The following is a 115,343-nucleotide window of genomic DNA, read 5'->3' as shown; positions in this document are numbered from 1 at the left end:
TATATCAAATCTGCTAAACTGTTCACTGCCAAATACCTTTCAACCGTAAAACCTTCCGCATATTCTGTATTTATTAGCCTTCCAAGGTCGGCCGCACGGTAAAGAATGCTCTCTTTAAAGTTTTTTGTCGCTATCGGCGTAACCGGTTCGGTACTGTTTGGATCATAAAACTGGGACTTATATGCCATAAGCGATTCCACCTTTTTATCCATGAATCCGGTAACATCTACTACAAAATCGGGCGTAATGTTTTTCCACTGTATATAATGGTACACCAGCTTCGGTCTCCATTGCTCCTGCTTGTCCCCTTCAAGTTCGGTTTCAATTTTCCTCAATCCCGAAAGAAAACATGAATCACTTACAAGTTTACTGCCTTTACCATGATCAATATGACGATCATCAATCGCGTTGCATATCACAATTTCGGGGCGGTATTTACGTATCATCTTTATCACTTCAAGCTGATGCTTTTCATCATTAACGAAAAAGCCATCGCGCATACGAAGATTTTCCCTTATTGCAACACCCAAAATTTCTGCGGCATCAGCGGCTTCTTCATCCCTTAGTTCCGCTGAACCTCGCGTTCCAAGTTCGCCTCGGGTTAAATCCACAATCCCTATCTTTTTGCCCAGGGATATTTCTTTGGCAATAGTGGCACCACAGCTTAACTCAACGTCGTCAGGATGTGCGCCAAATACAAGTATATCTAATTTCATTAATTTTGGTTTAAAGTTTAAGGTTTAAAGTTGCCTACTCTAACCTTAAAAAAATCATTTTAACTGCAAAGTTACGAAGAATGTTTATGCGGTTTTGCGTTTTGATTATTTGTGGCTTCTAATAAACAGATAACCGAATCACCAAATCAGCCTAAAGGGCTCTTCGCATTGTCATGCTCTTATTTACAGTCTCCATAAATTCTTTTTCAGGGTCGCTGTCTTTCGTTAAACCGCAACCTACGAATAAATGAGCGGTATCGCCAACAACTTTCATACTACGAAGATTTACGAACAGATCTGTTTTATGTTGTCCCGAATCAATATCTATATTTAATTCGCCCAGGTACCCTGAGTAATACTGCCTGTCATAACCTTCGTTCTCCAAAAGAAACGCTTTAGCCTCCTGTTTTGGTAGTCCGCATACAGCAGGCGTAGGATGCAGTGCTGAAATAATTCCCTGCAGGCTACCTGAGTCTTTTAGCTCGGCTGTAATATCAGTCTTAATGTGGACTATATTCCCTGCCCTGAAAGTATAGGGTTCGGTTTTGCGGATGTCACTGGTATAAGGCTGTACCGATTCCACTATATAGCCGGTAACAAACTGCTGTTCTTCCTTCTCCTTATTTTCCCATACAGCCTGTTCAGCTTCTTTGTAAAGCTGTGTTCCGGCAAGGGCAACTGTATGAAGCGTCTTGTTTTCTACTTTTAACAATTGCTCGGGAGTTGCCCCCATCCATAATCCGCTTTCAGGATGAAAAAAACAATAGCGATATCCCATAGGGTACGCAGCTAACAGTTTTGAATAGACTGTGATTATAGTATCTGTCATACCAACAGTTTCTGTTCTCGAAAGCACGAGCTTTTCAAAACTACCTGATTTGATTGCATCAACACTTTTGCTAACCAAAGCTTCAAAAGCAGCTTTAGCATTAGTATCGATTTCTGGTTGTTGAATTTCGCAAAGAACAAAACCTTCGGTTTTCAATTCAACTGAAAGCATATCAGATTCTGCCTCAGGAACAAAACATATTTTATCACCATCAAATGGTGCAAAAACAAATCCCTTCTGCGAATAATCGGTCAGGAAATGTGCTTTTGTATTATTCTGGAAAATTCCGGTTACGCTATTGCTACCGGGTTTGCAAAAAACAGCAAATGGATACCCTAATTCTAACTGGGACTTTATTTTTTGGAATAGATCGGTCATTAAAAGTGGATTTGTTATTTGTCAATTTGGTTATTCGAAACACAAATAACCAAATAACCGAATGAAACAAATTATCGCCTTCTCGGCATTATCATATTGGTCAGTTTACATAACGAAATCAGTCTTCCTTGTTCATCCGTTACTTTAATTTCCCATAAGTGTAGGCTTCTACCCTGATGTATTATTCTTGCAGTACCGGTAACGATTCCATCACGTTTGGCGCGAAGGTGATTGGCAGATATCTCGATTCCCCTCACCTCTGTCACTTCAGGATTTACAAACAATAGTGATGCGGCACTACCCACACTCTCTGCTAAGGCTACGGTAGCACCACCATGAAGCAATCCCATCGGTTGGTGTACTCTTGAGTTTACAGGCATTTTAGCTTCAAGAAATCCTTCACCTGCATCAGTGAAAGTAATTTCAAGCGTTTCCATTAAGGTATTTTTACAGAAATCATTGCACATTTTAAGTGCTTTTTCTTTATCGAATGACATAGTGTAGATTTAGATGCGTAAAATTACGAAAAGCCCCCTAACCCCCAAAGGGGGAATAATAAACAATTATAAACTAAAATTAAAATTACTGCGTTTACCAAATAGATTGCTTTTTAATATTTCAAATTAATGGCTACTTTTACCAAAAATTGTTAACGCTATGCGCTATTATTTACTTTTACTTTTTATTGGTTTTGGATTGTGTTTCACCTCTTGCCGTGAAGACTTCGAGTTTGAGCGAAGCAGTAACGCAAGTCTGGAATTTTCAAGAGATACAGTATATCTTGATACTGTGTTTACCAATATAGGGTCGAGCACCTATACCCTGAAAGTATATAACCGCAGCGATAAGGATATTAAGATACCTTCAATACACCTTGGTCAGAATAATGATTCTGAATACCGCCTAATGGTAGACGGTGTTCCCGGAAAAGTCTTTAACGATGTCGAACTGCTTGCTAAAGACAGTATGTTCATTTTTGTAGAAACTACTATTGATTACAGTAAATATACCAATAGCGAAACTACTTTCCTTTACACTGATAACATTCAGTTTGAACACACTAACGGCACACAAAAAGTAGAACTTGTAACCTTAGTACAGGATGCGGTATTCATTAAACCGAACAGATCATTGCCCGATAATATAAAAGAAAAACTTAATCTTAGCGGATACTCAACCAACCTTGAAGGACATGAACTGACAACAGCAGATGAACTGCACTGGACAAATGAAAAACCTTATGTGGTATATGGTTATGCGCTTGTACCTAATGGAAAGACCCTAACCGTAGACCCCGGAGCCAGAGTGCATTTTCACGCCGGTTCAGGACTTGTTGTAGACACTTCAGGAACCTTAAACATTAATGGGGGACTTTCTTCAACAGAAGCATTGGAAAATGAAGTAATCTTTGAAGGAGACAGACTGGAACCTGAGTTCTCAGACGTCGCCGGACAATGGAATACACTTTGGATTTTTTCAGGAGAGAACAACTCCATTAACCATCTTACTCTTAAAAACGCTGCTGTAGGCATATTAATGGATGTACTGGATGATGTTCGTCCAAGGCTAACGATAAATAACTCCCAAATTTACAATTGTACGGATTTTGGTATATTAGCCAGACATGCCTATATCAATGGAGACAATCTTGTGGCAAACAATGCCGGACAGGCATCTGTAGCTTTAACACAAGGGGGAGATTATAATTTCAGGCAATGTACCTTTGCTAATTACTTTAGTGCTTTTAACCAGGTTCCGCTTCTTATTAATGATTATACTGAGACTGAAGATGCAGTACTGGTAAGTAATCTTGTTGCTAATTTTGACAATTGCATTCTTTATGGTTCTTCTAATCTTGGGCTATCTTTAGAAAATAAATTCCCTCAGGATGTTACTTTTAAAACAAAATTCAATCACTGTTTGATTAAGGTAATAGATACGTCCAATCAACTTAGAAGCAATCCACTATACCCTTCTGATGCCAATGATCCGGAAAAAGCTTTATATACAGAATGTATTATTGCTAAAAGTTCAATCAACGATAAACCCGATTTCTTAGACCCTCAAAATAACATTCTTTTTATCGGTGAAGATTCGGCAGCCAATGGCACAGCTGATGCAGCAGTTGCAACAGTTGTAGGTACCGATATACTTGGGGTTTCAAGACAATCTCCTTATGACATAGGTGCTTACGAAAGTATTGTTTTCACAGAAGAATAATTTCGTATACTTTTTTTTCATATTTTTATGGTAACAAACAAAATACCAAACAATTATGAAAAAAATCTTACTCTCAATGTCAGTAATGGCATTATGCTTTACATCATGTAAAAAAGAAGTAAAAGTAGAAACCGAAATTACTACTGCTGATACTGCAAAAGTAGTTACAGAAGAAGCTCCGGAAGCAGAAAAACCTATGGATTCGGTTGCAGAAATGGAAGCATGGCAAAAATACATGACTCCGGGTGAAGCTCATAAATTCCTTGCTGCAGATAACGGTTCATGGACTAACGAAATGACCTTTTGGCACGACGAAAACAGTAAACCCGAAAAAGCTACTTCAACATCAGAAACTAAAATGATTTTAGGAGGCAGGTATCAGGAATCTAATTACAAAGGGATGATGATGGGAATGCCTTTTGAAGGCAAAGGTACTGTAGCCTACGATAATTCCACTAAAGAGTTTATCTCAACCTGGATCGACAACATGGGAACGGGTATGATGGTGATGAAAGGCGAAATGAGCCCTGACGGTAAATCATTAGACTTTAAAGGAGAAATGGTAGACCCAACAAAAGAAAAAGCGGTTTGGTGCCGTGAACTGTTTACCGTTGTTGATGCCAACACTCGCAAGATGGAGATGTTCTGCATGAAAAATGGTAAACAACATAAGAACATGGAAATCATAATGAAGAGAAAATAATCTTCATCCATATAGTAAAAAAAAATCCCGCGATTGCGGGATTTTTTTTTTAGCCTTATGTTCAAAACCATACTACTTAAACAGAAATAATCAAAATATTTAGACATTAAATTCAAAAAATGAACAATACAACCTTATTGTTACAAAATCAATATAAAACACATCATAATGTTATTTTTTTATAAAAATAGTTACCAATCAAATATATTATTTAAATACTGAATATCAGATATTTAACTAAAATTTAACAAAATATATCGTACTAAATTAAGCCCTTTTATTATACTTTTAAAGTAAACTAAATCTACTAAATTTATGAAAAAAAGACTTTTGCTTTTCATTATGCTACTAAGCATAGCAACATCAGCCTATAGCGCTGTTAATGCCGTAAATGACACCTTTACCGGAAACTTCTCATCTTTCGGATATTCATTTGCAACCACCGTAACTGCTAATGACATCTATAGTGGTACTGTAACAGTTACGCAGATATCTACTACACATCGGGGAATAAATCTTAGTGGTACTAATGTTACCGTAGCTGCCAACGTACCACCGGGTACCTACACGATTGTTTACCAACTTTGTGATAATGCTACCCCACAAAGTTGTGATACAGCAACAATAACAATAATTATAGAGCCAACTGTGGAGGCAGTGAATGATGAGACTGTAATAGCTTACAGCGTCTCATCTACCATTTTAGGAAATATTCATAGTAATGATATGCTTAATGGTTTACCTGCAACAACTTCAAATACTGACTTCACAGTATTAACCGCATTACCTGCAGGAATGACTTATAACGCTTCGGGAGTCTTTACATCAACAGGTGTTGCTCCGGGGAAATATGTGATCCAATATCAATTATGTGAAGCCGTAACGTTTCCGAATACTGCTATTAATTGTGATACTGCAACATTTACAATATATGTAACAACTCAGAACGGGCCATTAACAGCTACGAGAGCTAATAATACGGTAAAGTCTATAACAGTGCTAAATGATAACAGAATTGTGATTGCCGGTGATTTTACTTCATATGGAGGAACTGCAAAAAATAAAATTGCCGCACTAAATCATGCCGATTTATCACTTAATACTTCTTTTTCATCTACAGGTCCGGATTCTTCAACCGATAACATTCAGAGTATGGTAACCTTACCTTCAGGAGAGATTATAGTTGTAGGTAAATTTGCCGGATTTGGAGGTGTTACCTATGCAAGAGGAATTGCCCGAATAATGCCTAATGGCGCAACAGGATCTATTATAGGAGTTGGTGTCGAAGCAGGTGCTACGATTTATGATATTGCATTACAATCTACCGGCCATATGATAATCGTAGGAGACTTCAACTTTTATGATGGCTTCCCGGCAAAAAACATCGCCAGGCTAAATCCTGATGGATCAATTGACACTAGTTTCTACGCGGGTTCTGTGAGTTTCAATGGCACTCCATATTCAGTAGCCGTACAAACCAGCACCAATAACATAATTGTTGGAGGAAGCTTTACAACTTACCAGGGTAATTCTGCTCCCGGCATTATCAGGCTGCTAGCAGGTGCCGTACAAGACCCTTCATTTACTACCGGTCCGGGTATAGCCCCGGCTGGAAGTTACATAGATGAAGTTCTTGTAAGTGGTAATGATATTTTTATTGGAGGATCATTTGCCAGCTATGCCTCAATGCCTCGCAAAAACCTGGCTAAACTAACTTTTAATGGCGCTCCGGTAAGTTCCTTCGGATTTGCAACTGGTTTTTCAGCCCCAGTGAGAGCCTTGGCAATACAACAGGTTCCTTCATCATTTAGTGGTAACATTGGAAGTTATAATCTTTATGTAGGTGGTGAATTTACTTCATATAATGGTGTACCTGTTAATTACCTTACTTGCCTTAATGCCGTAAACGGACAGACAAATACCCAATTCGACGGCGGATCTGAATTTAATAACTTTGTATATGCAATACAACCTGAAAAAAATGATTTAAAAATCCTTATCGGCGGTAGCTTTACAACCTACAATGGAACTTCTGCACAGCGTATTACAAGGATTTTCCCTGGCTATGGTGCTGGCAATACCGGTCAAAACCAAATGCGCCAGGCTTTGACCGATGAGCCCCTAACTACTAGCTCAATCACCATCTACCCTAACCCATCCGAAGGTTTATTTAATATTGACTTCAAAGGGTATGATGAGCAAAAATTTGATATAACCATCCATAATACTTTAGGTCAGTTGATATATCAGGGAACCGTAACTCCTGAAAACACAAACCAGATTGATCTTACACGTTTTGAAAGCGGTAGTTATTTCATAACACTTCTTAATGCGAAAGAAACAATCAATAAGATTGTTATTAAGAAATAATAATTACTCTTTAAAATTCAAAAATCCCGCAATTGCGGGATTTTTTTTACCCTATTCAGAATACAATTCCACTATCAAATAAGCAAATCCACAAATCACCAAATCAACCGTCATAAAGTTGCCTGTTTTAGAAAATTAGATTAATTTTGCACTCTCAACACGTAACTACAATTGTAATGATTCATTTCTTCGGAAACCAGACGAATACGGTTTTTGCAGTACAATCGCAAAACGAGCTTTCAACAGAAGACATTTCAAAACTAAACTGGCTTTTTGGCAACGCACATAAGATAGAAAAATCCGCCCTGACGGATTTTTTTGTTGGACCACGCGCTACCATGATTACGCCATGGAGTACCAATGCCGTAGAGATTACCCAGAACATGGGAATCGCAGGTATTATCAGAATTGAGGAGTTCATCAAATCAAGCGAAGAAGCTACTGATTTTGACCCGATGCTGTTCCAGAAATACAACGGTCTTAACCAGGATATTTATACTATCAACATACAGCCGGAGCCTATCATCGAGGTTACCGATATCGCTGCCTACAACGAAAAAGAAGGTTTGGCGCTTAGCCCTGAAGAGGTAGAGTACCTTAACAACCTGTCTGCTAAACTAGGTAGAAAACTTACTGACTCTGAAGTATTCGGTTTCTCTCAGGTTAACTCTGAGCACTGCCGTCACAAAATATTCAACGGTACGTTTGTAATTGATGGCGAAGAAAAACCATCTTCACTTTTCAAACTTATCAAAAAGACATCACAGGAAAATCCTAACGATATAGTTTCTGCTTACAAAGACAACGTAGCTTTCATCAAAGGACCGCGTGTTAAGCAGTTCGCACCAAAATCGGCTGATAAGCCTGATTTTTACGAAGTAAAAGAATATGACTCAGTTATCTCTATCAAAGCTGAGACACACAACTTCCCTACTACTGTTGAACCTTTCAATGGTGCAGCAACAGGTTCGGGTGGTGAGATCCGTGACAGGCTGGCCGGTGGACAGGGTTCTCTTCCACTTGCAGGTACTGCGGTGTACATGACATCATACTCAAGACTTGAAGAAAACCGTCCTTGGGAAAAAGGTATGGACGAGCGTAAATGGCTTTACCAAACCCCAATGGACATCCTAATAAAAGCATCAAACGGAGCGTCAGACTTTGGTAACAAATTCGGACAGCCGCTAATTACAGGTTCGGTACTTACTTTCGAACACGAAGAAGATGCACGCAAACTTGGTTTCGACAAAGTGATCATGCTTGCCGGTGGTATCGGTTACGGTAAAGAGAGCCAGTCGAAAAAACAAAAACCAAGCGTAGGCGACAAAGTTGTTATCCTTGGTGGTGAGAACTACCGTATTGGTATGGGTGGTGCAGCAGTATCATCTGCCGATACAGGAGCTTTCAGTTCAGGTATCGAGCTTAATGCAATTCAGCGTTCTAACCCTGAGATGCAAAAACGTGCTGCCAATGCCGTTCGCGGACTGGTAGAGAGCGACAACAACCCTATCGTTTCTATCCACGATCATGGTGCAGGAGGACACTTGAACTGTCTTTCTGAACTTGTAGAAGAAACAGGAGGAAAAATTGATTTAGATAAACTGCCGGTGGGTGACCCTACCCTTTCGGCTAAAGAAATAATTGGTAATGAGTCGCAGGAACGTATGGGACTTGTGATTGGCCAGAAAGACATCGATACCCTTCAGCGTATTGCCGACCGTGAGCGTTCGCCAATGTATGCTGTAGGTGATGTTACAGGTGACCACAGGTTTACATTTGAATCGGCTACTACAGGTGCCAAACCAATGGATTTCGCCCTTGAGGATATGTTTGGCTCTTCGCCAAAAACCATCATGGCAGATAAAACCATTGCAGCAAACTATGCAGATGCAGATTACTCTCAGCAAAACATTCACCAATACCTAAACCAGGTTCTTCAGCTTGAAGCTGTTGCCTGTAAAGACTGGTTAACGAATAAAGTTGACCGTTGCGTGGGCGGACGTGTTGCTAAACAGCAAACTGCCGGACCTATCCAATTACCGTTAAACAATGTAGGTGTTATGGCGCTTGACTTTGAAGGTAAAGAAGGTATCGCAACTACAATAGGCCACTCGCCTGTTGCTGCCCTTGTTGATCCTGCTGCAGGTAGCCGTACCGCTATCGCAGAATCGTTAAGCAACATTATCTGGGCTCCGCTTAAAGATGGTCTGAAAAGCGTATCGCTTTCAGCTAACTGGATGTGGGCTTGTAAAAATGAAGGCGAAGACGCAAGGCTTTACGAAGCTGTTGAGGCTTGTTCTGATTTTGCTATCGAGTTGGGTATTAACATCCCAACAGGTAAAGATTCACTATCAATGAAACAGAAATACCCTAACGGCGATGTTATCGCTCCGGGTACTGTAATCATATCGGCTGCAGGTAACTGTAACGACATTACTAAAGTAGTTGAGCCTGTTCTTAAAAAGAACGGAGGAAACATTTACCACATCAACCTTTCGGGTGATGCGTACAAACTTGGTGGATCTTCTTTCAACCAGGTATTGAACAAAGTTGGTAATGATGTTCCGACAATTAAAGATGCAGCTTCATTCAAAAATACATTCAACGTTATCCAGGATCTTATCAAAGCGGGTAAAATTGCTGCCGGTCACGATATAGGAAGTGGTGGTCTTATCACTACCCTGCTTGAGATGAGCTTCCCTAACGTTAACCTTGGTGCAGAATACGACCTGACAGGTCTTAACGAAGCTGATACGGTTAAAGCATTATTCGCTGAGAACATTGCTATCGTTATTCAGGCGGATGCTTCTGTAGAAGCTGAGCTTACTAAAAACAATGTAGCATTCACTAAAATCGGTCAACCGAAAGAAGGTGCAGTTATCACTATCAAAAATGGTGATGCCAACCTTACTTTTGATGTTACCGAAACACGTGACACATGGTTCAGGACTTCATACCTTCTTGACCAGAAACAATCAGGCAAACAAAAAGCGCAGGAGCGTTACGACAACTATAAGAACCAACCGCTTCAGTACACTTTCCCAACTCATTTTGATGGTAAGAAAGTAGCAATTGACAGCAGCAAGCCAAGGCCAAAAGCAGCTATCATCCGTGAGAAAGGTTCTAACTCTGAGCGTGAGATGGCAAACGCTATGTACCTTGCAGGTTTTGACGTAAAAGACGTTCACATGACCGACCTTATCTCAGGTCGTGAAACGCTTGAAGATATCCAGTTCATCGGTGCTGTTGGTGGTTTCTCTAACTCTGACGTACTTGGTTCGGCTAAAGGATGGGCTGGTGCTTTCCTTTACAACGAAAAAGCTAAGGCTGCACTTGAGAACTTCTTTAAGCGTGAGGATACACTTTCAGTAGGTATCTGTAACGGATGTCAGCTGTTTGTTGAGCTTGAGCTTATCAACCCTGACCACGAAGTGAAACCTAAAATGCTTCACAACGACAGCCACAAACACGAGAGCGGATTTACTTCAGTAACCGTACAGGAGAACAACTCGGTAATGCTTTCTACATTAGCAGGCAGCACACTGGGTGTATGGATCTCTCACGGTGAAGGTAAATTCAACCTGCCATACAGCGAAGACAAATACAACGTAGTAGCTAAATACGGCTACACGGGCTATCCTGCTAACCCTAACGGTTCAAGCTTTGACATCGCCATGATGGCAAGCAACGACGGACGTCACCTGGTTATGATGCCACACATTGAGCGTTCTATGTTCCAGTGGAACTGGGCTTACTACCCGGAAGGTCGTAAAGACGAGGTTACACCTTGGCATGAAGCCTTCGTTAATGCACGTAAGTGGATTGAACAACGATAATTTGTTGATTTGGTTATTTGTTGATTCGATAACCGATAACTTAGATATAAACGCCCCGCAGAGATGTGGGGCGTTTTTTTGTTATATTTGAACAACATTAACCATCCAATCCGACATTAAATGAAGTATTTAATCAAAACTACCAATAGTATTTGGAATAATCCTTTAGGAGTATACGATTTAAAAAGAGACTTATTATTATATGACAAAGTGGGCATGCTTAACTATAATACTTTATTACAAAGTCTACATGAGTATAAACAATATCCATATCCATTAAATGCATTAAACGAATTAGAGTTTTTAATTGACAGAGGCTTTTTTGTTGAACTAAAGGATTTAGCCATTCCTTTAGCCTCCAAAGGTACTATTGAAATACTTGAAGATGATTTAGAAATAGCCGATCACACTATGAAATTGGTAACTCAAATAAATGAAGAGAAAAATATTGAGAAAAGAAATAAATTATGGTATATGCATGATGAGTTAAATACTAGACTGTGGTGCAGCATTGTAAACTCCAACAATGAAGATGTATTTACAGTACCTTCCTTAAAAGATTATTCAAGTTTTGAGATTCAAAGTAGCACTAAACAAAAAGCTTATAATATAATTCATCGATTAATACCTCTCCCTGATAATGAAACACCTTGGGAAAAAATTTTCGAGTTTAAGGAAGACTCACAAAGTGTATTAAAATTATTAGCCTTAAAAAATTGGATAAATGATTTACCGGATAATATAAAGAAAAATGAGCTAGCAGATAAAATTCACTATTTAGTCAGTGAATATACTGAAAGTTTAAAAAGACATAAAATTCATACTCGATTATCAACGTTCAAAACAATTGTCAATAGTGTTCCAACAGCACTTACAGAAATAGTTCGTTTAAAATTTGACAAAGCAGTAGAGGCTTTTTTTAGTATTGCTGAACAACAAGTAAATTTTAACGATTATAAGGAAAGATCTGAATTAAAGGGAAATGAATTGGCATATATCTCTCATGTAAATATACGATTTAAAAAAAACAGCAAGAAGAAAAAATAACCCTGCCAGCATTAGTAAACGCACGTTACCCAGATGGCACGGATTTGCAATCCGTGACCACATAACACATACACTCCGCATCAATACAAGATACTTTTGTAAGATAATTTGTTATATTTGAAAACAAATAAACTTAACCATGAAGCTAGTATCGAGTATAGCGATCCTTCTATTTACTTTTATATCATCTGCCCAGAGCAAAACATTTCTTGATTACAGAAATGAATCATCGCCCACTTATCCCGGCTGCGAAAATTCAGAAAACAAATCTGAGTGTTACACTTTAAAGATAAGCGAAGTAATTGTTGGAAAAATAAACGAATACAATAAAACACATTCTATAGCATCTGACAAAATTCAAATAAATATTACCATAGGCAGCAAGGAAGATGGAAGTTCAGTATTAACCAGTTTAAAGACTGTAGACACCACCATTGAAAATTTGGTTAGGGAAGCAATTAAAGGTCTTCCAAATATTGCACCGATAACTACACCTAATGGAACACCTGCGAGTTCTTCAGCAGGATTTGTGATCACTCTACAAAAGAACAAAGACAATAATTTTGTCTTGGTAATACCTCCAAGCAATACTAACAAATGGAAAAGCGAACCACACCCATTTCCAATGAAGATTGAGAATGCTCATTTTAAGGAATGTCCAATGGAAGACAAATTTGTGACCGTATGTTTTCAGGAGCATTTCATAAAATGGCTTATTGATGAAATGGGAGATAAATTTGATGACTTTAAAGGCATAAAAGCCAAAATAAGAATCGCGGTTGATGAAAAAGGAAAAGTTACGACCAAAAAAATAGATACTGATTCAAACGAGCTTAAAACTGCAATTGAAAATGCATTCAAAAATTTCCCTCAAATGGAGCCAGGTGCCGTAAATGGAAAAATTTCAGGAATGATTTATGATATCATGCCGATTACTTTTTAGATATAGTAAAGGTAGTTTTCTAATCTGTGCTATAAAAAATCCTATAGAGATACGGGGCGTTTTTGTTTTATATTTGTCTCCTGTTAAAATTATTCAATGGTCCGTTTTACCGATATCCTTATTCATCTCCTTTGTATTTTTATACTATTCGCAGGTACCATAATTATAATCGTTCTTGACACTCCTTATCTTTTCTTTATACCATTTATTATAGTTATTGCGCTCAAAATATATTTTGAAAGAAAAAAGAAGATACTACCTTACGTAAAAGATGATTTTGCTGAATTAGGTTATGAGTTGCTTTCGGAAAGACCTTTAAAATTTTCAGAAACTAAAACGACTATGCGGTTATATACCGGTGTAAAAATTAACGACATACCTATTGAAAGATATGGCTATCTAAAAAAGATTACGCGTGTGTTTACAGCCAAAGATAAAGATGGCATTATACATGAACTGCAGGCTACTGTTACTAAAGAATGGAACGGATCAAATTCGATAGAAATCAAAACCGATAAGATTATATCAAATGAAAACTCTTAAACATATAGCATTAATCCTGTTTAATCTTATAATACCCTGTTTACTACCTATACTATTGGTAATCGTTTGCTTTTTTGTTTATGGCTCCGGAGCATCAGGATCTGATAAATTAGAAGAAGAAATATACATCTGGACAGGCGCATATGTTATTGTTGGTTTGTTACATTTATTTCTTGTATATAAATTCTTGAGATTCATTTCTAAAAAGCAGAAAATTCTGTTTACTGCAGTTTTGTCTTTACTGTATTTTTATTTCGCTTTTAATTACATGAAGTAAAACCTATGAAAATAGCCATTACAGGAGCACACGGAGTAGGAAAAACAACTTTGGCTGAAAAACTACTGGAACATCTTCCTGTGTATGATTTAAGGCCTGAACCCTATTATGAGTTGCAAGAATTAGGCTATGAATTCTCCGAAACTCCAAACACTGATGACTTTGCCGAGCAACTCAACTATTCTATAAAGCAGATTACAGCTAGTAGTGATAATGTGATTTTTGACCGATGCCCTGTTGATATTATGGCCTACTTAGAAGCCCTAAACGGGATTCACTACATCAATACTATGTATGATAAGGCTGAAAGTGCTATGGAAGATATTGATCTTATCATATTTGTCCCGATAGAGGAACCGGATATTATCACATATCAAAAATCAGATTACCCTGAACTGAGGGATGCAGTAAATGAAATCCTCAAAGAGTCCGTTTATGATTTTGGTATTGAAGTCATAGAAGTCAAAGGAAGTCTGGATCAAAGGGTCCGTCAAGTACGGGCTAAAATATCGTAGCATATTTTTAATTATCAATTCCAATAAAATTTCACTCTTAAAATTTTAATTCCGTAAAAAATTACAATCTATTTAAAAACTTTCTTATTTTTGAAACTTATAGTCATTTTAACCATAAGTAAATATGAGTTTCAAAATCTTTCAATTATCTCTTAAATCAATACTTTACTATTTAATGTTAGGCGTTTCGCTGAATGCTGTAGGGCAAACCCGCGAAATAAAAATAAACGTGAATGAAACGTCGGGAAACCTGAACACCATGTACAAAGAGTGTATAGGTGCCGGACGTGCTAACGAAGGCCTTCGTGCCGACTGGCAGCAACAGCTGGCTTACGTAAAAAAGGAATGTGATTTCAAATATATCCGTATGCACGGCCTGTTGACAGACGACATGGCGGTGTACAAAGAAGATAAAAACGGTAAGCCGGAATATAACTATATGTATATCGATGCGCTGTTTGATTATTTACTGAGCATTGATGTTAAGCCATTTGTCGAACTGGGTTTCATGCCTTCGCAACTTGCCAGTGGTTCTAAAACAATATTTTGGTGGAGAGGTAATGTTACACCTCCTAAAGATTATGATAAATGGCAAGCCCTGATATACAATCTTACCAAACACTGGACGGAACGTTATGGTAACGAAGAAGTTAAGTCATGGTATTTTGAAGTGTGGAACGAACCTAACCTTGACGGATTTTGGGCAGGCACTCAGGAAGAATATTTTAAGCTTTACAACTATGCTGTAAAAGGGATTAAAGCCGTAAACAAAGATTATAAAGTTGGCGGACCCGCAACTGCCGGAGCTGCCTGGATTCCCGAAATGATTGCTTATTGCAGTACAAACAATGTGCCTATCGATTTTGCAAGTACACATTCTTATGGTGTGAAACAGGGCTTTCTTGATGAATTTGGAAATTCAGGTACTGTTTTAAGCAAAGATGAAATGGCAGTGAGCGGTGACATCATTAATTCGCGAAAGCAGATTGCTACAAGTTCACACCCTAACCTCGAACTACATTATACAGAATGGAGTGCTTCTTACACTCCTTCTGACCCAATTCATGACAGCTATCATGAAGCTGCCTACATACTCGAAAAAATAAAACAGGTAGGCAAAGATGCTAACTCAATGTCTTACTGGGTATTTACAGATATTTTTGAAGAAGCCGGGCCGCGTTTTACTCCTTTCCACGGCGGATTTGGTTTGGTTACGATTCAGGGTATAAATAAGCCAGCGTTCTACTCGTATCAGTTTATGAATAAACTTGGTAAAACTGAACTGAAGAACAACGACAACAGATCCTGGGCTTCTACTGATGGTAAAGGCAATGTTCAGTTACTATTTTGGGATTTTACCAATACCCATCCCGGAGATTCGGTGAATAACCAGAACTATTATATTAAAGATCTACCTGCAAAACCTAAGGGAAAAACAAACGTTTCTGTAAACGGATTGGCTAAAGGCAACTACAAAATGAATGTTTATAAAGTAGGTTATAAAGTTAATGATGCACACACCGACTATATAGCTATGGGCAGGCCTGATGAGCTGACAAAGGCTCAGGTTAAAGAACTAAAAGATAAGAATAATGGTGCTCCAATACTTACTGAAAATATTACTATCAAGAAAGATGGCACTTTTACCAAAGTTTTCGACCTAAGAGAAAACGACGTCTACTTTGTTGAACTTGTAAAGATCTAAAAACAAAACGCCCCGTTGTAATGCGGGGCGTTCTGTTTTGGATATTAGGATAAAAGCCTTCTGTTGTTTGGCAACCAATACATAATAAGAAATATAATGTAAACAAAGGTTACTATAACCGCACTGATCATCATTATTGACGATCCCGATATCATACCATTGTCAGGCATTAATGCATTCATATAACCTGACATTAATACTGCAGTATATATCTGAATAGCAATTAATGCTATTTGTGCCAATGTGTACAGATAAAGCCCCTTCAGTTTCTTTCTTAGCATTAGTATTCCGGCTGTCAGCTTTGCTATAGCTACAGCTAAACCTGAATATCCAATGACTTTCATTCCGTCAATTGGTAAACGTGAATCTTTAATAAGTGAAACAGTACCTGATATTATACTGAACACAGCCACTACTATAGTTATACCACACAATACCTTAAGGAAGGTGTCATTATACTTTGGCTTTGAATCAAATTCTTCAAAACCTACTGTTTGAGGTGTATTACAGGCATAGCAGTAAGTCGCATCATTGGCCAGCATATTACCACAGTGTTTACATTGTTTCATTATAATTGTTTTTAGTTAGTATGGTAAAAATAGAATTTCCCTTTTAATAACGAAAATATTCTTACAGGCAAATATTCTTATACAATTAACCTAAACATATTTAGTGTAAATTCGCCATCGAAATTTACTAACCCAAAAAAAATGAAACTAAAAACACTACCAGGAATTATTATGCTTATAGCCTTATCCCTTACAATGGCTAATTGCAAAACTACTGTTCACACGCACAAGACGACTCAAAAAACAAAAGTACCACCGGGAAAAGCTAAAAAAGCTGCCGGAGCAAAAAGCGCAAAAGCATATACTCCCGGACACAATAAACATTAAGATCAAAAGCCTGCAAATGCAGGCTTTTCTAGTTTTGTTTTTCCCTGATATATTTTGCTACATCTACCATTGTAGCTACCCATATTTCTTTTTCTCTTTTCTTAAGGTATTCTAGTAATTTAGTGTGTTCTTCTTCGCTAACATTCAGCGGATGCTCTCCTCCTACTCCGTGAAACAGGAATACAATAAAGGATCCCTTTCTTTCGGCTTCTTCAATCTCAGTAATCATTTGTGCTACCGTAGTATCTGACTGTCCAAATGCAGTTATATCATTCAGGTTTACATCCTGTAACTTGACATAGTTAGAATTTACACCACGAGCCCCTGCAAAATCATCTTTAACCAAATCATAGAAATAGGTATCACCGATATTCATATCCCCACAGGGAAAAGCAAAAGTGCGTTCTTTTTTTCCGTCTATGGCATACAATAGCGCATTGGTAGCTTTAATCTCATTTACGGCTCTGTTTACTGTATATGTAGACAGGTCAGCCTCAGCCGGCACCCATTCCCTGCCGGTCATTGAACCATCACAAGGATGATTAAAGGTGTGATTGCCCAGTTCGTGTCCCTTTTTAGCTGCTTTTCGCCAATCATCTATCCTGTTTACTACATTTGGAGAACTACCAATCAGGTAAAACGTACCTTTCAGATTGTATTTATCAAGCATAGGAATAACTTTATCAAGATGAATATTAAGTGCATCATCATAAGTTAAAACAACGGCACATTTCTTTCCATTCCAATTTTTTGTTTGTTGGGCATTTACTGCACAAAAAAGAAATAGAGCTATACTAGCGAATAAATGTTTAAAATTTTTAAAAAGCATATAACAGTATTAGATTTTAAAAGTAAATAATTTAAAAAATTAATGCTGATATTATTTGCTCAAAGTCAAATTGTAAATATCAAACAAACCACCAAATATCTATTATTTAGTAAAATTCATACGACAGAAATTTAAAATTTAAGTATCTGTTATTAAGAGAAATCCTTAAATTTGCAACGTTATTACTCTAATGCCGACAACTCCCTTATTGAATAATTTTTCTGCAAATTATTTGATAGTCAGCTTGCCCCATATTCATTTCTGTAATGACAGAAAATAATTTTTTAATACATCAATCAAAATCGTGAAACAACCGCTTTTAATGGTTGTACTATCTTTTTGTATTTTTTCACAGTACACCTTTGCCCAGGAAGTGGCAACAGAACCTGAAAAATACACCGCACACAACAAAGGGAAGTTCTTCTTTTACTGGGGAGGAAACCGCGAAACTTACACAAAATCCGACCTGCATTTTAAAGGCGATGGCTACAACTTTACTGTTCAGGATGCCGTTGCTGATGACAAACCCAAAGGATGGCATATTGATTACATCAATCCCGGGAAAATGACCATCCCACAAACAAACCTTAAAGTAGGCTATTTTATTTCAGACCATTACAATATTTCAATAGGTGTAGACCACATGAAATATGTAATGAGAACCGGACAGACAGCCAATATAAATGGTACTATCAATTTACCCGAAAGTCATCCCGGACACGTGTATAACGGAACTTACAACAATAATCCCACTGAACTTGCCGAAGATTTCCTTGATTTTGAGCATACTGACGGTCTAAACTACATCAATGCAGAATTTGCACGTGTTGACGATATTTCTAAACTATTTCGAATAGGAAATACTGACAAATTTCAGGTAAATATTACCGAAGGCGTAGGTGGTGGTATATTGTATCCAAGAACAAACGCAAAAGTACTGGGAATGCCGCGAAATGATGAATTTCATGTTGCGGGTTATGGTTTCTCTGCCAAAGCCGGATTAAATCTTACTTTCTTCAAACACTTCTTTGTAACAGGTGAACTTAAAGGTGGGTATATTGATATGTATGATGTTCGTACTACTCATGACGGACCGGACAGAGCGCATCATCATTTTGGTTTTCTTCAAAGAATAATTGCTGTTGGTGGTATCTTTAGAGTATAACAAAACATATTATAAACAAAACGCCCCGCATTACCGCGAGGCGTTTTGTTATTATGCCATTTTTAATTATAGTTCTTGATCGCTTCAACCGGCGCCAGAATATTGTAATCTTTCCATATTGCCGGATCATATTTTGAAATGTAATTAATGTCGTATTTTTCAGTTTCGGTCACGGTTCCAAACTGAGCACCGCTTAAAGACTCATTATTAATTATAAATAACTCCTCGGTAGACTGTTGATCAATCTCGGCTAAAATATCAATCTTAAGCATCTTATCTTCCTCATTCTTATCCACTTTGTTTTTAGTAAGCTTCATAGGACGATTCATGTACATATAATTGTTCTTTTGCTCTTTAACAAAGTTTACAGCATACTGACCCTTTTCATTTTTAGCAAAAGTTGTGTTTACCTTTAAACGGTCCTCTACTATTTTTACCCCTAAAATCAATTTTAAATTTAACTTATTGGAAGTCTTTCCATCAACAAGGTTGTATTGCATTTTTACCACAGCAAAATCCTCTGCATTTACATAAATTTTTCCATAGTAACGCGCAGAACTTTTTAGAGGTTTAAAGTCTATGATATAAACCGTTGCATCGTCAATAGGTGCATAACCCTCAATTGTATAGGTATAACGCTTAAATTCAGTTAGAAAATCAAGTTCATCATTTTCATAAAATCTATTAAGCGTATTAGCCAGCGATTTAACCCTGTTTTTAAGAGATGAAGTCTTGACGTCTTCCTTTTTATCTTTTGAAAGATCGCTAACCTTCATTGAATCATCAACTGTAAACCAACCGCTGACAACTTTATAAGTAGCACTTGGATCAATATGTTTTTTTAGAACCTCCATTATTTTTTTGGTCTGCCCTCCTGAAACATCCTTTTCCTTATTCTTCAATTCTACAGCTTTTTCAACTACAAGTTTTGAGGATTTATCCTGTTGGTATAAATAGCCATATGATTCTGAAAAATCCTGAGAACGTTTCCCTTTTGATTTTTCCATTGCTGTTTGAATATCTTTATTCAGGTCTTTTAAAGTTGACTTATTAATCAATGATGATTTAACCAGTTCAAACTCACTATTGATTAGCTTATTATCGTTAGAAGATCTAAGAAAGAAGGTTTGCTTTGTAGGTCCTGATGCATAATTTTTTGGTGCATTTTTTATGACTTCCGTAAGTATCTGGGTTGCAGATATTTTTTTCACTACCACCTCGTCAAGTTCATTTATCTGGATAGGCATAGTATAAGTACCTCCCGTAAAATCAGATACGGCTACGGCAATGGTTTTATACCCTATGGAAGAAAATACTACCTTATCAGCAGTACCTTTTTTAGATAAGTCAATAGTAAAGGCCCCTTCGGCATTACTCACTACGCCATATTCCGGCCCAAGCTGGATCGAAACATACTCAATGGGCTGCTGTTGTTCATCAACAACCTTAGCGGTAACAATTTGTGCTGTTCCATTAAGGGTAAATAGCAACAGGGTTAAAAAGGGATAGATTATTGTTTTCATAAAAATGGTTTGTATTGGTGATTTTATAGTAAAACGATTGGGTTTGCTTTTTGTAACAGCTTATTTAAAAACAATGCACGCATAGCATTATCATACACAAATTTGGATGCTTAAAAATACATCTTATCCCGACATTTTAACACAGTTATGGATAAATTCGCATTAAAAAAGATGATTATGAGAGTATTATAATTTTATTAATTTATTTTTCAATAATTTGTAACTTTAGCTGTAGATATATATTTTTTTCATAATTTGCAGGAACAAACATCAAATAACGTATGACTACTATAACACGCCTGTTCGATTTTCCTTACTATCAACTGGAGAAATACAACCTGCCGGATGCGCTGGTTACCAAGTATGGCAATGAGTGGGTAAAAACCTCAACTCAGGAATATATCGATAAAGCAAATGCCTTTTCTCGTGGATTGCTTCGCCTTGGCGTAAAAAAAAATGATAAAATAGCTGTTATTTCGTCTAATAACAGAACCGAATGGCATGTAGCCGATATTGGCATTCTACAGACGGGTGCGCAAAATGTACCTATCTATCCTACTATCAGTGAAGAAGACATTGAGTATATCCTTAACCATTCAGAATCGATTTACTGTATCGTATCGGATGAGGAGCTTTACAAAAAAATAACTTCGGTAAAAAATAATGTTCCTAATCTAAAAGAGATTTATTCTTTTAATGATGTAAAAGGTTGTAAAAGCTGGAACGAAATACTTGACCTTGGTAAAGATGAATCTAACCAAAACGAAGTAAATACTATTAAAGACGCTATTACAGAAGACGAACTTGCTACGGTTATATATACCTCCGGTACTACAGGCCGACCTAAAGGCGTAATGCTTTCACACAAGAACATCGTTTCTGACGTACTGATGAGCGGGGAAAGAGTTCCGTTTGAAGCGGGGAAAAGCAGGGCTTTAAGTTTTCTCCCTATTTGTCACATCTATGAGCGTATGATATTGTATCTATACCAATACTATGGTGTATCTACTTATTTCGCTGAATCGATAGAAAAGGTAAGCGACAACATTAAAGAAGCCCAGCCTTATGTAATTACTGCTGTACCAAGGCTTCTTGAAAAAGTATACGACAAGATCATTGCGAAAGGAACAGAATTAACAGGCATTAAACGTAAACTATTCTTTTGGGCTGTTGAAGTTGGCCTCCAATATGAGCCCTATGGTGTGAATGGTGCATGGTACGGCTTCAAGTTATGGCTTGCCCGTAAACTGATTTTCTCTAAATGGAAAGCAGGACTTGGAGGCAATCTGTCGCTTATGGTATCAGGAAGTGCTGCTATTCAGCCAAGGCTTGCCAGGGTATTTGCTGCTGCAGAAATCCCGGTTATGGAGGGATACGGACTTACCGAGACTTCTCCAGTTATTGCAGTAAACGATCAACGTAACAACGGATTCAAAATAGGCACTGTGGGTAAACCCCTTAAAGGCGTTGAAGTTAAAATAGCTGAAGATGGCGAGATACTTTGTAAAGGACCTAACGTAATGATGGGTTACCTTAACGCGCCGGATAAAACTGCCGAAGTAATGACCGACGGTTATTTCCACACGGGTGACATTGGTATTATTGATGCAGATGGCTTCCTGAAGATTACAGACAGAAAAAAAGAGATGTTCAAAACATCGGGCGGAAAATACATTGCACCTCAGCTTTTAGAGAATGCCATGAAACAATCGCGCTTTATTGAGCAAATCATGGTTGTAGGTGATGGCGAGAAAATGCCGGGTGCATTCATTCAGCCTGACTTTGAATTTGTAAAGCAATGGGCTTCCCGTAAAGGCCTTTCCCTTGGCAGCAACGAAGATATTGCCAACAACAAAGAAGTCCATGACAGGATACAGGAAGAGGTAAACGAAATCAATAAGAAATTCGGACACTGGGAACAGATCAAGAAATTTGAGATCACCCCGGAAATATGGAGCGTTGATGGTGGCGAACTTACCCCTACCCTAAAATTGAAACGTAAAGCCGTTAAAGAAAAATACCAAAAACTGTACGATAAAATATATGACGGTTCATCTAAATAATATGAAACTCCTCAGTAAAACGGGGAGTTTTTTATTTTAATTTTACCTCATGATTAATGCCATACTGGCCTCAGACCGTTATAAGCACTTCCTCCAAACCATCATAAGAAACAATGAACTTTGGACGCTTATAGATAATGAGGGTAATTTTGCCTTGTTTGAAGTAAATAATGCTATCGTCTTTTCACTATGGCCGGATGATGCATCCATTGAAAGCAATCTTACTCCCGACTGGGCAGATTATATTCCTTTTAAAATTGACTTCAATGCTCTTGAAGAAACTGTATTACCAATAATAAGGCTGAATAATTACATTATCAATATTTATCCTGTTGAAGGCAGGATTGGATATGTAGTATCACTTAATGATTTTATTACCGACCTTAACACCAATTTAAAAGACAATGCTATCTGATAAAGAAACAACACACATCAGCAAATTCCTTAGTCTTGTATTGAGACATAAGCCTGAAACCATTGGCATCACATTAAATGAGAACGGCTGGACTTCTGTAGCTCTCCTTTTAGAAAAAATGAATCATGAAGGAAAAGTCATTGATTTGGATATACTCAAATTCATTGTTGAAACTAATACCAAAAAACGTTTTGCTTTTAATGAAGATTTTTCTCAAATCAGAGCCAGCCAGGGACATTCATTAAATATCGAATTAGGTTATGAACCCAAACAACCGCCGGCATTATTATTTCACGGCACTGCTGTTCAAAATGTAGCAGCAATTCTGGAACATGGACTTATAAAAGGAAAACGCCATCATGTACATTTAAGCACAAGCACAGACACGGCAAAAAATGTTGGTAGCCGCTATGGTAAACCGGTATTACTTGATATACAGGCTGGACAAATGCATAAAGACGGATATAAGTTTTTTATATCTGAAAACAATGTATGGCTTACCGACAATGTACCTGCTCATTATATTACAGTTATTGAAGATTAGTAACGAAATGCATAAACTCATTCCGAACTCTCCGCTGTGGAGAGTTTTTTATTGCCATATTCTTCAAAATAAATTCATATATTTACTAGTATCACATAAAAAAGACTGACGTTTTTAATTAACTATAAAAATTTATAAATTTAATATGCGTGCATAATAAATTTTTTGTACATTTGAAAAACAATAACCTATGAAAGACAAAACAATAGACTACGTACTGAGGGCAACATGGCAGGCAGTTTCAAGAATGTATAACGAAGAAGCCTCAAAATATGGCGCCAGCATGTCGGTCGGGTTTGCGTTGCTTTCCATAGATAAAGAGAACGGAATTCCATCTACAGCCTTAGGACCGCAGATGGGAATGGAGCCTACAAGCCTTACCCGAACTCTTAAATCAATGGAAGATAAAGGCCTAATAGTACGAAAGAAAAATCCGGTAGATGGTCGCGGTGTACTGATACACCTAACCAAACTGGGTAAAGAAAAAAGAGAGCTTTCGCGCGATAGGGTACTTAAATTCAATGAAGTGATCAAGCAGCACGTATCTCAGGAGAAACTGGACAACTTTATGGAAGTAGCGGAAATTATAAATGAGCTGATATCAGAGAAACTGATATTTACTCCTGAAAATGAACCAACTGAATAACAAATAAACGTGGACGTTTGGACTATAGCCGGGCATCCGCCTTAAAAACTATAAAAAGACAAAATAAATGAAACGCACTATTAAAAAGGCGGCCGTAATAGGCTCCGGCGTAATGGGATCGGCAATTGCCTGTCATTTCGCAAATATAGGTGTTGAAGTGCTTTTGCTGGATATTCCGCCAAGAGAACTTACCGAAGCTGAACAAAAAAAGGGGCTTACGCTGGAAAGCAAAGCCGTAAGAAACAGGATAGTTAACGATCACCTTGCTAACTCCCTGAAATCAAAACCCTCTCCTATTTACCACCAAAAGTTTGCCGACAGGATCAAAACAGGTAATACAGAGGATGACATGGCAAAAATTGCCGAAGCCGACTGGATTATTGAAGTTGTTGTAGAACGACTTGACATTAAACAAAAAGTGTTTGAACAGGTAGAAAAATACCGCAAGCCGGGAACACTTATTACATCGAATACTTCGGGTATTCCAATCCAGTTTATGAGCGAGGGCCGCAGTGAAGATTTTCAGAAACACTTCTGCGGAACACACTTCTTTAACCCTCCTCGTTACCTAAAACTTTTCGAAATCATACCGGGTCCGCAAACTTCTCAGGAAGTACTGGATTTCTTAAATAATTATGGCGAGCAATTCCTTGGTAAGACATCGGTTGTAGCCAAAGATACTCCTGCGTTCATTGGTAACCGTATTGGTATCTATGGTATCATGAGCCTTTTCCATCAGGTAAAGGAAATGGGCCTTACCGTTGAAGAAGTTGATAAACTTACTGGTCCGGTTATCGGCCGACCTAAGTCCGCTACCTTCCGTACGGTTGATGTAGTAGGTCTTGATACGCTGGTACACGTTGCCAACGGTATCTATGAGAACTGCCCTAATGATGAAGTTCACGAATTGTTTAAGCTTCCTGCTTTCATCGACACCATGATGAACAACAAATGGCTGGGAAGTAAAACAGGACAGGGCTTCTATAAAAAAGTAGATAAAGATATCCTTACCCTTGATCTTGATACTTTAGAGTACCGCTCAGGCAAAAAAGCGTCTTTTGCGACCCTTGAACTTACTAAAACTATAGAAAAGCCTATAGACCGCTTTAAAGTGCTTATTAAAGCTACTGACAAAGCTGGCGAATTCTACCGTAAGAACTTTGCAGGTACATTCTCTTATGTATCAAACCGTGTTCCGGAAATTACAGACGATCTATACAAAATAGATGATGCCATGAAAGCCGGTTTTGGCTGGGAAAATGGTCCGTTTGAGATTTGGGATGCAGTAGGTGTTGAAAAAGGACTTAAGCTTATTCAGGCTGAAGGGCTTACTGTTGCTCCTTGGGTTAACGAAATGCTGGCAAGCGGAAACACAAGTTTCTATACTATCAAAGACGGAGCTACTTATTACTATGATATAGCTTCTAAATCACAGAAAAAAGTGCCGGGTCAGGATGCGTTCATTATTTTGAATAACATTCGCGAAAGCAAAAAAATATGGAGCAACAGCGAATCTATCATCCAGGATCTGGGCGATGGAATCATCAATCTGGAGTTCCGCTCTAAAATGAATACTATTGGTGGAGGTGTGCTTCAGGGCATTAACAAAGCCATAGACCTTGCCGAAAAAGAATATGACGGACTTGTTATAGGCAACCAGGCGGCCAACTTCTCTGTTGGTGCTAACATCGGAATGATCTTTATGATGGCCGTTGAGCAGGAATATGATGAGCTTAACATGGCTATCAAAATGTTCCAGGACACCATGATGCGTGTACGCTACTCTTCTACTCCGGTAGTTGTAGCCCCTCATGGCATGACCCTTGGTGGTGGCTGCGAAATGAGCATGCATGCCGATAAGGTTGTTGCTGCGGCTGAAACCTACATCGGACTTGTGGAATTCGGTGTTGGGGTTATCCCTGGCGGTGGAGGTTCTAAAGAGATGGCGCTAAGAGCATCTGACCTTTTCCGTAAGAATGATGTGGAACTGAATACCCTTCAGGAGCACTTCCTTACGGTAGCTATGGCTAAAGTATCTACCTCAGCTTATGAAGCGTTTGACCTTGGTATCCTTCAAAAAGGTAAAGATATAGTTGTAGTAAACAAAGACAGGCAGATTGCTGAAGCTAAAAAGCACGCTAAGCTTTTAGCTGAAGCAGGTTATACTGCCCCTATTCGCAGAAAAGATGTAAAAGTACTGGGTAAACAGGCACTGGGTATGTTCTTAGTAGGAACTGACAGTATGGAAGCCGGGCATTACATCTCTGAACACGACAAGAAAATTGCCAACAAACTGGCTTATGTAATGGCAGGTGGTGACCTTTCTGAACCTACACTGGTTACTGAGCAATATCTTCTTGATCTTGAAAGAGAAGCATTCCTTTCTCTATGTGGCGAAAGGAAAACTCTTGAAAGAATTCAGTTTATGTTAACCAAAGGTAAGCCTTTAAGAAACTAAGAGAAATGAAAACAGCATATATAGTTAAGGCCTATCGTACTGCGGTAGGAAAAGCTCCAAAGGGAGTATTTAGGTTCAAGCGACCTGACGAACTGGCCGCTGAAACCATACAGTTCATGATGAATGAGCTGCCTGATTTCGACAAAACCCGTATTGATGACGTAATGGTAGGTAATGCAATGCCCGAAGCTGAACAGGGACTTAACGTAGCCCGTCTTATTTCCCTAATGGGACTTAAGGTAAATGATGTTCCGGGAGTTACTGTAAACCGTTATTGTGCATCAGGACTGGAGACTATTGCTATGGCAACTGCCAAAATACAGTCAGGCATGGCCGATTGTATCATTGCTGGTGGTGCAGAAAGCATGAGTTATATACCAATGGGTGGTTACAAGCCGGTTCCGGATTATAAAGCTGCCAAAGACGGCCACGAAGATTACTACTGGGGAATGGGACTTACAGCTGAAGCTGTTGCAAAACAGTTTAATGTAAGCCGTGAAGACCAGGATCAATTTGGTTTTAATTCGCACCAAAAAGCGATTAAAGCCCAGGCAGAAGGTAAATTCGACAAACAGATCGTGCCTATCACTGTTGAGCAAACATACATTGATGAGAACGGCAAAAAAGCCACAAAATCATATACCGTAACGAAAGACGAAGGTCCAAGAGCTGATACTTCAGTAGAAGCATTATCCAAACTACGACCAGTATTTGCTGCCGACGGTAGCGTTACCGCAGGTACCTCATCGCAAATGAGTGATGGTGCTGCCTTTGTAATGGTGATGTCTGAAGAAATGGTAAAAGAACTTAACCTTGAGCCAATAGCACGCATGGTAAGCTATGCTGCAGCCGGAGTTGAGCCAAGAATCATGGGTATCGGTCCGGTAAAAGCTATTCCGAAAGCCCTTCAAATGGCAGGACTTCAATTAAACGATATAGAGCTTTTCGAACTTAATGAGGCTTTCGCTTCACAGTCATTAGCTGTCATCCGTGAATTAGGCATTAACCCTGACATCGTAAATGTAAACGGTGGTGCTATTGCCCTTGGTCACCCACTGGGATGTACCGGAGCAAAACTTTCGGTTCAGCTATTTGATGAAATGAAACGCAGAGGCAACAAATATGGTGTAGTAACCATGTGTGTGGGTACCGGACAGGGAGCTGCGGGTGTATACGAGATTCTATAGCCCCCTAACCCCCAAAAGGGGAATTAGAGAGCTTTAAATATATATATAACTATTAACAACTAAAACCCTGTTACCCCTACAGGAGTTCCCCCTTTGGGGGTTAGGGGGCTGATTATGGCAGATGTAGCAAATTTAGCACGTGGAGGTCAGTTTTTGGTTACTGAAACCAAAAGCGAAGACATCTTCACACCGGAAGATTTTTCGGAAGAGCAGATAATGATGCGTGACACGGTTAAGGAATTTGTTGACCGTGAGATATGGCCTAATAAAGACCGTTTTGAGAAAAAAGATTATGCGCTAACTGAAGAAAGCATGCGTAAAGCCGGCGAGCTTGGTTTCCTTGGTGTAGCTGTACCTGAAGAGTATGGCGGACTTGGGATGGGCTTCGTATCTACCATGCTGGTATGTGATTACATCTCAGGTGCTACAGGATCGTTCTCTACAGCTTTCGGAGCACATACAGGTATCGGTACTATGCCTATTACCCTTTATGGTACTGAAGAACAAAAACTTAAATACGTTCCAAAATTGGCTTCTGGAGAATGGTTTGGAGCTTACTGTCTTACTGAACCGGGTGCAGGATCTGATGCTAATTCAGGTAAGACTAAAGCCGTGCTTTCTGAAGATGGTACGCACTATAAAATCACAGGACAAAAAATGTGGATATCAAATGCAGGCTTCTGCAGCGTATTCGTAGTATTTGCCAGAATTGAAGACGATAAGAATATTACAGGTTTCATCGTAGAGAATGATCCGTCAAACGGAATCTCTCTTGGTGAAGAAGAACATAAACTTGGTATTCGCGCTTCTTCTACCCGCCAGGTTTTCTTTAACGAGACCAAAGTACCGGTAGAGAACATGCTATCAGAAAGAGGTAATGGATTCAAGATTGCCATGAATGCGCTTAACGTAGGCCGTATTAAACTTGCTGCCGCCTGTCTTGATGCACAAAGAAGAACTATATCTGGTGCAGCAAAATATGCAAACGAGCGTATTCAATTTAACACTCCTATTGCAAGTTTTGGCGCTATCCGCTCAAAACTGGCTGAAATGGCTACCAGTGTATACGCAGGAGAAAGTGCTTCTTACAGGGCAGCTAAAAACATCCAGGATCGTATTGAGGCACGTGTTGCCAATGGCGAATCGCATCAGGATGCTGAACTTAAAGGTGTAGAGGAATTTGCAATTGAATGTTCTATCCTTAAGGTGGCTGTTTCTGAAGACGTGCAAAACTGTACGGATGAAGGTATCCAGATTTTTGGTGGTATGGGCTTCTCTGAAGACACCCCAATGGAAAGCGCATGGAGAGATGCTAGGATTGCACGTATCTATGAAGGTACCAATGAGATCAACCGTATGTTATCAGTAGGTATGCTCGTTAAGAAAGCAATGAAAGGCCATGTTGACCTATTAGGACCTGCTATGAAGGTAGCTGAGGAACTTATGGGAATACCATCATTTGAAACTCCTGATTACTCAGAACTATTTGCTGAAGAAAAAGAAATGATTGCTAAGCTGAAAAAAGCATTCCTTATGGTTGCAGGTTCAGCTGTTCAGAAATATGGACCTGCCCTTGATGAACATCAGCAATTGCTAATGGCAGCCTCAGATATCCTTATCGAGATATACATGGCTGAATCTGTTATCCTCCGTACTGAGAAACTTGCTAAAAAACAAGGAGCAGACAATGTAAAAGAACAAATAGCTATGGCTCAGCTATATCTTTACAAAGCTGTTGACATCGTAAACATTAAAGGCAAAGAAGGTATTGCTTCTTTCTCTGAAGGTGACGAGCAACGCATGATGATGATGGGACTTAAGCGTTATACAAAATACAACAATATGCCTAATGTAGTGGCTTTAAGAGAAACCATTGCGGCAAAAATTGTAAGCGAAGGTGCTTACCCTTATTAACAATTTCAGTTTTTAGTTTGTTTAACCCTGCTCCGGCAGGGTTTTGTTTTAAACCGATTTTATAAAATCACTGCACGATTTCGTATCGCATTATTCAATAAGACAGGCTATTTTTGATTAAATGGGTTATATATTCATTTACTACAAGCCTTTCTTTTTAACAGCAAGTATTAATGGGGGCATGATACTTGTTGAAAAGCCTGCTTAATATGAGCAGGCTTTTTTACAAATAAAAAACCCGCAATACTTTTTTGCATTACGGGTTACATCCTGGCGTATAAATTAGTCTAATGGTGGTCTGCTTCTTATCAGATTGATTGCAATCATTACTATTGCCACTACAAGTAACAGGTGTATGAGAGCACTTGCGGTATGATAAGCAAAGCTTCCCAATGCCCAAACAATGATCAATACAACGGCGATTATATACAATAGATTTTTCATAGCATTATATTTTAAGGCTATTTAATAGCATCAACTTTCTCTTTCGTTAATTTGGCATGTTCCAAATGTGTCCTTAATGCAGGAAGCAAATTAGCGGCCCACATTCTCACACTGGCTTCTTTTGCCTTTTCTGAGGCTTTCTCCATCTTCTCGATCATTTTTTCATGACCTTCTACCATTTTGTCGGCATAAGCTTTATCAAAATCATGACCGTTCTTATCATTTAGCTCTTTATAAGCCTCCTGCCCTTTTTCAGTTAAAGATGCCGGTAATGATACATTCATTTTTGTCGCAGCAGCTTTCAGTTCTTCTAAAGACTTAGTATGTGCATCAACCATCATTTTACCCAATGCTTTTACATCATTGTTGGTACTTTTAGTCAACGCCAGCTTACCAAGCTCAATTTCTTTCATGTCTACTTCAGCAGCAGCTACAAGATAATCAGAATCTTCCTCTTTTGCCTCATTCACGTCATCAAATTTTGCCTCGTTTTCATCTTCGGCAACTTCTTTAGTATCTTCTTGTTTTGATTCATTCTTACACGATTGTACTCCAAGAGATAATAGTAAAACAGCAGCTCCCAGAGCCGTTTTTGCAAATAACGATGTCTTTTTCATAATAGGTTAGTTTTGTATTATTAAATGTTTCTATTACGAAAGTAGTACTTATAAAAAAGCCTTGCTGTTAGCGTTATCACAATAAGTGTTAGCGAAATACTAAAACATAACTAACGGTCAAAGTTAAATAGCTCAAGGTCTTTATTGGGTTTACCAAGAATTAAGTCGGTTATTATTTCAGCAGCAATAAGACTGAAAGTAATACCATTTCCGCCAAATCCCAGAGCAAAATAGCTGTTTGGCAATTTGTCATAGGGGCCAATATAGGGTAATCCATCTTTCGTTGTACCAAAAGTACCGGCCCACGAAAATTCCGGCTTAAATTTCAGATGCGGAAAAAGCTTATTCACATCAGCGGCCAGCTGTTTTGTTTTCTTATTGATGAGTTTATCCCTTTTGGCAGGATTGCTAAAATTTTCATCCCTACCCCCTACCAGTACGCGATTATCCGGTGTAGTACGCAGGTATAGATACGGATTTGCTGTATTCCAAATCAAGACATCATCTTTCCAAAAGTCACGTTCGTTATATTGTTCGCTCACTACAGCATAAGTAGATAACAAATCGACTATTTTCTTGTCGATAAAATCAACAACCTCATATCCTGTTGCATATACAAGTTTCTTAGCTTTTAGTGTATATCCTGATTCTGTTTTAAGGACAACGCCCTGTTTTGAATGTTTAATATCTGTTATCTCGGTGCGGTCATAAATATCATTATCATATTTATGCTGAAGAAGACAATGTGTCAACATATAAGCATTAGTTTGTGCTGCCTGATCAGATAAAATTGCACCATAGCCCTTAAAACCAAATTCTTTTTCCAGTTCATCGGCTTCGAGATAACGTACTTTAAATCCGGCATCCTTTCGGGTTTCATATTCTTTCTTAAGCCATGAAACATCTTTTTTAAATGTAGCGTAATAAAGACTTTTCTTCTTCTCAAAATATTTCACCCCTCTGTTTTTAGTTATCTTACCTAGCTTATCAATAGCCTCTCCGCATAATTTATAAGCCCTTTCAGCTTTTTCCTTTCCTATCATTTCTGTAAGTCTATACAAAGGAACGTCAATTTCATATTGGAGCAATGACGTACTGGCACTGGTACTGCCAAGCCCAATAGTCCGTGCATCCACGGTAACACAATTTATTCCGGCATTAATAAGATGGTAACGGACCAACGCGCCTGATATACCTGCACCAATAATTACAACTTCGGTTTCAATATCATGATCAAGCTTTGGAAAAGTAAATGGAAGTCCATCTTTAATGAGCCAAAAAGGGTAACCTGCTTTTAATGTCATAGTTAAAGTGTTTTATTATAAAGTTATCGCTTTTAGTCAATGTTAATTTAACCGGAAATAAAATATAGGATTTATTTAACTGTTGCCAAGTGAGTTAAAAATTGCATAGTTTTGCAGTATAATTTTTTAAAATGATAAACCCCTCTGCAAGTGGCTGGATTGACAAGTTTTTTGCACAGCTAAAGAACAAGCTTCCTGTTTATGCTAACTCCCACGATTTTTACAGATCGGTAAGGGATTCCGGGTTTATATACGGCCATGTCGTGTCTTTCAGCAATATTGATTCTAAAGAAACTAAAGGCTGGATTACAGAAGAACTTACCAAAGTTGCCCTTCTGAATACTCTTTACGACGTTTACAGACTGGTTGAAAAAAATGATGACCATAAAAGCTTCATCGAAAAAGCTATCCCTTTCTACAAAGAAATGACTCCTGAAGGTTTTGATTTCTTTAAAAAAGTGTTACCTGCTTCTTCTCAAAGCCACCAATTGGAAGAGATATTGGATGAGCGCATCAAGACCAACGATAATATTATCAGCCGTAACTTTTCGCATATCCTTACCAATGCGCTTCTCTTTATGGATGTACTGGCTTTTCGCCAATATCTTATCAACGAAGAGATACCACAAAAGTATCTGAGAAAGCTGGAAGAAACTGTAATGAGCATTGTTGCTCTTGCTCTAAAAACTAAAGACAAGAGATCGGAATATGATGAGCTTTTAATAAAATTATTTGAGTCCTCTGTTCGCTATACCAAGTTCTCAAAAATAAATACCGAAGAGCTTGATAAACTAGAGCTTGATTATTTCGCATCGAAACCGGAAAAGAATTATCTGCTCGATATGGCCGGCATGGCGATATGGAGTGATGGTAAAGCCCAGGAAACCGAAATTGATTTTCTTTTCAAACTTGCAGCCCAAATGGGCATGAGTGAAAATATTGCTACCGAAAGTATCGCCGCATTTGACATATTCATTAAAAATAACCGAAAAGAGATACCTTTCTTCAGGTATTCTAATCCTGTCAAACATTTTTATGATCATGCATCACAATCAGTAATATTGCTGATAAACCGCAATAAAAACCGACTTATCAAAGAGCTTTCAAACAATGGTGAACTGATGCTGTTACTTACGCATTCCACACATCGTAGCCTTGACGAAAGGGAAAAGAAAAAAATTAAGAAGCAGTTATTAGAAATATGTAAAACAGTACCGTCCCTTACAATATTCTTACTGCCGGGAGGAAGTTTACTGTTGCCCTTACTTATTAAATTCATACCCCAGTTACTGCCAACGGTTTTCAATGAAAATCTTGAAAATGATACCGAATAAAAAAAGCCATCGCTAACGCAGATGGCTTTTTGCTATGAACAAAGGGAATTAGAATTTAAGCTGACTCACCTTATCTAACTCTGTATTATCACAGAAGTTAACATCAAGATCTTTTACAACACCGGTATCAAGTCCATAAACCCATCCGTGAAGACAAAGCTCCTGTCCGTTTCTCCAGGCATTCTGAACAATTGAAGTTTTAGCCAAATCTAAAACCTGTTCTTTTACATTGATTTCAACAAAAGTGTTGAACCTTGATGTTTCATCAATAATTGAGTCCAGATATTGACGGTGGTGTCTGTATACATCTTTAATATGCCTGATCCAGTTATCAATAAGCCCGATAGAATCGTTACCCATTGCTGCCTTTACACCGCCACATCCGTAATGACCACATACAATAACATGTTTAACCTTAAGTACGTTTACAGCATAATCAAGCACGCTAAGCATATTCATGTCTGTATGAACTACCATGTTAGCTATATTCCTGTGAACGAATACCTCTCCCGGTTGTGCTCCAATAACCTCATTAGCAGGAACACGGCTGTCTGAACACCCAATCCATAACAATGGTGGGGATTGTCCTTTAGCCAGCTTAGCAAAATATTCCGGGTCGTCTTTTAATTTGGTCTCAGACCATATTTTATTATTATCTAAAATCTTCTTGTAAAAATCTGAATGCGAATGTGACATGATTAATCTTATATTATTTGAGCCTTATCAGGCATTTATTTTATAGTTTCTAATTTTTTAACCTTGTGTTCTACAAACACGTTTTGTTTACCCCAATCGGTATTCTCTAATTCATAAGCCTCTTTAAAACCAACAAGCTTAACCTTTATATTTTTTTCTTTAGATTTAACATCTCTGAATTCTTGTATAAGATCCAGAACATCATGTGCTATATATACAGTGTCAGATGCATCAATCACCACTTTGGAACACTCAGGAATTTCATTAAGAGTCGTTTTTATCGCTGCCTTATTAAGGAATGAAACTTCCTGTGCCAGGTCGATATGAATTATATCACCTTCTGTATAATCATCTTTTCTAAAGTTATATGCCCTTTTAAGATTACCTCTAAGTACAAATATTATACTTATAATCATACCAAGTGCTACACCTTTGAGTAAATCTGTAAATACTACTGCTAAAAGCGTTGCAATAAAAGGTACAAATTGGTATTTACCCTTGTGCCAAAAATGCATTATTGTTGCAGGCTTCGCCAATCTGTACCCCACAACTAAAAGTACAGCAGCCAATGTAGCTAAAGGAATTTTGTTAAGTATTACCGGAATGGAAAGCACACAAATCAATAACAAGATACCATGAATTATGGTGGAAGTTTTTGATTTTGCTCCTGCATTGGCGTTTGCAGAAGAACGCACCACTACAGAGGTCATCGGCAAACCGCCTATTAATGCGCTCATCATATTTCCGATTCCCTGAGCCTTAAGTTCAACATTGGTATCTGTATAACGCTTTTGTACATCCATCCTGTCAGAAGCCTCAATACATAAAAGTGTTTCAATTGATGCAACAACAGTGATTGTAGCAGCTGTTATCCATACCTGAGGATTGCTGATACCGGTAAAATCAGGTGTAACAATTATATTCTTGAGATCTTCAAATGACTGCGGAACAGGAAGCTTTACCAAATGTGCTTCCGCAATAGCCAATTTGCTGCCTGTTCTCATAAATATCTCATTCAGAATAATACCCACTATTACGGCAACCAGCGCTCCGGGAACAAGCTTAAGCTTTTTGAGGAAAGGAAACTTATCCCATGATATTAAGATAATCAGTGAAACAATAGTAATTATTATTGCTCCTAAATGAAAGTAATCCAGTGCCCCTAAAATTGCAGAAAAGGTATTGTTCCCATCAGGCTCTAAAAAGGCTTCATCACCTTCAAAATCAGCATCAAATCCTACTGCATGAGGCAGCTGCTTCAGGATAATGATGACACCAATACCTGCAAGCATACCTTCTATAACATTTGATGGAAAATAATTTGAAATGCTCCCTGCCCGTATAAATCCTAAAATTAACTGGAAAACACCTGCAAGAAAAACACTTAGTAGAAACACTTCGAATGAGCCAAGTGTAGAAATCGCTGTCAATACAATGGCAGTTAGCCCGGCAGCCGGACCCGAAACACTAATATGGGATTTACTAATAACTCCCACAACAATACCTCCGATGATACCCGCAATAATACCTGATAATGGCGGCGCACCCGAAGCCAGAGCAATACCCAAACATAATGGTAATGCTACTAAAAACACCACAAGACCCGATGGAAAATCGGCCTTAAGGCTCCCAAAAAAATCTTTATTTTTTGTCATAACCGATAAATATATAATTCAATTACATGCTCATTGGCATACACAGCCGAGCAGACCCTACAAAAGGGATATAAAAATTGGATTATACTAAATCGGGAGGTGGTGAGTGAACTTCTCGTGATACATTATCAAGTTCCTCATCATTTTTGGTTTTTATAATAACAGCCTTTTTGAAAGCTGTAAAAAAAGTAAGCCGCAACTCCATACAGTAGGGTGCGGCTATAACTTCTTTTATTTCTTTTTGTATTTCTTCTTCATTCAAACTGTAAACCATAGAAATGTCAGCATCATCCTTTAGCATACTCACAATAGTAGGAATTGCCAAAAATGACAAAAAGAGAAAAAGTACTATGTTTACAACAAATTTCATTCTGAGCAAAGATATACTTTTTAACAGCAAAATCCACGCCAGATATAACATAACTTTTAAATTTGTTCCTCACTCCACGCTTTCATCATCCACATGGTTTTTTCCTGTTCTTTAATGAAGTCGCTCATCATAGAATTGGTACCTTCATCATTAATCTTTCCGGACTCCTCAAGAATAACTCTTTCAATTTTTAAAAGGTCAGCTATTGACTCCATAATAAGATTTACAGCCTCACTATCTAACGAAATATTTTTACCTACTGTCAGCTTATTATTCTTGATGTAATCTTCAAAAGTATGCAATGGTACTCCTCCCAGAGTAAGAACACGCTCGGCAATCATATCAATTTTAAGCTGTGCATCATTATAAAGCTCTTCAAACTTAACATGAAGGTCAAAAAATCTCTTTCCGCGGATGTTCCAGTGAATCCCTCTCAGGTTTTGATAGTATACCTGAAAATTAGAAAGCAGTATATTAAGTTCTGCAGCAATTACTTCAGTTTCCTTAACCGGTAGCCCCAGAATATTTGTCTCTTTGGTTTGTTTCTTAGTCGCCATAATTATATTGTTTCTGTTAGTTAGTGTAAGTTTTGTACGATAAAAGTAGAGTAAATTTAGCCATTTAAAAGATAGGAAATATCAATAGTTTTTATAATTTTATCATAAAAATCTATACTATGACAATTACCCAACTCTACTATGTGCTTGCCGTTGCCGAACATAAAAATTTTACGCTTGCAGCAGAAAAATGCTTTGTAACGCAGCCAACACTTAGTATGCAGATACAAAAACTAGAAGAAGAACTTGACATCCAAATATTTGACCGTAGCAAAAAACCGATTCAGCTAACTGATGTAGGTGAAAAAATAGTACAGCAGGCAAAGAATATTGTAAATGAGTCAGGGCGCATTAAAGATATTGTAGACCAGCAGAAAGGTTACATTGGTGGCGACTTTAAAATTGGTATTATACCTACAGTTATGCCAACACTTTTACCAATGTTTATGACTAATTTCATTAACAAATACCCAAAGGTTAACCTTATAATTGAAGAGCATAATACTAACGAGATAATAAAAAGGCTAAAAAACGGTCAGCTTGATGCGGCTATTGCAGCTACTCCCCTTGATGAAGAATCTCTTAAAGAGATAGTATTATACTACGAACCATTTGTAGCCTATGTACCGCAAAACAATCCGGCATACAATAAAAAAGAATTTGATGTGGAAGACCTTGAAGCTAACCTCAATAATTTATTATTGCTACAGGACGGACATTGTTTCCGTAACAATATCCTGAATATCTGTAAAGCGACAACATTAAACCATGATAATCACTTCCAGATTGAAAGCGGTAGTTTTGAAACTATGGTTAAACTTGCCGATGAAGGACTGGGAATGACACTGCTTCCTTATCTTCACACTCTAGATATGGATGAGAAGCACCAGGAAAAACTGCGTCAGTTCAAAGATCCAAGGCCTTCACGTGAAGTAAGCCTTATTTACTCTAAAAAAGAACTTAAACTGCATATCATAGAAGCACTGCGCACCACAATAGCAGGTGTTGTAAAAGGAGCCATTACGTTCCAGAATGTAGAAATAAGCAGTCCTCTGCAAAAAAAGCTAAACTAATACAGACAGACATAAAAAAAAGGAGCCTCTAAGGGCTCCTTTATATTTTATTGCTGTACATGAATCAGACAGGCTTTTAATTCAGGTTTTTCTGTTGTGAATGTATTAAGCCATTCAATCAATTGCTCTATTTCGTAAGGTAAAAGTACTTTTATAGCTTTTTCAACTTCCTTACAAAAAAGTATAGGATCAAAGCTTACGCTTTCCAGGATCTTTTGTGTATAGCTAAACATAGGTCTAGTCATAGTGCTGAAATTCTTTTAATTTTAGTTAGCTGTGGTAAGAACGATTATGTAAAAGTAATAAAATATTTTCATCGAAAACGAAATAGTTTTCAACAATTCAGCTTTTAACTTTTAGATACTTCAATTTATTAACACTTTTTTAACCTTTAAAGGCAATCAGCATTTCTCTTTTACCAGGTGGTCCCTGAACTTTTTTCACGCTAAATCCTGCTGACTGCATAGCCTTTTTAATAACTGTTCTGCATGCATAAGTTACTAGTATGCCTTTGTCTTTTAATGCGGTATACATTTTAGCAAAAATTTCTTCACTCCACAGTTCCGGCTGGGTAGGATACCCAAAAGCATCAAAATAGATCAGGTCAAAAACACTTTTGTCATTTATATCCTCAAAACGCTGCTGCCTTTTTGTTAATGTAAACTTTTCAGAAAGTTTAACAGGCACACCCCAATCTGCCGAATGCAAAGTATTAAATATTTCCTGACTGCCATTAGCGTTAAGCTGGCTTACATAATTAAGCTGAAGAGCTTCCTGCTGTAAAACAGGATAAGCCTCAACTCCTGTATAATCTGCCTCCTGTCCTGTCTTAAGTGTTTCGAGGTAAGTTATAAAGCAGTTTAACCCCGTTCCGAAGCCTATTTCTAAAATAGAAACAGGCTTGCCTTCTGTTAAAGCAAGCCCGTTTTTTATGAATACATGATACGCCTCCTGAATAGCACCATACCTTGAATGATAATTCTCATCCATATCCGGTACATATATGGTAACCGATCCGTCGTTCGTAATTACAATTTCTCTTTTCAATTATTTGATATAAAGTTTTTTGATGCGGGGTATTGGCCCTTCACATTTCTGCTCATGGCAGGCAACACATGATGACACCGCATCATTAAAATGTTTTTTAGCATTTAGCGAATCTTTATAGATAAGCTCCTGCGCCTTCAGGAATTTGCCGGCCTGCTCCTTAAAAAAAGCATCGTTGTCTTTTTCGTCGGTCATTACCGATGCATGTATCTTTAAAAAGTGCTTAGGGAAATTACCAATGGTATCACCATTTACAATACGTTCTTTAAGCCTTTGGTTGTCAACATACATCTGCTCCATCAAAGCTGCCATTTCAGACATCTCATACATTTTGAACTCCTTTTCTTTTTTGGCAGGAGCGCATTTCTCATCATCGGTCTTTACAGCTTCAGCTTTCTTTTGGCACGTCGCAAAAATAATCGATGCGGCAACAACAATCAATAATACTTTTTTCATTATTTACTAATTAGCACACCATCGGCCATAAATTTATATTCAATCTTTGGCTCAGTGATTTTAGCAATAGCCTCATCAGACTCTCCTCCATCTTTAGCATAATGCCTAAGCTGAGCTACCGAAGTTTCGCTCACGAATGCTTTACCACTCACTATAGCTTCCTGATCGGTAGCATTAAGAGGTACGAAAAATGCATAATCCTTAAACTTAACGAATGATTCTTTACCGCCCGGAAGCGCCATCGACATCCAACAGCCTTTTTTCTGGCATACGGCATTAATCTTCGATTTGAATTTTACATTAACCGTATCACCAGGTTTAAGTGACCTATATTTTTTAATCATCTCTTCTTTAGAAATGGCTTTATCCGCAAGTATTTTATCACCAAAAGAAGCATACTCAACTTTAACTGCCGTTTCAGATTTAACCGCTTTTATTTCCTCAGCCGCTTCTGCATTCGCACTTTGAGCCGCTTCTGAATTTTCTTCGGTAGTTGCTGGTGCAGCCTCAACCGGATCGGTAACCGTTGTGATGGTATCATTTGCTGCTGATTCGATAGCTGCTTCCGATTCTTTATTCTTTTGGCAGGCTGCCAATACAAGGACCGCTGCGGCCATGAAAAGTGATTTCTTCATTATTTAACGAAAATTTGGTTTTATGTTACAAAATTATACAGATTCTTTAACCTTGCAAGTGCATACTTATAATTTCGTTATTTTATTACACTTTCTTTCAACGATTTAATTATTCGTATCTCAAAATTATTCAAAACGAAACCTTCAACTTGTTTTTTTAGTAAATTTGCAATTAATGCGACCTAAACATTTAAACCAACACGAAAACGAATTTTAATGAGTAATAACGCTACTGACAGCATTATAATCAACAAAGCAGAGACATCAAAAATTGGTTCTGTAGATTTTGAAAATTTATCTTTTGGCAACACATTTACAGACCATATGCTAGTATGTGATTTTAGGAATGGCCAATGGGAAACTCCTGAAATTAAACCTTACGCACCTTTTCTTATAGATCCTTCTGCTAAAGTTTTTCATTACGGACAGGCAATCTTTGAAGGTATGAAAGCCTACAAGGATGAGCATGATGACGTATGGCTTTTCAGACCTGATCAAAACTTTGACCGTTTCAACAAATCTGCTGTAAGGCTTGCCATGCCGGAAGTACCTGAAGAGGTTTTTATTGGCGGACTTAAAAAAATACTGGAAATAGAGAAAGAATGGGTTAAAAAAGGTAAAGGTAACTCTCTTTATATCCGTCCGTTTATGATTGCGATAGGACCGGGAGTAATTGCTGCACCTTCTACTCAATACCGTTTCATGATTATACTTTCACCTGCTAAATCATACTACTCAGGTGAAGTAAAAGTTATCATCGCCGAACATTACAGCCGTGCCGCCAATGGTGGTATTGGTGCTGCTAAAGCTGCCGGTAACTATTCGGCACAGTTCTACCCCACTAAACTGGCGAACGAAGCAGGCTTCCAGCAAATTATCTGGACAGACGACGCTACACATACCAAACTTGAAGAAGCTGGTACTATGAACGTATTCTTCAGGATAAACGATACATTATATACAGCACCAACAAGCGAAAGGATCCTTGATGGGGTAACCCGTAAGAGCCTTATAGAGCTTGCGGCTCGTGAGAACATTAAGGTAGAAGTACGTTCGGTACTGGTAGCTGAACTTATCGAAGCTGCTGAAAATGGTACTTTAAAAGAAATATTTGGAGCGGGAACAGCCGCGGTAGTAAACCCTATCGTTGGCTTTAGCTATCAGGATAAATATTATGAGCTACCAAAACAGGAAAATTCAATAGCATTAGACCTTAAAGAAAAACTGAATAACATTCAATACAAACTTGCCAAAGATACCTTTGGGTGGACGGTGAAAGTTTAGTTTACGGTTTACAGTTATAAGTTTACAGTAGCCGATAGCAATGAATTGTTATCGGCTATTTTTTTAGTATTAACACACCCCTAACCCCTCTCAAGAGGGGAACACTCGAACCCGCTCACTCTTTTGTAGAGTATGAGTGAAGCTACTCCCCTCTTAAGAGGGGTTAGGGGTGTGTCCTGTTAACTGAACACTGACCACTGCCAACTACTTCAGTATTTCCTCAAAATTCGGTTTAAAATAGTTAGGCCCCTTCATTACCTTACCGTCTTCGCGGTATATAGGCTTTCCGTCAGTACCAAGCTTACTCATGTTACTGCGTTGTATCTCATCAAATACCTCTTCTATTTTGTGTTGAAGGCCATGCTCAATAATAGTTCCGCAAAGTATATATAGCATATCGCCAAGGGCATCGGCAATCTCAACGATATCATCATTCTGAACAGCCTCCAGATACTCCTCGTTCTCTTCTTTCATAAGGTTAAAACGAAGCATATTCACTGCCTCACCAAGTGTACCTCTTGGCGATTCGCTGCTACCAAGCCCAAAAGCATCATGGAATTGCTTTACCGCATCTAATTGTTTTTTCATTTTTTCTAAAATTTGTGATCTAAAAATAGCTAAAAATACTCCCCTGATGTTGTACCTTTGCGAAAAAGATTTCAACATGTTTACAACCGGCCAGTTGGTTTTTGCAGTACTGTTTTTTATCGCATTTGTTATCACCATGGTAGTTATGTACCGTAAAGACCTAATAACACATAAAAAATACTATAAGGGTACCTATAAGATACTTTTAGGCTTTCTTAGTTTTATTGCAATATTATTTATACTAAAGATTTTTCTTAAAAAATAATGTTAATTTTATAACTTCAAAAATCCCCACTAATGGGGATTTTTTTTTACTTTCCGTTTAGCATATTTGCATTTAATAACAATCAATAAATACACACACCATGGAGAATGAAAACTTAACAAAAGACAAAACGTACACATTAAACTCGTTTAGCAGTTATTTTAATGATAATGAACTTTATTTAAAAATCTTATTGCCGCAAAACGATGAATCCAATCCATATATTTTCAGGTCGTTTGATGTTTCACAAATAATAAACGGAAAGCAATGCAACGCAATTTTTGTGTACATGAGAAAAACAAATGACAATGGGGATGATCTTTCACCTAGTGATGATGACATATGTGAATGCAATTGCATCTGCGAATACGGTCAGCTGACACAACTAAACGCACTACCAAATTTTTCTGCTTTTGACCCATCATCAAAAGATGGACTTGTAATTGTTTATCACGACACAAATTCAAATACCGCTTATCAGGAAACATGCGCTGAAAAAGCATTTGAAATGGTACCTTCATTACGTACAGAAATAATGGCAAGTGGTAATCACCAAACTGAACTGAACTTAATGGGAATAGAACCCAGAAGAACTGGAATGAGTACTTTCCCTAGAAAATAAATTATGACAAAACCTTATCCAAAATTATTATTAACCCTGCTTATAAGCTTATTGTTTATAAGCAGGAGTTATTGTCAGTCTAATTCTAAAAAACTTATCGATATAAAACACAAATTGGAGTTATATCAATATAAAAAAGTTTGTCCCGAAATAGAAACAATAAAAGAAGCATCACTTTCAAAAGCGGATAAGGCTCTTTATTATTATTTAAAAGCTGAATGCTTCCTTTCTAACTCAAGAATCAATCAAGCTTATCAGTACTATTTAAAATCAAAAAACATATATATCTCGCTTGACAGTATTGATAAGGCAATGGACATTAATCTTGATATATATAATCTGATAACTGCTCAGGAAAACTATAGTTCAATATACAAAAAATATTTAGATGAATATATTGCACATGCACACAAAACTAATGATACAGTAAGATTAGCGAGAAGTATTAAAGCTTTGGGTGAAATTGCTTATGACAACGGAAAACCTAAAGAAAGCTTAGCCTATTTTAAGAAAGCATTAGATTTATTTCAAAAAGCAAATGAACGGGAAAAAGCTTCTGCTGTATATTTCAATATCGCCACTATATACAATGAGCAATTGCATAAGTACGATTCAGCTCTGTATTACCTAAACAAACAGCTTCCAGAAATTAAAACATATGGTGTTGTAGATGATTTGTGGTATAATTATGTTGATCAGGCTGCATCTTATTATTACTTAAAAAATCACAGAAAAGCCATAGAATACCTCAAATTGGCAGATAACCTGCCTTTAAATACTTCTGAAAGTAAAACAAGTCAATATGTAAATGAATTTCTTTATAAAAATTACGATGCACTAGGCGATTATACTAATGCTTACAAATATCTACATCTTAGTAAAAAATACTCAGATAGCATTAACATTGTAGAGCAAAATATCGCAATAAATGATATACATACTAAATATCAGACTAAAGAAAAAGAACTGGAAAACACTTTGCTTAAGAGTGAAGTAAAAACCAGTAAAATTTTAATCTATTCTATTATCATATTGCTTATTGCCATAATTGCAATTGCTGCCCTGATAATAAAGAATTCCCGAAGAAGAGAAAAAATATCAAAACAGGAAAAGCTTATCGAACAGCAGAAGTTTGAAAAAGCCATGAAAGAATACGAGCTTAACAGTATTGACATGATACTTGAAGGCCAGGACAAAGAACGTCAGCGCATCGCGAATGACCTTCATGACAATCTTGGTAGTATGCTCGCTACATTAAAACTAAACTTTGAAAACCTAAGGCTTCGGAAAAAGGAGCTTCGTGAAGAAGAAAACAAACTTTACGAACGTACCGATGAACTTATTGAAGAAGCCTACCAAAAAGTCCGCCGTATTGCTCATGCTAAAAATGCAGGGGTTTTTGCCAGCGAAGGTCTTATTCCGGCTATACAGAAACTAGCTGAAAAAATATCCATCCCAGGGAAAATCCAGCTTCAGGTAATTCCGTTTGGTTTTGCTGACAGACTGGAAAATTCATTGGAAATTGCTATCTTTAGAACAGTTCAGGAGCTTTCTACTAATATAATAAAGCACTCTCAGGCAACTGAGGCCACCATTCACCTTACCGATCATGGCGACAGCATAAACATCATGATAGAAGACAATGGTGTAGGCTTTGACAGCTCTAAAATAAACCTTGATGATGCCGACGGTATGGGACTGGCAAACATCACGAAAAAGATTAACCAATTAGGTGGTAGTGTAGAAATTGATTCTACTCCGGGCAAAGGAACAACAATAATAATAGATATACCTGTAGACAATGATTAACGTAGTAATAGCAGAAGACCATCAGTCACTTATAGACGGTATCAAGCTTTTTCTTGAATATGAAGAAGACATACAGGTTGTTGGCGAAGCTAACGATGGCGAAAAGCTTATTGAAATAGTAAGGCTAAGAAAACCCGATGTGGTGCTAACAGACATCCGTATGCCTAAAATGGATGGAATTAACGCAACCATTCAGATAAAAAAAGATTTTCCAAACATGAGGGTTATTGCCTTTAGCATGTTTGAACAGGATGAAGCGGTTACTAAAATGCAGGAAGCGGGCGCATCTGGTTATATTATGAAAAACTCATCGCTTAAAACGGTTGTCACTGCCATTAGGACAGTGATGGATGGCGAAGAGTATTTTGACGCCACACTCAAGAATACCAATATCAAAAAGACAGAACAGGACGTACCGTTAAGCAAACGCGAAATGGAAATTGTTAAGCTTATCGGCGAAGGCAAAACCTCACAAGATATTGCGGATATTCTTTTTATAGGCAAAACAACCGTAGACACTCACAGAAAGAACATTCTAAAGAAACTCAGCCTACAGGGAAAAAGCGAACTCCTTCGCTATTCGATGGAGAAAAAATATGATTTTTAGTAAGTAATTTTTTAAAAATACCCTCTTATGGGTATTTTTTCGTTTTAGGTTTATCCTCAAATTTGTAGTGTTACCATATACAACACATAAATTATAGGGGGCTATGGAAAAACCAAATAAAATAATCGCACTTTTTTACCGCATCTTTCGCCGCAAAAAAAGCGCTTTCGCAAAACAGCGTCGCCTGTTAAGAGGAGATTATAATATCTTTTAATTTTATTCTGAAGAATATCAATTAAATTTTTACAATCATCTGCTCTAGTCTTGTAAAAACATATCGAAACTCATAAAAAAATACCTATTTATTGGTATTTTTTTATTTTACACTATACCCTAAATTTGATTTTTGACACACTAATTCAGACACTAAGAGCTAAATAAGGTTCTTTAGCAGCATTAAGGTTCAAAAAAAGCGCACACCTAAAACCAATTTATATTTATTAACAACCAAAACAATTTAAACCATGAAAAGAAAAAACTTTTTCTTAAATCCTGACACCAGAATGGCAGTAGCTTTACTGGCTTTCTTCTGTCTCTTTCTATCATGCAACAGCAATGATGACAACAACAATCAGGTTACTGAAGAGCCTGAACTTGTAGGACAACCGGGAAATCCACGTTTTAACCTAAAGTTTACCAATGAAGAAAACGTAGACCTTGATTTGCACGTAATAACTCCGGACGGAACAGAGATTTCTTACCTGAATCCTTTTGGACAGGGCGGCGAACTGGATGTAGACTGCTTATGCGAAGACTGCCCACAGGGACCTAATGAAAATATTTTCTGGGAAGCAGGTACAGCTCCAACAGGAACTTATAAATACTGGATTGAGTACTACGATACTTGTGGCAATGGAGGCAGTACATCTTCAGATTACACATTAAGAGTTGTAAGGAATGGCGAAGTTCTGGAAACCAAAACTGGAACTTTATCATCAGGCATGACACAACAATGGACACATAATCAGCAATAAAACTCAGATTACAGATTATGACAAAACGGTTTAAAACGTAAGAATTTTTCATAATCCTAAGATAAAATCTTAACTTAGAAACACTCGTACGCGAGTGTTTTCTGTTTATAAGAGATTTGCAAAAAAATGGCACATTGTTTGTTTAAGACAATATTAACACACATTTTTTTATTAAATTACAAATCATTTAATCAATAAAACACATGAAAAAATTTACCTACAAATTCATCTTAGCTGCCGCATTAGGACTGACACTATCAAATTGCGGAAGCCAACAGGTAACACGCGTAGATGAACAAAGCGTAACCGACCTTAGCGGACGTTGGAACGAAACCGATTCAAGACTTACTGCCGAGGCCATTACTGCCGATCTTATGGCACATTCATGGTACAGCACTTATGCTTCGGAAAACGGAGGAAAAAAACCGGTTATCATCGTTGGCCTTATTACAAATAAATCACACGAACATATCGAATCGGAAACTTTCTCTAAAGACATCGAAAAAGCGATCATCAATTCAGGAAGAATGAAACTGGTTCAGGCCGGAGCTAAACGTGAGGAGATTCGTGCTGAAAGAGCTGATCAGCAAAACTTTGCTTCACAATCTACCATGAAAAAATTCGGCCTTGAGAACGGTGCTGATTTCATGCTACAGGGAACTATCAACTCTATTGTTGACTCTAACAAAAAAGAAAAAACAGTTTATTATCAGATTGACCTTGAACTTACCAACATTCAGACTAACGAAAAAGTTTGGATAGGTGACAAAAAGATCAAAAAGTACATCAAGTAATTCCTGAGTAATTTTTATGCTACTTAAGAATACTGTTTCTGCTATTTCTAAAACAGCTGCTGTGCTCCTATTGACCGGCCTGTATTCCTGTGGCACTTACAATACGAAGACTACGTTAGAATCTGACCTTTATAACGGACAATTTAAAAAAGCCGTTAATGAGATTGAAACCAATAAATTCCTGAATAAAGACAGGAACAGGTTGCTGTATCTTATGGAAAAAGGAAAGATGGAACATCTGCTCGGCAATTACAGGGCAAGCAACCTCCTCTTTGAGAAGGCTTACATCATGATTGATGATAAGATACGCTCGAATGCCGGACAAGTTGTTGCTGCCAAGCTCACAAACCCAATGGCAGAGCCTTATAAAGGTGAAGATTTTGAAAAGGTGACCATTCATTATTATATGGCACTCAATTATTTTCATCTTGGACTGCCTAACGAAGCTCTTGTTGAAGCCAAGAGGATCGACATTAAACTGCTTGAACTTAATGAGAAATACAAAGACAATAAGAACAAATATAGCCGTGATGCCTTTTCTCAGATTTTGCAGGGACTCATATATGAAAGTACGGGAGACATAAACAATGCGTTTATAGCCTACAGGAATGCTGCCGAAATATATGATACGGATGGCGGAAATTTCTTTGGTATTGCCATGCCTCAGCAATTGAAGTATGATTTGGCACGCACAGCAAAGCAAATGGGGTTCATTGATGACTATAACCGTTATCTTAAAAAATACAACCTTCAGCCAATTGAACTGCCAAAAACAGGTGCTAACGGCCCATTAGTACAGCCGGATGCTGCGATGCCTTCGGGAGAAGCTATTATCTTTTGGGAGAATGGCCTTGCTCCTGCCAAAGACCAGATAATACTAACCTACTCGGCTGCAAATTATTGGTTTTATGCCTCCTATATGGAAGATGGTAAGCTGGTAGATTTCTTTTTGCCAATCCCCACGGGCTTTAATGTAGGTACTGTAAATGCAGTTGCTATCCCAAAATACAGGAAAAGGGAGAGTTTTTACAGCAGGGCATCAATACTTGTAAACGACAGGGAATTACCGCTAGAAACCGGACAGGACTTTTATCCTATTGCCAAACAATGCCTGAAAGACAGGATGCTACGTGAAGTGGTAGACATAGTAGCCCGTTTTGCTGCCAAGAAAGCAGCAAGTGCAGGTTTGGCCGCTTTAGGTAAAAGTATGCTAGGCGATGATGGTGAAGATATTTTCAGGCTTGGTGGTGATATAGCAGGAGCTGCAACCGAAAAAGCAGACACCAGAAACTGGCAATCACTACCTGGTACTATTGGTTATGCACGTGTACCTTTACAAGAAGGCGAAAATAAATTTACGATAAAAAAATATGGCCCTAGCGGTGTGGTAGATACAGACGTAATTACCATACCGTATAAAAAAGGACTCCAGATTGTAAACTATTTTGACCTTGGAAGGACTCAGGTTAATCCTGATAAGCCTGCCGAGCAGCCTGTTACAACAGAATCAGCTGAAAAGACAGGCGCTACAATAAATACAGAAACACCCATAAAACCATAAAGTATGAAAAAGCTATTGCCTATACTTTTACTGTTTACCTGCATTTCGATTTTTGCTCAGGATAATACCGGATGGGACGAGTGGCAAAAAACCAGTTGCTACTCTAAAATATCCTACAGACTGAAAACTGAAGAGAAACGAGGTGAACAATACCACTGGAAATTACAGTTCAGAAGCGATTATCGCGAAGTAATCTCTTTTAATTACCATGTCACTGACAAATTACAGGAATATAATATCACTACACACAGGAAAACTATGAATTCCGGAAAAATAAGTGAAGAAATAGACATCTACACCCGAGAAAGTGACATCTTTCTTTTAGTAGACAAAGTAAGTCTCTCTCCTTATCCTAACGATTACTTAGAATGCGATCATTAATATAAAAGCCTCCGTTTCAGGAGGCTTTTTTTGTATTTCGTCGTGTTTTTCCGAACTTTAAAAGATAATTGGTTTGTTAAAATAAATTGTCATAATTTTACAACAAACTTAAAGTTTTCTGTACATGAAAATTGTTAAATATGTGTTTCTCCTACTGCTTCTGTCAGTAGTTGCGGTTACCGTTTTTATAGCAACCCAGGATGGAAAATATGACATCAAAAAAGAAGGCGTAATAAAAGTACCTAAAATGGTGCTTTACAACTATATAAACGAATACAAAAACTGGGAAAACCTGGGAATTCTAACCGGCAGTGATACCACTGCTGTATATACCTATTCTGAAAACTCATCAGGTAATGGTGCTACGATGTCATGGAAAAAAGACAGAAGCACCGGAAAAGTACAAACCGTTAAACTGGTAGAAAATGATTCTATCATTCAGAAGGCTGTAATTGATGGCCTGAATTCTGATATCGCCTGGAATTTTAAAGATACCCTTAAAAACACCAAAGTAACCATTCGTATGCGTGGAGACCTTAGTTTTATGGAAAAGGCAAATGCTTTCCTTCGTGGTGGCGGAAATGTAAATAAGGTTATGGAAACCTCTCTGGATAACGGCCTTAAAAACCTAAACTCATTCCTTGTAAATGAACTTGCTAAAAATGAAGTAGAAGTTAAAGGACTAGTTAATAAAACAGGAGCATTCTACATTGGACATGCAGTTACTTCTAAAATAGAAGATATTAATAAAAAATCGGCTGAAACGTTTCCTAAGCTCCTTAACTTCATGAAAAAGAACAAAATAGTGAAGAAAGGTTCTCCGTTCATCCTTTACAGGAATTACAACAAAACAGAGGGTACAGCATCATATGTAATTTGTATCCCTATCAAAGAAGAGATGTTCACATCACCGGGTAGCGAGTATGAAGGCGGAAAATATATTGAATTCAAAGCCCTGAAGACAACCCTTAAAGGGGATTACTCTCATTTACCCAAAGTTTGGGATGCAGCGCATAAATACATTACCGAAAAAACACTTGAAGAAAACACAACAGGTACATACATTGAGCTTTACAGCAAAGGCGTACTAAAATCAAAACGCCCTTCGGAATGGATAACGGATCTTTATGTTCCAATTGGGCCTCCTACTATCCTTCCTGTAACAGATTCGATTCAGGCACCTGCCGTAAAACCGGCAACCGTTGCTCCTCTAACAACAGGAGTACGCTCACCAAGAGCTGCAACGGGAACTTTTGCTAAACCGGCTACAGGTGCGAAACCGGCGGGAACAACAGGAAAGCCAGCCTCGACACCGGGAACAGGAACAACTACCAAACCGGCACCGAAACCTGCTGCTACAAAACCAGCTTCGTCAGCGCAGAAGCCGGCAACCCAAACAACGACTACACCATAAAAAATATCGCTATAAAAAAATGCCCTTCTTTTCGAAGGGCATTTTTTATTTATTACCGTGACCTATAAGGTACTTGACTACTGTTTCAGCGGAATGCAGTCCGAAGACTGCGGGAATCCAGCTGTTGGTTCCAAAGAATGATTTTTTGAAATTAGAGCCGTCCGTCATTTTAAGGCTTGTCTGGTCAGGATATTCAATAGAGTAAACTACTTTTACCCCTTTTGATATTCCTTCCTTCTTAAGGCGTTTACGTACTGTTTTAGCTAAAGGGCAGTATTCTGTCTTGCTGATATCCGCCACACGCACCTTACCGGCTTCATATTTGCCTCCTGCGCCCATATTACTGATAATCTTAACCTTTTGACGTCTCGCAGAGATTAACAGGTTTAATTTAGGCGTAATACTGTCGATACAGTCAAGAACATAATCATACTCGGGCGTAACCAGTTCATAAGCACGCTCCGGAGAAAGGAATTCCTGTACACGTATCAGGTTCAGTTCGGGATTGATATCCATAAGACGGTCACCAACAATTTTTACCTTTGGTTGCCCAACTGTAGAATGCAATGCCGGCAACTGTCGATTGATATTTGTGATATCTACCACGTCACCATCCACAATAGTCATATTACCCACTCCTGCCCTTGCAAGGAACTCAGCCGCAAAGGAACCAACGCCTCCAAGGCCAACCACCATTACGTGTGCATTCTTTAATCTTTCCAGTCCTTCTTTTTTAAAAAGGAGCTCTGCCCTTTCTCTCCAATCAGCCATTCTTAAAAACGGTTTTAAAATTAGTGCTTACTATATCTTTTAAATCTTCGATATCAATATTTCTTGCTGCCGCAGCTTTAGCATATACTTCAGTAATGCTCTCTTCTACCATATCTGTCTCCAGAAAGAACCTGTCAGCAGGGACTTCTGCAAACACAGCCGACAATTCAGGATTACGCAACAGGTACTTGCCAAACGACAAATAAAACCCATTATCCAGCAATTGCTTCGCAACCTGAATGTTCTTAGAGAACCCGTGAACAATCATCGGCACGCCAGGTTTAATACGGTTGTGTACTTCTATCAGTTCCTGAAACGCAGCAACAAGGTGCAAAATTACGGGTTTTTGGTGTTTTTTCGCTAACAGTAAGTGTTTTTCAAACACTTCTATCTGTAAATCGAGTGGTTTTTCGATGCGTTTATCCAATCCGCATTCGCCAATGGCAAGGCAACCGGGTAATGAAAGTCGGTTTTCAATGATACTCAAATGCTCCTCGATCTTCTCCTCATCAATATGCCATGGATGGATACCCGTAGAAAAAAACGGTACATCAATATCTTCGTAAGGATAACGGTTTACGATATCGAAGATGTTGGTATCGTTTGATGATTTGTGGGTATGGAGGTTGTAGAGCATTTTTATTTTTTTAAAACTTTACCTGTCATTTTATCAAGAATAAAATCAATCCATCCTTCCGGAGGATCATGTTCACCCTTTCCGTAAATCTTGTCTTTAGTGAATTTATCAATTATAACTCCGTCAATTGCCAAATCATCCGTTTCCCAAATAATATCGCCGCTTTTCATTATGGAGAATAGATGACAAGCATCAGCTACATAAAAGAGGTTTTCATGGTAATGTAATTTACCAAAATAAAACTCCATTTTTAATTTTAATAGCAACTCATTAGTAATGGTATCAAACAAATAAAAGAATTCTTCGAAACCAACAGCTAATATACCATCTACCAATAAAATTTCTTTAAAAGGCCCTGTGTGGAATTCATATCTTATTTCGAATACTTGTTGCTTTTCATCTTCATTGACAACAAGATATTCCACACCTCCATATTTCAATGAGTCTTTTCCGGAAATTAAAACAGATTGTCCATTATAATCTGTGGGGAGTGATGGCTGAAAGGTATACTGCATTTAGCAAAAATAACATTTTACTTAAAACAAAACACCCTACACTTTTCAGTATAGGGCGTTATATATTTAGATTGCTTCGTCGTACCTCCTCGCAATGACAAGAGGACACGTCAGCAATGACAAAGCATTATGAAATCACTCCTGAACCAATAAGCTCATCGCCTATATGCCACGCGGCAAATTGTCCTTCGGTAATGGCAGATTGCGGCTCTTCAAACGAAATGTACATTCCGTTATCAAACTTGTGCAACGTAGCTTTCTGTAATGGCTGGCGGTAGCGTATACGTACCATCACATCCATTGTCTCGCCATCTTTAAGGGCAAGGTCTTCGCGTACCCAGTGTATCTCATCTTCCTGAATGAACAATGCCTTACGGAAAAGTCCGGGGTGGTTGTGCCCCTGTCCGGTATAAATAGCATTTGCTTCGATATCCGTAGCAATAATGAAAAGTGCTTCTTTAGTACCACCTACGTTAAGGCCTTTACGTTGTCCTATAGTAAAGTAATGCGCACCCTGGTGCTTACCAACCACTTTACCCATTTCGGGTTTGTAATCAATGTTTTTAGCTTCGTAGGCAAGTTGCTCTTTAACCGATGTGAACTCAGGCGTAGCTTCATTATAAGTTGGCACATCTGCATTCACCTCATAAATAAGTCCTTCTTTAGGCTGAAGCTGTTGCTGAAGAAATTCCGGCAGTCTCACTTTACCTATAAAGCAAAGTCCCTGCGAATCTTTTTTCTCAGCAGTAACCAATTCCATTTTGGCAGCGATCTCACGCACCTGCGGCTTTGTAAGCTCACCTATTGGGAACAACGCTTTAGAAAGCTGTTCCTGTGAAAGCTGGCAAAGGAAGTACGACTGGTCTTTGTTTCCATCAACACCGGCAAGAAGCTGGTATGTTTCTTTACCATCTTTTTCAATCGTTCCTTTACGGCAATAGTGACCTGTAGCCACATAATCTGCACCAAGGCTAAGGGCAATCTTCATAAACACGTCAAACTTAATTTCGCGGTTACAAAGCACATCAGGATTTGGCGTCCTGCCCTTTTCATATTCGTTGAACATATAATCAACTATACGTTCTTTATATTGTTCGCTAAGGTCTACCGTCTGGAATGGTATTCCCAGCTTTTCGGCAACCAGTAATGCGTCGTTGCTGTCTTCCAGCCACGGGCATTCGTTAGATATCGTTACGCTGTCATCATGCCAGTTCTTCATGAAGAGGCCTATGACTTCGTAGCCCTGCTCCATAAGCAGGTAGGCTGCAACGCTCGAATCTACACCTCCTGAAAGCCCTACTACTACACGTTTCATTTTAATTCCTTTCTTAAAAAATTTCTGCAAAAGTACGACAAAAATTAGTTTTTGCGCTCTTTGCGTGCCAACTGTACTTTTTTGTTGGTCATATCTTCTTCCCTAGCCTTCTTACCTTTTTCAAAAAACTCCCACTTACCGGTCTTGATATTATTCGCAAACTGTCCTTTGCTTACAACCTCACCATGAGCATTCCTAAAGGTTGCGGGGCCATCCATTTTATCATTTTTATAGGTCGATTCTTCAAGTACAATACCTTTTTCGGTATATTGTTTATAAGCCCCCTGCTTTACTCCATTTGCATAGGCAGCTTCTTCAGCCACGGCACCGTTAGCAAAATATACTTTTCGCACTCCGTTTATCTTTCCGTTTAAATAAGGCTCAGTTGAAAGTAATTTCTCCGTTTTGGCATCATAGAACTTCCATTCGCCTTCGCGTAATTTATTCACTTCTTTACCCTCGCTCACCTTTTTACCCTTTTCATCAAAAAAAGTAGTTATACACGAACCATCCGCTGCAAACACTCTTGTTGCTGCAAGTGTTGAAGTCTTATTATCCTCAAAGAATTTGAAAGTTCCTGTTTCTTTACCATGATCAAAAGTACCTTCATAACGGGCACGTTTTGATTTTTCGTAAGTTCCTTTCCAAAGGCCGTGACGTTTACCGGCAGCATCCGTCTGGTTTAGACTCTGTGCAAATGAAACTGCACTAATAAGCAATAAGGCTACTAAAGCTGAAACCCTGTTTATCATATAATGATTGTTGTTTTTTTATTAATCGAAATTAAACTCTTTTTATTATATCTAAAAGTGAGCCAAAGAAAAAAAGCATCTGCCGCGGCAGATGCTTTTGTATTATTTTTTATTTCTCTGCTGAAGCTTTTGTTGCTCTTGCGCCTGCTCCATCATTTCCTGCATTTTTTTCTGGAAACGACCTTGTTTCTTAGGCTTGGTCTTGTTTTCCTGAATCTGAGCGTGAATCTTATCATCTTTCACAATGTAGTTCTTGATTACAAGCATGATACCGATTGTGATAAGGTTAGAGATAAAGTAGTACAAACTCAATCCTGATGCATAGTTATTAAAGAATATAAGCATCATTACCGGAGAGATGTAAATCATTATTTTCATCAGTTTGCTCATATCCGGCATACCTTCCTGAGGAGGTGCAGCCATAGACTGGTCGCCTGTTGTCATCTTCATGTAGAAGAAGATCGCTACCGATGCTAATATAGGGAACAAGCTCACGTGGTCACCATAGAATGGAATGTAAAATGGCAGGTGATAAACTGAATCGTATGATGAAAGGTCGGTTGCCCAAAGGAAACTTTGCTGTCTAAGATCAAAGAACGACGGGAAGAACTGGAATAGCGCATAGAATACCGGAATCTGCATCAGTGCCGGCAAACATCCTGCCATTGGGTTTACACCCGCACTATTGTACAGCTTCATAGTTTCCTGCTGTTTCTTCATCGGATCTTTTTTATACTTCTCGTTAAGTTCGGCTAATTCAGGACGAAGTACTTTCATCTTAGCCTGAGAAAGGTACGACTTATAAGTAACCGGAGACATAGCGATTCTTACCAGTATTGTAAAGACGATGATTGCCATACCATAAGGAAGGAAACCACTCAACAATGTAAATACAGGTATGAATATATAACGGTTGATCCACCCGAAGATACCCCAACCTAAAGGAATGATCTCGTCAAGGTTTTTATTATATTCGTCAAGGGTTTTATAATCCGCAGGACCATAATACATATTCATGTTATAGCTTAGCTCCCCACCTTTAAACTCAAGAGGCATTTTAGCCGTGAATTTTTTAGTGAACAGCGTATCAACTTTCTCATCCTTAACAAGGTTTTCAGAAGTCATCTGAGCCTTTTTGAAAGGAGTATCCGTTAAAAGAACAGAAGTGAAGAAGTGCTGTTTAAAAGCGATATAAGACACATCTTCAGCTGTCGCATCATCAAGTTTAGAACCTTCACTTAAAGAGTTATCCTTACCTCCTTCATATTCATAAACCACTTTAGTGTAACGGTTCTCATAGCTAACACTTTTCTCGTTACGGTACGTTTTCATCATCCACTCTAAATCCATCGGCTTAGAAGTGTCAACAATCTGAGCAAGTCCCTGAGAACGGATTGAGAAATCCATCATGTAATCGTTAGGCTTAAGCACATAACGATACTCTAAAAACTGATTAGCACCAGCCTTAAGACGCATTGTAAGCACATCGGCATCACCTTCTTTAGAAAGTGAAGGCTCAAAATACATATCTTTAGTATTCAGTATGCGGTTATCCTGAGTTTTAAATTGCAGGTTCAGGTTAGCATTATTGTTTTTAATAAGCTCTACCTGTTGTCCTGAACTTTTAGTCAGTCTTGTAAAATCGTTTACGATTGCTTCCTGAATATAACCACCTTTATTAGCTATTTTAAGCGTAAGCAGTTTACTTTTAAGCTCCGTAACTGTATTTTTAGCTGACGGAAGCGAAGCACTGTAAGCGAATGCACCTAATGAACCGTTAAGCTTAGCAATCTTAACAGAGTCAGTTGCTGTTGAATCATTAATAATGGAAGCTGTTTTAGCTTCTTCAGCTGCTTTTTTTGCCTGAGCTTTTTGTACCTGCTCTTTTTTAGCTTTTTCCTGAAATTCTTTTTCTTTTTCAGCAGTATTGTTATAGATCATCCATAACATCAGCGCTGCTATCAAACCAAAACCGACTATCGTTTTTAAGTCTAATCTTTTTTCTTCCATTATAAAATAATATTTCGCTTTTACCGGTTTACCGGATCTTTATATTGAATACCTTATGGTATTACTTAGTTGCTTTTTTTCTTAACCGCTGCCTTAACAAAGTTTACAAAAAGAGGGTGCGGATTTGCTACGGTACTCTTATACTCAGGGTGGTATTGCACCCCGATAAAGAATGGGTGGTTATCCAGCTCGATAATCTCAACAAGTCCGGTATCAGGGTTAACACCCGATGTTTTAAGACCTGCCTTTTGAAGATCGCTCTTATATGCACTGTTAAACTCATAACGGTGACGGTGACGCTCCTGAATTTCAGCAACTCCATCATATATTTTGCTTGCAAGTGTTCCTTCTTCAAGGGAACATTTCCATGCTCCAAGACGCATTGTACCTCCTTTATCGGTAATGGTCTTTTGCTCTTCCATGATATTGATAACCGGGTGTGGCGTGTTCTCATTCATTTCTGTTGAGTTAGCATCTTTCCATCCCAACACATTCCTTGAATACTCAATAACAGCCATTTGCATACCCAGACAAATTCCGAAGAAAGGAATATTGTTTTCCCTTGCATAACGCACGGTCTCTACTTTACCTTCAATACCTCGTCCTCCAAAGCCCGGAGCAACAAGAATACCATCAAGTCCGCTTAGTTTCTCTGAAGCATTATCCCTGTCAATGTATTCAGAGTGGATGCTGATTACGTTAACTTTAGTTTCATTTGCAGAACCCGCATGTACAAACGCCTCAATGATTGATTTGTATGAATCCTGAAGCTCTACGTATTTTCCAACAAGACCAATATTTACAGTATGTTTAGGGTTTTTAAGTCTGAAAAGGAACTGGTTCCAGTTCTTAAGATCCGGAGTATTTTTCTCAGGTAAGTCAAGTTTTTTAAGCGTTACCCTGTCAAGACCTTCCTCTAACATAAGGTTTGGAACCTCATAAATGGTAGAAGCATCGATTGACTGAATAACAGCCTCTCTCTTCACATTACAGAACAATGCCAGTTTCTGGCGAAGATCTGAAGAAAGTTCATGTTCTGTACGGCAAACAAGGATATCAGCTTTAATACCGCTTTCCATCAATGTCTTAACAGAGTGCTGTGTTGGTTTTGTTTTAAGTTCACCGGCAGCAGCAAGGTAAGGCACAAGCGTAAGGTGGATAACAATACCGTTGTTTTCACCAAGCTCCCATACCAACTGCCTTACTGATTCGATGTAAGGAAGCGACTCAATGTCACCCACAGTACCACCAATCTCGGTAATAACAATATCATAGTCACCTGTATTGCCCAGGTGCTGCATACGTTCTTTAATTTCGTTTGTGATGTGAGGTACAACCTGAACGGTTTTACCCAGGAACTCTCCTCTTCTCTCTTTTTCGATAACCGAAAGGTAAACCCTTCCTGTAGTAACGTTATTCGACTGAGAAGTAGGTACATTTAAGAATCTTTCATAGTGCCCAAGGTCAAGATCTGTTTCCGCGCCATCATCTGTAACATAACATTCTCCGTGCTCATACGGGTTAAGTGTACCCGGGTCTACATTAATGTAGGGATCAAATTTCTGGATTGTAGTCCTGTAACCTCTTGCCTGCAGTAGTTTTGCCAGTGATGCTGCTATAATTCCTTTTCCTAAAGAAGAAGACACACCGCCTGTAACAAAAATATACTTTGTCTGATTCATTTGTAAAATATGTGTTGTGTTGCTGTTGTAAAAAACGTGGCAAAAGTACAAAAATTAATTGATGTTTAATCTATCAATTATTTAATGTACCAATGTTATCATTACTACAACATCAACAGGTTTATTTTTTTAACCAAAAATAGTGCTATGAATATAAAACCTGCCAAACTGTCCTATATAATGTAACAATGTATTAATTCTTTAATGCAGTAATTAATCATATGCCTTGAAATTGGTAAATTGTTTCATTAAGCAATTTGCACATTACTTTGGATACTGACGCTGTATATTCCTGATTAGATTCTCAAGCCCGTTAAGCTTGAGTTCGTAAACTAATTGCAGCATTTGCCCCAGTTGCCCCGCCGGAAAACCTTTGTTATGATACCACACAACATAATGCTCCGGCAAATCAATCAGGTATCTGCCTTCATATTTACCAAAAGGCATTTTAGTATGTGCGAGTTTTATCAGGAATTCTTTCTGTTGATCCAAAAGCGAAGATTTAAAATAAAAATGCCCTACGACAGGCAGGGCAAAAGTAGTGTAATTAATCATAACAATACTTTAGTATTACAGCATAAAATTATTATTACTGCTTTACATATGTATCCCTGTATTGGGTATCATCTATATCTCCTGCACTATGCGTAAGCACCATTTTAGCAGCTGTAAGTTCCTCTATATTGCTCTCAAACTCGTCCTGAAAGCCATCATAGGTATACACTACTTTTGTGCCATTGGCCCTTAGCTCCCATGAACCATTGATTACATTAGCACTGCCACAGGTAACAGTTCCCGGATACAATGCCCAATCTCCATCTGACACATATTCCTCGGTATCATCAAGATCACAATCTTCTGTAACGTCTTCCCAGGCTTCAGAACCCTGTCTGGTCTCTTCTTTTGTTTTCTGCCACACGCCTACAATTTTAGAATTGTCTGATGAGTTATCATCTTCATCGCTGTCATCACTACAAGAAACAAAAAGAATGGTAGTCAGTAAAAAGCACATCATGCAGGTAAATTTTAAAAATCGGGTAATTGTTTTCATCTTAATAATTTGGTTTATGAATTTGTTACATCAAAATTACTAACGGCACCAAAAAACAAAACCTCCCTAAAGGGAGGTTTTTACCTATATCATATTGAGTTTTTCAACTATATCCTGCTACTCTCTTGCAAAACGATCCTTCTTTTCTTTTAATGTCTGTAAATACACAAACGCTTTGTACAACATTTCTGCCTGCGAATCCACAACTTTTATACTTACTCCCTCTTCCTTTTTTACCCAAAAAGTAATTGTATCATTATAGAGCGTAATACCGCATTTACATTTACCCAAATCATTATAAAACTCTTCTTTGTTAAGATTGAAAATATTAAATTGATAGGGATCCTTAACATCCTTACCTTTTTTCTTATTGTAGTTAAGCGTAATCTCTCCCGTTTCGGATATCAAAACAGAATCAACTTTTAGATCCGTATCTTCATTAAACCTTAATGAGTATTTCTTTACCTTACCCACAATATATTCCGAAGTTTCTTTAAAATCTTTATCCTGTGCTGAAATATGCAGCGTTGCCAATAAAGCCAAAATTGATATTATAGTTTTCATCTCTATTAAATTATAAGTTAAGTCCTGATTTGTACCCCACCTGAAACTGAAAAAAGTTATTAGAATCTCCAAATACACTTGTGTAATTAAATCTCAAAAACAGAGCATCCATTTTTTTTCCTCCGTAAAAAAACACTTCAGCACTTGTATTAAAATAATTAAAAGGATCTATTTTTTCCGTTAAGTGCTTACTATTATACAAATGCCTTAACCTGTTTACATAACCTCCAATATTAACTCCAAAATTTTTACTCCTGTTCACCTTTAGCTCAACCCCAGATCCATAAGACACCGCGGTCACATTTTCTTTTATCCCCGGAATTACTTCTGCAAGATAAAAGTGAGTAGTAAAAGGAATATTAAACTCTAGCACAGAATGTTTGGGATTCCAGTTTAAAACACTCAAAGAAAATCCTGCCTCCAGATACGATTTCTGAATCAGCTCTATCTTATTTTTCATATCATATAATGGCAAAGCACTTGAATCTATTGCTACAACTCTATCTTCGGCATCCAGCCTGCTATACCTAACCTGAGGGCAAATAGATTTAAAAAGATAAAAATTAGTATCTGAAAAATTTGAAGGATTTATTGGAATACCAACCTTAGCTTCAAAATTTACAATGCCATTTGTAGTCGATTCGATCAACCCTAAAAAATCAGAATAAATCCTATAGTCAACAAGATTTGTTATACCATCATCAAAACTAATTTCCTGAGAGTAAACAAGTGTATCCTTAAAAGCTTTAAGGCCAGAAATATCTTCCTCTTTAACCTTTTGTCGGCCATCTCCAGTGTCAACAATCATATTTCGTTTAGTTAACATGATTTGTTTTTTTTCAGGAAGACTAACAGTAATATTATCGGGAGTAAAATTATTTCCAATCACAAAATTATAATCCAAAGCATCACCTAATCTTATATAACGGCTACTCTTATTAGGATTCAAGCAAAACAATCTGTCATTAAAACGCGACTTAAAATTGATCAGAGATATCGATACTGAATTAGTAAACTTATCTCCAGTTTCAGTTTCAACAATAATATCTTTGATAAAGCCATTATCAATCTCAAAATTTATACTCTTTATTTTGGTTTGAACTGATGTAACTGTATCATTCTCTCTAATCCATACACTCCCTTTACGCATTTCAAAAGTTCCAATCTTTTTTTTATTCTCTACAGAATTTTCTTTAACTATAGTAAATATCTTTTCTTTATCTGTTTTCTCTTCTTCCTGAGCATACGTCATCATGCTAAGGAAAAGGCATAATAATAAATACTTTTTTTTCATAACCGGTAATTTTTAGTTGGATAATCTTCAAAATTACTGCGGGCAAGAAAAAAGAAAACCTCCCTAAAGGGAGGTTTTTACCTATATAACCATAAGTGTTTTTACCAGTTAAACACCACTTCCTGAATAATATCAGGATGCAGGCTATGATGTACCGGGCAATGTAGCGCTACCCTCTCCAAAAGCTTTTGAGCTTTTTCATCAGCATTTGATTTCATATAAAAAACCACTTTTATCCCTGCAATCCTTCTGGGCTCTGCTGCCATGGTTTTGGTAACCTCGGCTGTTGAACCTTCAAGATTAATTTCCATATCACGTGCTTTTATACCCATAATACTAAACATACAGCTCGCAAGAGCATTTGCTACTGTATCTGTTGGCGAAAAAGCCTCTCCTTTTCCATGGTTATCTTTTGGTGCATCAGAAAGAATCTCTGCTCCTGATTGTATATGAATTGAAGAGGTTCTTAAATCTCCAAGGTATGTTACTTTAGATGTCATAATTATTCGGCTATTTTAGTACTTAAATCCTGGTCATAATACAATATATAAACCCCTGTATTATGATTACCTCCTTTTGCTGCTGTATAAGCAAATTTATTTTCTACCTGCTCTGATGCCTTCTCAGCCGAAACCTCCTTAAAACTTTCCGGTTGGAAAATGCGAAGAATCGTATCAAATGTCAAGTCAAAACCTCTTGTTGCATATTGATTAGGCACTACATTATTTTTCTCTCTGAAAACTTTGGCAAACAAAAGGCTTCTGGCAGAATCACTGTCATTGGTTACTGACGGATACAACATTTTAAGCGAAACAAGCCTTGAAAGCGGCAATTCATCATTATCAAAAGTATCGTAACGCTCTAACACGACAAGCTGAATCTGATAATCAGAAAGCGACTCTACAAGAGCCTTGGTTGTACCTAATATCATTCCTATCCTTTCAGTTTCAAGTATCACATAGTTCAACCTGTCTTTTACAAGCATACCTTTAAGAGCATCAACCATAAGTGTTCCATCTGTATTAAGTGAAGCAAATTTGGCTACAGGCAAATTCGTAGCTATAAATTGTCTTGAACTATTTTTCTTAGCATCAACCACTGCTATGATATTACCATTTTTTGTTTTCAGATAATCCAACATTGCCCCTCGCACCGTTTCCGAAGTTGGCACCGACTGATATAAATTACTAAACGATTTAGCTTCTTCTTTTGAAAGCGGCGAAATAACAGGAACTCCTTTATTAGCCAATAAAGATGCTAAGGTTTCAACGTTATTTGGAAAGAAAGGGCCAATAATTGCATCCATACCTGCAAGACCACCCGCAAGTGCAGAAACATCTGAAGAAGATTTGCTTTCTTTAGAATCTAATATCTTAACTTTTAAAGGCAATCCAAGGGTTTTAGCCGAATCTATAGCCATCATTGCTCCTGCATAAAAATCAAGCGTCATATTAAGAAACTTATCAGAACGCAGAAGTTTAGCGCGAATAGTATCCGATTCAATTCTTGCAATATGGAAAGGCAACACTAACGCTAATTCTTTAGTTGCAGACTTTTTAAGGGTCGCAGCAAGACCTGTAACCGGTTTATTAGATGCATCTGCCACAAATTCGGTATTTACACCTTTAGGCAATTTCAGTACCATGCCATCTTTCAGGCCATCTTTTACCTCAGGATTTAAGGCAACAATCTGTTCTTCGGTCAGGCCGGTTCTTTTGGTTAAACTATATAACGTTTCTTTAGGCTGTACCTGGTAATCGACATATTCTTTTACGGGTTGAGCAGGTTGAACCATACCCTCTTTCTTGATAATAGCATTTTTATCTAGTTTAAGTTTATAACCCAGGGGAAGTGTATCTTTCACTTCCGGATTCAATTCATCCAATAACTGAATTGTCATACCATATTCTTTAGCAATAGAATATTTGGTCTCACCTTTTTCAACCACATGATACATGTATGAAGACTGGTTAGGTTTTGTCTCAGCTTTCTTTTCAGCTTTTACCTGAGCAGCAACACCGCTACCTTTTATTGGAATAATGATTTTCTGTCCTACCTGTAAGCCATTTTCAAGCGTCACAGTATTAGCTTTTTTAATATCATCTACAGAAACATCATATTTTTTTGACAAACTGAAAAGCGTTTCTTTTGGCTGTACTTCATGAATCGTGTTAGCAACTTTTGTAGTTTTTTCTTTTACCGGTTCGGTTTGCGGGGCCTTAGAAGCGGAAGGAATCAACAAGGTGGTATTCTCTTTAAGCCCGTTCTTAGCATCCGGATTAAGGCGGTATATATCGTAAGGTGTAATTTTATATGCTTTTGCAATGCTTGCTATAGTTTCCCCTTTTGCAACTTTATGCTTTTTATAATCCTGTGCATAAGACGGTGTTGACAGCAATGCCAATGAAAAAATAAAAATTACGAAATACTTCATGGTGTGGGTTATTTTAGAACAATTTAACAAATGCAAATTTATAGTTTACAAACAGCATTAGATAGTTTTATCTTATAAATTTCAGTTAAAAATACAAAAGCCATACCAAAAGGCAATTACAAAAAAAGAGGACTATTCGTCCTCTTCTTCCTCTTCTTCTTTTTTCTTTATTGGAGGTACAGCAGGCACCTGTATAGGGTTACCTCCGTTCTTTTTAATAAGCTCTGCTTTAAATTTATCCAAATCCTGTTTGTGGGATTCGTGCAGGGGAATCTTCAATATTTGCCCGGGTACCAAACCATTCTTATCGCTTTGAACTTCATTATACTTATAAATCTCATCGGGATCGACCATATATTTTTTAGATATCATGATCATCCTTTCACCCATAGTGGTTTTATGATCTATAAAATAAGTATCATAATCTATAAGTTCCGGCTGAGTTTCTTCACCGGCAGATTGATTATCTCTATCGTCCTGAGCAGCAACATTCTGAAAAACCATGAATGCAGCAAGTAATAGCAGTATTTTTTTCATAACAGTAATCGTGGTTATTTGGATGCCTAAAAGTAATGATTTTAGAGGAATGGCAAAATTAACAATGGAAATTATAGATAATAGGATGAAATTGAGGAATGACTGACCCTCACCCCCAGCCCCTCCCCAAAGGAGAGGGGAGCAAGACACACATTAAAAATTCACTAAAGTATCGTGAAGCTAACCCTCTCCTTTGGAGAGGGCAGGGTGAGGAAAACAAAAAAAGCCGTACAAAATGCACGGCTTTCTTATATCTAAATCTTTAAAAGATTATTCCCACTCAATTGTGGCCGGTGGTTTAGAGCTGATGTCATAAACAACACGGTTAACACCTTTTACTTTATTGATGATCTCATTAGAAACTTTCATCAGGAACTCATACGGAAGGTGAACCCAGTCAGCAGTCATACCGTCGGTAGATTCTACAGCACGAAGCGCAACTACTTTTTCGTAAGTACGCTCATCACCCATAACACCTACACTGTTTACCGGAAGAAGGATTGCTCCTGCCTGCCATACTTTATCATATAGTCCGTGCTCTTTAAGCCCGTTGATGAATACCGCGTCAACTTCCTGAAGGATACGTACTTTCTCAGGAGTGATATCTCCAAGAATCCTGATAGAAAGACCAGGACCCGGGAATGGGTGACGACCAAGAAGCTCAGGATCGATACCTAAAGTAGCACCTACTCTTCTCACTTCGTCTTTGAAAAGCATTCTTAGAGGCTCAACCACCTGAAGTTTCATAAAGTCAGGTAATCCACCAACATTGTGGTGTGATTTGATTGTAGCCGACGGACCTTTTACAGAAACAGACTCGATTACGTCAGGATAGATCGTACCCTGAGCAAGCCATTTCACATCTGTAAGAAGGTGTGCCTCATCATCAAATACCTCGATGAATACACGTCCGATAGTTTTACGTTTTGTTTCAGGATCTTCGATACCTGCAAGCTGGGAAAGGAAACGGTCAGATGCATCAACACCTTTTACGTTAAGTCCCATATCTTTATATTGGTGAAGAACGCTTTCAAACTCGTTCTTTCTTAGTAATCCGTTGTTAACGAAGATACAGTACAGGTTAGCACCAATAGCTTTATTTAAAAGTACTGCCGCAACCGTTGAATCTACACCTCCTGAAAGGCCAAGAACTACTTTATCATCACCAATCTTAGCTTTAAGTTCTGCTACGATATCCTCTACAAAAGAGTTAGGTGTAAAACTCTGAGGCACTTCAGCAATTTTCACAAGGAAGTTTTCAAGCATCTTCTTACCATCTGTAGAGTGGTATACTTCAGGATGGTACTGGATAGCGTAAGTAGTTTCGCCTTCAATTTTGTAAGCTGCGTTTTCCACATCTTTAGTACTTGCAAGTACTACACCACCTGCAGGTAGTTTTTTGATAGTATCACTGTGGCTCATCCATACCTGGCTGTTTTCAGAAACACCTTCAAGGAAAGGCTCTCCTTCTTTTACAAAAGAAAGATTAGCACGGCCATACTCACGGATGTTAGATGGCGCTACTTCACCTCCGTTAAAATGCGCAAGGTACTGAGCACCATAACAAACAGCCAATAGAGGCAGTTTGCCGCGAATTTGAGAAAGGTCAGGATGCGGAGCATCTTCAGCCCTTACAGAGAATGGACTACCTGATAAAATTACCGCTTTGTAAGATGATAAATCAACCGGTGGGTTGTTGTAAGGGAAAATTTCGCAGAAGATATTTAACTCGCGAACCCTTCTCGCAATAAGCTGAGTGTATTGCGATCCGAAATCTAGAATAAGTACATTGTGTTGCATGCGCAAAAGTAATACTTATATATGAAATGAAAAAATGAGATTTACGGATTTTTAGATTGTTTGATTTTTAGCAGATTAACCACAAAGTTCACAAGGTTTTACGCTAAGAGCACAAAGCTTTTTTGAGTTTGGACATAAAAAATCATAAAAAATAAACCCTACTGACACACAGTTGTCATTCCACCAAAATAATTTTGCTTCATTAATCACAAAATGATACAGAATTATGAACTTACGATCGTTACGGATAATTACCGAAGACATTAACCAACTGGTAAGCTTTTACGAAAAAGTTACCGGCCTGAGTGCTACATGGCATACCCCTGATTTCGCTGAAATAGGCACTCCCTCATGCAACCTGGCTATTGGCAGTACAAAAACACTGGCCCTGTTTGGAGAAAACATAGCCCAGCCATCTGCCAACAAAAGCGTGATAATAGAATTTATGGTTAACGATGTAGACAACAGCTACGAACTGGTTAAGAACACAACAAACGACATCCTTCAGCAGCCGGTAACCATGCCGTGGGGTAATCGTTCCATATTGTTCCGTGATCCTGATGGAAACCTGATCAACTTTTTTGCACCGGTTACCACAGAAGCAATGGAGCGTTTGCGTTAAAAAATTATGACAAAAGAGTTTTTTAATTACCTTTAGGTTTCCTAATTCAACATAAATGAAACCTCTTTTTTCATTCTTTTTCCTGCTATTTACTGCAGGTGCTTTCTGCCAGACAGAAGAATTTTCTAAACCTGATTTTAAACTTATTGAGAAAAATGTAAGCGACAAGAAATCGCCTCTCTATTACAATACCCTTTTTGAACGTTACAAAAAAGCGGACAGCACCATGACCATCGAGGAAAAAAGGCATCTGTATTATGGTTATTCATTTCAGAAGGATTATTCTCCTTACAGCATATCCGACTCTCAGGAAGACCTTAACAGAGTACTCCAAAAACAGGAAGCCGACAAAAAGACTTTTGAAAAACTTATTAAGGTATCAGACAAAGTACTGAAAGATTTCCCTTTTAGCATCCGTATAAAAGAATACCGCATATATGCTTTTAAACAACTGGGTAAATATAAAGAAGCACGTGCTGAAGAAACTCAGGCAAGCATAATCATTGATGCTATATTGAGTACCGGGGATGGAGTAACACAGGAAAACAGCTTTTATGTTATCAATACTACCAATGAATATGAAATCCTTGATATACTTGGTTTCCGTTTTGGTGGAGAACAGCAGCTTATAGAACATAAATATGATTATCTGACCCTTGCGGAGAACTCCTACCAATACAAAGGCTTTTACTTTGACGTTACAAGGCTATTCGAGAGCTTTAATCTTGATTAATGTAATAATGTAGCAATTCCTCAATGTAGCAATTACACTCAATTTCAATAATCCGACATCAAACTTAAAACGCTTAACAACAAACAAATAAACAATTATGCCACAAATTAATCCCTACATTACCTTTAAGGGTACCTGCGAAGATGCATTTAATTTTTACAAATCGGTTTTCGGAGGTGAATTCCAGTATATAGGCCGTTTTGGCGAAATGCCTGATGGCGATAAAATGCCGGAAGAAGCAAAAAACCTTATCATGCACGTATCGTTACCTATTAGCAAAGAAACCATCCTGATGGGCAGTGACTCATCAGAAGCTTTTGGACAGGTTACAACCGTAGGCAACAACATCTCCGTTTCTATTAATACTGAAAGTAAAGAAGAAGCCACACGTATTTTTAATGGACTTTCAGCAGGCGGAAAAGTCACTATGCCTCTTGAGCTTACATTCTGGGGTGCTTTCTTTGGTATGTTTACAGACAAATTTGGCATTAACTGGATGGTTAACCACGATACTAAGCCACAGGAATAATTTAGTTATCAGCTTCAGTATACAACATAAAAAAAACTCCGTAACGCATTATGCTTTACGGAGTTTTTTTATTAACCCGTTTATGGTTTAACTATTAGGAGAAAAAATGTAAATTCGCATCATGATGAATCCCAAAGATATTGATGGAGTGAAGCAACTGTTGGCTTCACCAAAAAAGATTGTAATAATCCCTCATAGAAACCCTGATGGCGACGCTATGGGTTCTACATTAGGATTATACCATTTCCTGAAACAAAAAGGCCACGACCCGTTAGTAATGATACCTAATGAAGCACCTGATTTTCTGGCATGGCTACCTTCATTTGATACAGTAAAAGTTTTTGAAAAAGAATCCGAAGCTGCCACAAAAATGCTTGAGGCTGCTGAATTAGTATTTACACTCGACTTTAACGTACTAAGCCGTACCGGAGACCAGATGGAAGCTGTACTTCAAAATCTGAAAGTGCCTTTCATTATGATAGACCACCATCAGAAACCGGGAGATTATGCCCTACATACTTTCTCTGACACTTCTTTTGGCTCTACCTGCGAAATGATTTATCATTTTATTGTGGCAATGGGAGAGAAATCACTTATCGACAAAACCATTGCTACCTGCCTTTACACAGGTATTGTAACTGACTCAGGTTCTTTTAGATATCCACTAACAACAGGTACTACACACAGGGTTGTAGCTGATTTTATTGACCTCGGAATTGACAATACTGCAATACACAGCCTGTTGTTTGATAATCATTCACACAACAGGATATTAATTTTGGCAAGGGCTTTGCAGAACATGAAAGTATTGCCTGCATATAAAACCTCATATACTTCTTTAAGCCAGGAAGAGCTTAACAGCTTTGGACACGCTAAAGGAGATACAGAGGGTATCGTTAATTATGGCCTAAGTATGAAAGACATTGCCTTTACTGCATTCTTTACCGAAAATAAGGATGAAGGCATTATAAAAATATCTTTCCGTTCTAAAGGAAATTTCGACGTAAATCAGTATGCACGTGAGCATTTTAGCGGTGGCGGGCACATAAATGCAGCCGGTGGAAAATCTACCGAAAGTTTAGAAGCTACCATACAAAAATTTATTGCTACTTTAGCACACACGAAAATTGATTGATACAATGAAAAAGCTATTTATATTACCGGTTTTCCTTTTGGGAATCATGATCACTTCCTGCTCGCAGCAGCAGGCAAGAAGACCTGTTTCCCACTCGTCAGGCACTTTTATGAAAGAGTCTGTAGAAAGGAATAAAAAGCTTATTGCCAATGAAGAATCGGAGATAGACTCGATAATAAAGAGTAATCCTGCTATTAAATATATCGCGTCAGATAAAGGCTACTGGTACCATTATGAAATGGAAAACACTACCGACAGTATCAGGCCAAAACGCGGCGATGTTGCCTATTTTGACTATGAGATAAAAGACATGAAAGGAAACATTATATACAGTCAGGCTGAACTGAAGCCACAGGTATATTATGTAGACAAGCAAAATATAATGATGGGTCTGCGTGATGGCATCAAGCTTATGAATGAAGGTGAGAAAATAACTTTCCTTTTCCCTTCTCACATGGGCTACGGCTATCATGGCGATAACAACAAAATTGGCACTAACCAACCGCTAATGTGTACCGTTACTCTTAACGACATTAGACCGGAGAGCCAGGTAAAAGAGAATTAATCTAATATAAATGAAACCAATGACAAGTTTTTTTGTAAGCCTTGTGGCTTTGTTCTTTTCATGTAACACCGCCCCGGAGCAAAAACCGGTAAAACTGGGCGATGGCCTTTATGCCGAAATCGAAACAAACAAAGGTAAGATTGTTTTACAACTGGAATTCCAGAAAACACCTCTTACTGTTGCTAACTTTGTGGCTCTTGCTGAAGGAAAGCAGGATTTTGTAAGTGCCGAATACAAAGGCAAAAAATATTATGACGGGCTTAAATGGCACCGTGTTATTAAAGATTTCATGATTCAGGGTGGCGACCCTAAGGGAGATGGTTCAGGTGGTCCGGGCTACAAATTTGCCGATGAGATCACAGACCTTAAACACGATAAACCGGGTATCCTTTCTATGGCTAATGCCGGAAAAGCTACTAACGGTTCTCAGTTCTTCATCACTCACGTTCCTACTCCTCACCTTGACGGTATACACACTGTTTTTGGACACGTAGTAGAAGGACAGGATGTTGTAAATGCTATTGAGCAAAACGATGAAATTAAAACAGTAAAAATAGTACGCATAGGTAAAGATGCTAAAAACTTTGATGCTCCTAAAGTATTTAAAGAGTACTTCGAGAAAATAGCAGCTCAGCAAAAGAAAGAAGCTGAAGCTCTTGCTAAAACTAAAGCTGATAAAGTAGCTTACTTTGCAGACATTAAAAAAGGCGCTCCTAAAACTAATTCAGGACTTCAGTACATGATCGTTAAAAAAGGTTCTGGTAAAAAACCGGTAGCAGGTACTCAGGTATACCTTGCTTACTCTGGTTTCCTTGATAACGGAACTGCTACTATGTTCGACTCAAGCGATGCAACTGTAGCTAAAGCTTTTGGTAACTATATTCCTCAAAAGGATGCAGCTGGTGCTTATACACCAATACCTTTTACAGCAGGTACTAAAACAGGTATGATACCAGGATTTATCGAAGGTATTGAGCAAATGTCTCTTGGTGATAAAGCTATTATCTTTATCCCTGGCCACCTTGGCTACGGAGAAAGAGGTGCTCCACGTGCTGGTATTGGGCCAAATGCTAACCTGATATTCGAACTTGAAATGACAGAAACTCCTCCTGCAGGAAAATAATTCTGCTTCAGCATAAAACACAAAAGGGATTCCAAATTGGAATCCCTTTTGTATATAATCAAACTGATTCTTATATTAATTCCCTACGGGAAATGCTACTACAATATATTATCACTACCAATATTAAATCGTTACGCGATAACATTCATCCAGGAAAAATTTCCCATAGGAAATCAATAAATTACAAATCCGAATTCATTAAAATTTCCAGTCGAACTCATCATCTTTATTGATGGTTGCGCCAAGTTCTATTTTAATTACTGAATCAAACTCTGTCTGGAAGATAACCCAGTTATTTTCGTTAAAGTGATTATCAATAGTATCAAATGATTCTTTTTCAAAATCTTTAAGTCCGTTGGCTTTAGCCGAAGCCTCAATAACACTCCATGACTCCCCTATGACTTTAGCTCCAAATATCTCAGCAGAAGGATGCGAAACTATTGCATATCCAAACCTGTAATCTTCGTCAGCATAAAACGTAAGCCTTAGCTTTTTGTCGTTATACAGATAGATCATATTGCCATCATCGTCTTTAAACTGTCGTGAAGGATTTCCGTAAAGTTCTTTTACGTCACTCTCATGCATACCAAAAAGCAATTTATCTACACCCGATTTTAAGTTTATTTTCATGTTTCTGAATGATAATTTTTGTTTGGGCAAAGGTAGAAAATTTAAAATTTATTAAATAGCACTTATTTAATGCTGTACTTAACGTAATAGGAAAATTTGATTTTTATCTTTTGAAAATCCACTTCTTCAACCGGGGCAGCTGTCTCATACCTGTTTACAGCTAATTAACGAAAAAAGGAATCTTTCGTTTAAATAGAGCTAAATATAAGATTGGTGCTTTTATGTTACACATTCCTTTGAGGCTTATTTCAACGATTTAAATAATAAAATTTTGTTAATATAAAAACATTACTTTCTTCGTAAAGCCCTTGTTTTACTATGTATTCAAGATTTTAATAATTTGATTAAGTTTTATTTAACCATTTCATTAAAAAACCATTAAGACAATTACATCGTAGCTTTATTATATCTATAACACCAATTATATATCTTATGAAAAAAACATTTACTAATTTAAAATTGATGACGGGATTGTGCTTGCTGTTTATTTTTTCGGCAAATGCGCAAATCACAGTAACTAACGCTAACAATGCCGGAGTGGGTTCGTTCAGGCAGGCAGTACTGGACGTCTCAGCGGGCGGAGCAATCCTTTTTGACGCATCACTTGATGGAACTACAATTACACTTCTAAGCGAAGTGACAATTGACAAAGACATTGTTATTAATGGCAATGGTAATGAAAACACAATAATTAGCGGAAATGGAATGACAAGAGTATTCCTTATTACCGCAGGTAACGTTGTTATAAACAACATTAAAGCTACTAATGGCTCAGCTTTGGATAATGGCGGAGCCATTTCTGTTTCCGGTGGTACTACATTAATGAACAATTGTATCGTTTCTGATAGTAATGCCATGGGAGCTTTAGCTACTAACGGTGGCGGTGGTATTTATGTGAGCAATGGTTCGCTTACCCTTAATGTTTCAACGGTTACTAATAATACCGCTTCAGGAGTATCAGGCAGTGGTGGAGGTATTTTAGTAGGTACCGATGGCTCGCTAACAGTAAACGGATCTGTGATTTCTGACAACATGGCCAACAGAGCCGGTGGAGGTATCGAAGTAAACTCAGCTACTGCAGTAAGTATATCTCTAAACGATACTACATTAAGCGGTAATACAGCCGGATCTAATCCGGGCAATGGTGGTGGACTTCACATTACCGGAGCCAGCAATGCTACAATTTCAGGCGGAGTGGTAACCGACAACACAGCAACATCTGAAGGTGGTGGCCTTTGGAACGGATCGGGTACTATGACTATTACAGGTACTGTTATTAGCGAAAACACTGCAAGCGGAGCAGCTTCCGATCAGGGAGGTGGTGGAATTTACAACCTAAGCGGTATGCTAAACATCAATGCTGAAACACAAATTACCGGCAATGTTGCTGATGGCGCTGCAGGTAGCGGTGGTGGAATTCTGAATGATGTAGGCGGAAAAGTTACAATTAATGATGCCGAAATAACCTTAAACGTTTCTAACAGAGCTGGTGGAGGTATTGAAGACAATTCAGGATCGGCAGGTTTTGTAAACATGACAAATGTTACCCTAAACAACAATACTACTAATATGTCTCCCGGCAACGGTGGAGGACTTCATGTAACGGGTGCAGGTATGGTTACTATTACCGGTGGTACAGTAAGTGATAATGAAGCCGGCGCCGAAGGTGGTGGACTATGGAACGGAACCGGAACAATGACAATTGAAGGTACTGTAATAGCTAACAATACTGCAAGTGGTGCGGGTGCCGATCAGGGAGGCGGAGGAATCTACAACCTAAGCGGTATGCTGAATATTAGCGGAGATACAATGATATCCGGCAATATGGCTACTGGTGCTGCAGGTAGTGGCGGAGGAATCCTTAATGATGTAAATGGTAAAGTTACCATTGAAGATACTGAGATAACTGCGAATATTGCCATGCGTGCAGGTGGTGGTATTGAAGATAATGGTCTTGCTGCCGGTTTTGTAACAATGAACAATGTTACTATAACTTTAAATAATGCAGGAGTGTCTCCAGGTAATGGTGGAGGTGTTCACATGACAGGAATGGGTAATGTAACAATTACCAATAGTATTGTTAGCGGTAATACAGCCGTTGAAGGTGGTGGATTATGGAACGGAACCGGAACAATGACAGTATCTGGTGTAAACATAATGGGTAATACAGCAACCGGAGTAACTGTTACTGAAGGTGGGGGTGGTATCTTTAACAACGGAGGTACGCTTAATGTAAGTGCTTCAACCCTTTCTGCTAATGCAGCAACAGGCCTGTTAGGCCAGGGAGGCGGAATTCATGTTAATGGTGGTACTGCAGTTGTAACGACTACTACACTATCAGGGAATACATCTGTCACAAATGGTGGTGGTATATATAATAACGGTATGCTAACGCTAAATGCCGATACATTTTCTCTAAATGCTGCTTTGGTAAATGGAGGAGGAATTGCAAACGAAGGCACTAACACTGTTAGCATTAAAAACACACTTGTTGCCGGAAATACAGCAATCATTGGTGCTGATCTTTTCGGTGCAGACAACACTATTGTTTCAGGCGGATATAATCTGGTAGCTGTAGTAGATGGTGAGGTTTTCGTAGACACTGAAAACGATATTATGGGAAGCATTTCACTACCTATCGAGATAACTCTTTCAGCATTAACAGAAGTTGAAGATGGTACACCGGTACATAAACTAAGTTGTCCTAGCCCGGCTGCTGATATGGGTGATCCAATGGATACTTTTGCAGACCAAAATGGTTTTGCTGTATTTAACGGAACTCGCGATATTGGAGCGTATGAAGCTCAGGAAGAATGTACTACAGCCGGCATTGAAGAGTTTGCCGCAAACAGAAGTATAGTATATCCTAACCCATCAAATGGTGTATTCAATATAATGCTGGCCTCTAACTATAACAGCGATGTGAATATATCAATATATGAAATTGCCACCGGTAAACTGGTTAAAACAATGAAAACCGATGCTATGAACATAGAAATAGGTATGACAGGTATCAGTACAGGTGCTTATGTTATGCAAATCGTTTCAGATAATGCATCCGAAACCCATAAGCTGATTGTAAATTAGTACAATAGGTTTTATTAGTTGGTTTGATAAGCTCTCCCTTATGGGAGAGCTTTTTTTATAATACCTGAAAAACTATATTTTACCTAATTTTTCAAGTACTAACTTTATCTTTTCAGGTTCCTTAGTGCCTATCATCTGACTGAAACGACCATCATTAAAAGTTAATAACAATCCCATATTCCCGGAAACATTATAGGCTCCTGCACGCAATCCCCAGCCACCATATTCCGAAACAGGATTGTATTTTTTTACTTCACAAGAAGAAATATTCTCCCAACGGTATAATTTCCATTGCATATGATAAGGCCAAAACCTCACATGTACTCCTTCCTCATCAATTTTTACCGACAGTCGCTGCAGGAGTATAAATAATGTAAAAGCTGTTTGTAAAATTGCAACAAAAACAAGACCTGTATTACTCATAGGCTTGTCTCCAAATACCTGTCCCAAGAAAACCTGGGAAACGAGTCCAAATAATATAAATCCGTTAAGCCCTAAAACCAGCCCCAAGAGCCACCATTGACGGAAATACTGTGTTTCAGAAAATAAAATTCTGCTCATATAGCAATGTGTTTCTTACAAATCTACATAAAAAAAGGCTGCATAATTGCAGCCTCATTTTATAATTTACAACTAATCGCTTAGTCGAATCTTTCAATTTTTGCACCGATAGCACGAAGTCTTTCGTCAATTCTTTCGTAACCACGATCAATCTGGTCGCTGTTCTGAATGGTACTTGTACCTTTAGCAGAAAGTGCAGCGATAAGAAGCGATATACCGGCACGGATATCAGGTGATGACATAAGGATACCTTTAAGGGTAGATTTAAAGTCAAGACCAATAACGGTAGCTCTGTGCGGATCGCAAAGAATGATCTTAGCCCCCATATCAATAAGCCTGTCCACAAAGAATAAACGGCTTTCAAACATTTTTTGGTGGATAAGTACCTCTCCCCTTGCCTGAGTAGCCACCACAAGGATGATACTTAAAAGGTCTGGTGTAAAGCCCGGCCACGGAGCATCGGCAATGGTAAGGATAGAGCCATCTATATAATTTTGAATCTCATAACCATCGGTGTGAGCAGGAATATAAATATCATCTCCCCTGCGCTCTAAAGTAATACCTAACTTTCTAAACGTACCCGGAATTACCCCAAGGTTATCCCAACTTACATTTTTAATGGTAATTTCACTTCTTGTCATGGCAGCAAGACCAATCCAGCTACCTATCTCTATCATATCCGGAAGGATACGGTGCTCACATCCGCCAAGTTTCTCAACACCTTCAATTTCAAGAAGGTTAGAACCCACTCCTGTAATTTTTGCACCCATGCTGTTAAGCATGTTACATAGCTGCTGAAGATATGGCTCACACGCAGCGTTGTATATAGTAGTTTTGCCCTCAGCAAGTACAGCAGCCATCACAATGTTTGCAGTACCGGTTACTGAAGCCTCATCTAATAGCATATAAGCACCTTTTAGCTTAGTAGCCTCCACACCATAAAAATGATCTTCTTTATTGTAGCGGAAGGTTGCTCCAAGATTGATAAATCCTTCAAAGTGTGTATCAAGTCTTCTGCGACCAATTTTATCGCCGCCCGGTTTAGGAATATATCCTTTTCCGAAACGCGCCAACAGCGGACCTACAATCATGATTGATCCTCTAAGCGCTGCACCTTCTTTCTTAAAAGCTTCGCTTTCAAGATAAGCAAGATTTACCTCATCGGCCTGGAAAGAGTAAGAGCCGTGAGCCAGTTTTTCTATCTTAACCCCAAGGCTACGCAATAAGTTGATAAGCTTATTTACGTCGATAATATCGGGGATGTTGTTAATGGTTACTTTTTCGGGTGTAAGAAGCACCGTGCACAGCACCTGTAACGCTTCGTTTTTAGCTCCCTGAGGCGTAATTTCACCTTTTAGCGGTGCGCCTCCCTCAATTTTAAATGTTCCCATGCAGTGAAAATAGAAATTTTATGTTTTTCGGTTTTTGTTCTGGTTGTTCTTGCCATTATTAGGCTTGTGCTGCCCTTTTTGTTTCGGGTTATTAAACTGAGTCTTATTGCTCAGTTTTTTATTTACCCTCATCAGATCGGTAGAGTTAGAAAGTTCTTCCTCTGTAGCCTGAAGATTAATTTTGCCTCCTGAAAGTTCATACAGATGCTCAAAAATCACATCGTCTTTCACGGTATCTTTATTCCAGCTCAGGTACGACTTTTTCATATGGTTGGCAATAACCATGATAAGCGCATTCTTCATTTCGCCATCTTCCCATTTATTAGCAACATCAATCATATATTTGATGTTATTGCCATAAAAGCGGTACTTAGGAAAGTTTTGCGGATATTCCAGCCTGTCCGGCTTTTGCGCCAGCAATTCTTTAGAAGGTATTGGGTAAGGTGAATCAACATCCAGCTTAAAATCAGACATTATGAATATCTGATCCCACAGCTTATGCTGAAAATCGGGTACATCGCGCAAATGCGGATTAAGGCTACCCATTACCGAAATGATATATTTAGCAGCTTTATTACGTTCTTCCCTGTCTTCAAGCTCCACCGCCTGCTCAATTAGCTTTTGCAGGTGTCTTCCATATTCAGGAATGATGAGATGAGGCCTTTCGGCATTATATTCAAGAAATGTAACTGCTTCTGCCGGATTATGTCTCGTCATTTGTTTTTGAGGTCTTTATAATGATATGATTCCTTCGATACCCGAAAGCTCAATATATTTGTCTATTACCGATTGTGCGCTTACCATTCTTACATTAACGGATACCGCAGTATATTTTCCAGTTTTAGACTGTGTAGTTTCTATTACCGCACCCATGTTGTCGAATGATTTTTCAACCTTTTCAACATTCGCCGGAAGCGAAGGCACTATAAATTTAAATAAATATTCCGAAGGCCACAGGGTGGAATCCGTAAGTTCCTGTTTTAGCCTTGCATAAAATTCTTCGCTTTTCTTATCCATTCGTCATAAAATAAACGCAAATATACGCATTACGAACCAAGTATCTATAAAAAATATCAGCTCAGAATGCTTAATTACAACATTCATAATTTTTTACCGACACTGGCTTTTAACTATTGCCAATACTGCATTTTTAATGCAAAATACCCTTTCATTTTTTATCTAAAATATAAAAAATTTATACCACTATACGCAACCTTTCGTTTTTTATGCATCTATAGTATATAGGTTTAGGTTATGAATTGGTTATTTTGAAACCCCGCTGACTTCATGCAGCGGGGTTTTGTTTTATTTTTAATTTCCTATCAACATTACAACTATAACAGCAGCGATTATCTCCAGTATAAAAGAAACAAGAATTATCTTATCGAGGAGCGTGCGGTTTCTGAATAACCGTATAGAAATATAAAGCGCAGACCCCATTAAAAGATTAAGATAGATCCACTGCACAAATACATTTGTCAGGTAAGGATTAGGCATCTCACCATAAGTATTTGTAAGCGCCATACCCATCAATACACTAAAAACTATAATCCATATAAAATAGAGCGCTACAAGCACATGAAATGCAATATGTTTACTGTCAATTCTTCTCATTTCAAAAAAGTGTTATCTGTATATAACGCAGTATTATGTATATTTATTGATGCATATCTCCCTAAAAGTTGACAAGAATCGGGTTGTCCCCGGCAAAGGCAGCCTGTACTTTTGTACTGTAACTATAAGGTATATACATCATGAAAGAGCAAAGTAATATAAATTTTGAAAGGATAACACAGGCTATAGATTATCTTAAAGATAATTTTAAAGAGCAGCCAAACCTTGAGGAGTTGGCAGAAAAAGTACACCTGAGTCAGTTTCACTTTCAAAAGCTGTTTACAGACTGGGCCGGTGTTAGCCCTAAAAAGTTTTTGCAATACCTGAGTATAGAGCATGCCAAGAAACTACTTGCAAACACATCGTCTACCCTCTTTGACACTGCTTTACAAACCGGATTATCGGGTACAGGCAGGTTGCATGACCTTTTCATAAACATAGAAGGTATGACACCGGGAGAGTATAAAAATGGAGGTGAAAACCTCAGTATCAACTATAGCTATGCTGCAACGCCGTTCGGAACTATACTTGCTGCATCTACAGTAAAAGGAATTTGCCATTTAGCCTTCGCCGACGACCAAGCAAACGCATTTTCGGTATTGAAAAATAAATTCCCAAATGCTCATTTTTCCCAAACAACAGATAATTTTCAGGCTGAAGCGCTTAATGTTTTTATAAATGGTACTTCTGCCGACGCTATAAAACTACATCTTAAAGGCACTCCATTTCAGCTAAAGGTATGGGAAGCATTACTTAACATCCCTACCGGCAACCTGATAACTTATGGAAGTATAGCACAAATAATTGGTTCGCCTAAAGCTTCAAGAGCTGTGGGTTCGGCTGTTGGTGACAACCCGGTAGCCTATATTATTCCGTGCCACAGGGTAATTCAATCCAGCGGGGTTATGGGCAACTACCATTGGGGCAGTAACCGCAAGGCTGCTATGATAGGATGGGAATCAGCAAAAGCAGACATATAACATGAATAGTAAACAAAAAACGGCTACGTTGCAATGGAGCTGCATTGCCGAAAGCCTTAACAATAAAGGTTATGCCATAATCCCAGAATTTTTCTCTGCTGAAGAATGTGATTCACTGGCCAATTTATATAACAACCCAACCCTGTACCGAAAAACGGTCGTGATGGAGCGTCATCGCTTTGGGTTGGGCGAATACAAATATTTCACTTACCCTTTGCCGGAAGTGATTGCCAGTGTAAGGCAGGAAATTTATCCTTATCTCTCGGCAATTGCCAACACCTGGATGAAAGCACTGAACATTAATACCATGTTCCCAAAACAACTGGAACAACTTCATGAACAATGCCGTACTAATAATCAGCTGAAGCCAACTGTTCTAATCCTTAAATATGGTAAGGGAGGTTTTAACACCCTGCATCAGGATTTATATGGCGATGTGTATTTCCCTTTACAGACAGTTGTTATGTTAACTCAGCCTGAGACAGATTATACCGGAGGCGAATTTGTACTGACAGAACAGGTACCCAAAGCACAATCTAAAGCTATAGTATTAAAACCTAACAAAGGTGATATGCTTATATTTACCACAAACTTCAGGCCTGCAAAAAGCAGTAAAGGGTATTACCGTGCCGCTATGAGACACGGCGTTAGTGAGGTACAAAGCGGCAAACGCATGGCTATGGGAATTATATTTCACGATGCTGTAACATGATTGCCCACAAACAATTATTACCGGAAGAGCTTAGAGCATTAATTAAAGTCCGAGTACTTATCTTTGGAGGAAATAAAAAGCTAAAAATATTCGGAAAATTAAACTGCGTATCTGGCAAAAGGATGAAAACAGATAACCGGGTATTTTTTACTACATCAGAAGAAGCTAAGTTTTTTGGTTATCGTCCCTGCGGACATTGCATGAAAGAAGAATATAAAATCTGGAAAAAGGAAAATGGATTTGTTTAACAACAATAATGAAACTAACCTTCTCCCCTATGATGGTGAGGTAATATACTATGGCCATATACTTAGCGAAAGCGAAGCCTGGCATTATTATGATATTTTACTGAACGAGATCGCCTGGCAAAATGACGAAGCTATAATTTTTGGCAAAAGGATAATAACCAAACGAAAAGTGGCGTGGTATGGTAATGAAAATTACAGCTACACCTATTCAGGCACTACAAAGACAGCATTACCCTGGACAAAAGCTCTGATGGAACTTAAAGATTTAACTGAAAAAACATGTGGTAGCAAGTTCAATTCCTGCCTTTTAAACCTGTACCATGATGGCGACGAAGGTATGGCCTGGCATAGCGATGATGAAAAAAGTTTAGGGAAGAATACGGTAATTGGCTCTTTAAGTTTTGGCGCTGTAAGAAAATTCAGTTTCAAGCATAAGGAAACCAGTCAGAAAATAGACACAATTTTAGATAACGGAAGTCTTTTAGTTATGAAGGGCGAAACCCAGACAAATTGGTTGCACAGATTGCCTCCTTCCACTAAAATCAAGCATCCGCGAATAAACCTGACATTCAGAACCATAGTTACAAATACACCATAAGCTTCCAAATTTTAATTAATAACACGGATATTTAAACAGGATTACAAATAATGCATATATTTACCCTGTTAATTCTTTGTTATTAAAGAGTTAAGGTCCCCCCAACCGCCCCAAATATACTGTTCAATTAATTTACGTGCAACCTATGAAGCTAAAAGAACTGAAACTATGGCTTAACAAGTTGTCTGACGAAGAACTTGAAAAAGAATTATTGTATAATTCTATGGATTATGGGATTTCAGGGACTGTATCTGAAATTAACAAATCTGACGACAACCTGTACTACGTTGGAGATGAGCCCGTGCTGCTGCACACCAAAGACGAACTGAAACAACGCGGCTATAGCGACAACCAGATATCGGATCTGGATGTTGAGATACCCAAAGGATGCTATTACATTGAATTAAGCAATGAATACAGTATCCTTGAGCGTTTTATGGATTAAATCTCCCGGATTTAACATTAACACAATGCTATGGCAATAATTAGGCAAAATTTGGTAAATTAGCTTTTACCAACACCTTTATTATTGCCATGGCAAAAACTATTCTTTCCATAACACTTAATCCGGCCGTAGACAAAAGCAGTACGGCAAACCATATACAACCCGAAAAAAAGATACGCTGCTCACAACCTGTTTACGAACCCGGTGGCGGAGGTATAAACGTTTCACGCGCACTTTTACGTCTTGGAATAACTTCTACCGCGCTTTTTTCTAAAGGAGGACGCACTGGCGAACTGCTTGAAAATCTTTTAAAAAAGGAAGGTGTAACAACTCTTCCTGTAGAAACATCGGCCGAAACACGTGAAAATTTTATTGTTGTTGACACGGCTAATAATAATCAGTTCCGTTTTGGAATGCCGGGCGAAAAGATAACAACTGCCGATGCTGATGCTTTACGCAAAGCAATACTAAATGCTTCTCCCTCTCCTGATATAGCGGTAATAAGCGGAAGCCTGCCGGATGGCATATCTACCGGATGGCTTACGGAAATAGTTCGCGAGCTCAAATCGAAAAATGTAAAGATCATTGCCGATACTTCGGGTGATGCACTTACCGAAATACTAAACGAAGGCGTACACCTTATAAAACCAAACCTTGGCGAACTCAGCCGCCTGTCCGGTATGGAAGAACTGGATAATGATTCAGCCGATGAAGCAGCTAAAAAGCTCATAAATGAGGGTAAAGCCGAAATTGTAGCTGTCTCGATGGGACCCCAGGGAGCCTACCTTGTAAGCAAGGAAGAATGTGTGCACGTACCGGCACCTTCAGTAAAAAAACTTAGTACTGTAGGTGCAGGAGACAGTATGGTGGCAGGAATGGTATCGGTAATTGCCAAAGGTGGCAGCCTTACCGAAATAGCACGCATGGGCGTTGCCTGCGGTACCGCTGCTACCATGAGCAAAGGAACAGGACTATTTACAAAAGAGAATGCTGAAAAGCTATACCAGTGGCTTTCGAAATAATTGTGCGTTTTGGGTTATGAGTTCAGCGTTATGTGTTGCTGAACACCAAACCCCGAACTCTAAACCCTAAACATTGAAATTATGAAATACCTAGACGCCAAAGATGTTTTTGAAGAACTTAAAAGCTTTGAAGGCAAAGCCACCTTTAAGGGAGAAGAAACCGTTATAGACTATTTTGTACTACTACCCAAAACCGAGTTAGAAAACCTGGATGCAAAAAACTTTCTTGAAACCTATGAAGCCAGCACTAGTTTTGAGATTGAAGGTTATCATGAAAAAGAGCCCTACACACTTATAGGTATAAATATAGAGGAAGAACGCTATAGCAATGATGTTGACTATTTCATGAAGATGATTGTATGGTAAAATGGATAGCTGGACTTTTAGATTGTTGGATTGTTCGACTCTTAGCCCCATCAAACTGCCAACTATCAAATTATCGATCACTCTAAAGATCCAACTATCAAACCTATTGATAGTTAATATTTTATTAACCTCAACATAACCCTGTATTCATCTCACTATCCGTATTTTACAGAAAAATAAGGATATGATTTTTTTTCTGTTTAAATATCTGATTTCTTTCAGGGAGTGGCTTTTTCTAAAAGCTATGCAGTCTACATTTCTGCATTAATATCTGCTCAAAAAACAATTTTAGATCTCTGCTTTTTGAATGGATATAAATAATGCTTTTACACCTGATAAATCCCTTTTTGGAGATGATTTCCTATGGGGTGTATCAACCGCCGCCTTTCAGATAGAAGGCTCTCACGACGCCGATGGCAAAGGATTGTCTATCTGGGATGTTTTTACTGCTAAAAAAGGCAGGATAAAAAGTAATCATCACGCCAGGACTGCTTGTAACTTTTACGCTTCTTATCAAACCGACATTAACCTTATCAGTGAGCTGAATATACCTAATTTCAGGTTTTCCATCAGTTGGTCACGATTGTTTCCTAATGGCACAGGGGAGGTTAACCAGGCGGGAATAGATTATTACAACAACCTAATCGATTACATGACATCTCAGGGTATTGAACCCTGGGTTACCTTATACCACTGGGACCTGCCCCATGCCCTTGAACTAAAAGGCGGATGGACCAATCGGGAAAGTATCAGTTGGTTTACCGAATTTACCGAACTGTGCGCGCGCCACTTTGGCGACAGGGTGAAAAACTGGATGGTAATGAATGAACCATCGGTGTTTACCGGTGCCGGTTATTTTTTGGGCATACACGCTCCGGGAAAAAGAGGCATAAGCAATTATGCAAAAGCAGTACACCATGTAACAATGGCTACAGCAGCCGGAGGGAGGATCTTGCGTAATCTTTTACCTGAAGCAAATATCGGAACTACATTCTCCTGTACTTATATAGAACCGGCATCGGATAAACGCAAAGACATCGCAGCAGCAAAACGTGTTGACACGTTACTGAACCGCACTTTTATAGAGCCCATTTTAGGTATGGGATATCCGCAGGAAGACCTGCCCGTATTAAACAAACTCAACAAATACATGCTGCCGGGCGACAGGGAAAATATGGCTTTTGATTTTGATTTCATCGGCCTGCAATGTTATACCCGCGAGGTTGTACGTTCGTCTATGCTTACGCCTTATATAGGTGCATCACTGGTTACCGCCCAAAAACGTAAGGTACCACTATTAACCGAAATGAAATGGGAAGTATACCCCCCTGCTATCAGCAATATGCTAAAACAGTTTAGCAAGTATGAAAACATCAAAAAAATAATTGTTACCGAAAACGGAGCTGCTTTTCCCGATACTCTAATAAATGGTGAAGTAAATGACACGGAACGCACACAATACATTCAGGATCATCTGACCGAGATATTGAGGGCAAAAAATGAAGGTGCAAAAGTAGACGGCTATTTTGTATGGAGCCTGACCGACAATTTTGAATGGGCCGAGGGTTACCATGCCCGTTTTGGACTTATCCACATCGATTTTGACACACAACAAAGAACTATTAAACAATCAGGGCATTGGTACCGTCAATTTTTAGCAGATGAAAAATAGGCCTTCCATATCCCTAAATCCCCTAATACTATGAAAATTCTTTATGCAGTACAGGGAACCGGTAACGGACACCTGAGCCGCGCAATGGACATTATACCATGCCTTCAAAAGCATGGCGAGGTAGATATACTCGTGAGCGGCATACAGGGAGACCTGAAACTGCCTTTTCCTGTAAAATATGAATTAAGAGGCCTTAGCTTTATCTTCGGAAAAAAAGGCGGTGTAGATCTATGGAAAACATTTGCTAAAACCAATACCCGAAAACTGGTTAGAAGCATTAAAGATCTTCCTGTTGAGAATTACGATCTTGTAATAAATGATTTTGAACCCGTATCGGCATGGGCATGTAATATGAAAAACAAACCATGTATCGCCCTGAGCCATCAGGCAGCCGTACTGGATAAACGCTACCCACAACCGGAAGACAAAGACAGGACCGGAAGGCTTATCCTGAAACATTATGCCCCTTCTGATTATAGGTATGGCTTTCATTTTAATGGTGATAACGAAACTATATTCACGCCTGTAATTCGACAGCAGGTTCGCAACCATGAAGTTACCAATGGCGGACACTATACGGTTTACCTTCCATCATACGACGATAAGACCTTATTAAAAAGACTATCTGAGTTTAAAGACGTAAAATGGGATGTATTCTCTAAACATAACAAAAAAGAGATTGTACAGGGTAATATCATTATTCAGCCTATAAATAACGAACAGTTTACTGCTAGCATGGCGGCGTCGGCAGGTGTACTTTGCGGTGCTGGTTTTGAAACTCCGGCAGAGGCATTATACCTTGGCAAAAAGTTGTTGGTTATACCTATGAAAAACCAATATGAACAACAGCTTAACGCTGCTGCCCTTGAGCAAATGGGAGTAACGGTGATTAAGAGCCTGAAACCAAAATATGATGGCGTTATTCAGGACTGGATTGAAAATGGCGAGGTGATTCCGGTAAATTATCCCGATATGACCCAAAAGATTGTAGACAGGGTGGTAATGAGACACATGAAAACAAAACTGGTTTAACAAACTACTTAACTGTGCCATAACAGGTTAAGTTTTTTCTTAAAAATAATTAATGTTTTATTGGCTTTATTTTACCAAAACTTTAAAGGTATATGGTTCATCTTTGTACCACAATCAACCCTAAAACTGTAGTTATGAAAAAGAACATTGACCTTGCCACAATCAAAAATTTTATCCTGACAAACGCCCTGAATGAAAATGTTATGCTTATGCTGCATCCTTCTAATTTTGACAAACTTGTTACCAATGGGAAAGAAAAAGCAAAAGCACTTTGCATAGCAGGAATTAATGTAATACCTGACGATAATAACGAAATAAGCGAGGGCGAAATTGACGTCCTTGAAATAAAATTCAATTAAGAAACATCATGAGAATAGCCATTAGCTACGATACCATCCAGGAATATATATTAGAGAATGACCTGAACGAAAGCGACAGCATTATACTGCACCCTGCAGATTATGATAACCTTGCTGCCGAATATGCTGAAGAAAACAATATTATGATATTCCGGTCTTTCGAAATCCTGGGCATTCAGGTTATAGAAGACACCGAAGATGAAGTAAAAAAGAACCAGATAATGGTTGTACAAATGGATGCATTCTAACCTATATTTATAAGTAAAGCCACCGTTATGGTGGCTTTACTATTTCTTGTATAGAGTGTAGAGTTAATTTGCCGTCATGGCAACATTAGTCATTGTTCCGCTAAACACACCGGTAAGAAAATTATCGATACAGCCTATATCTTTTTGCGAACGAGGGTCTTTCCTGATTTTTAAGGAAGAATCGACCAGATATTTTTCGCAGCGGTTTACAACAGTTCTGGCCTGCATAGGTCCCATTACTTCTATTATTTTAATATCAGTAACGGTAACCACATAATTACCACCTTCGTTTTTTACAGTAAAACTAAACTTGTAATCATTCCGAATTGCAGGACTGCCTTCCGAACACGAATTCTTTATTTTTTCGGCAAATCCCATTTGACTATCATTAGTTGCTATTTCAACTTTTAAATCGGGCTGAGTTTCTACGTTTGCAATTATGTTTGCAGTTGCCGGATAAGTATGCTGCCATATGAGATTGCCGTTTTCGTTCCTGAAACCATCCTGTGCCATAGCAGGCAGTGTAAACAGCAATGATAAAAGTAATTTTTTCATAGCATAAAGTTTTTAAGTTTAAACACTGTTTGAGTATATAGCAAGGTTTACTAAAATTACAACTAAAACAGGCTGAAGTACCAAACCACTACCCTTTTACCATTTTTTTATGATTACACCCCAATAAACAGTTAAAGTCAGCCTGAAAAAAACTGTAAAATCTTAGGTTTTTTATTACAATCAGTAAAAAAATACTGTTAATAAAATAATCTATTCCATGAATCAGGACATAAACCATCATTTTTTCTGATAAATAATATCTAATTATTTTTAATTAATCTAAATAAATACATTTGCTCTGTAACATAAACTACTCCAAACAGCATGAAAAAAATTATATTCTTAATTGTAGCATTGGCAATGGGCAAAATACAGGCGCAAACCTGTGAAGGAAACGACCCGGGTGAAACAGCCGGAGCCACAAGCTGCATAACTTTTACTTATGATGGCTCGTCAGCTCAATATACCACTGTACGCGCAGCAGACGGCAATGTATGGATGCAACAAAACTTGGGAAGCTCACAGGTAGCTACATCGGCAACAGATGCTGCTTCTTATGGCGATTACTTTCAATGGGGACGTTGGCAGGATGGCCACGAAAAAAGTAACTCGGCAATAGGAACAGACGTTAACCCAAATAACCCAATGGGACTTGGCACAGCCAACAACACTTTTATACCCACCTGGTGGAATGCAGGAAACACTACTGACACCTGGGAGGCTGCAACACCGGCTGCGGTAAGCGAAACCAACGGTTGCGACCCTTGTAAAGCAGCTCTTGGCAACGGCTGGAGAATTCCGACCGAAGCAGAATGGACAGCTGTTATAGAAGCTGAAAACATAACCAATGTAGAATCAGGATTTACAAGTAACCTTAAGCTTGCCGTTGCAGGCTACAGAGGATCTTCCGGGAATTTTTCATTTGTAGGCCAGAGAGGTTATTACTGGAACAGTAACGTAAGCGCTACGTTAAATAATTACGGAAGAAATCTTTACTATAGTAATGCCGTGATGAATCCTAATGCGGGTGCACCAAGATTACAGGCACATCCAATACGCTGTATTAAAGGACAGTCTACGGTACAACCACTGCCTTCAAATCTTACTATCGCTGTTTTGGGTGGTGCTCCAACAGTAATTATTACTAACGGAGGTACTTTACAGTTACTTGCCACAATTACACCTTCAAATGCAAGTCAGCAGGTAACATGGAGTATAACGTCTGGCAGTGAATTAGCTACTATAAATAACACAGGACTAGTAACAGCAACCGCGAATGGAACAATTACTGTTCAGGCTGTGAGCACAGAAGCTCCTGCTGTATTTAACTCAATTACCATCACAATTGCAAATCAGGTAGTAACGCCTACTGCCGTTGAGATTTCAACCGAAAATAATGCTGATGCTATAATAAATACCAATGAAGGAACTTTACAGTTAAACGCAGCAGTACTGCCATCGGGAGCTAACCAAAACGTAACCTGGAGCATAACTTCGGGCAACGAACTGGCATCTTTAGACGGTAACGGACTGGTTACGGCGATTGCTAATGGTACAATTACTGTACAAGCCGTAAGCACAGTTGATACATCACTTACTGACACTATCGAAATTATTATTACAGGGCAATATGTAGCACCAACGAGTATTGAAGTGACCGTTCAAGATGATCTTTCACCATTCATCATCACGGCTGGCGGAACATTACAATTAGAGTCTGCTATACTACCTGCAGAGGCCAATCAGGCGGTGACATGGAGTATTTCTGCAGGAAACGGACTGGCAACTATAGATGAAAACGGACTTGTTACGGCAATTGCAGACGGCCTAGTTATATTACAGGCAACAAGTAATGACGATGTTACATTACTGGATACTATCGAAGTTACGATAATTAATCAAGATGTCGCTTCGGCCGCACCTTACTGTCAGGCAGTAGTTGATTATGATGTAGAGCCTATATCGTTGGTACAGTTTGCCGGCATAAGCAATGCTACAAACCCTGAAGTGAATGCAACACCATCATACGAGAACTTTACAAGCATAACAGGAAGCGTAGAAAAAGGACAGACTTACCCTCTTACTGTTCAAGGAAATACTTCAGGATTGTTTACCCACGACATAAGGGTATTTATAGACTGGAACCATGATAACAGCTTTGATATGATTACTGAGTACTACCTGACTTCATTGGAAAACACAACAGGTACAGATGGCGTTCAGGCGACACTTAACATAACAGTTCCCGAAAATGCCCTTACAGGCACAACAAGGCTAAGGGTAACCAAAGATATGTGGAATGTTTATGAAGAAGGCGAGTTTGATGCCTGTACTAATGCTTACTACGGACAGATAGAAGATTATTCACTAAACGTATCTGAACCTGTGGCCGGACTGAATGACAATAGCACCATCGTTTTTACGGTATTTCCTAACCCTAGTAACGGAATCGTAAATATAAAATCTGCCGCAGAAGTGGTTTTAGCAGAAGTTTACAACCTTACCGGACAACGTGTTGCCATAAGCAGTCAGGCATCGATTGATCTTTCATCAGTAGTAGCAGGAATGTATATTATTAAATTAGAGTTTGCAGGTGGTAGCACGGCTACCCATAAAATATTGAAAAGTAATTAATTAGTAGTGTAGTTAATTTTGCAAATCAAAAAAAATACTTGTGTAAATAGTTAGTAGTTAAAGTTAGTTTTTGTTTTATTCATATTTTTTTTGAGGGCCGCTGTGTAAAACAGCGGCTCTTTTTTTTATGTAATCTAAGCCTTTAAATGTTTATGACTCCCTTAAGAATACTTTACCATATCCTTATCATAGTAACCTCCTTATAATGAGTAATTTTAGTACATACAGAAACTATTAAAGCAAATCATTATGGAAACCAGCAAAATATTTAAAACAACGGAACCCAAAAGGAATTTTTCAAAATATGATGAATCGGGTACCGACCCAAACCGTTATGCATCAGTTTCCAATGCAACAGAAGCTGATTCATACCTGCACAAAGGCAAAAAAAGCATTGTTCCGGGACTTAGGGTAAACGTAAGCAAAACCGAACGTATTGTTATGGTGGCAGCCGGTGCCTATATGCTTTACCGTGCCCTGAAAAAAGAAAAAAGTACCCCAAAAAAGTTAATTGAGGGAATCACAGCCGGTACTATGCTTTTTAGAGGCATTAGTGGCTACTGCCCTGCTTATGACCTGATAGATAAAAAAGGACTTTTAAAAGGCAGCAATGTTGCAATTACGGCATCTCTGAATATCAATAAACCGGTTGTTGACGTTTATAATGCATGGAGAAAACTTGAAAACCTGCCGCAGTTTATGAAACATCTTCATAGTGTAGAAGAAATTGGCGGGCAAACATCACACTGGAAAGCTAAACTTCCGGGAGGTATTGGTACTATTGGCTGGAAAGCCCAGATACTTACCGATAAGCCTAACGAAGTTTTAAGCTGGCAATCGGTTGCCGATTCTACATTGCATAATGCAGGAAGGGTAACTTTTAAGAGAAACAGCGACGGTAACGGTACCGATATCGAAGTAAGTATCGCGTATCATGCGCCATTTGGAAAAGCAGGTGCAGGTGCAGCAAAACTGCTAACTCCTGTATTTGAAAGAATGCTACAAAAAGACATTGAAAGTTTTAAAACATATATAGAAAGCGGTATTACACAAGCATCATAGTATTTTAGTGAATTTCATTTGTTAAGAAGAGCCATGCATTGCGTGGCTTTTTTATTTAAAGAAGTGACCGAATTATTTGTTTTATATCTGTTATCCACAAAAAAAGCCCTTCGCTTAACGAAGGGCTAACCCAAATAAAATTAACTCAAATTAATTGAAATAGCCTAAGAATCCCGCCCCCATAATGAAGGCAATGGCACAGACTGCTATTATTTCTATATATCGTATAATTGAATTTTTTTTCTGAAACGCCAAATGGTAAACATTTTTACTTTTTCCTGCGGTCACTAACTGTACGCGGCGTACACCTTTCTTAAATGTGTTTTTCATGGCTTTGCTGTTTTTTTGATTAATAACTCTACGTAAATATAATTAACGAATTTCTGATAAAAAAAGTGTTTAACACAGTATTAATTATACCATAGTTAAACTAGCAGTAAACAACTGAGAACTTACTTATAAAGCTCTTGTATACTATAAGTTTTAAATCAAAAAAAGTGCCAAATGTTTAGTAACTTCGTATAACTTTTAAAACTACTATGCAGCAGGCGCTCGATATCCTAAAACAATACTGGAATCATGATACTTTTAGAGAACCGCAGGATAAAATCATCCAATCGGTGCTCGAAGGAAAAGACACTTTTGCACTTATGCCTACAGGGGGAGGTAAGTCGGTTTGCTTCCAGATACCGGCAATGATGAAAGAAGGCCTGTGCCTTGTTATCTCTCCGCTTATCGCCCTGATGAAAGATCAGGTGGACAATCTGGAAAAGCGGAACATAAAAGCCATTGCCCTTACAGGAGGAATTGGTACCGATGAACTTAGTGACCTGTTAGACAATTGCAAGTTTGGAAATTATAAGTTCCTGTACCTTTCACCGGAGCGACTTCAGGCCGACTGGGTAATAGAACGTATTAAAGACCTGCCCATAAACCTTGTTGCCATTGATGAAGCCCACTGTGTATCGCAATGGGGACATGATTTCCGCCCGGCTTATCTTCAGTTGTCGGCATTAAAAAAGCATTTGCCTCATGTTCCTTTTTTGGCACTTACGGCATCAGCTACAGAAAGGGTTCAGAAAGATATCATTACACAACTCGGACTTGACAATCCTGCTATTTTTAAAAAGTCGTTTACCCGAGAGAACCTTGCCTATATGGTATTTGAAACAGAGGACAAACTACATCGCATCCAGCAGATTCTCACCAAAAATCCGGAACCGTCTATTATATATGTACGTAACCGTAAATCCTGTCACGATGTTTCGTCGCAGTTGCAGTCGCTTGGTTTTAAAGCGACCTTTTACCACGGAGGGCTAAAGGAAAAAGAGAAAGAAGCCAACATGCAGTTATGGCTTACCGAAAAAGCACAGGTTATAGTAGCCACCAATGCTTTTGGAATGGGTATTGACAAAGCCAATGTAAAAACGGTTGTACACATACAGCTACCCGATAACCTTGAAAGCTATTATCAGGAAGCAGGACGTGCCGGAAGAAGCGGGCAAAAATCGTTTGGGTTGCTACTGGTAAACCAATCGGATATAGCCATAGGAAGGCAACAATTCTTAGAAGTACTTCCTGACAAGAAGTTCCTGAAAGAAGTATACAGCAGGCTCAACAGCTTTTTACAGATTGCCTATGGCGAAGGCATGGGAACCACCTACCCTTTTAACTTTAATAATTTCTGCCAGCAGTATAAGCTACCGGCAGCTAAAACCTATAATGCCCTTCAGTTTCTGGACAGGCAGGGTATACTTACACTCTCACAGCAATTTACCGAAAAGGTAACGATACAGTTCATCATTCCAAGTAAGGAGGTAATGCGCTACATCAGCCTTAATCCTGCCGATGAAGAAATGTTGCTTGCTATACTAAGAAACTATTCAGGTATATTCGATATAGAAACTGCAATGAATATGAGCCTGATCACCAATAAATCGAAAGCAACGGAAGAACAGGTAATGAACCTTTTGGAACGACTAGCCCAAAAAGAGATAATAACCTTGCGAAGCAGTGGAAATGACAGCAGCATTACTTTTAACGAAGTGCGCGAGGATGAGCACACCATAAACCGTGTTTCTAAATTCCTTGAGAATCAAAATGATATTAAGGTGCATCAATTTGAAAAGGTTGTTGATTATGTAACCAATACCGATACCTGCAAAAGCCGACTCATACTCGAATACTTTGATGAAAAGTCTACAACTGATTGCGGCATTTGCTCCTACTGTATCAGCAAAAACCGTAAACCTGTAAGCCCTATAGAATCGGCAAATGCCATATTAGAGGTACTGAAAAATGGCTCCTCCAATTCGAAAGAACTTGAAAGTAAACTTGACCTCACCGCCGAAGAGACTATCTTTGCACTTCAGCTACTGCTGGAAAACGACAGGATAACAATGAATACAAACAATCAATACACACTGAAATAAAATGGAACGCCTGAGAATTGTTTTTATGGGTACGCCCGAATTTGCCGTAGGCATACTTGATACTATATACCAGCACAACTACGATATAGTTGGCGTTATTACTGCTGCCGACAAACCAGCAGGACGCGGACAACAGCTAAAATATTCTGCAGTAAAAGAATATGCCCTTGAAAAAGGACTACGTTTGCTGCAGCCTACCAACCTGAAAGACGAAACTTTTTTGGAAGAACTTCGCAGCCTGAATGCCAACCTTAATGTAGTAGTAGCCTTCAGGATGTTACCGGAAGCGGTTTGGCGTATGCCAAAGTTTGGTACGTTTAACCTGCACGCATCTCTGTTACCTCAGTATCGTGGTGCAGCTCCTATCAACTGGGCTATCATCAATGGTGAAGCCGAAACAGGTGTTACTACATTTTTTATAGATGATAAGATTGATACCGGTGCCATGATATTAAAAGCGTCTACACCTATTGGCGATAACGAGACTGCCGGTGAGCTTCACGACCGCCTTATGGATCTTGGTAAAGACACCGTAATTAAAACCCTTACCCTGATTGAAAACGGAAATGCAGAGACTACCATACAGGTAGAAGATGCTGATATTAAAACAGCTTATAAACTAAACCGTGACAACTGCAAGATAGACTGGACAAAACCGGGTGCCGAAATTCATAACCTGGTTCGCGGGCTTAGCCCCTATCCTGCAGCATGGTGTTTCTTTAACGATAATGGCCAGGAATGGAACGTAAAGATTTACGAAACTGAGTTTATTGAAGGAGCTAATAAAACCGAAGTTGGAACTATAACTGCTGATAAAAAAGAAATTAATGTAGCAGTTAAAGACGGAACCATAAAAATAAAGAGTCTACAGCTTCCGGGTAAGAAACGTATTACAGCAAAAGAATTATTGAACGGAATGACGTTTTCGGAGGTAGCAAAGGCGCTGTAACCCCCTGAATATCGGACTTTCACAAAATTTTAAGAAAAACAAGCATCATTGTCAACATTAACATAAAAGTTATCAACAATTGGTTGCAAATTTAGAGAAAACGCTTGCGTAGTATGTATTTCCTTTTAAATTTGTAAGACAGGAATTGTAAAAGCAATTATTTAACCAAACAATTAATAACAATTATTATGAACAAATCAGAATTAATCGACGCAATGGCTGCTGACGCAGGAATCTCTAAAGGTGCAGCAAAAAAAGCATTAGAATCTTTTGTAAGCAACGTAAGCGGCGCGCTTAACAAAGGCGGAAGAGTATCGCTTGTTGGTTTCGGATCTTGGTCAGTTACAAACAGAGCTGCAAGAGAAGGAAGAAACCCTCAAACTGGTAAATCTATCAAAATTGCTGCTAAAAACGTAGTGAAATTCAAACCGGGAGCAGAACTTGACGGATCTGTAAACAAGTAATTTTATTACTGTAAAATATTAAGGAAGCCTTTCAGCAATGAGAGGCTTTTTTTATACCTTGTTTTAACTTATTACGACAATAAACTTATCTCACAAATAATCAGCGAGATATACGAAAATCGTTAAATTTTAAGAGGCTTTTTCCTTAAAAAAATGTAATTTTTTTGGCTGTCTGCTTTTTTTCCATTAAATTTATTACAAATTGTAAGAAGATGATTTCACTAAGACCCAAAAAAGGCCATCTGCTGATTGCAGAACCTTCCACAATCGGAGATCTTTCTTTCAACAGGTCGGTAATCCTTCTCGCCGATCATAATGACGAAGGGTCGGTAGGCTTTATCCTAAACAAACCTTTAGGATATACTATTCACGACCTTATCCCTGAAATTAAAGGAAGTTTTAAAATTTACAATGGTGGCCCTGTAGAACAAGACAATCTTTATTTTATTCACAATGTTCCGGAGCTTATTCCCGGAAGCATTGAAATCTCCAACGGTATTTATTGGGGAGGTGATTTTGAATCTACTAAAGAACTTATCAATAAAGGCCTCATAAAAAAGAATAACATCCGTTTCTTTTTAGGCTATTCAGGATGGGAAGCCCATCAACTGGAAGACGAACTGGAAGAAAACTCATGGATCGTAACCGAAAACAGCTATGAAAACAAAATCATAGGCAAATCCAGCACTTCTTTCTGGAAAGAAAAGATAATGGAGCTTGGCGGCGAATACCTTATATGGTCTAATGCGCCCGAAAATCCTACACTAAATTAACAGACTTAGCCACGGAGCATCAATTAATTAATCTGTACCGATTAACTAAACCTGATCTTTGCATTTAGTCTTTTTACAAGTTCAGCAGCAGTAGTACTTACAAATTCCTTTTTACGGTATTTGGTAATAGGCTGTACACCCTGAATTACATTGGTAACAAATAGTTCATCGGCTTTTTGTAAATCGAACGGAGAAATAGAAGCTTCAGTAACTTCAAGTCCTTCAATTTTTTTAGCCAGCTCAAGAATCTGTTTACGCATTACCCCATTCAGACAGCCATCGGCTACCGGAGGTGTTACAAGCTTGTTGCCTGTCAGCATAAAAAGATTACCCTGCAGCGCTTCTACCACATTCTTCTCATCGTTAACCAAAAGGCAGTTTTGCAGTCCGTTTTCGTGTGCATAAATGCTTCCTGTTATCTGCACCATTTTGTTAGTACTCTTCAGTGTCGACAGAAGCTGTTTTGTGACATAAAAGTCCTTGAACAGGTCTACCTCATAATCACCTTCATTAATTGAATACAGCGGCTCTGTGAGCGCCGAAGCAGTAACAATGAATTCCACTTCCCTGTCTGTAGGCAGGTAGAAACCTCCCGGCTTACGAAAAACCGACATACGCACCCTATAAGCCGGAGCTACAGGAAGGCTATTTACAAGCAACTGCACCTGCTCTTCCATATATTCCATAGTGAAATTCATAGGTATTTCCATACGCACAATGCGTAGAGAAGCCATAAGACGGAAGTAATGGTCTTCAAGAAACAGCACCTTACCATCTAGTACCCTAAGTGTTTCAAAAATGGAATCTCCGTATAGAAAAGCCCTGTTTTCGTGGAGTGTAATATCAGAAGAGGCAACCAGGCTGCCATTGTAATTGATCATAAAAAAAGCCCTGAAAATTCAGGGCAAATATAGCTTTAAATAAAAAGATTTCCTAAACAGAGCCTAAAACATGCTTCAGGTCGGATATTTGGTTTTCCCAAAGTTGCTTCGATTCAGGAATATCGTTCTCCTGAGCAAAGTCAACAACCATCAGCGAAACATCTTTAGTAATCTCATCTACAAGTATACGAAGCTCAAAATAGTATTCACCATCTTTATTATCTTCATCTACCCAACGAAATTTTACTTTCTCTCCCGTCTTTTTAGAAGACATTCTGGCTTTCTCTTCGGTATCATCCCAAATAAAGGTAAAGAACTCCCCCCTGGAATTCACATTGTCAGCAAACCACTCAGAAAGCCCTGAAGGCGTAGATATGTACTGGTATAAAAGCTGAGGTGAAGAAGTTATTGGAAACTCCAGTTCATATTTAATTTTTTCATCCATATGGCGTACTATTTTGGAAATGATAGTTTTAAAATTTTTGGAAATATATAATTTTTAACATTCTAAAAAAAGCCTTTTGAAAAATAATTTTTTTCTTCACTTTTTGTTTGGAACATTTAAATAAAGTCCTATATTTGCACCCGCATTCAAGGATGTAAATAACCGCAAAAATGGCGAGGTAGCTCAGTCGGTTAGAGCGCAGGATTCATAACCCTGAGGTCACGGGTTCAACTCCCGTCTTCGCTACGAAATGTAACCCTTTTGATTATCAAATCAAAAGGGTTTTTTCTTTTATAAAATTACAATAAACCACACTACCTAACTCCCTGAATTCCTGCAACAGTTTTATTATTTCTCAGCGATGGTTCGCTGCTAAAGGTTGCAAAAACAAAAGATATTTTTAAGCTTTTGTAAACCAGTCCGGCTGTAAGCTGGCCAAAAAGAAACTTACTGTCGTTAATTCCTAAGTTTTTCTGATATACATCCGTTCCAATAATATAACTTGTGTTACTGTCAAAAAATATCTTAATCGCATCCTTGTCGGCACTGCTTAACGGAATCGTTTCCGCATCTATATAAAAATTCATTCCTACAGAACCACTGCCTGCCCAATCATCCGTGGTAGACCCCATAGCCGGTAAATCTGCCGTTCCTTTTAAAAAGAATCGCGACAGCAGGTTAAAATTATAATTATCATTTTTATAGAAAAGCCACGGGTATTCTATATTCAGTACGGTATTACCACCATAAGACACTAATTTTTGATATGCTTCGGTAACTTGTTCTTCTTCTGTAGTATCGGCATTAGTATTACTTACCATCACCCCTAAGCTGAGTCGGAATAACTTTAGAAAACTCCCTCCTCCTAATTCGGTGTAAACCGCACCGCTGTTGCTCCCTAGCGTAACACCTGCCTGCCCCAGAAAGTTGTTCTGACTTCCATACAAAAATTTCAAGAGGTTCAGGGAATTATTGGCATTGGGAAAAATCACAAAATTTGGAGACTGCCCATTTCCACTGATTTTTGCCAAATCAGTAGTATCCTTATCAACTCTAAATCCGGAAAATCCCTGCCCGAAAAACTGAACCGTAAATAATAGCGTACCAACAATAAGTAATCTTGTTTTCATTGTAATTGGTTTAATTGGTTAAAATGTTAAAATTAACCACTCTCTTACTCTGACACATCAGTACTTTTACCTGTTTTTAAAATAACGCATTCGTTAAAAGTTTTCTACCACATAAATTTAAACCAAGTTGAAGGTAATTACAATCTGAGCTTATGCGTTTTTAGCAATGATATAAACGTTAAAATCTTTTGAGTTAAATAATCGTAAACTACACTGCAACAATAATTATGAGGATTATCACCTTAAAAACTAGGCTTTAACCTAATTTGCCTTAAAAGTTTTTACTTAAATTTGATAATCAACTAATTGCCTCCAGATATTAGGATGAAAATTAAATCTAATACTTATGAAAAAAAAACTACTCCTACTCTTTCAGATGCTCTTTATATCGGGTATCCTAATCTTTAACAGCTGCTCGAAATCTGACAACGAAACTACTGAGCAACAAACAACTCAGCTGTCTGCTTTAAAGAATAAATATGCTCCTTATGAGATCGTAATGCTTACGGCATCAGAAAACATATTTAGCTCTTCTTCTTTCAATGCCACTATCAACAATCAGCAGGTTGAAATAAACGCCCAGGAAAATAATGCCTCGTTTATATTACCAGATCTTAGCAACGGAAGTTATGAGTTAAGCTTTAGTCTTGATAATAAAAACTATACTGTCGCTATAAATGTAGTTGCTGCTACAAATATTGCTGCTCCCCAAGAATATATGTCACAGATGCAAACTGACATAAATTCGCATATTGTGAACCTAAACAACCAGATAACAATACTGGAACAAAATTCAGATACCCCGTCAGAATATCAGTCTTTAAAAAATGATGTTGTAAAATACACCAACCTCCTTAATGAATATACTACTGCATATAACAATTTATCAGACGCTGATAAACAGGAATTCGCAAAAGTTATTGCTGCTAACCAAGACCTGATAACAGAATTTAATAACCTTAATAGTGATCTTTCAGCTAGTTTTACTAACCTGAGAACACCAAATAGCGTTCAGGATTATGAAGCAGATGTTGAAGCAAGCATGGGTAAATTTGTGTTTAGTGTTGCTTATACCGTAGGACATATTCCATTGATTCTGACAGGTGGAAAACTCCTTGCCGCAAGCTTTAACCCCGGGGTACTTGCTGCTCTTGGAGTAGTGACCACAAGTTTTCTTATAAATGTAGCAGACACCGTTACAGCAGCAGTAACATTAACAAGTAAATCAATAAAACCTTTTGAATTTATTACCGAAACATCTCTGGTGGTATATGAGTCAGGAGTAGAAAAGATAACCGATATTAAGGCCAGATATCGCTCTCTAATCAATAACGACGCTGATGATCCGGATAACGGATCTGTTATTACAACCATTGCCGGCAAATACAACAACTTAAAAGACAACTATAATAGTTTTATAAGCAACCTTCCTTCTTTTATTCGTCCAAGTTATGTAATGCAGTCGCTTAAAAACTCTTATAAAACCATCGCAAGGTCGGTTTCAAACAGCTATATTACCATAAACAACAATAATAATCCTAATGTAAACCTTCAGCAACTTAACCAGCCAGACGGAACGATAAACATAAGCGCCACAACAGATGCCGAAACCGATCAAAACTTTACGTATACTGTAAATTATACCAACACTAAATTTACAGGCAGCTTAACTAAAACAGTAAATGCTAAAGTAACCGGAACAGATATTTGTAGTCAGGGTATTATGACGGCACCTGTGATTACCAATGTAACTGTAGAATGTAATAACGAGAGCAAAATTGCTATACTGATTTCATTTACTGCAAATGGAACAGGCGTATTAGTAGGTGACGGTTTTGGTTCTGCCGATCCTTCGTCTACCGAATATCCTACCAGATTGTATTTTTTGAATCCCGGTGCTGCCGAGTTTTCAATTGCATATAATGGGTATGATGTACAGCTTATATCCGGAGACGTTAATTCCGGGGTTATAGAAATAACTTTATCAGGTAGCGGTAATTGTATAGATGGTCAATCAGCAATGCAGTCGCTTAACTCAAATTATCCAAACTATATATGGAAAGTTGAACTCATGAACCAATGTAATCAGCGTTCGGCTCAGGTAACACTGTAATCAACTGTTTTAAAGATACTTATTAAAACCATATAAAACTATTTGTAAAGAAGTATGTTAACCTTCTTTACAATCTTCCTAATAAAAAACGCTTTAAGGATTCCTCAAAGCGTTTTTTATTTTTATGATATCGCTACCCAACGATTAACCTTCACAAAACAATATCAAAACCATTTATTTACAATTTTCAGGTACTTATACCTGTATGAAATTCAGGCAAATATACTCTTTACAGAAATGATTAATAGAGTTTATTTAGTTGCCGCATATTATAGCACAGATTAGCTATGGTAGCCAAAAAGTTTACTTTTTATAAACATTACCTTACACATTATGAAAAAAATTACTTTTTTAATTTTTCTCACTACTGCTTTTACAGTGCCTGACCTTGCTGCACAACAGGCCGTAACTGCATCAGGGGGAGAAATTTCGGGAAGTGGCGGAACCGCTTCCCTATCCACCGGTCAGATAGTCTATACCGTAATTTCTGGGAGCGGAGGCACCGCAACCCAAGGCGTTCAACAGCCTTTTGAAATTTCAGTAATAGGAAAAGACGAGCAAAAATCTATTTCACTTAAAACAACTGTTCCTGTCAATGCAATTGTTTCTCCTAATCCTACGGTAGCTACAATATCGCTTTTCATAGAACATGAGGATCTGTCGAATTTCAGATACGAACTTTACGACCTTAACGGAAGAATAATCTCTAACAACAGGATAAGAGAAAAGGAAACCATAATAACAATGGAAAAATACCCTTCCGGAATGTATATATTAAAAATATACGATGGGATGCATCAGATAAAAAATTTTAAAATCATTAAGAAAGACATATGAAAAAAATAATTACGCTATTATTAATAGTGATACCATCTATTCTTTTTGCCCAGGCCCCGGGCAAAATGAGCTACCAGTCGGTAGTACGTGATTCTCTGGGAGAGATACTAACCTCATCTCCCGTAGGTGTTCAAATTAGCATTTTACAAGGCTCACCTACCGGAACAGCTGTTTTTGAGGAAACACATGAAACCAGTACGAATGCCAATGGGCTGCTAAGCCTTGAAGTTGGAAATGGTACTGCAGTTACAGGTTCATTTGACGGAATAGACTGGTCTGCCGGTCCATACTTCATAAAAACCGAGATTGATCCTACCGGAGGAACTAATTATACCATAACAGGTGCTAATGAATTAATGAGTGTTCCTTATGCTCTTTATGCTGCAAACGGTCCTGAGGGGCCGCAAGGGCCAACCGGACCAATGGGACCTACAGGACCTTCAGGACCTCAGGGACCTACAGGGCCTACAGGAGCGACGGGACCTACAGGAGCAACAGGGCCTACAGGACCTGCAGGGGCTACCGGACCTGCCGGTCCTAAAGGAGCTACCGGTGCTACCGGAGCCACAGGCCCAAAAGGTGCAACGGGTACTCAGGGGATACAGGGTGCTACCGGAGCTACTGGTCCTCAGGGCGCTACCGGACCTCAGGGTGCCACAGGAGCTACCGGACCTCAGGGCGCTACCGGAGCTACTGGCGCGACAGGTATAGGATTTTCTAATGGTACAGCTGCGGGACAAATTTATCTTACGGGTGCATCTTTTGCACCACAGGCACCTGTAACAGTATCGGGCGATGTGACCATAACAGCTGCCGGTGTAACAACTATTGCAAATGGAGCCGTAACCCCTGCAAAAATCAATGCAGGTGGAACAGCTTCCTCTACAACTTTTTTAAGAGGAGACGGACAGTGGGGCATACCTCCATCCGGACCAATGGCTGTGACAACAATCAGTGCTAACGGCATAACGCTAAACACCACAAATCAGATGGTGTATTTTACAGGCAACTATACGGTAACTCTTCCTGCTAATCCGGTAACAGGTCAGACATTATATATTGCTACAGAAAATATAGCTGCCTCGCTTAATCCTAATGGTAAGTTCTTTAGAGATGCAGGCAATAATTACGGCACTTCATCTATTTCCGATTTTGCCGGAACAACTTCAAAAGGATTTATACTTGTATATAGCGGAACATATTGGTTTACATTCTAAACCAACAGAAGCCTAAAAACATTCAGAAACCCTCCCAAAAAATAAGGGAGGGTTTTTATTTAAAGGTATTTTTGGTCCGGCAACTCCTGAGTTTTCATTTTTCAGATCTTTTAAAACAAGAACAGGTTTTGGTAAATACTTAAGTTCATTACAAAACCATCTAAATCAGCACCTAACAATTATATGCCGATAAACATTAGTCACAGGGGATGCCAGAGTATTTATTATAGCTTTCAACTGAGATAACATTGTAATTTTTAAAAGCTTTTAATTCTATAGATGGCCGAATACTTTTGAAGTATATACAATACTCTAAAACGCCTCTCCTATCCTGAAATAAACACCCCAGTCGTCTTTACCCACAGCACCGTCTAAACCAACATTAAATTTCATCCCTTTAAACACGCGGTAGCGGTAACCTGCTCCTATGCCGGGATACATTTTCCAATTGAAGCTATCGGTATCAGAGCCATAAATGGTAGCCAGTCCGGCAAAGCCCACTACACCCATTTTTTTTACCAAAGTTATAGCGGTATTCACCCTGAAGCGCAATCTTTCCATCTCCGCGGTATTTCCCTTCAGAATATCCCCTGATGTCTTTTCCGCTTATGGTTACCTGCTGTTGAAAAGCTATATTACCTAACCCAAACTGCCCGAAATAGCGGGCTGCAATAACATCTTTACCTCCTCTTACATTAAAATACCGGTTATATTCCGTTAACACCTTATTGGCATCAACATCATTACCAAACCAGGTAGGAAAGGCAATGTAACGAATCTGAGTCTTTGTTCCGTTCATTGGATAATACACCTCATCACGCGAATCATATAGTGCGTTTAGTTCGAGACCATTAGTCTGGGTGATACTTTCAGGCTGTATCTCATCTTCATATTTTGTGTCATAATGCGCATAGGTATAGGTTAAGCCGCCATATAAATGTTTAACAATCATGCGTTGCACTCCTACACTTGCCATAGTCAGCTTTGTTCCATAATCATAAAAAGCGGCTTCATCGGCATCGCTCACAAAAAACTGGGAGTTGTAATCGCCCGTTACTGCAAAAAATTTAGCCCTCCAGCGGTCTTCATCATAATACCAACGATTGAATACCGATACGAAATAAGAACCGTTGGTAGTATATACCCCTGAAATTCCCGACAATGATTGCGGCGAAACTTTATCTTCAGAGTCAAGCTTGTACATAACCATGGGAATAGCACCAAACATAAATTTTAAACTTCGGTTATAACTTATAAAAGGCATAACATTAAATTCAAACTTTTTGTGTTTTAAAGTGTCCGAAGACACTTCACTTTTGGTTTGCTCCTGCGAATGCGCGCTAAACAGGCAGAATAAAAGAAGTAGAACAGTTGTAATTTTTTTCATGGTTGGTTAATTTATACTGTTATGATAATTCTTTCACTATCCCTCAAATTTAACCGATACGGTATGTTTTTCGCTTTCGGTATGTGTAAACAATTCATATCCCTCCTGCCACCATTCTTTCATTTCTTTAGCATTAAAAATAAATGATCGCGTAGTGAGCAGTCTGTTAATAAAATAAAACGCCAACGTAACATTCTGGCTTGCAGCCTGCAAGTTAGCTATAAGCAAATCGTCGATAGCTATTTGATTCAGCATAAAATCATAGGTACGCGAAAAGGCATCAAGGGCATTGTTAAGGGGTGGGTTGCTATACACGCCATTTTTGAGCCTCAATACTATAACATCTACATATGATGCTCCCTTAAAAATAGCATGCTGTACAGGAATCAGGTTACCAAAACCGCCATCGGCATACTCCGAGCCATTTTTTTTCAGCAGGCTCATTAGCGGAACCATGTTGGCAGATGCCCATATCCAGTCGCAAAAATCTTTATATTCATAATCATTAGACGACTTATATTCTATGGCCTGAGTGGTAAGATTAGAAACGGTCACGACAACCTCTTTTCCGGATTGCCTGATTTTTTCAAAGTCTTTTTTGGTAAAGCTTTTACGAATCAGCTTGCGTAGTGCAGTGCTGTCGCCTAATGTTTTTTCGCCTTTTACAAATTGTTTAAGAATCCCTAAGTGATTAATGCGGGTTGCCACCTCTCCGTTTTTAAGTTTTACTTTAAACGGACAGACCGTAAATATATCTTCCTGCCTGATGTTGGTATATATTTTCTTGATGCGCTCTATATCGCCCAGGGCTAAAAAAGGAACCAGAAGGCTCCCCGTTGAAGTACCTACGAATAACTGGTATTCTCTATGTTGTATCTTTAAGAGATACTCTGCGATACCTCCTGCAAAAGCACCTTTGCTTCCGCCACCGGATATAACCAATGCGTTCATGTATGGTTAAGTGTTTTATAAGTAATTACTTAAAGATACAGTTTTTTTATCTAAAACACAGCAAAGGAACGCATTACATTTTGTATAAAATAAAAATGCCTCCGCAAAGCGGAGGCATTTTAACTTAACCTTGAAAGGTTATATCTTAGTGAGCAACTTCAGTTGAAGTAGCAGCCTCAACTTCAGTAGCAGAAGCAGCTTCTGGAGTAGCTACAGTATCAACTACAGTTTCTTCAACAACTACAGCAGTAGTATCAGCAGCAGCAGCATCAGCGTTAGCATCTTCTTTTTTTCCACAGCTAGCAAGTGTAAGAACTACAGCAGCTGAAAGTGCGATCATTTTTTTCATAATAGAGTTATTTATAAGATTAAATAAATTTTCGATTTTATTTCTGAGACAAAAGTACAACGTTTATAAACTGCTCTTGAGCAGAAATGGTAAAATGCGTTTTTGACTTGGTAAAACCATATTATCTGTTTATAATCTAAAAATGCTATAAACGAAAAAACGCTTTGAGAATCCTCAAAGCGTTTCAATTAACCTTTAAAGGTTATATCTTAGTGAGCAGCTTCAGTTGAAGTAGCAGCCTCAACTTCAGTTGCAGAAGCAGCTTCCGGAGTAGCTACAGTATCAACAACAGTAGTTTCAGTTACAACAGCTGTAGTATCTACAGTCTCTTCAGTTGCAGCCTCTTCTCCTTTTTTTCCACAGCTAGCAAGTGTAAGAACTACAGCAGCTGAAAGTGCGATCATTTTTTTCATGATAGAATTATTTATAAGATTAATTAAATTTCAGATTTTATATCTGTGACAAAAGTACAGCGTTTATACAGTCCTTTGATGCAAAAGTGGTAAAACTGGGTTTTGACTTGGTGAAAGTAATAGGAAAAGCATGTAAATTTGATTTACTTTACATTATTAAACCTATCTGAATGCGTTTTACAACCATTTTACCCCTGTTATTTATACTCTTTTTAGTTCCTAAAGACCTGAAAGCACAAGACTCTGTTCCTAAAAAACAACAAACTTCACCCGAGATAAAAAAAGCGGTAAACAATCTCGAAAAGTCACTTAAAGAAAATGACAACCTTAAAATCGCTTTCAACTACGAAATACTGGCAAAAGGCTTTAGTGATAAAGATGATTTGGCGAAAGCGGAGGAATTTTTACTAAAAGCACTTGATATATATAATGCCGCTAATAACAGTATAGGTAAGGCAAGATCGGTAAGAAGCATTGCCAAAGTACAGGAACTGCAAAACAAGCTGAATGCAGCCACTAAAAACTTTAAGCTTGCTTTTGATCTTTCGGTAGATGACATCACTAAAAACCTGAATAAAAACGACTATAATCGTCTAAAAAACAGAGGCAATACTAAACTGGAAAACAACTACCTGAATGCGAATATAGCACTACTGGAAGAAAAAAACATTAAAAGTGAAATAGCCGACACCTATATCCTTCTTGCAAAATTAAATCTTAGAAAGCAAGACAGTACACAGGCATTAGGCTTTTATGAAAAAGCAGGAAGTTATTCTAAAAAGAATTCAGCAAAGACCATTAAGATTTATGGCGAAATGGCAAAGCTGCTAAAAGGCGGAAAACGTTATGAAGAAGCTATTACCGTTGTAGAAAAATTATTAGAGGAGGCTAAGGAAATTAAAGACTACGACACCCAGATAATACAGCTTCAGTTTCTGGCTTCGGTATATTTTAAATATGACAATCCCGAAAAAGCTGTTGAAGCCCTTAAAGAATCCTATAGCATTGCAGCTACTAACGGGCGTACTTTTGAAGCCCGGGAAAGTGTGCAGCAACTGGTAGACTATTATAAATCTGTAAAAGACGATAAGGCAAGCATGGAAACGTATGAGAACTTTATCAAAAACCTGGACAGGATTATTCTATCTGACCACTCTCTTACTGATGCCAAGACCTTTAGGGTTACCGAAGAGCGCATTCGCCGACTGGAAAGTGAAAAATCATTTAAAGATGAGCTTATCAGCCGAAAAAACACTTTTACCTATTTCCTTTTAGGTTCGGTAGCGTTACTATTGCTTATTTCGAGTTTTATCATAAAAACGCTTTATTCAATTAAAACAAAAAACAAAGAGATTGCATTACAAACGCTTCGCCTTGAAATGAATCCGCACTTTCTGTTCAACAGCCTTAACAGTGTGAATCAGTTTATTGCACAAAACAATGAGCTTGCTGCCAATAAGTATCTTACCTCCTACTCGAACCTGATGCGCAATACGATGGAAAATTCCAATAAGGATTTTGTAACTTTGGGGAATGAAATAGAGAACCTCACAAAATACCTTGAGCTGGAACACCTGCGCTTTAAAGACAAGTTTGATTACCAGATTAATGTAGACCCAAAACTCGATCCCGATAATATATGGGTGCCCAACATGATTGCCCAGCCTCACCTGGAAAATGCCATTTGGCACGGGCTCCGCTACAAAGAGGAAAAAGGGCTACTCAAAATGGATTATACCCTTAGCGGTAAAAACATCATTATTACCATAGATGATAACGGTATTGGCCCTACAAAAAGTAACGAACTTAAAACGCATAACCAAAAAGCCCACGAATCGAGAGGACTCACCAACACTAAAGAGCGTATGGCGCTCCTTAACCAGTTGTACAAAACAAAAATGGACTTTACAATGACAGAAAAGCAAAGTCCTGAAACCGGAACTATTATTAAAATTACTGTCCCAATAATACAAAAACCATGATGAGCCTTGCTAAAATAAGGAGTGTAATTGTAGAAGATGAAACCGCAGCGAGAGAAGCACTAAGAAGTTACCTTACCAAATACTGCCCACAGGTAGAGATTGTAGGAGAGGCTCATAACAGCCGTGAAGCAATACCTTTGCTTCATGAATTACAACCTCATCTTGTTTTTCTTGATGTGGAAATGCCCTTTGGTAACGCTTTTGACGTACTTGAAGCCTGTGGCGATCTTACCTTTGAAACTATATTTGTAACCGCATTTTCAGAATATTCGTTAAAAGCGCTAAACATGAGCGCCGCTTACTACCTGCTAAAACCCATTAGTATTGAAGAACTGATTGTTGCTGTAAACAAAGTGCATCAGCAAATAATAAACAAAGAAGTCTTTAACCGAAATAAAGTTATAGTAGAGAACTTCCGCGAGCCAAAGCAGGAAAAACAACAGGTGATACTACCTACCATGGAAGGCTTTGAAGTCGTAAAAATGGAAGATATAATACGACTAAAAGGTAATGGTAACTTTACCGACCTGTATCTTACCAATGGTGACAAAAAAATGGCCTGCCGTTTCCTGAAGTACTTTGGTGAAATGCTGCCTTTGCCTTTTATCAGGGTGCATAAATCGCATATTGTAAACCTCAACTTTGTAAAACTATATAACAAAGGTGGTTATATTACACTCGTAGATGGTGCCGAAGTAGAGATATCACCTACCTACAAAGAAGAATTCATGAAGAATTTTAAATAAATCCCATAAAAAAAGAGCTCCCATTTGTGGAGCTCTTTTCCTGAATTAATAATCAATAACGTATTATTAGGCACTAATCGCAATTTGCGGATAAATTTCTCTTAGTCTTTTTTTAAAGTTTACCATTTCCTGCTCATTGTCAGAAAGTATTTTGTAACGAGAACCCGCCTCATAGGCTGTTCTTTCAAATGTAAGGTTGTTTCTTTTAAGCATACGCTCAATAAGATCATGATCGATAACATGTTTGTACAGTGTTCTGAAAATAGTGATGTGCATGGCTATAAAATTTTAGGTTAGTCAATTTTTTATTTCTCTAAACTTTCTTTCTCACAAGCTGTAAACCCTATGGCTTTCAGCTCTTTCATAAAGTTACTCAAAATTGTTTTATGAAGATAAACCTTAATAAAAATTTAGGATTTATATGCACGAATACCACTTATAAAGCGTATAAGCCACACAGCCTCAAAATATTTAATATATGCATAACATTCAACAGTCTTATTTTGTAAGTATTTTTAGCAGAAAAGCAATCATATTAACGGGTCGCAATTCATAAAAAAGTCTAAACCTTATTACAAGCTCTATTTTTTTATTCAAATACTGATTACAGACCAACTACTTATTTTTTATACTTACAACATAACTCCTTATTTATTAAGGAATAAACTTATTTTTACCTACAAAATTTTCGTTAATTCTTTTCGGTAAGAACCCTACATAGTATATTTTTGCGCTCAATTTGACCCCCCACTCCAGCCACACCTTACAATCCATTCGCTGGAGCTATTATAACATCGCCCCCATTGTTATGATTTGCTTTCATAGAAGCCCCTTAACAGGGGCTTTTTCTTTAAAAAAATCCCCATCAGCATCGCTAACGGGGACGTTTATATAGAGTGGCTGCAAAAACAGCTCGTTACAGTAATAGGATTAAACAATCTTATCTTGGCTGATAGTACAATTCTTCTTCATTAGTCTCTACAACCTTAAACATCGACCTGATAATAAGGCCAACAAACACTACACACATAATAAGCACCGAAAAATGCAGCACGGTTACCGCAAGGTTGTTGTTCAATCTGCCGGTATTGAGTTCATTATACAGATTAATGCCCGATACGGCAATAAGCACTAAGTTGGGCAAAATAAGCAGTAGTTTCATGGTGGAAGCGGTTTATATTTTACATACTGCAAGTTCCGTAATGCAAATCACAAAATTTGCTAACCAAATACTAATAAACCCTTAATTTTTAAAACGTTATATTTGCAGTACTGCCTTCCCCCGCAAATGTGTATAATATAACGCAACTTACCGGCGTTGCTATTAGTATAGAAAATGATGTATGACGAAGAAACCATTTGGGAATATGAAATTATACGAATATAAACAACTGAACGACAACGAACAATACCGTATACTATGGAATGATGGCGTGCTTATCGATGCCTGTATTGATGGAAAAGTACGAAAGCTGCTTTATGCTATTCATAATTTTTATGTAGAACTATGGTATGATGTCGCTACCAATAAAATTCTCTGGAAATTAAGTTTTAAACAAGGGCTGTTATTAGAAAAATATTTAGCTAAATACCCTGTTATCTTCGATTTAAAGCACTAAAGGTCACTTTTACAATAAAATACCTACTAATAGGTATTTACATCTCACAGGATTGTTGTATTTTTACACCATTCAAAATTATTTTGGAAACAGGCCAATTGTGGTCGTCTTATCTGGAGTTGGGGGACGAAAGATAAATCACGATGATCATAAAAGGGGGCGGGCTCACAAGGCCCGCTTTTACTTTTTATAGCTATCTTTATATTAAAATACTGATATCCAAAATCATATATCCCACATCTCAATTCTAAAATTTCAATTAAATATGGATCTGCACCAGCTCATAGTAAAGGTTATGCCCCACTTTCACGAGATACATACCGAAGTGCGTAAGCTGCGGTTTGCTAATCCCGGAAAAACACCTCATGAGCTTTCCAGATTATATATTAAAAAGACACGTAATAAATATGCCTCGGTTGGTGCGGTAACGGCCCTGCCCGGAGCCATTCCCGGCTTGGGAACACTATCCCAGATAGCAATCGAAACAGGAGCAATTTCAGCCGACATTGTGCTGATGTTGCGCTGGATGGCTTCTACTGCCTATGCCATCGGCTTGATTTATGATAAAGATATTCAACATGATTTTGAAGATGAGTTTACTGTAGTACTGGGCATTTGGGCAGGTGTGGTAGTTCCCGAAAAGGCGGCACACAGCAAAGGCGACAAACTTACTGCAGGGCATTTTGACAGGCATATTACCGAACGAATCCAAAACAAAATGCGTCAGAGAGTAGCCCGAAAAATTGCTGCTAAATATGGCTCTAAACGTGGCGGTGCCGCACTGGGAAGGCTCATTCCATTTGGTGTAGGTGCCGTGGTAGGCGGTATATTTAATTATACCACCATGCAAAACTTTGGCAAGGCTGCCGACGATTACTTTAAACCGGGAAATAAGGATTTTGTGTTGACGGAGGAATAAATCAGTTGGCAGTGATCAGTGGTCAGTAAGCATTTTTGAACACTGAAAACTGAAAACTGAAAACTGAACACTACTTCTTATTCAGCATTTTTGTCAAAAAGTAGAATACAGGCAACTGTATCAGTAAAAAGATACCTAAAAAAAACCACTTCATATCTACCTTATCATCCTGCATAGCGGCTGCACCGGTAGTATACTCTATTATAATAAAGAGTATCGCTATGCATGTTTTTAGTACTCTTATCATACGCACACCAATAGCATACTGGCGTTCGGCATTCTCAAGGGTAATCTCCTCCATATAATTGAACTTATAAGGATACCGCTGCAATATACTCATACCTATAACCAGTACCGTAGCAATAGCAGGCCCAAAAAACACCGAATCTTTACTGCCCCATGCATCGGCTTTGCCTCCAATACCAAAATGGGTAGGCACAATTTCGGGCAGGTTTGGATACTGCATAGTGACATAGACCCATAAAAGGGCAAGTGCCGTCCAGGCAAAAACCTCAACTGCAATATCAAAACGGGTGGGTTGTATCTTAATTCTCGGGCGGTCTTTACTATTCATGGTTAGCGCTGGCGATACGATTTAATTATAAAATAACTCATAGGCACTACCATTATGCCCAACAACAATGGAGTAAGCAAATAATTACTGAAGTCCAGCCCGATATACTCTTTATCGGAATATATCTCTATTACAAGAAACAATACTACGAGCATTACTCTTAGCGCACGTATCATCCTTACTGCATTGGCATATTGCCTTTCGGCATTTTCGGGCGTTATAGTTACCGTATAATTAAACTGCTCCGGATTTTGCTGAATTGCGCTCAATACCAAAAACTGAACCGTTGCAATAATAGGTAAAAAGAAACTTGTTTTTTTATTACCAAAACCATCAGCCTCTCCGGCAAGGTTAAAGTGCGTAGGAACTACATCAGGAAGTTTGTAATACATCACTATTACAAATATCCATAAAGCAGCAAGGCCAATATAACCTATAGCTTCAAGAATCGTATCGGTACGGGTGGGCTTTATCTTAATTTCAGGGCGGGTATTCATGGTGTTGATTTGCTATACAAATATACGTAATCTAACGTTTCGGGTAAACTTTAAAAGATTGACCAAACGTAATGTTTAAGATATAAATCACTTTTACCCCAGTTTCGGGATTTATTATACCTACCTTTAGCGTAAATACTTAAAAATGAAAAAGTTTAGCATTAACGACGAGGTATACCGCGCAGGACAGTTTGGTAACAAAATAGCTTTGTTTGTATGGAAAATAAACCACGAGACAGGCGGCAAAACTACCTATACCTGCTCTCATGACAAAGGACGAAATGAAGAGATTTATACCGAAAAACAAATCTATTATCTCTCAGAACTGTATCAGATATAATTTTTATATCCTACTAACACTCATCTGCACGTGTATACAACCTTAACCAACTAACCCCTGCACTAAAGGCAAGAACACCACTATTCAGAAACAGAATAATATATAGTATAGACATTATTTCTCGATGTCCTGCAAACATCATCAAAAAAGGAACTATATAAATTAACGAACATAGAAAAACACACCCACATAAAATTATTGTCAGTATATAGGATATGTTCTTTAAAATCCTGTTTGGACTTAAGCCTGTAAATACTTCAACTGCAATAACAAAAGATAAAAACACATTGATCAAAAATGGTTCTTTAAAGAGAAAGCCATATATTGAAAAGTGCAGATAATTGATAATACACAGCGACAATAACGCCGTAATTATCAATATTAATGACCATTTTGAATAGATTGTGTTAATCCTCATACCCACAAATAGTTTTACCTTTCTCTTTGGCTTCGGTAAGGGTTACTTTAATTATTTCGCCCTGGCAGTTGCGCAGTCCCTGGCAATCTTTGGTAAAATGGTATTTCTTACCTCCTTTGGTATTGCACAGGTACACATCGGTTTCGGTATAAAACGAAGTAAGGGAAACAAAACAGGCTAAAAGGAGTAGTTTTTTCATTGTAAGGTAAGTTGGTGTTATACAAATATAGTTTTTTATGCAAGTATACCTACAAGGTTTTAAAAACCTTGCAGGAAGCTAACCAACAGCCAAAACTTTATCACTTTACAACTTTATCACTTTCTAACTTTGTTCTTATCTTTACGGTATCAACATAATTTACATGAAAACACTATATATCCTTCCTATCCTGTTACTTATTATAGGATGCAAATCGGGAACGGCTGATAAGCCTGCCGAAGCTTTCTCTTCAACATCAGAAAACGGACTTGCAGTGGGTACCATTACTTTTGAGGGCGACGTACCCCGAAATGATATTTACCGCTTTTTGTATAAGCCTGCATCTGACGATAAAAAGTTCGTTAAAAAGAATGAGGGCAAGATTGAGGTAAAAGCCCGTAATGAAAAAAATGACCGTGCCTTTACAGGCGATTTTGCCGATGGCAAAACCTACCTGTTCGTTATTGAGCGCGCTCCGGGTAAATACAGCTTTAACCAGCATACGGTACTTAGTGGCCTGGGCTCTATGGGTAATGTAAACTTCAGCAAGACGTACGGTATTCCGTTTGAGATAAAAAAAGGTGAGATTACCTATCTGGGCGAACTCTCTTATAACGACTTTGCCCAGCCGGGTGACCCCCGAATTGTAGTATATGACCGTTATGATCGCGACCTTGCCGAACTGAAAAAGAAATACCCAAATATTGACTGGAAACTTGCCTCCGACAAAACGCCAAAATCTGGTGATAAGGGCGAGGGCAATATCATCGACTTCAGATAAAAATACCTGAAAATAGGGATTTTACAGGAGGTTTACATGTGGTAATTTTACAATTATTACACGTAAACCTTTTTTATTATGAAAGCATTTTTACTATCTGCCGCCTGTTTTATGCTGTTTGCCTGCTCGGGTTCAGACGAAGACAATGTAAATAACGGCAATAACCCCGGCAACGGAGAAGTGAGCAATACGCTGCACATGAGTTTTAAAACACCCGACTGGGAACAATTCATAAATTGTGAACAACTCGACCTTTATGGCTTTGCCGTTAGCGAATCCGCAAATGCAGTGTCGGCAACCTCAGCATCGACCAAAGAAACATTTTACTTCTCTATACCTGTAGACAGTTCGGCTATGGTAGCCCCCGGAAACCTGAAAAAGTACGCTATAACGGGCTATGGCGACAATGTGAACCCATTTGAGTTTTCTCAGAAATTGCCGATAACACAAGGATCGGCTACTTACCTGATAAGTTCACTGGGATTTGGCGCCGACGACTACAACGAAGTGGTAGCTATTCAATATATTGGAAGTGAACCAAATAATGCTGTTTTTAAGGTAAAATGCCGCTATGCAATGCATGCATACGAATTAGGGAATTCGCAAAATATAAAGCCAATTACGGGAACTTTTCATTTTAAAGTCAGAACAAGCAAAAATTAATAACACAGATTATTTGCTTTTAACATATTTGTAACATTTAGTCAGATTTAGTGTATAAATACCTGTCGTTGCAATCTTACAATTGTTAAAGTTAATTTTTTTAACATTTCATATAGCTTTAGTTTTGATGAAATAATTATTTTTATCAAACCTAAACACTATAACATGGAGAAAATTACTTTTGACGCTATGCGTAATTACATTTTGGAAAACGAGCTTACCGACAGTGTAGCAATTTCGCTTCACCCGGATAGCTTTGATGAACTGGTAATGGATTACCTGGACTTCAATGGCAATCAGATTGAGCGCCCATTCGAGATCCTTGGTGTAGAGATCCGTCAGGACAACACCGGAAACGTAGTGAGAAGCTACATCCATACTGACAGTACGCTGCAGTAACAGTCATCACCTTTACTTTAAAAAACTGAAACCCCGCCATCGCAACTGGCGGGGTTTGTTTTTTATTAAGTCATCTTTGCCATTCCATTTGTAGTTTTCCGTCATTTCGAGCCTGCCTGCCGGCATAGGCAGGGAGGCATTACGAAGCAATCTCTTTAAATTTTAGATTGCCGCGCTCCACTGCGTTACGCTCGCAATGACGATGTGGTGCATATATTCAACATTTTCCGTCATTGCGAGCCTGCCTGCCGGCAAAGGCAGGGAGGTACGACGAAGCAATCTAAAAGATATCTAAACTTTCAAAATACAGATCTTTCCACTCAGAATTAATACTCTCAATTAATTCTATTTTCTTTTTCCTTGAACCCGCTTTTAATTGTTTTTCCCGCCCGATAGCATCTCCAATCATTTGATATTGTTCAAAATATACTAGCTTATGCAGATTATATTTAGCGGTAAAACATTTTGGATAAAATTTTTGTTTATGTTGTTTTACTCGTTCATATAATTCAGAAGTTACACCAACATATAATGTTGTATTGGTATTGTTGGTAAGTATATAGACAAATCCCGATTTCACAATAACATATAATTTTTTAGATTGCCGCACTCCACTGCGTTACGCTCGCAATGACGATATGGTTCATATATATTCAACGTTTTACGTAATTGCGAGCCTGCCTGCCGGCAAAGGCAGGGAGGTACGACGAAGCTATCTATCTCATTGGTGAAGAGAGGGTGAGCCCCTTAGCCCAACCTTGTAATCAGTTCATCAAGGTCAACAGTTTGTTGTTCACCTGAAGCAAGGTTCTTAATCTTATAAGTAGCAGTATCTACCTCTTCGCCTCCGCATAAAACGGCAAACGGGATTCCCCTTCTGTCGGCGTGGGTAAATTGTTTATTCAGTTTTGCGGCATCAGGATATAACTCGGCTTTAATACCAGCCGACCTAAGTGCTGCAATGGCTCTCATAGAATACAATGCCTCTTTATCACCAAAGTTAATGAACAGTACCTTAGTAGCCTCGGTAACCGTATCAGGGAACAGGTTAAGTTCCTCAAGCACCAGGTAAATACGGTCAAGTCCAAAAGAGATACCTACACCACTCATGTTCTTAAGTCCGAAGATACCCGTAAGGTCGTCATAACGGCCACCACCACCTATAGAACCCATAGCCACCTCTTTAGGTGCTGTAACTTCAAATATGGCACCGGTGTAGTAATTCAGTCCGCGGGCAAGGGTAACATCAAGGTCAAGCTCCGATTTATTCATACCGATAGCCATAACGTTATCGCAGATAAAACGTAGCTCCTCTACCCCTTTCAGGCCTTCTGCCGAAGTAGCCAGAAGTTCTTCCAGCTTGGCAAGCTTCTCACTGATGCTTCCTGTAAAGTTAAACAGCGGCTGCACTTTGGCAATAGCCTCTTCGGTAATGCCTTTCTCCAGCATTTCCTTTTTCACGCCATCCTCACCTATTTTGTCGAGCTTGTCTAAGGCAACGGTAAAGTCAATAAGTTTGTCTTTAGCACCTATAACTTCAGCAATACCGCTTAGTACCTTGCGGTTATTTATCTTAATCACGGCACCGTTAAGCCCCAGTGATGAGAATACATTATCATAAAGCTGCACCAGCTCTACCTCCTGCCATAACGATGTAGAACCTACCACATCGGCATCGCACTGGTAAAACTCTCTGAAACGTCCTTTTTGAGGTCGGTCTGCTCTCCATACCGGCTGGATCTGGTAACGCTTAAACGGAAACTCAATATCGTTTTGGTGCTGAACCACATAACGTGCAAACGGAACGGTAAGGTCGTAGCGTAGTGCTTTTTCAGAGATGCGGGCGGTAAACTTGTTCAGCTCTATAAGCTGCTCTTTATTAATGGTCTCCGATGAATTTACAAGCAGTTCATCTAATGATTCAGGCAGTTCCAGCTTCTTTTTATCGAAGAAAAAGTTACCCGAATTTAATATCTTAAAAATAAGCCTGTCGCCTTCTTCACCATATTTTCCCATAAGGGTATCAGAATTCTCGAATGAAGGTGTTTCGATAGGCTGGAAACCAAAAGTCTCAAAATGATGCTTTATCGCCCCTATAATATATTGACGCTTAGCTACCTCTGAGGGTGAAAAATCTCTTGTACCTTTTGGAATTCCCGGTTTTGTTGCCATTTTTAAAATTATTTAGAATGCAAAGATAACAAAGTTTACAGTTGACAGTGTACAGTTCACAGTTTTGAGAGCGAATTGACAGCTGACTAAGTGGGTCTGAGTGTCATTTCGATTTCTATGATATAACCAAATCTTTTTGATAAAAGGTTTGGTTTTTTATTACCGCAAAAACCCGATGGATTATTTTATTTCTAACAGC

120 protein-coding genes and 1 tRNA gene (1 of these 121 running past the window's edge) are annotated in these 115,343 nt (G+C 38.3%); 65 read left to right on the top strand and 56 right to left on the bottom strand.

Going from position 1 to position 115,343, the window contains the following annotated elements; genetic code table 11:
• The 3 genes from bshB1 to DEU42_RS13835 form a co-directional block, all read right to left on the bottom strand.
• Positions 1–716, bottom strand: the 5' portion of a protein-coding gene (gene bshB1 / locus DEU42_RS13845; RefSeq protein ID WP_114758901.1) for a bacillithiol biosynthesis deacetylase BshB1. The gene continues 1 nt to the left of window position 1, outside the view; the window shows 716 of its 717 coding nt (coding positions 1–716); it begins with the start codon at positions 714–716; the stop codon is cut by the window's left edge — 2 of its three bases fall inside, at positions 1–2.
• 151 nt (positions 717–867) lie between these two features.
• Complete coding sequence (locus DEU42_RS13840; RefSeq protein WP_114758900.1) at positions 868–1,923, bottom strand: isochorismate synthase; 1,056 nt, start codon at positions 1,921–1,923, stop codon at positions 868–870.
• A gap of 71 nt (positions 1,924–1,994) precedes the next feature.
• Entirely contained in the window at positions 1,995–2,420 is a 426-nt protein-coding gene (locus DEU42_RS13835) for a PaaI family thioesterase (protein WP_114758899.1), read from the bottom strand.
• 160 nt (positions 2,421–2,580) lie between these two features.
• On the opposite strand from DEU42_RS13835, the gene DEU42_RS13830 reads away from it, so the two are divergent.
• From DEU42_RS13830 to DEU42_RS13785, 9 genes are all read left to right on the top strand, one after another.
• On the top strand, positions 2,581–4,143 hold the full coding sequence (locus DEU42_RS13830) for a hypothetical protein (protein WP_114758898.1): 1,563 nt from the start codon (positions 2,581–2,583) through the stop codon (positions 4,141–4,143).
• 55 nt (positions 4,144–4,198) lie between these two features.
• Positions 4,199–4,846 carry a DUF1579 domain-containing protein gene (locus tag DEU42_RS13825; protein ID WP_114758897.1) on the top strand — a complete coding sequence of 216 codons (648 nt, stop codon included), beginning with the start codon at positions 4,199–4,201 and terminating at the stop codon, positions 4,844–4,846.
• Between the two features lie 315 nt (positions 4,847–5,161).
• On the top strand, positions 5,162–7,216 hold the full coding sequence (locus DEU42_RS13820) for a T9SS type A sorting domain-containing protein (RefSeq protein WP_114758896.1): 2,055 nt from the start codon (positions 5,162–5,164) through the stop codon (positions 7,214–7,216).
• 176 nt (positions 7,217–7,392) lie between these two features.
• On the top strand, positions 7,393–11,052 hold the full coding sequence (gene purL, locus DEU42_RS13815; RefSeq protein ID WP_114758895.1) for a phosphoribosylformylglycinamidine synthase: 3,660 nt from the start codon (positions 7,393–7,395) through the stop codon (positions 11,050–11,052).
• Positions 11,053–11,172: 120 nt separating this feature from the next.
• Complete coding sequence (locus DEU42_RS13810; protein ID WP_114758894.1) at positions 11,173–12,099, top strand: hypothetical protein; 927 nt, start codon at positions 11,173–11,175, stop codon at positions 12,097–12,099.
• 139 nt (positions 12,100–12,238) lie between these two features.
• On the top strand, positions 12,239–13,042 hold the full coding sequence (locus DEU42_RS13805; RefSeq protein WP_114758893.1) for a hypothetical protein: 804 nt from the start codon (positions 12,239–12,241) through the stop codon (positions 13,040–13,042).
• A gap of 96 nt (positions 13,043–13,138) precedes the next feature.
• On the top strand, positions 13,139–13,585 hold the full coding sequence (locus DEU42_RS13800) for a hypothetical protein (protein WP_114758892.1): 447 nt from the start codon (positions 13,139–13,141) through the stop codon (positions 13,583–13,585).
• 282 nt (positions 13,586–13,867) lie between these two features.
• On the top strand, positions 13,868–14,377 hold the full coding sequence (locus DEU42_RS13790; protein ID WP_114758890.1) for an ATP-binding protein: 510 nt from the start codon (positions 13,868–13,870) through the stop codon (positions 14,375–14,377).
• A 124-nt stretch (positions 14,378–14,501) separates the two neighbouring features.
• Positions 14,502–16,082, top strand: a complete 1,581-nt coding sequence (locus DEU42_RS13785; protein WP_199509095.1) for a GH39 family glycosyl hydrolase — start codon at positions 14,502–14,504, stop codon at positions 16,080–16,082.
• Between the two features lie 44 nt (positions 16,083–16,126).
• Here the strand turns inward: DEU42_RS13785 and DEU42_RS13780 are convergent, their stop codons facing one another.
• Positions 16,127–16,651, bottom strand: coding sequence for a zinc ribbon domain-containing protein (locus DEU42_RS13780; protein ID WP_114758889.1), 525 nt, complete (start codon positions 16,649–16,651; stop codon positions 16,127–16,129).
• A gap of 141 nt (positions 16,652–16,792) precedes the next feature.
• Here DEU42_RS13780 and DEU42_RS13775 point away from each other — a divergent pair, with 141 nt between their 5' ends.
• Positions 16,793–16,978, top strand: coding sequence for a hypothetical protein (locus tag DEU42_RS13775; protein ID WP_114758888.1), 186 nt, complete (start codon positions 16,793–16,795; stop codon positions 16,976–16,978).
• A gap of 28 nt (positions 16,979–17,006) precedes the next feature.
• On the opposite strand, the gene DEU42_RS13770 is transcribed toward DEU42_RS13775, so the two are convergent.
• Complete coding sequence (locus DEU42_RS13770; protein WP_114758887.1) at positions 17,007–17,807, bottom strand: polysaccharide deacetylase family protein; 801 nt, start codon at positions 17,805–17,807, stop codon at positions 17,007–17,009.
• A 322-nt stretch (positions 17,808–18,129) separates the two neighbouring features.
• Here DEU42_RS13770 and DEU42_RS13765 point away from each other — a divergent pair, with 322 nt between their 5' ends.
• Positions 18,130–18,972: a hypothetical protein gene (locus tag DEU42_RS13765; protein WP_114758886.1), complete on the top strand. Its 843-nt coding sequence runs from the start codon at positions 18,130–18,132 to the stop codon at positions 18,970–18,972.
• A 62-nt stretch (positions 18,973–19,034) separates the two neighbouring features.
• On the opposite strand, the gene DEU42_RS13760 is transcribed toward DEU42_RS13765, so the two are convergent.
• On the bottom strand, positions 19,035–20,495 hold the full coding sequence (locus DEU42_RS13760) for a carboxypeptidase-like regulatory domain-containing protein (protein ID WP_114758885.1): 1,461 nt from the start codon (positions 20,493–20,495) through the stop codon (positions 19,035–19,037).
• 281 nt (positions 20,496–20,776) lie between these two features.
• Here DEU42_RS13760 and DEU42_RS13755 point away from each other — a divergent pair, with 281 nt between their 5' ends.
• The 7 genes from DEU42_RS13755 to DEU42_RS13725 all read left to right on the top strand — a co-directional run bounded on the left by DEU42_RS13755 (position 20,777) and on the right by DEU42_RS13725 (position 29,722).
• Complete coding sequence (locus DEU42_RS13755; RefSeq protein WP_114758884.1) at positions 20,777–22,558, top strand: AMP-dependent synthetase/ligase; 1,782 nt, start codon at positions 20,777–20,779, stop codon at positions 22,556–22,558.
• 49 nt (positions 22,559–22,607) lie between these two features.
• Positions 22,608–22,973 carry a DUF2750 domain-containing protein gene (locus DEU42_RS13750; protein WP_114758883.1) on the top strand — a complete coding sequence of 122 codons (366 nt, stop codon included), beginning with the start codon at positions 22,608–22,610 and terminating at the stop codon, positions 22,971–22,973.
• Positions 22,963–23,517, top strand: coding sequence for an RNA 2'-phosphotransferase (locus DEU42_RS13745; protein WP_114758882.1), 555 nt, complete (start codon positions 22,963–22,965; stop codon positions 23,515–23,517). The genes DEU42_RS13750 and DEU42_RS13745 overlap by 11 nt, the downstream gene beginning before the upstream one ends.
• 190 nt (positions 23,518–23,707) lie before the next feature.
• Positions 23,708–24,163 (top strand): MarR family winged helix-turn-helix transcriptional regulator, encoded by a 456-nt coding sequence (locus tag DEU42_RS13740; RefSeq protein ID WP_114758881.1) that lies wholly within the window; start codon positions 23,708–23,710, stop codon positions 24,161–24,163.
• Between the two features lie 67 nt (positions 24,164–24,230).
• Positions 24,231–26,621 (top strand): 3-hydroxyacyl-CoA dehydrogenase/enoyl-CoA hydratase family protein, encoded by a 2,391-nt coding sequence (locus tag DEU42_RS13735; RefSeq protein ID WP_114758880.1) that lies wholly within the window; start codon positions 24,231–24,233, stop codon positions 26,619–26,621.
• Between the two features lie 5 nt (positions 26,622–26,626).
• Positions 26,627–27,808 carry an acetyl-CoA C-acyltransferase gene (locus DEU42_RS13730; protein WP_114758879.1) on the top strand — a complete coding sequence of 394 codons (1,182 nt, stop codon included), beginning with the start codon at positions 26,627–26,629 and terminating at the stop codon, positions 27,806–27,808.
• 114 nt (positions 27,809–27,922) lie between these two features.
• Positions 27,923–29,722: an acyl-CoA dehydrogenase family protein gene (locus DEU42_RS13725; RefSeq protein WP_114758878.1), complete on the top strand. Its 1,800-nt coding sequence runs from the start codon at positions 27,923–27,925 to the stop codon at positions 29,720–29,722.
• A 282-nt stretch (positions 29,723–30,004) separates the two neighbouring features.
• On the opposite strand, the gene DEU42_RS13720 is transcribed toward DEU42_RS13725, so the two are convergent.
• From DEU42_RS13720 to DEU42_RS13710, 3 genes are all read right to left on the bottom strand, one after another.
• Entirely contained in the window at positions 30,005–30,166 is a 162-nt protein-coding gene (locus DEU42_RS13720) for a lmo0937 family membrane protein (protein WP_114758877.1), read from the bottom strand.
• Between the two features lie 17 nt (positions 30,167–30,183).
• The gene (locus DEU42_RS13715) at positions 30,184–30,783 is read right to left on the bottom strand and encodes a DUF4142 domain-containing protein (protein ID WP_114758876.1); all 600 of its coding nucleotides are present in this window, start codon (positions 30,781–30,783) and stop codon (positions 30,184–30,186) included.
• A gap of 110 nt (positions 30,784–30,893) precedes the next feature.
• Positions 30,894–32,087 (bottom strand): NAD(P)/FAD-dependent oxidoreductase, encoded by a 1,194-nt coding sequence (locus DEU42_RS13710; protein ID WP_114758875.1) that lies wholly within the window; start codon positions 32,085–32,087, stop codon positions 30,894–30,896.
• 131 nt (positions 32,088–32,218) lie between these two features.
• Between DEU42_RS13710 and DEU42_RS13705 the strand changes: the two genes are divergently transcribed.
• Positions 32,219–33,421, top strand: a complete 1,203-nt coding sequence (locus tag DEU42_RS13705; RefSeq protein ID WP_114758874.1) for an LETM1-related biofilm-associated protein — start codon at positions 32,219–32,221, stop codon at positions 33,419–33,421.
• A 48-nt stretch (positions 33,422–33,469) separates the two neighbouring features.
• Here DEU42_RS13705 and can read toward each other — a convergent pair whose 3' ends face one another.
• The 4 genes from can to DEU42_RS13685 all read right to left on the bottom strand — a co-directional run bounded on the left by can (position 33,470) and on the right by DEU42_RS13685 (position 36,699).
• Positions 33,470–34,117 (bottom strand): carbonate dehydratase, encoded by a 648-nt coding sequence (gene can, locus DEU42_RS13700; RefSeq protein WP_114758873.1) that lies wholly within the window; start codon positions 34,115–34,117, stop codon positions 33,470–33,472.
• 35 nt (positions 34,118–34,152) lie between these two features.
• Positions 34,153–35,772, bottom strand: a complete 1,620-nt coding sequence (locus DEU42_RS13695; protein ID WP_114758872.1) for a SulP family inorganic anion transporter — start codon at positions 35,770–35,772, stop codon at positions 34,153–34,155.
• A gap of 82 nt (positions 35,773–35,854) precedes the next feature.
• On the bottom strand, positions 35,855–36,142 hold the full coding sequence (locus DEU42_RS13690; RefSeq protein WP_114758871.1) for a hypothetical protein: 288 nt from the start codon (positions 36,140–36,142) through the stop codon (positions 35,855–35,857).
• Positions 36,143–36,198: 56 nt separating this feature from the next.
• Entirely contained in the window at positions 36,199–36,699 is a 501-nt protein-coding gene (locus tag DEU42_RS13685) for a Dps family protein (RefSeq protein ID WP_114758870.1), read from the bottom strand.
• Positions 36,700–36,818: 119 nt separating this feature from the next.
• Here DEU42_RS13685 and DEU42_RS13680 point away from each other — a divergent pair, with 119 nt between their 5' ends.
• Positions 36,819–37,772, top strand: a complete 954-nt coding sequence (locus DEU42_RS13680; RefSeq protein WP_114758869.1) for a LysR substrate-binding domain-containing protein — start codon at positions 36,819–36,821, stop codon at positions 37,770–37,772.
• A 47-nt stretch (positions 37,773–37,819) separates the two neighbouring features.
• On the opposite strand, the gene DEU42_RS13675 is transcribed toward DEU42_RS13680, so the two are convergent.
• The 4 genes from DEU42_RS13675 to DEU42_RS13660 all read right to left on the bottom strand — a co-directional run bounded on the left by DEU42_RS13675 (position 37,820) and on the right by DEU42_RS13660 (position 39,910).
• Positions 37,820–38,017 (bottom strand): hypothetical protein, encoded by a 198-nt coding sequence (locus tag DEU42_RS13675; RefSeq protein ID WP_114758868.1) that lies wholly within the window; start codon positions 38,015–38,017, stop codon positions 37,820–37,822.
• 139 nt (positions 38,018–38,156) lie between these two features.
• Positions 38,157–38,819, bottom strand: a complete 663-nt coding sequence (gene mnmD, locus DEU42_RS13670; RefSeq protein WP_114758867.1) for a tRNA (5-methylaminomethyl-2-thiouridine)(34)-methyltransferase MnmD — start codon at positions 38,817–38,819, stop codon at positions 38,157–38,159.
• The gene (locus DEU42_RS13665) at positions 38,820–39,275 is read right to left on the bottom strand and encodes a hypothetical protein (protein ID WP_114758866.1); all 456 of its coding nucleotides are present in this window, start codon (positions 39,273–39,275) and stop codon (positions 38,820–38,822) included.
• Positions 39,275–39,910 carry a DUF4920 domain-containing protein gene (locus DEU42_RS13660; RefSeq protein WP_233506691.1) on the bottom strand — a complete coding sequence of 212 codons (636 nt, stop codon included), beginning with the start codon at positions 39,908–39,910 and terminating at the stop codon, positions 39,275–39,277. The genes DEU42_RS13665 and DEU42_RS13660 overlap by 1 nt, the downstream gene beginning before the upstream one ends.
• A 216-nt stretch (positions 39,911–40,126) precedes the next feature.
• Between DEU42_RS13660 and DEU42_RS13655 the strand changes: the two genes are divergently transcribed.
• Positions 40,127–41,194 carry a branched-chain amino acid aminotransferase gene (locus DEU42_RS13655; RefSeq protein WP_114758865.1) on the top strand — a complete coding sequence of 356 codons (1,068 nt, stop codon included), beginning with the start codon at positions 40,127–40,129 and terminating at the stop codon, positions 41,192–41,194.
• Positions 41,195–41,398: 204 nt separating this feature from the next.
• Here the strand turns inward: DEU42_RS13655 and DEU42_RS13650 are convergent, their stop codons facing one another.
• Entirely contained in the window at positions 41,399–41,782 is a 384-nt protein-coding gene (locus DEU42_RS13650) for a nucleoside triphosphate pyrophosphohydrolase family protein (protein ID WP_114758864.1), read from the bottom strand.
• A gap of 365 nt (positions 41,783–42,147) precedes the next feature.
• Between DEU42_RS13650 and DEU42_RS13640 the strand changes: the two genes are divergently transcribed.
• From DEU42_RS13640 to DEU42_RS17760, 8 genes are all read left to right on the top strand, one after another.
• Entirely contained in the window at positions 42,148–42,669 is a 522-nt protein-coding gene (locus DEU42_RS13640) for a hypothetical protein (protein WP_114758863.1), read from the top strand.
• A 3-nt stretch (positions 42,670–42,672) separates the two neighbouring features.
• Complete coding sequence (locus DEU42_RS13635; RefSeq protein ID WP_114758862.1) at positions 42,673–44,478, top strand: sensor histidine kinase; 1,806 nt, start codon at positions 42,673–42,675, stop codon at positions 44,476–44,478.
• On the top strand, positions 44,471–45,085 hold the full coding sequence (locus tag DEU42_RS13630; protein ID WP_114758861.1) for a response regulator: 615 nt from the start codon (positions 44,471–44,473) through the stop codon (positions 45,083–45,085). Before DEU42_RS13635 ends, DEU42_RS13630 begins: the two co-directional genes overlap by 8 nt.
• Positions 45,086–45,549: 464 nt before the next feature.
• Positions 45,550–46,059 carry a hypothetical protein gene (locus tag DEU42_RS13625; RefSeq protein ID WP_114758860.1) on the top strand — a complete coding sequence of 170 codons (510 nt, stop codon included), beginning with the start codon at positions 45,550–45,552 and terminating at the stop codon, positions 46,057–46,059.
• Positions 46,060–46,262: 203 nt separating this feature from the next.
• On the top strand, positions 46,263–46,853 hold the full coding sequence (locus DEU42_RS13620; protein WP_114758859.1) for a penicillin-binding protein activator LpoB: 591 nt from the start codon (positions 46,263–46,265) through the stop codon (positions 46,851–46,853).
• A 16-nt stretch (positions 46,854–46,869) separates the two neighbouring features.
• Positions 46,870–48,414, top strand: coding sequence for a COG3014 family protein (locus tag DEU42_RS13615; RefSeq protein WP_114758858.1), 1,545 nt, complete (start codon positions 46,870–46,872; stop codon positions 48,412–48,414).
• 3 nt (positions 48,415–48,417) lie between these two features.
• Positions 48,418–48,795 carry a hypothetical protein gene (locus DEU42_RS17375; RefSeq protein WP_147278125.1) on the top strand — a complete coding sequence of 126 codons (378 nt, stop codon included), beginning with the start codon at positions 48,418–48,420 and terminating at the stop codon, positions 48,793–48,795.
• 124 nt (positions 48,796–48,919) lie between these two features.
• Positions 48,920–50,209, top strand: coding sequence for an effector binding domain-containing protein (locus DEU42_RS17760; protein WP_114758857.1), 1,290 nt, complete (start codon positions 48,920–48,922; stop codon positions 50,207–50,209).
• Positions 50,210–50,254: 45 nt separating this feature from the next.
• On the opposite strand, the gene DEU42_RS13605 is transcribed toward DEU42_RS17760, so the two are convergent.
• The 15 genes from DEU42_RS13605 to guaA form a co-directional block, all read right to left on the bottom strand.
• Positions 50,255–50,980 carry a ThiF family adenylyltransferase gene (locus DEU42_RS13605; RefSeq protein WP_114758856.1) on the bottom strand — a complete coding sequence of 242 codons (726 nt, stop codon included), beginning with the start codon at positions 50,978–50,980 and terminating at the stop codon, positions 50,255–50,257.
• Positions 50,973–51,617: a TatD family hydrolase gene (locus DEU42_RS13600; protein WP_114758855.1), complete on the bottom strand. Its 645-nt coding sequence runs from the start codon at positions 51,615–51,617 to the stop codon at positions 50,973–50,975. The genes DEU42_RS13605 and DEU42_RS13600 overlap by 8 nt, the downstream gene beginning before the upstream one ends.
• A gap of 2 nt (positions 51,618–51,619) precedes the next feature.
• A complete protein-coding gene (locus DEU42_RS13595) occupies positions 51,620–52,132 on the bottom strand; it encodes a hypothetical protein (RefSeq protein WP_114758854.1) in 513 nt (170 codons plus the stop codon).
• 127 nt (positions 52,133–52,259) lie between these two features.
• Positions 52,260–53,447, bottom strand: coding sequence for a tRNA 2-thiouridine(34) synthase MnmA (gene mnmA, locus DEU42_RS13590; RefSeq protein WP_114758853.1), 1,188 nt, complete (start codon positions 53,445–53,447; stop codon positions 52,260–52,262).
• Between the two features lie 44 nt (positions 53,448–53,491).
• Positions 53,492–54,199, bottom strand: a complete 708-nt coding sequence (locus DEU42_RS13585) for a toxin-antitoxin system YwqK family antitoxin (RefSeq protein ID WP_114758852.1) — start codon at positions 54,197–54,199, stop codon at positions 53,492–53,494.
• A 102-nt stretch (positions 54,200–54,301) separates the two neighbouring features.
• Positions 54,302–56,209 carry a membrane protein insertase YidC gene (gene yidC, locus DEU42_RS13580; protein ID WP_114758851.1) on the bottom strand — a complete coding sequence of 636 codons (1,908 nt, stop codon included), beginning with the start codon at positions 56,207–56,209 and terminating at the stop codon, positions 54,302–54,304.
• A gap of 65 nt (positions 56,210–56,274) precedes the next feature.
• The gene (locus tag DEU42_RS13575; RefSeq protein WP_114758850.1) at positions 56,275–57,891 is read right to left on the bottom strand and encodes a CTP synthase; all 1,617 of its coding nucleotides are present in this window, start codon (positions 57,889–57,891) and stop codon (positions 56,275–56,277) included.
• A 264-nt stretch (positions 57,892–58,155) separates the two neighbouring features.
• The gene (locus DEU42_RS13570; protein WP_114758950.1) at positions 58,156–58,383 is read right to left on the bottom strand and encodes a DUF3820 family protein; all 228 of its coding nucleotides are present in this window, start codon (positions 58,381–58,383) and stop codon (positions 58,156–58,158) included.
• A 97-nt stretch (positions 58,384–58,480) separates the two neighbouring features.
• Entirely contained in the window at positions 58,481–58,942 is a 462-nt protein-coding gene (locus DEU42_RS13565; protein WP_114758849.1) for a lipocalin family protein, read from the bottom strand.
• Positions 58,943–59,059: 117 nt separating this feature from the next.
• Positions 59,060–59,506, bottom strand: a complete 447-nt coding sequence (locus tag DEU42_RS13560; protein ID WP_114758848.1) for a hypothetical protein — start codon at positions 59,504–59,506, stop codon at positions 59,060–59,062.
• A gap of 10 nt (positions 59,507–59,516) precedes the next feature.
• Entirely contained in the window at positions 59,517–60,800 is a 1,284-nt protein-coding gene (locus tag DEU42_RS13555) for a hypothetical protein (RefSeq protein WP_114758847.1), read from the bottom strand.
• Positions 60,801–60,901: 101 nt separating this feature from the next.
• The gene (locus DEU42_RS13550; protein WP_114758846.1) at positions 60,902–61,300 is read right to left on the bottom strand and encodes an OsmC family protein; all 399 of its coding nucleotides are present in this window, start codon (positions 61,298–61,300) and stop codon (positions 60,902–60,904) included.
• A 2-nt stretch (positions 61,301–61,302) separates the two neighbouring features.
• Entirely contained in the window at positions 61,303–63,234 is a 1,932-nt protein-coding gene (locus DEU42_RS13545; RefSeq protein ID WP_114758845.1) for a LysM peptidoglycan-binding domain-containing protein, read from the bottom strand.
• A 132-nt stretch (positions 63,235–63,366) separates the two neighbouring features.
• Positions 63,367–63,771 carry a LysM peptidoglycan-binding domain-containing protein gene (locus DEU42_RS13540; RefSeq protein ID WP_114758844.1) on the bottom strand — a complete coding sequence of 135 codons (405 nt, stop codon included), beginning with the start codon at positions 63,769–63,771 and terminating at the stop codon, positions 63,367–63,369.
• A gap of 270 nt (positions 63,772–64,041) precedes the next feature.
• On the bottom strand, positions 64,042–65,571 hold the full coding sequence (gene guaA, locus DEU42_RS13535; protein ID WP_114758843.1) for a glutamine-hydrolyzing GMP synthase: 1,530 nt from the start codon (positions 65,569–65,571) through the stop codon (positions 64,042–64,044).
• Positions 65,572–65,797: 226 nt separating this feature from the next.
• Here guaA and DEU42_RS13530 point away from each other — a divergent pair, with 226 nt between their 5' ends.
• The 6 genes from DEU42_RS13530 (at position 65,798) to DEU42_RS13505 (ending at position 70,278) form a co-directional block, all read left to right on the top strand.
• Positions 65,798–66,193, top strand: a complete 396-nt coding sequence (locus DEU42_RS13530; RefSeq protein ID WP_114758842.1) for a VOC family protein — start codon at positions 65,798–65,800, stop codon at positions 66,191–66,193.
• A gap of 55 nt (positions 66,194–66,248) precedes the next feature.
• Positions 66,249–66,926: a DUF4919 domain-containing protein gene (locus DEU42_RS13525; RefSeq protein WP_114758841.1), complete on the top strand. Its 678-nt coding sequence runs from the start codon at positions 66,249–66,251 to the stop codon at positions 66,924–66,926.
• A 97-nt stretch (positions 66,927–67,023) separates the two neighbouring features.
• Entirely contained in the window at positions 67,024–67,455 is a 432-nt protein-coding gene (locus DEU42_RS13520; RefSeq protein WP_114758840.1) for a VOC family protein, read from the top strand.
• Positions 67,456–67,576: 121 nt separating this feature from the next.
• Positions 67,577–68,590 carry a DHH family phosphoesterase gene (locus tag DEU42_RS13515; protein ID WP_114758839.1) on the top strand — a complete coding sequence of 338 codons (1,014 nt, stop codon included), beginning with the start codon at positions 67,577–67,579 and terminating at the stop codon, positions 68,588–68,590.
• Between the two features lie 4 nt (positions 68,591–68,594).
• Positions 68,595–69,155 (top strand): gliding motility-associated peptidyl-prolyl isomerase GldI, encoded by a 561-nt coding sequence (gene gldI / locus DEU42_RS13510; protein ID WP_114758949.1) that lies wholly within the window; start codon positions 68,595–68,597, stop codon positions 69,153–69,155.
• Between the two features lie 10 nt (positions 69,156–69,165).
• Entirely contained in the window at positions 69,166–70,278 is a 1,113-nt protein-coding gene (locus DEU42_RS13505; RefSeq protein WP_410501023.1) for a peptidylprolyl isomerase, read from the top strand.
• A gap of 198 nt (positions 70,279–70,476) precedes the next feature.
• Here DEU42_RS13505 and DEU42_RS13500 read toward each other — a convergent pair whose 3' ends face one another.
• On the bottom strand, positions 70,477–70,908 hold the full coding sequence (locus tag DEU42_RS13500; protein WP_114758837.1) for a hypothetical protein: 432 nt from the start codon (positions 70,906–70,908) through the stop codon (positions 70,477–70,479).
• A gap of 432 nt (positions 70,909–71,340) precedes the next feature.
• Here DEU42_RS13500 and DEU42_RS13495 point away from each other — a divergent pair, with 432 nt between their 5' ends.
• The gene (locus DEU42_RS13495) at positions 71,341–73,995 is read left to right on the top strand and encodes a T9SS type A sorting domain-containing protein (protein ID WP_114758836.1); all 2,655 of its coding nucleotides are present in this window, start codon (positions 71,341–71,343) and stop codon (positions 73,993–73,995) included.
• A gap of 72 nt (positions 73,996–74,067) precedes the next feature.
• Here DEU42_RS13495 and DEU42_RS13490 read toward each other — a convergent pair whose 3' ends face one another.
• The 5 genes from DEU42_RS13490 to DEU42_RS13470 all read right to left on the bottom strand — a co-directional run bounded on the left by DEU42_RS13490 (position 74,068) and on the right by DEU42_RS13470 (position 77,561).
• Positions 74,068–74,556, bottom strand: a complete 489-nt coding sequence (locus DEU42_RS13490) for a hypothetical protein (protein ID WP_114758835.1) — start codon at positions 74,554–74,556, stop codon at positions 74,068–74,070.
• Positions 74,557–74,636: 80 nt separating this feature from the next.
• The gene (gene murA / locus DEU42_RS13485; protein WP_114758834.1) at positions 74,637–75,947 is read right to left on the bottom strand and encodes a UDP-N-acetylglucosamine 1-carboxyvinyltransferase; all 1,311 of its coding nucleotides are present in this window, start codon (positions 75,945–75,947) and stop codon (positions 74,637–74,639) included.
• Between the two features lie 18 nt (positions 75,948–75,965).
• Complete coding sequence (locus tag DEU42_RS13480; RefSeq protein ID WP_114758833.1) at positions 75,966–76,664, bottom strand: DUF4290 domain-containing protein; 699 nt, start codon at positions 76,662–76,664, stop codon at positions 75,966–75,968.
• 15 nt (positions 76,665–76,679) lie between these two features.
• Positions 76,680–76,964 (bottom strand): DUF493 family protein, encoded by a 285-nt coding sequence (locus DEU42_RS13475; protein ID WP_114758832.1) that lies wholly within the window; start codon positions 76,962–76,964, stop codon positions 76,680–76,682.
• Between the two features lie 294 nt (positions 76,965–77,258).
• Complete coding sequence (locus DEU42_RS13470; protein ID WP_114758831.1) at positions 77,259–77,561, bottom strand: hypothetical protein; 303 nt, start codon at positions 77,559–77,561, stop codon at positions 77,259–77,261.
• A gap of 140 nt (positions 77,562–77,701) precedes the next feature.
• Between DEU42_RS13470 and DEU42_RS13465 the strand changes: the two genes are divergently transcribed.
• The 11 genes from DEU42_RS13465 (at position 77,702) to DEU42_RS13415 (ending at position 85,243) form a co-directional block, all read left to right on the top strand.
• Positions 77,702–78,541: a methylated-DNA--[protein]-cysteine S-methyltransferase gene (locus DEU42_RS13465; protein WP_114758830.1), complete on the top strand. Its 840-nt coding sequence runs from the start codon at positions 77,702–77,704 to the stop codon at positions 78,539–78,541.
• A gap of 1 nt (position 78,542) precedes the next feature.
• Positions 78,543–79,253, top strand: coding sequence for a 2OG-Fe(II) oxygenase (locus DEU42_RS13460; protein ID WP_114758829.1), 711 nt, complete (start codon positions 78,543–78,545; stop codon positions 79,251–79,253).
• On the top strand, positions 79,250–79,501 hold the full coding sequence (locus DEU42_RS13455; protein WP_114758828.1) for an Ada metal-binding domain-containing protein: 252 nt from the start codon (positions 79,250–79,252) through the stop codon (positions 79,499–79,501). Before DEU42_RS13460 ends, DEU42_RS13455 begins: the two co-directional genes overlap by 4 nt.
• Positions 79,488–80,099: an alpha-ketoglutarate-dependent dioxygenase AlkB family protein gene (locus DEU42_RS13450; RefSeq protein WP_114758827.1), complete on the top strand. Its 612-nt coding sequence runs from the start codon at positions 79,488–79,490 to the stop codon at positions 80,097–80,099. The genes DEU42_RS13455 and DEU42_RS13450 overlap by 14 nt, the downstream gene beginning before the upstream one ends.
• A gap of 145 nt (positions 80,100–80,244) precedes the next feature.
• The gene (locus DEU42_RS13445) at positions 80,245–80,544 is read left to right on the top strand and encodes a hypothetical protein (RefSeq protein ID WP_114758826.1); all 300 of its coding nucleotides are present in this window, start codon (positions 80,245–80,247) and stop codon (positions 80,542–80,544) included.
• Between the two features lie 89 nt (positions 80,545–80,633).
• On the top strand, positions 80,634–81,566 hold the full coding sequence (locus DEU42_RS13440) for a 1-phosphofructokinase family hexose kinase (RefSeq protein WP_114758825.1): 933 nt from the start codon (positions 80,634–80,636) through the stop codon (positions 81,564–81,566).
• Between the two features lie 81 nt (positions 81,567–81,647).
• Complete coding sequence (locus DEU42_RS13435) at positions 81,648–81,932, top strand: hypothetical protein (RefSeq protein WP_114758824.1); 285 nt, start codon at positions 81,648–81,650, stop codon at positions 81,930–81,932.
• Between the two features lie 307 nt (positions 81,933–82,239).
• Positions 82,240–83,604 carry a GH1 family beta-glucosidase gene (locus DEU42_RS13430; protein WP_114758823.1) on the top strand — a complete coding sequence of 455 codons (1,365 nt, stop codon included), beginning with the start codon at positions 82,240–82,242 and terminating at the stop codon, positions 83,602–83,604.
• Positions 83,605–83,634: 30 nt separating this feature from the next.
• A complete protein-coding gene (locus tag DEU42_RS13425) occupies positions 83,635–84,636 on the top strand; it encodes a glycosyltransferase family protein (RefSeq protein ID WP_114758822.1) in 1,002 nt (333 codons plus the stop codon).
• Between the two features lie 134 nt (positions 84,637–84,770).
• A complete protein-coding gene (locus DEU42_RS13420) occupies positions 84,771–84,995 on the top strand; it encodes a hypothetical protein (RefSeq protein WP_114758821.1) in 225 nt (74 codons plus the stop codon).
• Positions 84,996–85,003: 8 nt separating this feature from the next.
• On the top strand, positions 85,004–85,243 hold the full coding sequence (locus DEU42_RS13415; protein WP_114758820.1) for a hypothetical protein: 240 nt from the start codon (positions 85,004–85,006) through the stop codon (positions 85,241–85,243).
• Positions 85,244–85,306: 63 nt separating this feature from the next.
• On the opposite strand, the gene DEU42_RS13410 is transcribed toward DEU42_RS13415, so the two are convergent.
• On the bottom strand, positions 85,307–85,798 hold the full coding sequence (locus tag DEU42_RS13410; protein ID WP_114758819.1) for a hypothetical protein: 492 nt from the start codon (positions 85,796–85,798) through the stop codon (positions 85,307–85,309).
• Positions 85,799–86,122: 324 nt separating this feature from the next.
• On the opposite strand from DEU42_RS13410, the gene DEU42_RS13405 reads away from it, so the two are divergent.
• Entirely contained in the window at positions 86,123–88,432 is a 2,310-nt protein-coding gene (locus tag DEU42_RS13405; RefSeq protein WP_114758818.1) for an Ig-like domain-containing protein, read from the top strand.
• Positions 88,433–88,681: 249 nt separating this feature from the next.
• Positions 88,682–89,494, top strand: a complete 813-nt coding sequence (locus DEU42_RS13400; protein ID WP_114758817.1) for an SRPBCC family protein — start codon at positions 88,682–88,684, stop codon at positions 89,492–89,494.
• Between the two features lie 150 nt (positions 89,495–89,644).
• Here the strand turns inward: DEU42_RS13400 and DEU42_RS13395 are convergent, their stop codons facing one another.
• Positions 89,645–89,824 (bottom strand): hypothetical protein, encoded by a 180-nt coding sequence (locus DEU42_RS13395; RefSeq protein ID WP_114758816.1) that lies wholly within the window; start codon positions 89,822–89,824, stop codon positions 89,645–89,647.
• 209 nt (positions 89,825–90,033) lie between these two features.
• On the opposite strand from DEU42_RS13395, the gene DEU42_RS13390 reads away from it, so the two are divergent.
• The 4 genes from DEU42_RS13390 (at position 90,034) to DEU42_RS13375 (ending at position 94,112) form a co-directional block, all read left to right on the top strand.
• A complete protein-coding gene (locus tag DEU42_RS13390; protein WP_114758815.1) occupies positions 90,034–91,926 on the top strand; it encodes an ATP-dependent DNA helicase RecQ in 1,893 nt (630 codons plus the stop codon).
• A gap of 1 nt (position 91,927) precedes the next feature.
• Positions 91,928–92,875, top strand: coding sequence for a methionyl-tRNA formyltransferase (gene fmt / locus DEU42_RS13385; protein WP_114758814.1), 948 nt, complete (start codon positions 91,928–91,930; stop codon positions 92,873–92,875).
• Positions 92,876–93,063: 188 nt separating this feature from the next.
• On the top strand, positions 93,064–93,339 hold the full coding sequence (locus tag DEU42_RS13380) for an HU family DNA-binding protein (protein ID WP_114758813.1): 276 nt from the start codon (positions 93,064–93,066) through the stop codon (positions 93,337–93,339).
• A gap of 212 nt (positions 93,340–93,551) precedes the next feature.
• Complete coding sequence (locus DEU42_RS13375; protein WP_114758812.1) at positions 93,552–94,112, top strand: YqgE/AlgH family protein; 561 nt, start codon at positions 93,552–93,554, stop codon at positions 94,110–94,112.
• A gap of 41 nt (positions 94,113–94,153) precedes the next feature.
• On the opposite strand, the gene DEU42_RS13370 is transcribed toward DEU42_RS13375, so the two are convergent.
• Together DEU42_RS13370 and DEU42_RS13365 are read right to left on the bottom strand one after the other, a co-directional pair.
• Positions 94,154–94,993: an aminotransferase class IV gene (locus DEU42_RS13370; RefSeq protein WP_114758811.1), complete on the bottom strand. Its 840-nt coding sequence runs from the start codon at positions 94,991–94,993 to the stop codon at positions 94,154–94,156.
• Between the two features lie 52 nt (positions 94,994–95,045).
• Positions 95,046–95,438: an START-like domain-containing protein gene (locus DEU42_RS13365; protein ID WP_114758810.1), complete on the bottom strand. Its 393-nt coding sequence runs from the start codon at positions 95,436–95,438 to the stop codon at positions 95,046–95,048.
• A 172-nt stretch (positions 95,439–95,610) separates the two neighbouring features.
• On the opposite strand from DEU42_RS13365, the gene DEU42_RS13360 reads away from it, so the two are divergent.
• Positions 95,611–95,684: transfer RNA gene (locus DEU42_RS13360), tRNA-Met, on the top strand.
• 68 nt (positions 95,685–95,752) lie between these two features.
• Here DEU42_RS13360 and DEU42_RS13355 read toward each other — a convergent pair.
• Positions 95,753–96,568, bottom strand: a complete 816-nt coding sequence (locus DEU42_RS13355) for a hypothetical protein (RefSeq protein WP_114758809.1) — start codon at positions 96,566–96,568, stop codon at positions 95,753–95,755.
• 346 nt (positions 96,569–96,914) lie between these two features.
• Between DEU42_RS13355 and DEU42_RS13350 the strand changes: the two genes are divergently transcribed.
• The 3 genes from DEU42_RS13350 to DEU42_RS17370 all read left to right on the top strand — a co-directional run bounded on the left by DEU42_RS13350 (position 96,915) and on the right by DEU42_RS17370 (position 100,735).
• Positions 96,915–98,681, top strand: a complete 1,767-nt coding sequence (locus tag DEU42_RS13350) for a hypothetical protein (RefSeq protein ID WP_114758808.1) — start codon at positions 96,915–96,917, stop codon at positions 98,679–98,681.
• A 333-nt stretch (positions 98,682–99,014) separates the two neighbouring features.
• Positions 99,015–99,518: a T9SS type A sorting domain-containing protein gene (locus DEU42_RS13345; RefSeq protein ID WP_114758807.1), complete on the top strand. Its 504-nt coding sequence runs from the start codon at positions 99,015–99,017 to the stop codon at positions 99,516–99,518.
• A complete protein-coding gene (locus DEU42_RS17370; protein WP_147278124.1) occupies positions 99,515–100,735 on the top strand; it encodes a hypothetical protein in 1,221 nt (406 codons plus the stop codon). Before DEU42_RS13345 ends, DEU42_RS17370 begins: the two co-directional genes overlap by 4 nt.
• 312 nt (positions 100,736–101,047) lie before the next feature.
• Here DEU42_RS17370 and DEU42_RS17655 read toward each other — a convergent pair whose 3' ends face one another.
• The 5 genes from DEU42_RS17655 to DEU42_RS13320 form a co-directional block, all read right to left on the bottom strand.
• Positions 101,048–101,245 (bottom strand): hypothetical protein, encoded by a 198-nt coding sequence (locus DEU42_RS17655; protein WP_233506688.1) that lies wholly within the window; start codon positions 101,243–101,245, stop codon positions 101,048–101,050.
• The gene (locus DEU42_RS13335; protein ID WP_233506686.1) at positions 101,199–102,122 is read right to left on the bottom strand and encodes a BamA/TamA family outer membrane protein; all 924 of its coding nucleotides are present in this window, start codon (positions 102,120–102,122) and stop codon (positions 101,199–101,201) included. Before DEU42_RS13335 ends, DEU42_RS17655 begins: the two co-directional genes overlap by 47 nt.
• Before the next feature lie 36 nt (positions 102,123–102,158).
• Positions 102,159–103,073 carry a patatin-like phospholipase family protein gene (locus tag DEU42_RS13330; RefSeq protein ID WP_114758806.1) on the bottom strand — a complete coding sequence of 305 codons (915 nt, stop codon included), beginning with the start codon at positions 103,071–103,073 and terminating at the stop codon, positions 102,159–102,161.
• Positions 103,074–103,218: 145 nt separating this feature from the next.
• Positions 103,219–103,422 carry a hypothetical protein gene (locus tag DEU42_RS13325; protein WP_199509094.1) on the bottom strand — a complete coding sequence of 68 codons (204 nt, stop codon included), beginning with the start codon at positions 103,420–103,422 and terminating at the stop codon, positions 103,219–103,221.
• A 209-nt stretch (positions 103,423–103,631) separates the two neighbouring features.
• The gene (locus tag DEU42_RS13320) at positions 103,632–103,835 is read right to left on the bottom strand and encodes a hypothetical protein (protein WP_114758805.1); all 204 of its coding nucleotides are present in this window, start codon (positions 103,833–103,835) and stop codon (positions 103,632–103,634) included.
• A 170-nt stretch (positions 103,836–104,005) separates the two neighbouring features.
• On the opposite strand from DEU42_RS13320, the gene DEU42_RS13315 reads away from it, so the two are divergent.
• Entirely contained in the window at positions 104,006–105,817 is a 1,812-nt protein-coding gene (locus DEU42_RS13315; RefSeq protein ID WP_114758804.1) for a histidine kinase, read from the top strand.
• On the top strand, positions 105,814–106,563 hold the full coding sequence (locus tag DEU42_RS13310; protein WP_114758803.1) for a LytR/AlgR family response regulator transcription factor: 750 nt from the start codon (positions 105,814–105,816) through the stop codon (positions 106,561–106,563). The genes DEU42_RS13315 and DEU42_RS13310 overlap by 4 nt, the downstream gene beginning before the upstream one ends.
• Before the next feature lie 66 nt (positions 106,564–106,629).
• Here DEU42_RS13310 and DEU42_RS13305 read toward each other — a convergent pair whose 3' ends face one another.
• Both DEU42_RS13305 and DEU42_RS13300 read right to left on the bottom strand, forming a co-directional pair.
• Positions 106,630–106,839, bottom strand: a complete 210-nt coding sequence (locus DEU42_RS13305; protein ID WP_114758802.1) for a hypothetical protein — start codon at positions 106,837–106,839, stop codon at positions 106,630–106,632.
• 664 nt (positions 106,840–107,503) lie between these two features.
• On the bottom strand, positions 107,504–107,725 hold the full coding sequence (locus tag DEU42_RS13300; RefSeq protein ID WP_114758801.1) for a hypothetical protein: 222 nt from the start codon (positions 107,723–107,725) through the stop codon (positions 107,504–107,506).
• A 205-nt stretch (positions 107,726–107,930) separates the two neighbouring features.
• On the opposite strand from DEU42_RS13300, the gene DEU42_RS13295 reads away from it, so the two are divergent.
• Together DEU42_RS13295 and DEU42_RS13290 are read left to right on the top strand one after the other, a co-directional pair.
• Positions 107,931–108,182, top strand: coding sequence for a hypothetical protein (locus DEU42_RS13295; RefSeq protein WP_147278123.1), 252 nt, complete (start codon positions 107,931–107,933; stop codon positions 108,180–108,182).
• A gap of 265 nt (positions 108,183–108,447) precedes the next feature.
• Positions 108,448–109,101, top strand: a complete 654-nt coding sequence (locus DEU42_RS13290) for an EcsC family protein (protein WP_114758799.1) — start codon at positions 108,448–108,450, stop codon at positions 109,099–109,101.
• A gap of 70 nt (positions 109,102–109,171) precedes the next feature.
• On the opposite strand, the gene DEU42_RS13285 is transcribed toward DEU42_RS13290, so the two are convergent.
• Together DEU42_RS13285 and DEU42_RS13280 are read right to left on the bottom strand one after the other, a co-directional pair.
• Positions 109,172–109,675, bottom strand: a complete 504-nt coding sequence (locus DEU42_RS13285) for a DUF1648 domain-containing protein (RefSeq protein ID WP_114758798.1) — start codon at positions 109,673–109,675, stop codon at positions 109,172–109,174.
• 2 nt (positions 109,676–109,677) lie between these two features.
• Complete coding sequence (locus DEU42_RS13280; RefSeq protein WP_114758797.1) at positions 109,678–110,172, bottom strand: DUF1648 domain-containing protein; 495 nt, start codon at positions 110,170–110,172, stop codon at positions 109,678–109,680.
• Positions 110,173–110,317: 145 nt separating this feature from the next.
• Between DEU42_RS13280 and DEU42_RS13275 the strand changes: the two genes are divergently transcribed.
• On the top strand, positions 110,318–110,512 hold the full coding sequence (locus DEU42_RS13275; RefSeq protein WP_114758796.1) for a hypothetical protein: 195 nt from the start codon (positions 110,318–110,320) through the stop codon (positions 110,510–110,512).
• A 407-nt stretch (positions 110,513–110,919) separates the two neighbouring features.
• Here the strand turns inward: DEU42_RS13275 and DEU42_RS13270 are convergent, their stop codons facing one another.
• Positions 110,920–111,129 (bottom strand): hypothetical protein, encoded by a 210-nt coding sequence (locus DEU42_RS13270; RefSeq protein WP_114758795.1) that lies wholly within the window; start codon positions 111,127–111,129, stop codon positions 110,920–110,922.
• A 163-nt stretch (positions 111,130–111,292) separates the two neighbouring features.
• Between DEU42_RS13270 and DEU42_RS13265 the strand changes: the two genes are divergently transcribed.
• From DEU42_RS13265 to DEU42_RS13255, 3 genes are all read left to right on the top strand, one after another.
• Positions 111,293–111,910 (top strand): hypothetical protein, encoded by a 618-nt coding sequence (locus tag DEU42_RS13265; RefSeq protein WP_114758794.1) that lies wholly within the window; start codon positions 111,293–111,295, stop codon positions 111,908–111,910.
• 78 nt (positions 111,911–111,988) lie between these two features.
• Complete coding sequence (locus tag DEU42_RS13260; protein WP_114758793.1) at positions 111,989–112,573, top strand: hypothetical protein; 585 nt, start codon at positions 111,989–111,991, stop codon at positions 112,571–112,573.
• A gap of 165 nt (positions 112,574–112,738) precedes the next feature.
• A complete protein-coding gene (locus tag DEU42_RS13255) occupies positions 112,739–112,972 on the top strand; it encodes a hypothetical protein (protein WP_114758792.1) in 234 nt (77 codons plus the stop codon).
• A gap of 280 nt (positions 112,973–113,252) precedes the next feature.
• Here the strand turns inward: DEU42_RS13255 and DEU42_RS13250 are convergent, their stop codons facing one another.
• Both DEU42_RS13250 and hisS read right to left on the bottom strand, forming a co-directional pair.
• Entirely contained in the window at positions 113,253–113,552 is a 300-nt protein-coding gene (locus DEU42_RS13250; RefSeq protein WP_114758947.1) for a GIY-YIG nuclease family protein, read from the bottom strand.
• A 167-nt stretch (positions 113,553–113,719) separates the two neighbouring features.
• Entirely contained in the window at positions 113,720–115,144 is a 1,425-nt protein-coding gene (hisS, locus tag DEU42_RS13245) for a histidine--tRNA ligase (protein ID WP_114758791.1), read from the bottom strand.
• Between the last annotated feature and the right edge of the window lie 199 nt (positions 115,145–115,343).

The organism is Flavobacterium sp. AG291, from assembly GCF_003350375.1.
Classification (GTDB): domain Bacteria; phylum Bacteroidota; class Bacteroidia; order Flavobacteriales; family Flavobacteriaceae; genus Flavobacterium; species Flavobacterium suzhouense.
The sequence above is the reverse complement of the archived record's forward strand: the minus strand, read 5'-3'. Positions and strand labels throughout refer to the sequence as shown.

Bases quoted from the DNA above. Each gene is read 5' to 3' on its own strand.
- DEU42_RS13710 (WP_114758875.1), bottom strand. From the start codon at position 32,087: ATGACATTAAAAGCAGGTTACCCTTTTTGGCTCATTAAAGATGGACTT.
- DEU42_RS13505 (WP_410501023.1), top strand. From the start codon at position 69,166: ATGAAACCAATGACAAGTTTTTTTGTAAGCCTTGTGGCTTTGTTCTTT.
- DEU42_RS17655 (WP_233506688.1), bottom strand. From the start codon at position 101,245: ATGGGTGTAGTGGGCTTTGCCGGACTGGCTACCATTTATGGCTCTGAT.
- DEU42_RS13720 (WP_114758877.1), bottom strand. From the start codon at position 30,166: ATGAAAAATCTATTGTATATAATCGCCGTTGTATTGATCATTGTTTGG.
- DEU42_RS17375 (WP_147278125.1), top strand. From the start codon at position 48,418: ATGAAAAAGCTATTGCCTATACTTTTACTGTTTACCTGCATTTCGATT.
- can (WP_114758873.1), bottom strand. From the start codon at position 34,117: ATGTCACATTCGCATTCAGATTTTTACAAGAAGATTTTAGATAATAAT.
- DEU42_RS13785 (WP_199509095.1), top strand. From the start codon at position 14,502: ATGAGTTTCAAAATCTTTCAATTATCTCTTAAATCAATACTTTACTAT.
- DEU42_RS13685 (WP_114758870.1), bottom strand. From the start codon at position 36,699: ATGGCGACTAAGAAACAAACCAAAGAGACAAATATTCTGGGGCTACCG.
- DEU42_RS13365 (WP_114758810.1), bottom strand. From the start codon at position 95,438: ATGGATGAAAAAATTAAATATGAACTGGAGTTTCCAATAACTTCTTCA.
- DEU42_RS13395 (WP_114758816.1), bottom strand. From the start codon at position 89,824: ATGAAAAACACATTTAAGAAAGGTGTACGCCGCGTACAGTTAGTGACC.
- DEU42_RS13790 (WP_114758890.1), top strand. From the start codon at position 13,868: ATGAAAATAGCCATTACAGGAGCACACGGAGTAGGAAAAACAACTTTG.
- DEU42_RS13255 (WP_114758792.1), top strand. From the start codon at position 112,739: ATGGAGAAAATTACTTTTGACGCTATGCGTAATTACATTTTGGAAAAC.
- DEU42_RS13835 (WP_114758899.1), bottom strand. From the start codon at position 2,420: ATGTCATTCGATAAAGAAAAAGCACTTAAAATGTGCAATGATTTCTGT.
- DEU42_RS13655 (WP_114758865.1), top strand. From the start codon at position 40,127: ATGAGTAATAACGCTACTGACAGCATTATAATCAACAAAGCAGAGACA.
- DEU42_RS13285 (WP_114758798.1), bottom strand. From the start codon at position 109,675: ATGAATAGTAAAGACCGCCCGAGAATTAAGATACAACCCACCCGTTTT.
- fmt (WP_114758814.1), top strand. From the start codon at position 91,928: ATGGAACGCCTGAGAATTGTTTTTATGGGTACGCCCGAATTTGCCGTA.
- DEU42_RS13615 (WP_114758858.1), top strand. From the start codon at position 46,870: ATGCTACTTAAGAATACTGTTTCTGCTATTTCTAAAACAGCTGCTGTG.
- DEU42_RS13715 (WP_114758876.1), bottom strand. From the start codon at position 30,783: ATGAAAAAGACATCGTTATTTGCAAAAACGGCTCTGGGAGCTGCTGTT.
- DEU42_RS13760 (WP_114758885.1), bottom strand. From the start codon at position 20,495: ATGAAAACAATAATCTATCCCTTTTTAACCCTGTTGCTATTTACCCTT.
- DEU42_RS13740 (WP_114758881.1), top strand. From the start codon at position 23,708: ATGAAAGACAAAACAATAGACTACGTACTGAGGGCAACATGGCAGGCA.
- DEU42_RS13405 (WP_114758818.1), top strand. From the start codon at position 86,123: ATGAAAAAAATTATATTCTTAATTGTAGCATTGGCAATGGGCAAAATA.
- DEU42_RS13275 (WP_114758796.1), top strand. From the start codon at position 110,318: ATGAAAAAGTTTAGCATTAACGACGAGGTATACCGCGCAGGACAGTTT.
- DEU42_RS13800 (WP_114758892.1), top strand. From the start codon at position 13,139: ATGGTCCGTTTTACCGATATCCTTATTCATCTCCTTTGTATTTTTATA.
- DEU42_RS13375 (WP_114758812.1), top strand. From the start codon at position 93,552: ATGATTTCACTAAGACCCAAAAAAGGCCATCTGCTGATTGCAGAACCT.
- DEU42_RS13770 (WP_114758887.1), bottom strand. From the start codon at position 17,807: ATGCTTTTTAAAAATTTTAAACATTTATTCGCTAGTATAGCTCTATTT.
- DEU42_RS13565 (WP_114758849.1), bottom strand. From the start codon at position 58,942: ATGAAAACAATTACCCGATTTTTAAAATTTACCTGCATGATGTGCTTT.
- DEU42_RS13280 (WP_114758797.1), bottom strand. From the start codon at position 110,172: ATGAATACCCGCCCTGAAATTAAGATAAAGCCCACCCGTACCGATACG.
- DEU42_RS13530 (WP_114758842.1), top strand. From the start codon at position 65,798: ATGAACTTACGATCGTTACGGATAATTACCGAAGACATTAACCAACTG.
- DEU42_RS13460 (WP_114758829.1), top strand. From the start codon at position 78,543: ATGAATAGTAAACAAAAAACGGCTACGTTGCAATGGAGCTGCATTGCC.
- DEU42_RS13825 (WP_114758897.1), top strand. From the start codon at position 4,199: ATGAAAAAAATCTTACTCTCAATGTCAGTAATGGCATTATGCTTTACA.
- DEU42_RS13430 (WP_114758823.1), top strand. From the start codon at position 82,240: ATGGATATAAATAATGCTTTTACACCTGATAAATCCCTTTTTGGAGAT.
- DEU42_RS13695 (WP_114758872.1), bottom strand. From the start codon at position 35,772: ATGACAAAAAATAAAGATTTTTTTGGGAGCCTTAAGGCCGATTTTCCA.
- DEU42_RS13495 (WP_114758836.1), top strand. From the start codon at position 71,341: ATGAAAAAAACATTTACTAATTTAAAATTGATGACGGGATTGTGCTTG.
- DEU42_RS13690 (WP_114758871.1), bottom strand. From the start codon at position 36,142: ATGAAATTTGTTGTAAACATAGTACTTTTTCTCTTTTTGTCATTTTTG.
- DEU42_RS13325 (WP_199509094.1), bottom strand. From the start codon at position 103,422: ATGAAAAAAATGATCGCACTTTCAGCTGCTGTAGTTCTTACACTTGCT.
- DEU42_RS13640 (WP_114758863.1), top strand. From the start codon at position 42,148: ATGGAGAATGAAAACTTAACAAAAGACAAAACGTACACATTAAACTCG.
- DEU42_RS13585 (WP_114758852.1), bottom strand. From the start codon at position 54,199: ATGATAAACAGGGTTTCAGCTTTAGTAGCCTTATTGCTTATTAGTGCA.
- DEU42_RS13420 (WP_114758821.1), top strand. From the start codon at position 84,771: ATGAAAAAGAACATTGACCTTGCCACAATCAAAAATTTTATCCTGACA.
- DEU42_RS13355 (WP_114758809.1), bottom strand. From the start codon at position 96,568: ATGAAAACAAGATTACTTATTGTTGGTACGCTATTATTTACGGTTCAG.
- DEU42_RS13350 (WP_114758808.1), top strand. From the start codon at position 96,915: ATGAAAAAAAAACTACTCCTACTCTTTCAGATGCTCTTTATATCGGGT.
- DEU42_RS13425 (WP_114758822.1), top strand. From the start codon at position 83,635: ATGAAAATTCTTTATGCAGTACAGGGAACCGGTAACGGACACCTGAGC.
- DEU42_RS13765 (WP_114758886.1), top strand. From the start codon at position 18,130: ATGGTTGTACTATCTTTTTGTATTTTTTCACAGTACACCTTTGCCCAG.
- DEU42_RS13320 (WP_114758805.1), bottom strand. From the start codon at position 103,835: ATGAAAAAAATGATCGCACTTTCAGCTGCTGTAGTTCTTACACTTGCT.
- DEU42_RS13705 (WP_114758874.1), top strand. From the start codon at position 32,219: ATGATAAACCCCTCTGCAAGTGGCTGGATTGACAAGTTTTTTGCACAG.
- DEU42_RS13820 (WP_114758896.1), top strand. From the start codon at position 5,162: ATGAAAAAAAGACTTTTGCTTTTCATTATGCTACTAAGCATAGCAACA.
- DEU42_RS13730 (WP_114758879.1), top strand. From the start codon at position 26,627: ATGAAAACAGCATATATAGTTAAGGCCTATCGTACTGCGGTAGGAAAA.
- DEU42_RS13295 (WP_147278123.1), top strand. From the start codon at position 107,931: ATGAAATTATACGAATATAAACAACTGAACGACAACGAACAATACCGT.
- DEU42_RS13445 (WP_114758826.1), top strand. From the start codon at position 80,245: ATGAAGCTAAAAGAACTGAAACTATGGCTTAACAAGTTGTCTGACGAA.
- mnmA (WP_114758853.1), bottom strand. From the start codon at position 53,447: ATGAAACGTGTAGTAGTAGGGCTTTCAGGAGGTGTAGATTCGAGCGTT.
- DEU42_RS13480 (WP_114758833.1), bottom strand. From the start codon at position 76,664: ATGACGAGACATAATCCGGCAGAAGCAGTTACATTTCTTGAATATAAT.
- purL (WP_114758895.1), top strand. From the start codon at position 7,393: ATGATTCATTTCTTCGGAAACCAGACGAATACGGTTTTTGCAGTACAA.
- DEU42_RS17760 (WP_114758857.1), top strand. From the start codon at position 48,920: ATGAAAATTGTTAAATATGTGTTTCTCCTACTGCTTCTGTCAGTAGTT.
- DEU42_RS13330 (WP_114758806.1), bottom strand. From the start codon at position 103,073: ATGAACGCATTGGTTATATCCGGTGGCGGAAGCAAAGGTGCTTTTGCA.
- DEU42_RS13545 (WP_114758845.1), bottom strand. From the start codon at position 63,234: ATGAAGTATTTCGTAATTTTTATTTTTTCATTGGCATTGCTGTCAACA.
- DEU42_RS13470 (WP_114758831.1), bottom strand. From the start codon at position 77,561: ATGAGAAGAATTGACAGTAAACATATTGCATTTCATGTGCTTGTAGCG.
- DEU42_RS13605 (WP_114758856.1), bottom strand. From the start codon at position 50,980: ATGGCTGATTGGAGAGAAAGGGCAGAGCTCCTTTTTAAAAAAGAAGGA.
- DEU42_RS13810 (WP_114758894.1), top strand. From the start codon at position 11,173: ATGAAGTATTTAATCAAAACTACCAATAGTATTTGGAATAATCCTTTA.
- DEU42_RS13500 (WP_114758837.1), bottom strand. From the start codon at position 70,908: ATGAAAATAAACTTAAAATCGGGTGTAGATAAATTGCTTTTTGGTATG.
- DEU42_RS13780 (WP_114758889.1), bottom strand. From the start codon at position 16,651: ATGAAACAATGTAAACACTGTGGTAATATGCTGGCCAATGATGCGACT.
- DEU42_RS13515 (WP_114758839.1), top strand. From the start codon at position 67,577: ATGATGAATCCCAAAGATATTGATGGAGTGAAGCAACTGTTGGCTTCA.
- DEU42_RS13550 (WP_114758846.1), bottom strand. From the start codon at position 61,300: ATGACATCTAAAGTAACATACCTTGGAGATTTAAGAACCTCTTCAATT.
- hisS (WP_114758791.1), bottom strand. From the start codon at position 115,144: ATGGCAACAAAACCGGGAATTCCAAAAGGTACAAGAGATTTTTCACCC.
- DEU42_RS13415 (WP_114758820.1), top strand. From the start codon at position 85,004: ATGAGAATAGCCATTAGCTACGATACCATCCAGGAATATATATTAGAG.
- DEU42_RS13290 (WP_114758799.1), top strand. From the start codon at position 108,448: ATGGATCTGCACCAGCTCATAGTAAAGGTTATGCCCCACTTTCACGAG.
- DEU42_RS13775 (WP_114758888.1), top strand. From the start codon at position 16,793: ATGAAACTAAAAACACTACCAGGAATTATTATGCTTATAGCCTTATCC.
- DEU42_RS13490 (WP_114758835.1), bottom strand. From the start codon at position 74,556: ATGAGCAGAATTTTATTTTCTGAAACACAGTATTTCCGTCAATGGTGG.
- DEU42_RS13750 (WP_114758883.1), top strand. From the start codon at position 22,608: ATGATTAATGCCATACTGGCCTCAGACCGTTATAAGCACTTCCTCCAA.
- DEU42_RS13390 (WP_114758815.1), top strand. From the start codon at position 90,034: ATGCAGCAGGCGCTCGATATCCTAAAACAATACTGGAATCATGATACT.
- DEU42_RS13400 (WP_114758817.1), top strand. From the start codon at position 88,682: ATGGAAACCAGCAAAATATTTAAAACAACGGAACCCAAAAGGAATTTT.
- DEU42_RS13805 (WP_114758893.1), top strand. From the start codon at position 12,239: ATGAAGCTAGTATCGAGTATAGCGATCCTTCTATTTACTTTTATATCA.
- DEU42_RS17370 (WP_147278124.1), top strand. From the start codon at position 99,515: ATGAAAAAAATAATTACGCTATTATTAATAGTGATACCATCTATTCTT.
- DEU42_RS13300 (WP_114758801.1), bottom strand. From the start codon at position 107,725: ATGAAACTACTGCTTATTTTGCCCAACTTAGTGCTTATTGCCGTATCG.
- DEU42_RS13410 (WP_114758819.1), bottom strand. From the start codon at position 85,798: ATGAAAAAATTACTTTTATCATTGCTGTTTACACTGCCTGCTATGGCA.
- DEU42_RS13520 (WP_114758840.1), top strand. From the start codon at position 67,024: ATGCCACAAATTAATCCCTACATTACCTTTAAGGGTACCTGCGAAGAT.
- DEU42_RS13600 (WP_114758855.1), bottom strand. From the start codon at position 51,617: ATGCTCTACAACCTCCATACCCACAAATCATCAAACGATACCAACATC.
- DEU42_RS13595 (WP_114758854.1), bottom strand. From the start codon at position 52,132: ATGCAGTATACCTTTCAGCCATCACTCCCCACAGATTATAATGGACAA.
- DEU42_RS13310 (WP_114758803.1), top strand. From the start codon at position 105,814: ATGATGAGCCTTGCTAAAATAAGGAGTGTAATTGTAGAAGATGAAACC.
- DEU42_RS13270 (WP_114758795.1), bottom strand. From the start codon at position 111,129: ATGAAAAAACTACTCCTTTTAGCCTGTTTTGTTTCCCTTACTTCGTTT.
- DEU42_RS13725 (WP_114758878.1), top strand. From the start codon at position 27,923: ATGGCAGATGTAGCAAATTTAGCACGTGGAGGTCAGTTTTTGGTTACT.
- DEU42_RS13450 (WP_114758827.1), top strand. From the start codon at position 79,488: ATGGATTTGTTTAACAACAATAATGAAACTAACCTTCTCCCCTATGAT.
- DEU42_RS13370 (WP_114758811.1), bottom strand. From the start codon at position 94,993: ATGATCAATTACAATGGCAGCCTGGTTGCCTCTTCTGATATTACACTC.
- DEU42_RS13575 (WP_114758850.1), bottom strand. From the start codon at position 57,891: ATGAATCAGACAAAGTATATTTTTGTTACAGGCGGTGTGTCTTCTTCT.
- DEU42_RS13755 (WP_114758884.1), top strand. From the start codon at position 20,777: ATGACTACTATAACACGCCTGTTCGATTTTCCTTACTATCAACTGGAG.
- DEU42_RS13660 (WP_233506691.1), bottom strand. From the start codon at position 39,910: ATGAAGAAATCACTTTTCATGGCCGCAGCGGTCCTTGTATTGGCAGCC.
- DEU42_RS13475 (WP_114758832.1), bottom strand. From the start codon at position 76,964: ATGGATAAGAAAAGCGAAGAATTTTATGCAAGGCTAAAACAGGAACTT.
- DEU42_RS13440 (WP_114758825.1), top strand. From the start codon at position 80,634: ATGGCAAAAACTATTCTTTCCATAACACTTAATCCGGCCGTAGACAAA.
- DEU42_RS13525 (WP_114758841.1), top strand. From the start codon at position 66,249: ATGAAACCTCTTTTTTCATTCTTTTTCCTGCTATTTACTGCAGGTGCT.
- DEU42_RS13625 (WP_114758860.1), top strand. From the start codon at position 45,550: ATGAAAAGAAAAAACTTTTTCTTAAATCCTGACACCAGAATGGCAGTA.
- DEU42_RS13830 (WP_114758898.1), top strand. From the start codon at position 2,581: ATGCGCTATTATTTACTTTTACTTTTTATTGGTTTTGGATTGTGTTTC.
- DEU42_RS13555 (WP_114758847.1), bottom strand. From the start codon at position 60,800: ATGAAAAAAAAGTATTTATTATTATGCCTTTTCCTTAGCATGATGACG.
- DEU42_RS13620 (WP_114758859.1), top strand. From the start codon at position 46,263: ATGAAAAAATTTACCTACAAATTCATCTTAGCTGCCGCATTAGGACTG.
- DEU42_RS13465 (WP_114758830.1), top strand. From the start codon at position 77,702: ATGAAAGAGCAAAGTAATATAAATTTTGAAAGGATAACACAGGCTATA.
- DEU42_RS13305 (WP_114758802.1), bottom strand. From the start codon at position 106,839: ATGCACATCACTATTTTCAGAACACTGTACAAACATGTTATCGATCAT.
- DEU42_RS13560 (WP_114758848.1), bottom strand. From the start codon at position 59,506: ATGAAAACTATAATATCAATTTTGGCTTTATTGGCAACGCTGCATATT.
- yidC (WP_114758851.1), bottom strand. From the start codon at position 56,209: ATGGAAGAAAAAAGATTAGACTTAAAAACGATAGTCGGTTTTGGTTTG.
- DEU42_RS13665 (WP_114758866.1), bottom strand. From the start codon at position 39,275: ATGAAAAAAGTATTATTGATTGTTGTTGCCGCATCGATTATTTTTGCG.
- DEU42_RS13735 (WP_114758880.1), top strand. From the start codon at position 24,231: ATGAAACGCACTATTAAAAAGGCGGCCGTAATAGGCTCCGGCGTAATG.
- DEU42_RS13635 (WP_114758862.1), top strand. From the start codon at position 42,673: ATGACAAAACCTTATCCAAAATTATTATTAACCCTGCTTATAAGCTTA.
- DEU42_RS13265 (WP_114758794.1), top strand. From the start codon at position 111,293: ATGAAAACACTATATATCCTTCCTATCCTGTTACTTATTATAGGATGC.
- DEU42_RS13435 (WP_114758824.1), top strand. From the start codon at position 81,648: ATGAAATACCTAGACGCCAAAGATGTTTTTGAAGAACTTAAAAGCTTT.
- DEU42_RS13675 (WP_114758868.1), bottom strand. From the start codon at position 38,017: ATGACTAGACCTATGTTTAGCTATACACAAAAGATCCTGGAAAGCGTA.
- guaA (WP_114758843.1), bottom strand. From the start codon at position 65,571: ATGCAACACAATGTACTTATTCTAGATTTCGGATCGCAATACACTCAG.
- DEU42_RS13455 (WP_114758828.1), top strand. From the start codon at position 79,250: ATGATTGCCCACAAACAATTATTACCGGAAGAGCTTAGAGCATTAATT.
- gldI (WP_114758949.1), top strand. From the start codon at position 68,595: ATGAAAAAGCTATTTATATTACCGGTTTTCCTTTTGGGAATCATGATC.
- DEU42_RS13345 (WP_114758807.1), top strand. From the start codon at position 99,015: ATGAAAAAAATTACTTTTTTAATTTTTCTCACTACTGCTTTTACAGTG.
- DEU42_RS13335 (WP_233506686.1), bottom strand. From the start codon at position 102,122: ATGAAAAAAATTACAACTGTTCTACTTCTTTTATTCTGCCTGTTTAGC.
- DEU42_RS13680 (WP_114758869.1), top strand. From the start codon at position 36,819: ATGACAATTACCCAACTCTACTATGTGCTTGCCGTTGCCGAACATAAA.
- DEU42_RS13840 (WP_114758900.1), bottom strand. From the start codon at position 1,923: ATGACCGATCTATTCCAAAAAATAAAGTCCCAGTTAGAATTAGGGTAT.
- DEU42_RS13540 (WP_114758844.1), bottom strand. From the start codon at position 63,771: ATGAAAAAAATACTGCTATTACTTGCTGCATTCATGGTTTTTCAGAAT.
- DEU42_RS13745 (WP_114758882.1), top strand. From the start codon at position 22,963: ATGCTATCTGATAAAGAAACAACACACATCAGCAAATTCCTTAGTCTT.
- DEU42_RS13315 (WP_114758804.1), top strand. From the start codon at position 104,006: ATGCGTTTTACAACCATTTTACCCCTGTTATTTATACTCTTTTTAGTT.
- DEU42_RS13380 (WP_114758813.1), top strand. From the start codon at position 93,064: ATGAACAAATCAGAATTAATCGACGCAATGGCTGCTGACGCAGGAATC.
- murA (WP_114758834.1), bottom strand. From the start codon at position 75,947: ATGGGAACATTTAAAATTGAGGGAGGCGCACCGCTAAAAGGTGAAATT.
- DEU42_RS13650 (WP_114758864.1), bottom strand. From the start codon at position 41,782: ATGAAAAAACAATTAGATGCGGTAAAGCAATTCCATGATGCTTTTGGG.
- DEU42_RS13260 (WP_114758793.1), top strand. From the start codon at position 111,989: ATGAAAGCATTTTTACTATCTGCCGCCTGTTTTATGCTGTTTGCCTGC.
- DEU42_RS13630 (WP_114758861.1), top strand. From the start codon at position 44,471: ATGATTAACGTAGTAATAGCAGAAGACCATCAGTCACTTATAGACGGT.